This window comes from Amycolatopsis sp. NPDC034160 (assembly GCF_055575355.1).
Genome location: NZ_JBVISU010000001.1, coordinates 654,269 through 765,796, shown reverse-complemented (window position 1 = coordinate 765,796; position 111,528 = coordinate 654,269). Strand labels below are relative to the sequence as shown.

General features: G+C 68.1%; 116 protein-coding genes and 2 tRNA genes (2 of these 118 only partly in view). 63 read left to right on the top strand and 55 right to left on the bottom strand.

Annotated features, from left to right (window positions below):
• On the top strand, window positions 1-351 hold the 3' portion of the coding sequence (locus ACZ54P_RS03760) for a TetR/AcrR family transcriptional regulator (protein ID WP_465459997.1). Its footprint begins 339 nt before the window's first position; only the last 351 of its 690 coding nucleotides appear in the window; the start codon falls outside the window, past its left edge; its stop codon occupies window positions 349-351.
• On the opposite strand, the gene ACZ54P_RS03755 is transcribed toward ACZ54P_RS03760, so the two are convergent.
• Together ACZ54P_RS03755 and ACZ54P_RS03750 are read right to left on the bottom strand one after the other, a co-directional pair.
• On the bottom strand, window positions 335-958 hold the full coding sequence (locus tag ACZ54P_RS03755) for a TetR/AcrR family transcriptional regulator (RefSeq protein ID WP_465459996.1): 624 nt from the start codon (window positions 956-958) through the stop codon (window positions 335-337). The genes ACZ54P_RS03760 and ACZ54P_RS03755 overlap by 17 nt on opposite strands.
• A gap of 9 nt (window positions 959-967) precedes the next feature.
• Complete coding sequence (locus tag ACZ54P_RS03750) at window positions 968-1,159, bottom strand: hypothetical protein (protein ID WP_465459995.1); 192 nt, start codon at window positions 1,157-1,159, stop codon at window positions 968-970.
• Window positions 1,160-1,327: 168 nt separating this feature from the next.
• Between ACZ54P_RS03750 and ACZ54P_RS03745 the strand changes: the two genes are divergently transcribed.
• Complete coding sequence (locus ACZ54P_RS03745) at window positions 1,328-2,851, top strand: 3-hydroxyacyl-CoA dehydrogenase (protein WP_465459994.1); 1,524 nt, start codon at window positions 1,328-1,330, stop codon at window positions 2,849-2,851.
• A 159-nt stretch (window positions 2,852-3,010) separates the two neighbouring features.
• Here ACZ54P_RS03745 and ACZ54P_RS03740 read toward each other — a convergent pair whose 3' ends face one another.
• The 5 genes from ACZ54P_RS03740 to ACZ54P_RS03720 all read right to left on the bottom strand — a co-directional run bounded on the left by ACZ54P_RS03740 (window position 3,011) and on the right by ACZ54P_RS03720 (window position 12,614).
• The gene (locus tag ACZ54P_RS03740) at window positions 3,011-5,830 is read right to left on the bottom strand and encodes a PQQ-dependent sugar dehydrogenase (RefSeq protein WP_465459993.1); all 2,820 of its coding nucleotides are present in this window, start codon (window positions 5,828-5,830) and stop codon (window positions 3,011-3,013) included.
• Between the two features lie 87 nt (window positions 5,831-5,917).
• Window positions 5,918-8,737: a PQQ-dependent sugar dehydrogenase gene (locus tag ACZ54P_RS03735; protein WP_465459992.1), complete on the bottom strand. Its 2,820-nt coding sequence runs from the start codon at window positions 8,735-8,737 to the stop codon at window positions 5,918-5,920.
• A gap of 523 nt (window positions 8,738-9,260) precedes the next feature.
• Window positions 9,261-9,914, bottom strand: coding sequence for a L,D-transpeptidase (locus tag ACZ54P_RS03730; RefSeq protein ID WP_465459991.1), 654 nt, complete (start codon window positions 9,912-9,914; stop codon window positions 9,261-9,263).
• A gap of 155 nt (window positions 9,915-10,069) precedes the next feature.
• The gene (locus tag ACZ54P_RS03725) at window positions 10,070-10,954 is read right to left on the bottom strand and encodes a serine/threonine-protein kinase (RefSeq protein WP_465459990.1); all 885 of its coding nucleotides are present in this window, start codon (window positions 10,952-10,954) and stop codon (window positions 10,070-10,072) included.
• A gap of 1 nt (window position 10,955) precedes the next feature.
• A complete protein-coding gene (locus ACZ54P_RS03720) occupies window positions 10,956-12,614 on the bottom strand; it encodes an N-6 DNA methylase (RefSeq protein WP_465459989.1) in 1,659 nt (552 codons plus the stop codon).
• 77 nt (window positions 12,615-12,691) lie between these two features.
• Between ACZ54P_RS03720 and ACZ54P_RS03715 the strand changes: the two genes are divergently transcribed.
• The 6 genes from ACZ54P_RS03715 (at window position 12,692) to ACZ54P_RS03690 (ending at window position 17,403) form a co-directional block, all read left to right on the top strand.
• On the top strand, window positions 12,692-13,438 hold the full coding sequence (locus tag ACZ54P_RS03715; RefSeq protein ID WP_465459988.1) for a PP2C family protein-serine/threonine phosphatase: 747 nt from the start codon (window positions 12,692-12,694) through the stop codon (window positions 13,436-13,438).
• A gap of 71 nt (window positions 13,439-13,509) precedes the next feature.
• A tRNA-Ser gene (locus ACZ54P_RS03710) sits at window positions 13,510-13,594 on the top strand.
• A gap of 140 nt (window positions 13,595-13,734) precedes the next feature.
• Window positions 13,735-13,995, top strand: a complete 261-nt coding sequence (locus tag ACZ54P_RS03705) for a hypothetical protein (protein ID WP_037320341.1) — start codon at window positions 13,735-13,737, stop codon at window positions 13,993-13,995.
• Between the two features lie 2 nt (window positions 13,996-13,997).
• Complete coding sequence (locus ACZ54P_RS03700) at window positions 13,998-14,243, top strand: hypothetical protein (protein ID WP_465459987.1); 246 nt, start codon at window positions 13,998-14,000, stop codon at window positions 14,241-14,243.
• Window positions 14,244-14,258: 15 nt separating this feature from the next.
• The gene (locus ACZ54P_RS03695; protein WP_465459986.1) at window positions 14,259-17,039 is read left to right on the top strand and encodes an FtsK/SpoIIIE domain-containing protein; all 2,781 of its coding nucleotides are present in this window, start codon (window positions 14,259-14,261) and stop codon (window positions 17,037-17,039) included.
• Entirely contained in the window at window positions 17,032-17,403 is a 372-nt protein-coding gene (locus ACZ54P_RS03690; RefSeq protein ID WP_465459985.1) for a hypothetical protein, read from the top strand. Before ACZ54P_RS03695 ends, ACZ54P_RS03690 begins: the two co-directional genes overlap by 8 nt.
• Window positions 17,404-17,445: 42 nt before the next feature.
• Here the strand turns inward: ACZ54P_RS03690 and ACZ54P_RS03685 are convergent, their stop codons facing one another.
• The gene (locus ACZ54P_RS03685) at window positions 17,446-19,923 is read right to left on the bottom strand and encodes an endonuclease/exonuclease/phosphatase family protein (protein WP_465459984.1); all 2,478 of its coding nucleotides are present in this window, start codon (window positions 19,921-19,923) and stop codon (window positions 17,446-17,448) included.
• A gap of 194 nt (window positions 19,924-20,117) precedes the next feature.
• Between ACZ54P_RS03685 and ACZ54P_RS03680 the strand changes: the two genes are divergently transcribed.
• A complete protein-coding gene (locus tag ACZ54P_RS03680) occupies window positions 20,118-21,446 on the top strand; it encodes a BNR-4 repeat-containing protein (RefSeq protein WP_465459983.1) in 1,329 nt (442 codons plus the stop codon).
• Between the two features lie 228 nt (window positions 21,447-21,674).
• Here the strand turns inward: ACZ54P_RS03680 and ACZ54P_RS03675 are convergent, their stop codons facing one another.
• Window positions 21,675-22,121 carry a limonene-1,2-epoxide hydrolase family protein gene (locus ACZ54P_RS03675; protein ID WP_465459982.1) on the bottom strand — a complete coding sequence of 149 codons (447 nt, stop codon included), beginning with the start codon at window positions 22,119-22,121 and terminating at the stop codon, window positions 21,675-21,677.
• A 93-nt stretch (window positions 22,122-22,214) separates the two neighbouring features.
• Between ACZ54P_RS03675 and ACZ54P_RS03670 the strand changes: the two genes are divergently transcribed.
• Window positions 22,215-22,769, top strand: a complete 555-nt coding sequence (locus ACZ54P_RS03670) for a DUF305 domain-containing protein (RefSeq protein ID WP_465459981.1) — start codon at window positions 22,215-22,217, stop codon at window positions 22,767-22,769.
• Window positions 22,770-22,811: 42 nt separating this feature from the next.
• Window positions 22,812-22,899: transfer RNA gene (locus ACZ54P_RS03665), tRNA-Ser, on the top strand.
• A 46-nt stretch (window positions 22,900-22,945) separates the two neighbouring features.
• Here ACZ54P_RS03665 and ACZ54P_RS03660 read toward each other — a convergent pair.
• The 3 genes from ACZ54P_RS03660 to ACZ54P_RS03650 form a co-directional block, all read right to left on the bottom strand.
• Window positions 22,946-23,152, bottom strand: a complete 207-nt coding sequence (locus tag ACZ54P_RS03660) for a CsbD family protein (RefSeq protein WP_093938135.1) — start codon at window positions 23,150-23,152, stop codon at window positions 22,946-22,948.
• Between the two features lie 84 nt (window positions 23,153-23,236).
• Window positions 23,237-23,689, bottom strand: coding sequence for a nucleoside deaminase (locus ACZ54P_RS03655; RefSeq protein ID WP_465460233.1), 453 nt, complete (start codon window positions 23,687-23,689; stop codon window positions 23,237-23,239).
• A gap of 23 nt (window positions 23,690-23,712) precedes the next feature.
• On the bottom strand, window positions 23,713-24,195 hold the full coding sequence (locus ACZ54P_RS03650; protein ID WP_465459980.1) for a tRNA adenosine deaminase-associated protein: 483 nt from the start codon (window positions 24,193-24,195) through the stop codon (window positions 23,713-23,715).
• A gap of 76 nt (window positions 24,196-24,271) precedes the next feature.
• On the opposite strand from ACZ54P_RS03650, the gene ACZ54P_RS03645 reads away from it, so the two are divergent.
• From ACZ54P_RS03645 to ACZ54P_RS03610, 8 genes are all read left to right on the top strand, one after another.
• Window positions 24,272-25,501 carry a M20 metallopeptidase family protein gene (locus ACZ54P_RS03645; RefSeq protein ID WP_465459979.1) on the top strand — a complete coding sequence of 410 codons (1,230 nt, stop codon included), beginning with the start codon at window positions 24,272-24,274 and terminating at the stop codon, window positions 25,499-25,501.
• 32 nt (window positions 25,502-25,533) lie between these two features.
• On the top strand, window positions 25,534-25,998 hold the full coding sequence (locus ACZ54P_RS03640; protein ID WP_465459978.1) for a heme-degrading domain-containing protein: 465 nt from the start codon (window positions 25,534-25,536) through the stop codon (window positions 25,996-25,998).
• Window positions 25,999-26,486: 488 nt separating this feature from the next.
• On the top strand, window positions 26,487-27,410 hold the full coding sequence (locus ACZ54P_RS03635; RefSeq protein ID WP_465459977.1) for a dihydrodipicolinate synthase family protein: 924 nt from the start codon (window positions 26,487-26,489) through the stop codon (window positions 27,408-27,410).
• 446 nt (window positions 27,411-27,856) lie between these two features.
• A complete protein-coding gene (locus ACZ54P_RS03630) occupies window positions 27,857-28,885 on the top strand; it encodes a fatty acid desaturase family protein (protein WP_465459976.1) in 1,029 nt (342 codons plus the stop codon).
• The gene (locus ACZ54P_RS03625) at window positions 28,882-29,061 is read left to right on the top strand and encodes an RGCVC family protein (protein WP_465459975.1); all 180 of its coding nucleotides are present in this window, start codon (window positions 28,882-28,884) and stop codon (window positions 29,059-29,061) included. The genes ACZ54P_RS03630 and ACZ54P_RS03625 overlap by 4 nt, the downstream gene beginning before the upstream one ends.
• Window positions 29,062-29,070: 9 nt before the next feature.
• Window positions 29,071-29,229, top strand: a complete 159-nt coding sequence (locus tag ACZ54P_RS03620; RefSeq protein ID WP_465459974.1) for a DUF6307 family protein — start codon at window positions 29,071-29,073, stop codon at window positions 29,227-29,229.
• Window positions 29,230-29,370: 141 nt separating this feature from the next.
• On the top strand, window positions 29,371-30,714 hold the full coding sequence (lysA, locus tag ACZ54P_RS03615; RefSeq protein ID WP_465459973.1) for a diaminopimelate decarboxylase: 1,344 nt from the start codon (window positions 29,371-29,373) through the stop codon (window positions 30,712-30,714).
• A 168-nt stretch (window positions 30,715-30,882) separates the two neighbouring features.
• Window positions 30,883-31,377: an Lrp/AsnC family transcriptional regulator gene (locus ACZ54P_RS03610; protein ID WP_061981942.1), complete on the top strand. Its 495-nt coding sequence runs from the start codon at window positions 30,883-30,885 to the stop codon at window positions 31,375-31,377.
• A 77-nt stretch (window positions 31,378-31,454) separates the two neighbouring features.
• Here ACZ54P_RS03610 and helR read toward each other — a convergent pair whose 3' ends face one another.
• Together helR and ACZ54P_RS03600 are read right to left on the bottom strand one after the other, a co-directional pair.
• Complete coding sequence (gene helR, locus ACZ54P_RS03605) at window positions 31,455-33,659, bottom strand: RNA polymerase recycling motor ATPase HelR (protein WP_465459972.1); 2,205 nt, start codon at window positions 33,657-33,659, stop codon at window positions 31,455-31,457.
• A gap of 190 nt (window positions 33,660-33,849) precedes the next feature.
• Window positions 33,850-35,664, bottom strand: coding sequence for a LamG-like jellyroll fold domain-containing protein (locus tag ACZ54P_RS03600; RefSeq protein WP_465459971.1), 1,815 nt, complete (start codon window positions 35,662-35,664; stop codon window positions 33,850-33,852).
• A gap of 77 nt (window positions 35,665-35,741) precedes the next feature.
• On the opposite strand from ACZ54P_RS03600, the gene ACZ54P_RS03595 reads away from it, so the two are divergent.
• Entirely contained in the window at window positions 35,742-36,281 is a 540-nt protein-coding gene (locus ACZ54P_RS03595) for a hypothetical protein (protein WP_465459970.1), read from the top strand.
• On the opposite strand, the gene ACZ54P_RS03590 is transcribed toward ACZ54P_RS03595, so the two are convergent.
• Window positions 36,282-36,746, bottom strand: a complete 465-nt coding sequence (locus ACZ54P_RS03590) for a DUF6328 family protein (RefSeq protein WP_465459969.1) — start codon at window positions 36,744-36,746, stop codon at window positions 36,282-36,284. It lies immediately after the preceding gene.
• Window positions 36,691-37,653, bottom strand: coding sequence for a DMT family transporter (locus tag ACZ54P_RS03585; protein ID WP_465459968.1), 963 nt, complete (start codon window positions 37,651-37,653; stop codon window positions 36,691-36,693). Before ACZ54P_RS03585 ends, ACZ54P_RS03590 begins: the two co-directional genes overlap by 56 nt.
• Window positions 37,654-37,736: 83 nt before the next feature.
• On the opposite strand from ACZ54P_RS03585, the gene ACZ54P_RS03580 reads away from it, so the two are divergent.
• A complete protein-coding gene (locus ACZ54P_RS03580; RefSeq protein WP_465459967.1) occupies window positions 37,737-38,288 on the top strand; it encodes a superoxide dismutase in 552 nt (183 codons plus the stop codon).
• Here the strand turns inward: ACZ54P_RS03580 and ACZ54P_RS03575 are convergent.
• Both ACZ54P_RS03575 and ACZ54P_RS03570 read right to left on the bottom strand, forming a co-directional pair.
• Entirely contained in the window at window positions 38,285-38,686 is a 402-nt protein-coding gene (locus ACZ54P_RS03575) for a TIGR03667 family PPOX class F420-dependent oxidoreductase (protein WP_465459966.1), read from the bottom strand. The genes ACZ54P_RS03580 and ACZ54P_RS03575 overlap by 4 nt on opposite strands.
• A 43-nt stretch (window positions 38,687-38,729) precedes the next feature.
• A complete protein-coding gene (locus ACZ54P_RS03570; RefSeq protein ID WP_465459965.1) occupies window positions 38,730-40,649 on the bottom strand; it encodes a DUF2339 domain-containing protein in 1,920 nt (639 codons plus the stop codon).
• Window positions 40,650-40,880: 231 nt separating this feature from the next.
• Between ACZ54P_RS03570 and ACZ54P_RS03565 the strand changes: the two genes are divergently transcribed.
• From ACZ54P_RS03565 to dusB, 3 genes are read left to right on the top strand one after another with little or no spacing between them, the layout of a single operon-like run.
• Entirely contained in the window at window positions 40,881-41,096 is a 216-nt protein-coding gene (locus tag ACZ54P_RS03565; RefSeq protein WP_465459964.1) for a hypothetical protein, read from the top strand.
• Entirely contained in the window at window positions 41,093-41,470 is a 378-nt protein-coding gene (locus ACZ54P_RS03560) for a hypothetical protein (protein ID WP_465459963.1), read from the top strand. Before ACZ54P_RS03565 ends, ACZ54P_RS03560 begins: the two co-directional genes overlap by 4 nt.
• Window positions 41,471-41,508: 38 nt before the next feature.
• On the top strand, window positions 41,509-42,654 hold the full coding sequence (gene dusB, locus ACZ54P_RS03555) for a tRNA dihydrouridine synthase DusB (RefSeq protein WP_465459962.1): 1,146 nt from the start codon (window positions 41,509-41,511) through the stop codon (window positions 42,652-42,654).
• 51 nt (window positions 42,655-42,705) lie between these two features.
• Here the strand turns inward: dusB and ACZ54P_RS03550 are convergent, their stop codons facing one another.
• Window positions 42,706-42,990, bottom strand: coding sequence for a hypothetical protein (locus tag ACZ54P_RS03550; protein WP_465459961.1), 285 nt, complete (start codon window positions 42,988-42,990; stop codon window positions 42,706-42,708).
• Between the two features lie 121 nt (window positions 42,991-43,111).
• Here ACZ54P_RS03550 and ACZ54P_RS03545 point away from each other — a divergent pair, with 121 nt between their 5' ends.
• The 5 genes from ACZ54P_RS03545 to phoU all read left to right on the top strand — a co-directional run bounded on the left by ACZ54P_RS03545 (window position 43,112) and on the right by phoU (window position 48,390).
• Window positions 43,112-43,945 carry an alpha/beta fold hydrolase gene (locus ACZ54P_RS03545; RefSeq protein WP_465459960.1) on the top strand — a complete coding sequence of 278 codons (834 nt, stop codon included), beginning with the start codon at window positions 43,112-43,114 and terminating at the stop codon, window positions 43,943-43,945.
• A gap of 58 nt (window positions 43,946-44,003) precedes the next feature.
• Complete coding sequence (gene idi / locus ACZ54P_RS03540) at window positions 44,004-44,615, top strand: isopentenyl-diphosphate Delta-isomerase (RefSeq protein WP_465459959.1); 612 nt, start codon at window positions 44,004-44,006, stop codon at window positions 44,613-44,615.
• A gap of 65 nt (window positions 44,616-44,680) precedes the next feature.
• Complete coding sequence (locus ACZ54P_RS03535) at window positions 44,681-45,418, top strand: GGDEF domain-containing protein (protein WP_465459958.1); 738 nt, start codon at window positions 44,681-44,683, stop codon at window positions 45,416-45,418.
• Between the two features lie 819 nt (window positions 45,419-46,237).
• Window positions 46,238-47,635 carry an LCP family protein gene (locus tag ACZ54P_RS03530; RefSeq protein ID WP_465460232.1) on the top strand — a complete coding sequence of 466 codons (1,398 nt, stop codon included), beginning with the start codon at window positions 46,238-46,240 and terminating at the stop codon, window positions 47,633-47,635.
• Between the two features lie 92 nt (window positions 47,636-47,727).
• Window positions 47,728-48,390 (top strand): phosphate signaling complex protein PhoU, encoded by a 663-nt coding sequence (phoU, locus tag ACZ54P_RS03525; protein WP_465459957.1) that lies wholly within the window; start codon window positions 47,728-47,730, stop codon window positions 48,388-48,390.
• A gap of 180 nt (window positions 48,391-48,570) precedes the next feature.
• Here phoU and pstB read toward each other — a convergent pair whose 3' ends face one another.
• The 6 genes from pstB to ACZ54P_RS03495 form a co-directional block, all read right to left on the bottom strand.
• Window positions 48,571-49,347 carry a phosphate ABC transporter ATP-binding protein PstB gene (pstB, locus tag ACZ54P_RS03520; RefSeq protein WP_465459956.1) on the bottom strand — a complete coding sequence of 259 codons (777 nt, stop codon included), beginning with the start codon at window positions 49,345-49,347 and terminating at the stop codon, window positions 48,571-48,573.
• Window positions 49,348-49,357: 10 nt separating this feature from the next.
• Complete coding sequence (pstA, locus tag ACZ54P_RS03515) at window positions 49,358-50,275, bottom strand: phosphate ABC transporter permease PstA (RefSeq protein ID WP_465459955.1); 918 nt, start codon at window positions 50,273-50,275, stop codon at window positions 49,358-49,360.
• A gap of 2 nt (window positions 50,276-50,277) precedes the next feature.
• Window positions 50,278-51,195 (bottom strand): phosphate ABC transporter permease subunit PstC, encoded by a 918-nt coding sequence (gene pstC, locus ACZ54P_RS03510; RefSeq protein ID WP_465460231.1) that lies wholly within the window; start codon window positions 51,193-51,195, stop codon window positions 50,278-50,280.
• Between the two features lie 211 nt (window positions 51,196-51,406).
• Window positions 51,407-52,534 (bottom strand): phosphate ABC transporter substrate-binding protein PstS, encoded by a 1,128-nt coding sequence (gene pstS, locus ACZ54P_RS03505; protein ID WP_465459954.1) that lies wholly within the window; start codon window positions 52,532-52,534, stop codon window positions 51,407-51,409.
• A gap of 229 nt (window positions 52,535-52,763) precedes the next feature.
• Window positions 52,764-53,639 carry a mycothiol synthase gene (mshD, locus tag ACZ54P_RS03500; RefSeq protein ID WP_465459953.1) on the bottom strand — a complete coding sequence of 292 codons (876 nt, stop codon included), beginning with the start codon at window positions 53,637-53,639 and terminating at the stop codon, window positions 52,764-52,766.
• A gap of 67 nt (window positions 53,640-53,706) precedes the next feature.
• The gene (locus ACZ54P_RS03495) at window positions 53,707-54,459 is read right to left on the bottom strand and encodes a winged helix-turn-helix transcriptional regulator (RefSeq protein ID WP_465459952.1); all 753 of its coding nucleotides are present in this window, start codon (window positions 54,457-54,459) and stop codon (window positions 53,707-53,709) included.
• Between the two features lie 143 nt (window positions 54,460-54,602).
• Here ACZ54P_RS03495 and ACZ54P_RS03490 point away from each other — a divergent pair, with 143 nt between their 5' ends.
• The 9 genes from ACZ54P_RS03490 (at window position 54,603) to ACZ54P_RS03450 (ending at window position 60,546) form a co-directional block, all read left to right on the top strand.
• On the top strand, window positions 54,603-55,499 hold the full coding sequence (locus tag ACZ54P_RS03490; protein WP_465459951.1) for an LmeA family phospholipid-binding protein: 897 nt from the start codon (window positions 54,603-54,605) through the stop codon (window positions 55,497-55,499).
• Between the two features lie 36 nt (window positions 55,500-55,535).
• Window positions 55,536-55,958: a TlpA family protein disulfide reductase gene (locus tag ACZ54P_RS03485; protein WP_465459950.1), complete on the top strand. Its 423-nt coding sequence runs from the start codon at window positions 55,536-55,538 to the stop codon at window positions 55,956-55,958.
• Between the two features lie 229 nt (window positions 55,959-56,187).
• Window positions 56,188-56,622 carry a DUF4395 domain-containing protein gene (locus ACZ54P_RS03480; protein ID WP_465459949.1) on the top strand — a complete coding sequence of 145 codons (435 nt, stop codon included), beginning with the start codon at window positions 56,188-56,190 and terminating at the stop codon, window positions 56,620-56,622.
• A 21-nt stretch (window positions 56,623-56,643) separates the two neighbouring features.
• Complete coding sequence (locus ACZ54P_RS03475; RefSeq protein ID WP_465459948.1) at window positions 56,644-57,480, top strand: sulfurtransferase; 837 nt, start codon at window positions 56,644-56,646, stop codon at window positions 57,478-57,480.
• A complete protein-coding gene (locus tag ACZ54P_RS03470) occupies window positions 57,480-57,791 on the top strand; it encodes a DUF1416 domain-containing protein (protein ID WP_465459947.1) in 312 nt (103 codons plus the stop codon). The genes ACZ54P_RS03475 and ACZ54P_RS03470 overlap by 1 nt, the downstream gene beginning before the upstream one ends.
• Window positions 57,792-58,020: 229 nt before the next feature.
• Window positions 58,021-58,647, top strand: coding sequence for a heme-binding beta-barrel domain-containing protein (locus tag ACZ54P_RS03465; RefSeq protein WP_465459946.1), 627 nt, complete (start codon window positions 58,021-58,023; stop codon window positions 58,645-58,647).
• Window positions 58,648-58,661: 14 nt separating this feature from the next.
• Window positions 58,662-59,273 carry a 5-oxoprolinase subunit PxpB gene (pxpB, locus tag ACZ54P_RS03460; RefSeq protein WP_465459945.1) on the top strand — a complete coding sequence of 204 codons (612 nt, stop codon included), beginning with the start codon at window positions 58,662-58,664 and terminating at the stop codon, window positions 59,271-59,273.
• Window positions 59,270-60,145: a 5-oxoprolinase subunit C family protein gene (locus tag ACZ54P_RS03455; protein WP_465459944.1), complete on the top strand. Its 876-nt coding sequence runs from the start codon at window positions 59,270-59,272 to the stop codon at window positions 60,143-60,145. Before pxpB ends, ACZ54P_RS03455 begins: the two co-directional genes overlap by 4 nt.
• Window positions 60,133-60,546 carry a hypothetical protein gene (locus ACZ54P_RS03450; RefSeq protein WP_465459943.1) on the top strand — a complete coding sequence of 138 codons (414 nt, stop codon included), beginning with the start codon at window positions 60,133-60,135 and terminating at the stop codon, window positions 60,544-60,546. The genes ACZ54P_RS03455 and ACZ54P_RS03450 overlap by 13 nt, the downstream gene beginning before the upstream one ends.
• Here the strand turns inward: ACZ54P_RS03450 and ACZ54P_RS03445 are convergent.
• Window positions 60,539-61,393 carry an aminodeoxychorismate lyase gene (locus ACZ54P_RS03445; protein ID WP_465459942.1) on the bottom strand — a complete coding sequence of 285 codons (855 nt, stop codon included), beginning with the start codon at window positions 61,391-61,393 and terminating at the stop codon, window positions 60,539-60,541. The two genes, ACZ54P_RS03450 and ACZ54P_RS03445, sit on opposite strands and share 8 nt — an antisense overlap.
• Before the next feature lie 30 nt (window positions 61,394-61,423).
• Between ACZ54P_RS03445 and ygfZ the strand changes: the two genes are divergently transcribed.
• From ygfZ to ACZ54P_RS03430, 3 genes are all read left to right on the top strand, one after another.
• Window positions 61,424-62,551 carry a CAF17-like 4Fe-4S cluster assembly/insertion protein YgfZ gene (gene ygfZ / locus ACZ54P_RS03440; protein WP_465459941.1) on the top strand — a complete coding sequence of 376 codons (1,128 nt, stop codon included), beginning with the start codon at window positions 61,424-61,426 and terminating at the stop codon, window positions 62,549-62,551.
• A gap of 394 nt (window positions 62,552-62,945) precedes the next feature.
• The gene (locus tag ACZ54P_RS03435) at window positions 62,946-63,509 is read left to right on the top strand and encodes an RsiG family protein (RefSeq protein WP_061981911.1); all 564 of its coding nucleotides are present in this window, start codon (window positions 62,946-62,948) and stop codon (window positions 63,507-63,509) included.
• A complete protein-coding gene (locus ACZ54P_RS03430; RefSeq protein WP_465459940.1) occupies window positions 63,506-64,453 on the top strand; it encodes an asparaginase in 948 nt (315 codons plus the stop codon). Before ACZ54P_RS03435 ends, ACZ54P_RS03430 begins: the two co-directional genes overlap by 4 nt.
• Here ACZ54P_RS03430 and ACZ54P_RS03425 read toward each other — a convergent pair.
• Complete coding sequence (locus ACZ54P_RS03425; protein WP_465459939.1) at window positions 64,450-65,349, bottom strand: DUF8083 family protein; 900 nt, start codon at window positions 65,347-65,349, stop codon at window positions 64,450-64,452. The genes ACZ54P_RS03430 and ACZ54P_RS03425 overlap by 4 nt on opposite strands.
• 207 nt (window positions 65,350-65,556) lie before the next feature.
• On the opposite strand from ACZ54P_RS03425, the gene ACZ54P_RS03420 reads away from it, so the two are divergent.
• The 3 genes from ACZ54P_RS03420 to ACZ54P_RS03410 all read left to right on the top strand — a co-directional run bounded on the left by ACZ54P_RS03420 (window position 65,557) and on the right by ACZ54P_RS03410 (window position 67,713).
• Entirely contained in the window at window positions 65,557-65,742 is a 186-nt protein-coding gene (locus ACZ54P_RS03420) for a DUF3073 domain-containing protein (protein WP_465459938.1), read from the top strand.
• Window positions 65,743-65,831: 89 nt separating this feature from the next.
• A complete protein-coding gene (locus ACZ54P_RS03415) occupies window positions 65,832-66,692 on the top strand; it encodes a 3-hydroxybutyryl-CoA dehydrogenase (protein WP_465459937.1) in 861 nt (286 codons plus the stop codon).
• Window positions 66,693-66,768: 76 nt separating this feature from the next.
• Window positions 66,769-67,713: an alpha/beta fold hydrolase gene (locus ACZ54P_RS03410; RefSeq protein ID WP_465459936.1), complete on the top strand. Its 945-nt coding sequence runs from the start codon at window positions 66,769-66,771 to the stop codon at window positions 67,711-67,713.
• Here the strand turns inward: ACZ54P_RS03410 and ACZ54P_RS03405 are convergent.
• Window positions 67,708-68,259, bottom strand: coding sequence for a PIN domain-containing protein (locus ACZ54P_RS03405; RefSeq protein WP_465459935.1), 552 nt, complete (start codon window positions 68,257-68,259; stop codon window positions 67,708-67,710). The two genes, ACZ54P_RS03410 and ACZ54P_RS03405, sit on opposite strands and share 6 nt — an antisense overlap.
• Window positions 68,260-68,262: 3 nt before the next feature.
• Window positions 68,263-68,721, bottom strand: a complete 459-nt coding sequence (locus tag ACZ54P_RS03400; RefSeq protein ID WP_465459934.1) for a helix-turn-helix domain-containing protein — start codon at window positions 68,719-68,721, stop codon at window positions 68,263-68,265.
• A 122-nt stretch (window positions 68,722-68,843) separates the two neighbouring features.
• Here ACZ54P_RS03400 and ACZ54P_RS03395 point away from each other — a divergent pair, with 122 nt between their 5' ends.
• Together ACZ54P_RS03395 and ACZ54P_RS03390 are read left to right on the top strand one after the other, a co-directional pair.
• Window positions 68,844-69,743, top strand: a complete 900-nt coding sequence (locus tag ACZ54P_RS03395) for a Gfo/Idh/MocA family protein (RefSeq protein WP_465459933.1) — start codon at window positions 68,844-68,846, stop codon at window positions 69,741-69,743.
• 345 nt (window positions 69,744-70,088) lie between these two features.
• The gene (locus tag ACZ54P_RS03390; protein ID WP_465459932.1) at window positions 70,089-70,847 is read left to right on the top strand and encodes a GNAT family N-acetyltransferase; all 759 of its coding nucleotides are present in this window, start codon (window positions 70,089-70,091) and stop codon (window positions 70,845-70,847) included.
• Here ACZ54P_RS03390 and arfB read toward each other — a convergent pair.
• From arfB to ACZ54P_RS03360, 6 genes are all read right to left on the bottom strand, one after another.
• The gene (arfB, locus tag ACZ54P_RS03385; protein ID WP_465459931.1) at window positions 70,836-71,267 is read right to left on the bottom strand and encodes an alternative ribosome rescue aminoacyl-tRNA hydrolase ArfB; all 432 of its coding nucleotides are present in this window, start codon (window positions 71,265-71,267) and stop codon (window positions 70,836-70,838) included. The genes ACZ54P_RS03390 and arfB overlap by 12 nt on opposite strands.
• A 33-nt stretch (window positions 71,268-71,300) precedes the next feature.
• The gene (gene purM, locus ACZ54P_RS03380) at window positions 71,301-72,371 is read right to left on the bottom strand and encodes a phosphoribosylformylglycinamidine cyclo-ligase (protein ID WP_465459930.1); all 1,071 of its coding nucleotides are present in this window, start codon (window positions 72,369-72,371) and stop codon (window positions 71,301-71,303) included.
• A gap of 31 nt (window positions 72,372-72,402) precedes the next feature.
• Window positions 72,403-73,941: an amidophosphoribosyltransferase gene (gene purF / locus ACZ54P_RS03375; protein WP_061981904.1), complete on the bottom strand. Its 1,539-nt coding sequence runs from the start codon at window positions 73,939-73,941 to the stop codon at window positions 72,403-72,405.
• Between the two features lie 337 nt (window positions 73,942-74,278).
• Window positions 74,279-74,680, bottom strand: a complete 402-nt coding sequence (locus ACZ54P_RS03370) for a hypothetical protein (protein ID WP_465459929.1) — start codon at window positions 74,678-74,680, stop codon at window positions 74,279-74,281.
• A complete protein-coding gene (locus ACZ54P_RS03365) occupies window positions 74,664-74,903 on the bottom strand; it encodes a DUF397 domain-containing protein (protein ID WP_005152616.1) in 240 nt (79 codons plus the stop codon). The genes ACZ54P_RS03370 and ACZ54P_RS03365 overlap by 17 nt, the downstream gene beginning before the upstream one ends.
• 283 nt (window positions 74,904-75,186) lie before the next feature.
• Window positions 75,187-76,065, bottom strand: a complete 879-nt coding sequence (locus ACZ54P_RS03360; RefSeq protein ID WP_465459928.1) for a helix-turn-helix domain-containing protein — start codon at window positions 76,063-76,065, stop codon at window positions 75,187-75,189.
• A gap of 205 nt (window positions 76,066-76,270) precedes the next feature.
• Between ACZ54P_RS03360 and ACZ54P_RS03355 the strand changes: the two genes are divergently transcribed.
• Window positions 76,271-77,068, top strand: a complete 798-nt coding sequence (locus ACZ54P_RS03355; protein ID WP_465459927.1) for an SAM-dependent methyltransferase — start codon at window positions 76,271-76,273, stop codon at window positions 77,066-77,068.
• 93 nt (window positions 77,069-77,161) lie between these two features.
• On the opposite strand, the gene ACZ54P_RS03350 is transcribed toward ACZ54P_RS03355, so the two are convergent.
• Window positions 77,162-77,542, bottom strand: a complete 381-nt coding sequence (locus ACZ54P_RS03350; protein WP_465459926.1) for a sterol carrier family protein — start codon at window positions 77,540-77,542, stop codon at window positions 77,162-77,164.
• A 59-nt stretch (window positions 77,543-77,601) separates the two neighbouring features.
• Here ACZ54P_RS03350 and ACZ54P_RS03345 point away from each other — a divergent pair, with 59 nt between their 5' ends.
• The 6 genes from ACZ54P_RS03345 to ACZ54P_RS03320 all read left to right on the top strand — a co-directional run bounded on the left by ACZ54P_RS03345 (window position 77,602) and on the right by ACZ54P_RS03320 (window position 83,097).
• Entirely contained in the window at window positions 77,602-78,222 is a 621-nt protein-coding gene (locus tag ACZ54P_RS03345; protein ID WP_465460230.1) for a type VII secretion system-associated protein, read from the top strand.
• Window positions 78,223-78,326: 104 nt separating this feature from the next.
• Window positions 78,327-79,142 (top strand): lysozyme, encoded by an 816-nt coding sequence (locus ACZ54P_RS03340; protein WP_465459925.1) that lies wholly within the window; start codon window positions 78,327-78,329, stop codon window positions 79,140-79,142.
• A 184-nt stretch (window positions 79,143-79,326) separates the two neighbouring features.
• Window positions 79,327-80,172 (top strand): lysozyme, encoded by an 846-nt coding sequence (locus ACZ54P_RS03335; protein WP_465459924.1) that lies wholly within the window; start codon window positions 79,327-79,329, stop codon window positions 80,170-80,172.
• A gap of 174 nt (window positions 80,173-80,346) precedes the next feature.
• Window positions 80,347-81,150 (top strand): Twin-arginine translocation protein TatA, encoded by an 804-nt coding sequence (locus tag ACZ54P_RS03330; RefSeq protein WP_465459923.1) that lies wholly within the window; start codon window positions 80,347-80,349, stop codon window positions 81,148-81,150.
• Between the two features lie 4 nt (window positions 81,151-81,154).
• Entirely contained in the window at window positions 81,155-82,264 is a 1,110-nt protein-coding gene (locus ACZ54P_RS03325; RefSeq protein WP_465459922.1) for a pentapeptide repeat-containing protein, read from the top strand.
• Complete coding sequence (locus ACZ54P_RS03320) at window positions 82,261-83,097, top strand: hypothetical protein (protein ID WP_465459921.1); 837 nt, start codon at window positions 82,261-82,263, stop codon at window positions 83,095-83,097. Before ACZ54P_RS03325 ends, ACZ54P_RS03320 begins: the two co-directional genes overlap by 4 nt.
• A 44-nt stretch (window positions 83,098-83,141) precedes the next feature.
• Here ACZ54P_RS03320 and purL read toward each other — a convergent pair whose 3' ends face one another.
• Window positions 83,142-85,427 (bottom strand): phosphoribosylformylglycinamidine synthase subunit PurL, encoded by a 2,286-nt coding sequence (purL, locus tag ACZ54P_RS03315; protein WP_465460229.1) that lies wholly within the window; start codon window positions 85,425-85,427, stop codon window positions 83,142-83,144.
• 119 nt (window positions 85,428-85,546) lie between these two features.
• Between purL and ACZ54P_RS03310 the strand changes: the two genes are divergently transcribed.
• Window positions 85,547-87,172: an ABC transporter ATP-binding protein gene (locus tag ACZ54P_RS03310; RefSeq protein WP_465459920.1), complete on the top strand. Its 1,626-nt coding sequence runs from the start codon at window positions 85,547-85,549 to the stop codon at window positions 87,170-87,172.
• Window positions 87,169-88,896: an ABC transporter ATP-binding protein gene (locus ACZ54P_RS03305; protein ID WP_465459919.1), complete on the top strand. Its 1,728-nt coding sequence runs from the start codon at window positions 87,169-87,171 to the stop codon at window positions 88,894-88,896. The genes ACZ54P_RS03310 and ACZ54P_RS03305 overlap by 4 nt, the downstream gene beginning before the upstream one ends.
• Window positions 88,897-88,998: 102 nt before the next feature.
• Here the strand turns inward: ACZ54P_RS03305 and purQ are convergent, their stop codons facing one another.
• Window positions 88,999-89,682: a phosphoribosylformylglycinamidine synthase subunit PurQ gene (purQ, locus tag ACZ54P_RS03300; RefSeq protein ID WP_192742543.1), complete on the bottom strand. Its 684-nt coding sequence runs from the start codon at window positions 89,680-89,682 to the stop codon at window positions 88,999-89,001.
• Window positions 89,679-89,918 carry a phosphoribosylformylglycinamidine synthase subunit PurS gene (purS, locus tag ACZ54P_RS03295; protein WP_125784867.1) on the bottom strand — a complete coding sequence of 80 codons (240 nt, stop codon included), beginning with the start codon at window positions 89,916-89,918 and terminating at the stop codon, window positions 89,679-89,681. The genes purQ and purS overlap by 4 nt, the downstream gene beginning before the upstream one ends.
• A 66-nt stretch (window positions 89,919-89,984) precedes the next feature.
• Here purS and ACZ54P_RS03290 point away from each other — a divergent pair, with 66 nt between their 5' ends.
• The gene (locus ACZ54P_RS03290; RefSeq protein ID WP_465459918.1) at window positions 89,985-90,773 is read left to right on the top strand and encodes a hypothetical protein; all 789 of its coding nucleotides are present in this window, start codon (window positions 89,985-89,987) and stop codon (window positions 90,771-90,773) included.
• 105 nt (window positions 90,774-90,878) lie between these two features.
• Window positions 90,879-92,459: a GMC family oxidoreductase gene (locus ACZ54P_RS03285; RefSeq protein ID WP_465459917.1), complete on the top strand. Its 1,581-nt coding sequence runs from the start codon at window positions 90,879-90,881 to the stop codon at window positions 92,457-92,459.
• 101 nt (window positions 92,460-92,560) lie between these two features.
• Here ACZ54P_RS03285 and ACZ54P_RS03280 read toward each other — a convergent pair whose 3' ends face one another.
• On the bottom strand, window positions 92,561-94,063 hold the full coding sequence (locus tag ACZ54P_RS03280) for an aldehyde dehydrogenase family protein (RefSeq protein ID WP_465459916.1): 1,503 nt from the start codon (window positions 94,061-94,063) through the stop codon (window positions 92,561-92,563).
• Window positions 94,064-94,096: 33 nt separating this feature from the next.
• Window positions 94,097-95,239, bottom strand: coding sequence for an MFS transporter (locus ACZ54P_RS03275; RefSeq protein ID WP_465459915.1), 1,143 nt, complete (start codon window positions 95,237-95,239; stop codon window positions 94,097-94,099).
• A gap of 61 nt (window positions 95,240-95,300) precedes the next feature.
• Between ACZ54P_RS03275 and ACZ54P_RS03270 the strand changes: the two genes are divergently transcribed.
• Entirely contained in the window at window positions 95,301-96,245 is a 945-nt protein-coding gene (locus ACZ54P_RS03270; RefSeq protein WP_465459914.1) for an ArsR/SmtB family transcription factor, read from the top strand.
• A gap of 32 nt (window positions 96,246-96,277) precedes the next feature.
• Entirely contained in the window at window positions 96,278-96,913 is a 636-nt protein-coding gene (locus ACZ54P_RS03265; protein ID WP_465459913.1) for an MBL fold metallo-hydrolase, read from the top strand.
• A 38-nt stretch (window positions 96,914-96,951) separates the two neighbouring features.
• Here the strand turns inward: ACZ54P_RS03265 and ACZ54P_RS03260 are convergent, their stop codons facing one another.
• Together ACZ54P_RS03260 and ACZ54P_RS03255 are read right to left on the bottom strand one after the other, a co-directional pair.
• On the bottom strand, window positions 96,952-97,662 hold the full coding sequence (locus ACZ54P_RS03260) for a DUF2334 domain-containing protein (RefSeq protein WP_465459912.1): 711 nt from the start codon (window positions 97,660-97,662) through the stop codon (window positions 96,952-96,954).
• A 95-nt stretch (window positions 97,663-97,757) separates the two neighbouring features.
• Entirely contained in the window at window positions 97,758-98,639 is an 882-nt protein-coding gene (locus ACZ54P_RS03255; RefSeq protein WP_465459911.1) for a phosphoribosylaminoimidazolesuccinocarboxamide synthase, read from the bottom strand.
• A gap of 35 nt (window positions 98,640-98,674) precedes the next feature.
• On the opposite strand from ACZ54P_RS03255, the gene ACZ54P_RS03250 reads away from it, so the two are divergent.
• Window positions 98,675-99,481 carry an SAM hydrolase/SAM-dependent halogenase family protein gene (locus ACZ54P_RS03250; RefSeq protein ID WP_465459910.1) on the top strand — a complete coding sequence of 269 codons (807 nt, stop codon included), beginning with the start codon at window positions 98,675-98,677 and terminating at the stop codon, window positions 99,479-99,481.
• On the opposite strand, the gene ACZ54P_RS03245 is transcribed toward ACZ54P_RS03250, so the two are convergent.
• The 10 genes from ACZ54P_RS03245 to ACZ54P_RS03200 all read right to left on the bottom strand — a co-directional run bounded on the left by ACZ54P_RS03245 (window position 99,364) and on the right by ACZ54P_RS03200 (window position 107,702).
• Window positions 99,364-100,251 carry an MOSC domain-containing protein gene (locus ACZ54P_RS03245; RefSeq protein ID WP_465459909.1) on the bottom strand — a complete coding sequence of 296 codons (888 nt, stop codon included), beginning with the start codon at window positions 100,249-100,251 and terminating at the stop codon, window positions 99,364-99,366. The genes ACZ54P_RS03250 and ACZ54P_RS03245 overlap by 118 nt on opposite strands.
• A gap of 26 nt (window positions 100,252-100,277) precedes the next feature.
• The gene (locus ACZ54P_RS03240; RefSeq protein ID WP_465459908.1) at window positions 100,278-101,024 is read right to left on the bottom strand and encodes an amino acid ABC transporter ATP-binding protein; all 747 of its coding nucleotides are present in this window, start codon (window positions 101,022-101,024) and stop codon (window positions 100,278-100,280) included.
• Complete coding sequence (locus ACZ54P_RS03235) at window positions 101,021-101,779, bottom strand: amino acid ABC transporter permease (protein ID WP_465459907.1); 759 nt, start codon at window positions 101,777-101,779, stop codon at window positions 101,021-101,023. Before ACZ54P_RS03235 ends, ACZ54P_RS03240 begins: the two co-directional genes overlap by 4 nt.
• Window positions 101,780-102,562: an ABC transporter substrate-binding protein gene (locus ACZ54P_RS03230; RefSeq protein WP_465459906.1), complete on the bottom strand. Its 783-nt coding sequence runs from the start codon at window positions 102,560-102,562 to the stop codon at window positions 101,780-101,782. It lies immediately after the preceding gene.
• An 8-nt stretch (window positions 102,563-102,570) separates the two neighbouring features.
• Entirely contained in the window at window positions 102,571-103,344 is a 774-nt protein-coding gene (locus ACZ54P_RS03225) for an ABC transporter substrate-binding protein (protein WP_465459905.1), read from the bottom strand.
• Window positions 103,345-103,346: 2 nt separating this feature from the next.
• The gene (locus tag ACZ54P_RS03220; protein WP_465459904.1) at window positions 103,347-104,174 is read right to left on the bottom strand and encodes a substrate-binding periplasmic protein; all 828 of its coding nucleotides are present in this window, start codon (window positions 104,172-104,174) and stop codon (window positions 103,347-103,349) included.
• A gap of 249 nt (window positions 104,175-104,423) precedes the next feature.
• Window positions 104,424-105,854 (bottom strand): adenylosuccinate lyase, encoded by a 1,431-nt coding sequence (purB, locus tag ACZ54P_RS03215; protein WP_465459903.1) that lies wholly within the window; start codon window positions 105,852-105,854, stop codon window positions 104,424-104,426.
• 20 nt (window positions 105,855-105,874) lie between these two features.
• Window positions 105,875-106,468, bottom strand: a complete 594-nt coding sequence (locus ACZ54P_RS03210; protein ID WP_465459902.1) for a TetR/AcrR family transcriptional regulator — start codon at window positions 106,466-106,468, stop codon at window positions 105,875-105,877.
• Window positions 106,469-106,492: 24 nt separating this feature from the next.
• Window positions 106,493-107,197, bottom strand: coding sequence for a hypothetical protein (locus ACZ54P_RS03205; protein ID WP_465459901.1), 705 nt, complete (start codon window positions 107,195-107,197; stop codon window positions 106,493-106,495).
• Complete coding sequence (locus tag ACZ54P_RS03200; RefSeq protein ID WP_005152531.1) at window positions 107,184-107,702, bottom strand: SigE family RNA polymerase sigma factor; 519 nt, start codon at window positions 107,700-107,702, stop codon at window positions 107,184-107,186. The genes ACZ54P_RS03205 and ACZ54P_RS03200 overlap by 14 nt, the downstream gene beginning before the upstream one ends.
• A 135-nt stretch (window positions 107,703-107,837) precedes the next feature.
• Between ACZ54P_RS03200 and ACZ54P_RS03195 the strand changes: the two genes are divergently transcribed.
• The 3 genes from ACZ54P_RS03195 (at window position 107,838) to ACZ54P_RS03185 (ending at window position 110,377) form a co-directional block, all read left to right on the top strand.
• On the top strand, window positions 107,838-108,866 hold the full coding sequence (locus tag ACZ54P_RS03195; protein WP_465459900.1) for a threonine aldolase family protein: 1,029 nt from the start codon (window positions 107,838-107,840) through the stop codon (window positions 108,864-108,866).
• 2 nt (window positions 108,867-108,868) lie between these two features.
• Window positions 108,869-109,459 carry an HAD family hydrolase gene (locus tag ACZ54P_RS03190; RefSeq protein ID WP_465459899.1) on the top strand — a complete coding sequence of 197 codons (591 nt, stop codon included), beginning with the start codon at window positions 108,869-108,871 and terminating at the stop codon, window positions 109,457-109,459.
• Between the two features lie 90 nt (window positions 109,460-109,549).
• Window positions 109,550-110,377, top strand: a complete 828-nt coding sequence (locus ACZ54P_RS03185) for an SAM-dependent methyltransferase (RefSeq protein WP_465459898.1) — start codon at window positions 109,550-109,552, stop codon at window positions 110,375-110,377.
• Here the strand turns inward: ACZ54P_RS03185 and ACZ54P_RS03180 are convergent.
• Together ACZ54P_RS03180 and ACZ54P_RS03175 are read right to left on the bottom strand one after the other, a co-directional pair.
• Window positions 110,374-110,559 (bottom strand): hypothetical protein, encoded by a 186-nt coding sequence (locus ACZ54P_RS03180; RefSeq protein WP_037320551.1) that lies wholly within the window; start codon window positions 110,557-110,559, stop codon window positions 110,374-110,376. The two genes, ACZ54P_RS03185 and ACZ54P_RS03180, sit on opposite strands and share 4 nt — an antisense overlap.
• 120 nt (window positions 110,560-110,679) lie before the next feature.
• Window positions 110,680-111,528: the 3' portion of a pyridoxal phosphate-dependent aminotransferase gene (locus tag ACZ54P_RS03175; RefSeq protein ID WP_465459897.1), read on the bottom strand. The gene runs 318 nt beyond the window's last position; 849 of the gene's 1,167 nt are visible here — the last part of the coding sequence; its start codon lies beyond the right edge, outside the window; it ends in the stop codon at window positions 110,680-110,682.

The following is a 111,528-nucleotide window of genomic DNA, read 5'->3' as shown; positions in this document are numbered from 1 at the left end:
GGTTCGCCGATCCCCGGCTACCAAGCCCCGCGGGACACCATCACGCCCGCCGGCCGGGTGGCGTTCGCGCTGGTCGCCGTCTTGCGTGACGCGAACCTGCGGGTCGAGACCGAGGTCGGCGAAATGCCCGTCGAGCTGATGCACCAGCTCGACGCCGTCACCGAGACCCTCCGCGTCAACCTGGCCCCGGAGACGGCGTCCCGCCTGATCATGGCCTGGACCCAGCTGTTCGGGATGATCAACTTCGAGTCGTTCGGCCAGTACGTCGGCAGCGTCGACCCATCGGACGCGTTCTTCGCGCACGGGACCCGTCAAATGGCCGAGTTCGTCGGGATCAGGATGACCGGCTGAGCGCGGTCCACGAGCGCATCAGCAGCTGGACGGCGTCCACCACGTCCTCGTCACCGGTCCCCTCGGGACTGAGGAAACGCTGCAGCAGGAGGCCGTCCTCGAGCGCGTGCAGGATCAACGCCAGGAAGGCCGGGTCGGCGGGCGGTTCCACGCCCCGCGCGGCGAGTTCGGTCTTGACCGAGGTCTCCAGCAACGCCCTTGTCGACTTCTCGCCTTCACCGACCAGCGGCCGCGCCTCGGGATTCCGCAGGGCGTAAAGCGCCAGTTCGGTGCGCAGGGTCAGCCAGCCCGCGAGATGTTCGGCGCGCTCGACGTTCCAGACGCGCAGCCGGTCCATCATCTCGGCGAAGGAACCGACGCCTTCACGCAGCGCGGTGACCTCCTCGGCCTCGCGCTGGGTCCGGCGGCGCAGCAGTTCGACGACCAGCTCGTGTTTGCCGTCGAAGTTGCCGTAGAAGGCACCACGCGTGAATCCGGCCCGTTCGGCGATCTGCTCGACCGACGTGCCGTTGACCCCGCGTTCGGCGAACAGCTCGGCGGCCGCCGCGAGCAGGCGCCGTTTGGTCTGCTCGCGACTTTCTTCTCGCGTCAAGCGCTTCGCCGCCACATGGCGATCCTAGAGTTCGCTGCCCTTACGCCCGCTCAGCCACACCCCGCCCGCGAGGACGGCGAGGGCAACCACGACGACCAAGGCGGTGAGCGGCCACAGCGCTTGGCTCGCGAAGAAGGCGGAGACGGCACCGAAGAGCACGGCGACCAGGAGCAACGGCGTGGTCCGGACGGCTGCGGCGGCGGGGGCGGTGGCCATGGGAGGTTTCCCTTCGGAGGCGGTGCGCGGAACACTCGGTTTCACGGAGGGACTGCCCCGGTTCGGCGGCCTTACGCAGGCTGGGGCACGGATCACCCTTCCGGGCGAGATATCCGCGTGGCGGCTAACGTCACGCCGGGGACGACATCGAGGGAAAGGCGGCTCGCGGTGGAGAAGTGGGCGGAGCAGGTCGGCAGGATCCGGGTCATCGGAACCGGGGTGATGGGCCGCGGCATCGTCCAGCTCGCCGTGACGGCGGGGCTCGAAGTCGAGCTCGCCGACGCCCAGCCCGACGCCGTCGAGAAGGCCATCGACCATGTCTGCGCGATGCTCGGCAAACTCGCCTCGAAGGGCAAGATCACCGAAGAGGCCGCCGCGTCCGCGAAGGATCGGCTGATCGCGGTCGCCGATCCGCTGGCCCCCGCCGACGGCATCGACCTGGTCGTCGAAGCGGTCCGCGAGGATCTGGAGATCAAACGCGCGCTGTTCGCCGAACTGGAACGCGTCTGCGGCCCGGACACGGTGTTCGCCACCAACACCAGTTCGCTTTCGGTCACCGAGATCGCCGCCGCGCTGAGCGATCCCGGCAGGCTGCTCGGACTTCACTTCTTCAACCCGGTCCCGCTGATGCGGCTGGTCGAGGTCGTCCCCGGCGCACGCACTCACGCCTGGCTGCCGCCCGCGATGACCGAACTCGTCCGCCGCTGGGGGCACGAACCCGTGCTCGCCCGCGACGCCCCTGGCTTCCTGGTCAACCACGCCGGCCGCGGGCTGGGCACCGAAGCACTGCAGATCCTCGCCGAAGGGATCGCGAGCCCGGCCGAAGTCGACCGCGTCGCGCGTGATGTGCTCGGCTTGAAACTCGGCCCGTTCGAACTGCTCGACCTCACCGGTCTCGACGTCTCGCACGCGGTGCTGGAAAGCATCTGGAGCGGATTCCACAGCGAACCGAGGCTGCGGCCGTCGTGGCTGACGCGCCCGCGCGTCGCCGCCGGGCTGTTCGGACGCAAGAACGGCGAGGGCTTCTACCGCTACGTCGACGGTGCGCAGCAGGCCGAGCCCGAGCCGACGGCGCCGGAAGCGCCCACGACGCCGGTGTGGGTCGAAGACGAACGCCTCGGCACGCTGCTGTCGTCGGCGGGGATCCAGGTCGTGCACACGGCCTATCCGGACACCGTCCTGATCGTCAGCCCGGTCGGATCATCCACTGTGGACGCCGCGTTGGCGGCCGGTCTCCCGGCGGAACGCGTCGTCGGGGTCGATCCGCTCGGCGGCTACGGAAAACGCCTGACGCTCTCGGTGCACCCCGCGCTCGATCCGGCCGCCGGCCGCACCGCCTGGGGCGCGCTCGCCGCGACCGGGCTGCCGGTGACCGTGGTCCGCGACGGCCCCGCGCCGATCGCGCAGCGGCTGCTGGCGTCGATCGTCAACACCGCCTGCTTCATCGCCGGACAGCGGCTCGCGACGCCGGAGGACATCGACACCGCCGTCCGGCTCGGACTCGGTTACCCACGTGGACCGCTGACCTGGGGTGAAGAGGCGGGCGCCGAGCTCCTCCTGCGGGTGCTGCGCGGTCTGGTCGCGAGCACCGGTGACCCGCGCTACCGGCCGAGCGGCTGGCTCACCGAACGAGTCGCCCTCGGCCTGCCGCTCACCGCCTCCGGCACCTCACCGGCCGACCTGCTCACCTGACCCGTCGACCCCCGCGTTTAGTCCTCTAAACGCGGTAGTTGCACGCGCAAGGACCGCATTCAGAGGACTAAACGCGTAGTACACGAAGGCGGAGCGGGTGAAGGCCCCCTTTCCCTCGACTGAGCCGAGGGAAAGGGGGCCTTCACGCGCGATTACCGCTTACCAGCCGCGGTCGGTCACCGCACCGTTGGACGCGTTCCAGAACACGTAGCCGCCCTGGAAGTTGTTCTGCCGTCCGCCCGAGACCGAAAACTCGTCGGTCGTCGGGTACCTCAGGTAACCGGCCTCCCACCTGAGCGCCTCCCAGCGCTGCCGAATGGCCCCCCAGACGCCGTGCGCGTCGGTCTGCATCGTCCAGTAGATGGAGCCGGCCTTGGTGAAGTGGACGTACCGGCCGATACCGTCCGGCGTCGTCGCCTCCTCCATGGTCGGGTACCCCAGGGGACCCGCCTCCCAGCCGAGCGCTTCCCACCTGACGCGGATCCGGCCCCAGATGGCCCTGGCGTCGGTCTGCACCGTGTAGTAGACCGACGCGTTCTTGCTGAAGTGGTTGAACCGGCCGATGCCGTCGGGCGTCGTCCGCTCGTCCGTGGTCGGGTAGCCGAGCTCCCCGGCCTCCGCGCCCAGCGCCTTCCACTTCATCCGGATCCGGCCGAACACCGCGTGCGCTCCGGTGTTCACCGTGTAGTAGATCGACGACTGCAGCTTTCCGGGCCACATCGGGAAGTCGTTGTAGCGACCGATGGTGTCCGGCGTGGTCATCTCGTCGCTGGCTGGCGGGCCGAATTCCTTGTGGCCGCCGAGGGCGAGGTACTGCTTGAGGATCTCGCCCTCGATATGCTTGACGCCCGTTTCCTTCGACCAGTACAGCCGTGCGCGTTCGTAAGTGCGGAAATGGACCGTTCCGTCGACCGCTTCGGGCGCGGTCGGCGCGCCGAGTCGTTGCGCCAGCGCGGGTTCGTCGCGATAGCGCTTGTCGATCGGCGTGATGTAGTTCGCCGTGAGCGTCTGGTCCGTGGCGCCCATGGTGATCTTGGTCAGCCGGCCGGTGGCCCCGGTGGACCAGCCGGTGAAGGTCGACGAACCGTCCGAAGCCACCTCGGCCGCCTGGATCTCGACGGTCGCGCCCTCGACCACCATCGCCGAAGCCGCACCGCCTTCCGGCGTGATGCCGAGTGCCGCGGCGACATTGCTGGTCAGCGTGAGCCGGTGCTCACGAGGCTTCGCGATGTAGGTCTTCGACACCTTGACACCGGCACTGTCGGTCGCCGACGCGGTGAACTCCAGGTTGGAGTCCGTGTGGTCGGTGAACGGCATGGTGAACTCAGGCCCGGTCGCGCCGTGGTCGGGATGCGCGTGGCAGACCGCGTTCTCGGGGCAGTGCCGGATCAACGTGGTCCAGGTGACCGGAAGCTCACCGTCTTCGGCGTCGGTGATCGTCGCGCCGACCTTGACCTGCTCGCCGACCGCGAACAGCCGCGCACCGGGGTCGGTCATGGTCAGCTTCGGCGAGTGGTTTCCGGGCGCCACGGCGATTTCCGTGCTCCCGGCGGCCTGCAGCCCGTCCTTCACCGTCAGCTTGGCGGTGAGCTTCTCGACACCCGCCGCGTAGGTGTGGCTGACCTTCGCACCGGTGCCGGTCTTACCGTCGCCGAAGTCCCACTCATAGGTCAGCGGCTCGTTGTCGAAGTCGTACGAAGCGGTGCCATCGAAGGAAACCGTGCGGGTGTCGGCATTCGTCTCCGAAGTGGCCACCGCGACCGGCGCCTTGTTCCCGGTGGTGTAGCTGAGCCGTCGCAGCAGACCGCTGTAGAGGTCGGCGTACACGATGTCGCCGTTGGCCGCGGCCGCGAACTTGACCGGACCGCCGATGCCGGTGAACTTCGGCGGCGTCTCCTGCGGGCGGACGAGCCGTCCTTGCGTGTCGTACTTGGCGGTCCACAGCTTCTGCGTGGCGTAGTCGCCGAAGAAGTACGCCCCCCGGTACTCCTCCGGATACGACTCTCCACTGTAGACAATGCCGCCGGTGAGGCTGTTGCCGTTGTCGACGCCCTCGCCGTGGCGGATCGCCAGCATCGGCGGGGTGTTCACCGCCGAAGCGCACTGCGCCATCGTGGAGAAACCGTCGGCGGGCTGGTTGCCTTCGAAACAAGGCCAGCCGTGGTCCGCGCCCTTCTGGACGAAGTTGACCTCTTCCCAGGTCCCCCAGCCGACGTCGCCGGCCACCGGGAGACCGGTGGCCGCGTCGAGGCTGAACCGGAACGGGCTGCGGAAGCCGCTCGCGAACACCTTCGAGCGCAGGGAGTTCGGGTTCGCGGCGGTGTAGTAGGGGTTGTCCGGCACGCCGGCGCCGTCCGCGGTGACGTGGAAGATCTTGCCGAAGATCTTGTCGAGGTCGCGCACGTTCAGCGCGAACGGGTCGGCGTCGCCCTGGAAGCGGGAGCTGTCGCCGGTCGAGACCCACACCGTGCCGTCCGGGGCGGCCACCACCCCGGTGATGCCGTGGATGTCGGTGTTGGCGAGGCCTTCGATGAGGACCTTTTCCCCGGTCAGCCCGGTCGGCTGCGCGGTGCCGGACACCGTCCAGCGCGAGGCGCGCAGGGCGATCCCGCCGGGGACGTCGACCGCGCGGGCGGTGTAGATCGTGCGGGAGGTGGCGTAGTCGGGCGCGATCGCGATCCCGATCAGACCGAGATCCCCGGTACTGCGCACGGGCAGGTTGGCGACGGTCTGGACCTGTCCGGTGGTGGACACCCAGGCGACCTTGCCGCCCTTGCCGGTGGTCAGGATCGATCCGTCGGGCAGGTAGGCGAAGTCGGTCAGGTCGAGCGCGGCCTGGCCGCTCGGCTGGTCCCGCAGGACAAAGCCGGGCGGCAGCGTCGGCGCCGCGGACGCCACGGTGGACATCAACGGCGCGAGCAACGTCGCCACCATCAACGCCACGACGGCGTGACAAAGCGCACGGATTCTCGAAGGCATGCGAGGGCCCCTTTCCCCAGTCGAACGTCTCATCGACCGGGTCTACGTGGGCATTTCACACTTTCGAGCGCCTTTATGGAACTGTGATCACCAGCGCCGGTCGATCATCTGACCCGTGGTCCGGTTCCAGGTGACGTAGCCGCTCTGGAAGCTGTTCTGCCGTCCGATCTGGATGGTGAACTCGTCCGTCGTAGGGTAGCGCAGGTACGACCGTTCCCAGCCGAGCGCGGCCCAGCGCTGCCGGATCGCCCCGTAGACGGCGTGCGAATCGGTGGCCATCGACCAGTAGACGGAGCCCGCCTTCGTGAAGTGGTTGAACCGGCCGATGCCGTCCGGGGTCGCCGTCTCGTCGGTCGCGGGGTAGCCGAGCGGCCCGGCCTCCCAGCCCAGCGCCTCCCACCTCGCGCGGATCCGGCCCCAGATCGCCTTGGCGTCGGTCTGCACCGTGTAGTAGACCGACGCGTTCTTGCTGAAGTGGTTGAACCGGCCGATGCCGTCGGGGGTCGGCAGTTCGTCCGTCGTCGGGTACCCGAGCGGTCCGGCCTCCCAGCCCAACGCCGCCCACTTCACCCGGATCCGCCCGTAGACCGGATGCGCTCCGGTCGCCATGGTCCAGTAGATCGACGACTGCAGCGTGCCCGGCCGGTTCGGGAAGTGGTTGTACCGGCCGGCACCGTCCGCGGTGGCCGTCTCGTCGGTCGCGGGCGGCCCGAACTTCCGGTGCCCGCCCTGCGCGAGGTACTTCGCCAGGATCTGGCCCTCGATCTGCTTCACGCCGGTCTCGGCGCTCCAGTAGAGCCTGCCGCCCGTGTACGGCCGGTAACGCACGGTGCCGTCGACGACCTCGGGGCCGGTCGGGGCGCCGAGTCGTTGCCGCAGGGCGGGTTCCGCCTGGTAGCGCTTGTCGATCGGGGTGAGGTAGGTGGCGGTCAGGGTCAGGTCGCGCGGCGGGACGGTGATGGTGATCGTGCGCGACGTCCTTCCGTCGGACCAGTTGGCGAAGGTCGAAACACCGTCCGCGGCGACCTCGGCCGCGACGACCTCGAACGTCGCGCCCTCGGCGACCATCGCGGTGCCGACCCCGCCTTCGGCCGGGATCCCCAGCGCCGCCGGGACGTTGCCGGTCAACGTCAACAGATGTTCACGCGGCCGGGCGACGTAGGTCTTGCTCGCCCTCACCCCGGCGCCGTCGGTCACCGCCGCGGTGATCTCGACCCGGGAATCCTGGTGCTCGGTGAACGGCATGGAGAACGACGGCCCGGTGCCGGGAGCGCCGGGATGCGCGTGACAGGTCGCTTCCTCCGGGCAGTGCCGGATCAGCGTGGTCCAGGTGATCGGCAGCGCACCGTCCTCGGCGTCGGTGGCGCCCGCGCCGACGACGACCGGTTCCCCGACCGCGTAGGTGCGCGCGCCGAGATCCGTCATACCCAGTTCCGGTGAGTGGTTCGCCGGGACCACGACGACGTCCGTGCCGCCGGTGGCGCCGAGGCGGTCGGTGACGGTCAGCCGCGCGGTCACCGTGCCCACTCCCGCGGCGTAGGGGTGGCTCACGCGGACTCCGCTCTGGCTCGTGCCGTCACCGAAATCCCAGTAATAGGTGAGCGGATCGCCGTCGAAGTCGTAGGAGCCGGCGCCGTCGAAGGTCACCGTCCTCGTCGACGGCTCGGTGCTCGACGTCGCCACCGCCACCGGTTCCGCGTTGGCCCCCGGATAACTGAGCCGCCGCAGGTTCCCGGTGTAGATGTCGGCGTAGACGATGTCGCCGTTGGCCGCGGCCGCGAACTTGACCGGGCCACCGACGCCGGTGAACCGCGGCGGCCGTTGCGGCGGCTGGACAAGCCTGCCCTGACCGTCGTACGTCATCGTCCAGATCTTCTGCGTGACGTAGTCGCCGAAGAAGAACGCGCCCCGGTATTCGTCCGGATAGGACGATCCACTGTAGACGATCCCCGCGGTGACGCTGTTGCCTTCGTCGATACCGGAACCGTGGTGATACGCGGTGATCGGCGGGGTGTTGACGACACCCGCGCAGCCGGCCAGGCCGGAGTACCCCGGCGTCGGAGAGTTCCCTTCCCAGCAAGGCCAGGCGTGGTTCTCGCCCGGCCGCACGACGTTCACCTCTTCCCAGGTGTTCCAGCCGACGTCGCCGACGACCGGGAGACCGAGGCGTGGATCGAGTGAGAATCGGAACGGGCTGCGGTAACCGCTGGAGAAGATCTTGGAGCGGTTCGAATTCGGCGCCGCCGCGGAGTAGAACGGGTTACCGGGGACGCCCACGCCGTCCGCGGTGACGTGCAGGATCTTGCCGTAGAGCTGATCGAGGTCGAGTGCGCGCAACGCGTCGGGATCCATCCTGGTGAAGTCGGCGGCGTCGCCGATGGAGATCCACAAAGTACCGTCGTCCGCCGCGACGAGCCCCGTGACGCCGTGGACGTCGTGGAAACCGGGGAGGTCGACGAGCACTCGTTCGTTCGCGAGGCCCGTGGGAACGTCCGCGCCGGTCACCGTCCAGCGCGCGACCCGCATGGTGAACCCGCCGCCCGCGTTGAACGACCACGCGAGGTAGATCTGGCGCGACGTCGCGAAATCCGGTGCGACGGCGAGGCCGACGAGGCCGAGGTCACCGTTGTCGTGCACGGGAAGTGTCGCGATCGTCCGCGACTGGCCGGTGTCGGACACCCATGCGACCTTGCCGCTCTTGCCGGTGCTGAGCACGGAACCGTCCGGCAGATAAGCGAAATCGGTCAGGTCGAACGCGGCCTGCCCGCTCGGCTGATCACGAAGGACGAACCCGGACGGCAAGGTGGGCGCCCCGTTCGCTTCCGGAGCGCCCACCCAACCCGGGAGAAGCAAGAGGGAAACCGACAGCGCGACGAGCACGCGAGTGAGTACCCGGTTCCTGATCATCCGCACTTCCCCATTTCCGGCGTGTCATGGACACGTCGCCGGGAACGGGAAAGTCATTGCCGCCGGGGGCTTTCGTTTATCCCAACGACACCGAACCGCAATGATCCGCACCAGAACGCTGGCTCACGGTGGTCGTGCGTGGCGATTCGGGTTATCGAGTGGTAAGGCAAACGTGGCGCGTTCGGGCGGGATGGGAGGCCCGGGTGACGTGGCACCGCACTCGCGTGCTTGACGCCGGATCTCGTGTGCTTGGAGGCGTAACACCCGAGCGCGGCATCCAGCACGCGAGCTACGCCTTCGCTCGGCTCGCCACCCCGGCGAACAGGCCCATCCACAACTACGACGTGCCGTGAAGGCCCCTTTCTCGCAGCTCAGCCGAGGAAACTCGACCTTCACACCTTCCCTCGGTACATGAAGGCCCCCTTCCTTGCGCCTGGCGCAAGGAAGGGGGCCTTCATGTACTTCACCGCAAGCAAGGGGACCGGAAATACCGCACGTCACGACCCACGCCTCACCGGAAGCGTCAGGCCACGACCTGCACCACGTCGCCACTCTGCAGAGTCGTGAAGTACTTCTGCGAAGCCGCCGCGGCCAGGTGGATGCAGCCGTGCGAGTACACCGACAGGCTGCCGGTGTGGAAAGCGATCCCCGGCAGGAAGAACACCGAGTTCGGCATCGGCGCGTCGAACTGCTTCGAATGGTAGTTCTTGACCTTGGCCGAAACGTGGAAGACCCCGGTCGGCGTCGCGTGGCCCTTCTTGCCGGGGAGCTGCTTGACCGGACCGTAGATGACCTTGCCGTCCTGCAGCAACCAGGTCTTCAGCGCGGAGAGGTCCACGCAGGCGCTCACGCCCGGGGAGGCCAGCGCGGCCTTGCACGGGACGTCGGCGGCGTTCGCGGCGGGTTTGGCCGCCGGTTTCGGCGTGGGCTTCGGCGTCGGCTTGGGCTTGGGCTTTGAGGACGTCGGCTGCGGTGTGGAGCTGGAGCTGCTCGGCGTCGGTGTCGGTGACGACGTGGCAGGTGCCGAGGACGGCGCCGACGTGGTCGTGGTCCCGGAGGCCGGGTCACCCTGCGCGAGGGCGCCACCACCTGGCGCGCCGCCACCGGTGTTGCCGGAACACGCGGTCAGCACCAGCGCGGTGGCCAGTGCGGTCACCCCCACCAAGAACCTCTTCACGACCCTTACCCCCGTTTGTCCGTAGTCCGTCCGACATGGGTAAAGACGGAACTCACCCGTCCGGGGTTGTTGATCGGAAGGTCACGATCACATCTCAGGGCTGGCAGGCAGCGCCCTGCCGACGTCGATCGCGGCCGCGGGTTCACCTGCGGAAATCAGGGCACGCGGCCGACGACTCTCGCGTACATCCTGCCCGGGTTGGCGCCCTCGTCCAGGTATCCGGGCAGCGGCGGCAGGTCACTGGCGAACACGGCCAGCCGGTCGAACAGTTCGTTCGCGTCCGCGGGACGTCTGTCCGGGTCCTTCTGCAGCAGATCCGCGAGCAGGGCGTTCAGTCCGCCCGGGACACCGTCCACTTCGGCCGGGCTTTCCTTGACCTGCTTCTCGAACACCGCGTACGCCGTCGGCCCGGTGAACAGCTGCCTGCCGGTCAGCATTTCGTGCAGGACGCAGCCCAGCGCGTACAGATCGCTGCGCGGGCCGGCGATCCCGCGCTGGATCTGCTCGGGCGCCATGTACGCGGGTGTGCCCAGGATCTGCCCGGCGCGGGTGAACTGGGCGACGTCGGTCTCACGCAGCATCGCGAGCCCGAAGTCGAGCACCTTCACACTGCCGTCGGGACACAGCATGAGGTTCGTCGGCTTGAGATCGCGGTGGCAGATCGAAAGCGCGTGCGCGGCCGACAGGACGGCGCACGCCTGCGCGGCGATCGCGGCCGCCCATGGCACCGGCAGCGGTCCGTGTTCGGCGGCGAGATCGGCGACGGTCACGCCCTCGATGAACTGCATGACCTGGTACAACCGCTCGTCGTAGGTGCCGAAGTCGTACAGCGTCGGCGCGCCCGCGTGCTCCAGGGTCGCGAGGATCCGCGCCTCCCGGATGAAACGCTGTTCGAGTTCGGCGTCCGGACCGCCGGGAAGCCCGAGGAACTTCACCGCGACGCGGCGGCCGAGATGCCGGTCGTGGCCCGCGTAGACCGCGCCCATCCCACCCCGGCCGAGCGGCAGCTCGTCGAGTTCGTAGCGGTCGGCGATAAGCAACCTAATTCTCCGGGATGAGCTGGCCTTCGGTGAGCCCTGCCAACCCTAGCCTCACCAGCTCCAGACCCGATTCAGCCGCCTCGCGTACTGCCTCCTCGAACTCCGCGAGCCGGGTGAAAGCCTCCCCGTGCGCACGCTGGGCCTCGATCGGCAGGCGCGGAATCCGGGTGCGTTTGAGGTCGATCCGGGTCGAGGAGGTCGGCGCGATCTGCCCGGCCGCGCGCAGACAGCCGGCGAGGAACGCCGCGTCCAGTCGTTCCGGATCGGTGCGATACTTCGACATCGACGGCTCCACCTCGATGGATGGTCCACTGTGGACATACGCGGGCACCGCCGGGGACGCGACGACGTCACCCTCCTCCACCGTCTCCGGGATACTCAGCACCCCGGACTTCAGCAGCTCGGCGATCGTGGTGAACGCGGGTTTCTCAGCGGACACGACTAGCGACGGGGGTTCTGGCCGGATCTCCTCGAACCGCCGTCGTGTCGCGAGGAAGGCCTCGCCCGCGTGTTCGTCCCTTGCCTGATGCCGCGCGGGGGAAAGGTCGATCTCCTCGTCGAGCAGGTCGATGACCGGGACCGCGCCCGGCACCTCGACGCCCCGCAGGTGCTCCCGCCATTGTTCCTCCACAGTGGACGGATCGGCGAGCAGGAGCAACCGGGAGGGCGGTCGTTCGCCGGGTTTCGGCCGCCGCAGCAGCCAGAGATCCGCGCCGCCGACCGTCACGATCGCGCGCAAGGCCCCGGCCCGCAACAGGTTCCCGCGGATCCGGCGGCCGGTCCGGCGCGCGGCGGCGGCGGGCGGCATGCGGATCACGACCAGCCCGCCGGGTTTCACGTGTGCGAGACAGTGCTGCACCCACGCCAGTTCCGGCTCGCCGCGTGGCGGCTGGCCGTACTCCCAGCGTGGGTCGCCGACGAGTTCGTCGTAACCCCATTCCCGATCGTTGAACGGCGGGTCGCAGACGACGGCGTCCGCGAGAACTCCTTCGTAGGAGTCCATCGGCAGGGCGTCCGCGCCGTACATCTCCATCTGAGCGCCCGCGAGCAGCAGCCGGTGCGCCGCGATGCACGAGATCGCCGGGTCGTCGGTCTGACCGAGCAGCCGGGTGCCGCCGGAGGCGAGCAACAGCGTCCCGAGCCCGCACGCGGGATCGAGGACGACACCGGGGTCGGGGCCGATGAGCCGGGACATCAACGCGGCCACCGGTTCCGGGGTGATGGACAGTTGCCGCGAGTGCGCCTCGACGAAGCGTTCGCACAGGAACTCGAAGGCCTCCCGCGCACCCCGCTCGTCGGCGAAGCGGTCCAAGAGTTCGAGCAATTCGGGATCGTCGTGGCGGGGCGAAAAATCCCACTCTCGCGAGCCCCGGTGTGACAGGAACGTGCCCGCCCTGCCGATTCTCGAGCTCAGCCACAGGTCGTCACCGAGGTTCCGCAGCCGCTGCCAGATCCGGTCCCCGAGCGAGATCTCGAACGGCTTCCCCCGCTCACGCAGCCAGTTTTCGACATCGCGCAGCGAAAAGAGGGGGCTCGACACCGTCCCGCCGACGGGCGGCGGAAAATCTCCGTAACGTCGACGCCAGTTGCTCACCGCGGCGCGGCCGACGCCGGCGATATGCGCGATGTCCGCCGCGCTGACGGTGGCTTGCTCCTCCATCGGCGCATCGTAACCGACAGCTGACGATTCCAGCCCTTTATTTGTGAACTCAGTACACAGCTGCTTTACTGGGTCCCATGACGTACACCCTTCGGTACGCGGCCGGCTCGGACGTCGGGCGGCGCCGTCAGGTCAACCAGGACTCGGTCTACACCAGCCCCAGGATGTTGGCCGTCGCCGACGGTATCGGCGGCCAGCCGCACGGCGAGGTGGCCAGCGCCGAGGCGGTCGATGTCCTGTCCCGGCTCGACGCGGACCTCCGCGGTTTCGACCTGGCGGAGGTCGACCTGACGGAGGTGCTCTCCGGCGGCCTGCGCACCATCGACGACCGGCTCGCCGCGACGGCCGAGCAGGAACCCGAGACGCGGGGCATGGGCACCACCCTGACGGCGGTGCTGTTCGACGGGGCGCACTTCACAGCCGCCCACATCGGCGATTCCAAGGGATACCTCCTCCGCGGAGGCACGCTTCAGCGCTTCACCCGCGACCACACCCTCGCGCAGGCCCTCGCGGACGACGGCCGCATCGACCCGTCAGAGGTCGAAGGTCACCCTCGCGGCTCGCTGCTGATGAAGGCACTCCTGAGCACTGGAAGCGGCGAGGCCGACATCTGGGCCTTCGACGCCGCGCCCGGAGACCGTCTCCTGCTGTGCTCGGACGGGCTGACGGCAACGGTTGTCGAAACCGTTATCAAGGACGTCCTGGGCGCCTTCCAAGATCCCGCCGAGACCGTCCCGAGGCTGATCCACCTGGCCAACGAAGGCGGCGGGCCGGACAACATCACCTGCGTCGTCGCCGACGTCCTCGCCCCGGCGCACGCCTGAGGCCGCCGACCGGAAACCCAGGTCAGACCCGCCTTCGAAGGACCGAAAGGGCATCCGGTAAAGTTCTCCACGGAGGATTGGCCGAGCGGCCTAAGGCGCACGCTTGGAAAGCGTGTTGGGTTCACGCCCTCGCAGGTTCGAATCCTGTATCCTCCGCCGTCAGCAAGGCCCCGGACGTTCCGACGTCCGGGGCCTTGTTGATTACTTAGCAGGACCTTCACTTAACAGAGTCAGTTGATCACGCTAAGTTTGATGGTGGTCGTTCCAGCCCCCGACGTCCCAAGGAGTCCGCCAAAATGGCCGGAGTCGAAGAGATCCGCGCTGGTATCGCGCTCGCGAACGAAAAAGCATCCGCGGGTATCGCCGCACTTCAGCAAGCCGCGCAGTCTCTCGAAGAAGCCCAGCTTTCGCTTTCCCAGGCCACGCAGGGCAGCACCCAGCACGAAGTGAGCCAGGCGCACGGGCTTCTCGCCGAGGCCCTGCAGGGCATCACCGGTATGCAAAGCACCATCCAGGCCGGCATCTCGTCGGCCGAGTCGTACTCGACCCGCCTCTAAGCATGTACCTCGAGGAACTGCAGCAGCTGCTGACGGCCGTCCAAACCGGCCTCGCCGACGGACGCACGCACGCCGAACGGGCCAGAAGCCTGCTCGAAGAGGCCCGGCGGGCCATCGTGGACCCACAGGCGCAAGCCGTGCCATGGGTGCCGTCGCAGCTGGCGCAGGCCGACGAGGGAATAGAAAATCTCCTGACGCGCCTTTCCGCCGCTGACGACCTGGTCAGCGGCTACCAATCACGCCTCTGAGATCGGCGAGCCGGTATGGGCAGCAAAGCGAGTGAACAGCGCAATCGCGTCGCCACGGCGCTGGAACGGGTCCGGCACCAGATCGGGCTCGTCCTCGGCGCCGCCGCCGGCGCCCGCCAGGCCGCCGAGGCGGAACTGGCCAAACTGGAACTGGAACAGCACATCGTCCGGGTGGGGATGAACAACTCCACCTCGGATCAGTACGCCGAATGGTCGCGGCATCCCGCCGCGGGCGAGGTGTTCGGTCTGCTCGGCAACGTGCGGAACCAGTTCTACGCGGACTGGGAAGCGGGGCCGGACGCGCTGCGCGACCTCGTCGCGCACAACGCGCCGGGTCCCGCCGGGCAGCAGCCGGGCAACTGGCTCGGCCGCGTCGGCGGGAATCCCGGCATCACCGCGCCGGGCCTGTGGCGCGTCGGCTCGGCGACCGTGCCGGGCAAGGACGTTCCGCGCACGTTCGACGTCGCGATCCCCCTCCTGGACGAGTCGCACCTGTCCATCACGTCGGCGCCGAAGACCCGGGCCGCGGTGGACGGCATCGTGCAGAACCTGCTGATGCGCGTGCTGAGCACGTTCGAGCCCGGCGCGGTGCGCGTCCACCTGTGGGACGTCGGGCAGCTGACCGCGATCCTGCCGGACCTCTATCCGCTGAGCCGCACGAGCGCGCTCACCCTGTACGACCCCGGACGGCTCGAAGACCTCCTCGACGAACTGGCCGGGCACATCCGCCGTATCCACGCGACCGGGATGCAGGCGGGCCACACGTCGCTGCGAGAGATCCGGCAGGCGAGCGGCCAGCGCGTCGAACCGTTCCGCGTCGCGGTGCTCTACGGCAACGGGGAGACCCTCGAACCCGAGCGCGCCCGCGAGCTGAAACGCGTCGCCACCGGGGCGCTCGCGGCCGGGATCTGCCTGATCCTGATCGACGTGCCGACCACGCTGTCGACGTCGGTGGAAACCTTGAGCCTGTACGACGACCGGCGCGCGACCAGCAGCATGACCGGCCCGGACCTGATCGTCGACCTCGATCCGCCGATGCCGTCCGCGCAGGTCATCCGGGCCGCCGGGCGGATCGCCGAGGCGCTGATCGCCAAACAGGGCGGACCCCGGTCGTTCGCCGACCTCCTGCCGACCGAACTGGGCAAGGAGAGTTCGGCGCGGGAACTGCGGGCGCCGGTCGGGTTCTACGAAGGTGAGCCGGTGGAGGTCGTCATCGGTGACGCCAGCCCGCACGCGCTCATCGGCGGACCGAGTGGTTCGGGGAAGACGAACTTCCTGTACTCGCTGCTCGGCAGCCTCGCGGCGCGGTACTCGCCGGACGAACTCGCGCTGTATCTGCTGGACTTCAAGGAAGGCGTCTCGTTCGCCGGGCTCGCGCCGGGACGGCGCGACGCCAGCTGGCTGCCGCACGCCAAGCTGATCGGGGTCAACGTCAACACCGACCGCGAGTTCGGCCTGGCGCTGCTGCGCTTCCTCGCCGACGAGCTGCGTCGTCGTTCGGCGGCGGCGAAACAGCACGAGGTCACCAATCTCGCGGATCTGCGCGAGCAGGATCCCAGCGGTCACTGGCCGCGGATCGTCGCGGTGATCGACGAGTTCCAGTACCTGTTCGCCGGCCGTGACGGCGTGACCTCGACAGCGACCCAGCTACTGGAGGACATCGCGCGGCGAGGCCGGTCGCAAGGCATCCACCTGGTGCTGGCGAGCCAGGACGTCGCCGGGATCGAGGCGTTCTGGGGCAAACCGGCGGTGTTCGAGCAGTGCACGCTGCGGATCGCGATGCCGAAGGCGCGGCGCGTGCTGTCCGAGACCAACAACGCGGCGGTCTCGGCGCCGAAATGGCATGCGGTGATCAACCACGATTCCGGTATCGCGCACGGGAACCAGCTCGCCCATGTGCCGGACGCGAGCAGCAAGGACGTCTTCGTCAAACTGCAGCACCGGCTGTGGGAACGGTACTCCGCTTATGCCTCCTCGGCGGGAAAGAGTGCCTCGGAGCGTGAGTCGTTCAAACGGCCACGGCTGTTCGACGGCGCGCATTCCCCGGTGCTGGAACAATTCCCGGTGTTCAACGACCTGAAGCCGACGAAGAAGCCGCGAGCGCTGCTGGGTCAGTCCATCGACGTCGACGAGGCCGCCTGCGGGGTCGAGCTGCCGAAGGCGCCCGGCCGGAACGTCGCGGTGTTGGGCGCCGCGACGGCGGAAGCACTGTCTATTATGGACTCCGCCGCGCGATCGCTCGCCCGGCAGCATCCGCACGGTTCGGTGGAATTCGTGCTTTCGTGCCCGATCGAGGCGTCCGTCCCGGCGGTGACCGAGCTGGCCGAGCGACTGCGCGCGGAGGGACACCACGCGTCACTGGTCGACGACCTTCCCGCCCGGGTAATCGATATCGCGGAGAATCTGTCCACTTTGGACAATTCGAAGGTGTTGCTGCTGTACGGCGTAGACGCCTCGATCCCCTCGCTGGAAGCCAAGGCTCCCGGGCAGTTGAAGAGCGGCTTGGACCAGCTGCGGGTACTGCTGAAGCAAGGGCCGACACACGGCGTCCACACCATCGGGTGGTGGCGCAGTGTCGCGCGGCTGAAGGACACCCTCGGGTTCGCGGGCACCGACGACATCGGCACCTGGGCCGCGTTGGACGTCCAGGGCAACGAACTGTCGCCGTTCGCCGCCGGGCAGGTCGTGCACTGGTCGCCGCGACCGGGTCGCGCGCTGTTCTTCGACCGCACGACCCACGGCGCCCCAGAGGTGATCATCCCGTTCCAGCGGCCGGAAGGGCTTCTCGATGGATGACGGCATGACAGCGGCGATGCGGTACAAGGAGGTCGTCGGCCTCGCCCGCGCTTCGGCGGAAAACCTCCGCAATTGGGAGATCGGCCGCGCGGACGAACTGGAGGCCCGGCTCGCCGAGGCACACCAGGCGGTCGCGGACGCCGCCGAACGCGAGCAGCGGGCGATCGACCGGTGCACACGCTGGTGGAAGATGGCGCAGCACAACGTCGAAGGCCTCGCCTGGCTGCCGGACGACGAAGACCCCCAGCCGGCGCCGACCGCGCGCGCCGGCTACCTGGAGCGGTATCTGGAAGAGGTCAAGCCGAGCTACCAGGAACTCGTCCAGGCCGTCCTTTCCCTGGGCTGGCGCGCCAAACGCTCCTGATCCCCTCCCGCGTTTAGAGGACGAAACGCGGGAAGGCGGGGGCTAAGGAGTCGGCAGGTAGGGGCCGAAGATTCGCTCCAGGTGGTCCGCCAGGTCGTAGAAGGCGTCCTGGATCGGGTTGCCCGCGCTCGGCCGGAACCGCAGCACCTGCGGGTCGTGGTCGCTCGCCTGCTTCGCGAACTCCGCGTTCAGGTGGACGACGTCGTAGTCGGTCCCGCGCGGCGCCCGCGACGCCAAAATGTGGTCCAGCACCTGCGACTGGCCCTCGAAAACGTAGCTGTACCGCTCGTTCTCCGGCAGCGAGGCGATGAGGTCCTTCAGCGCGCCTCCGGCGGTCAGGGTCTGCACCGCGGGCGAGAACGGGTAGTCGTTGATGTCGCCGGCGACCACGATGTTCGCGTTCTTGTCCGACGCGAGCAGCTTGTCGACGAAACCGCGGAGCACGGTCGCCTGCTTGACGCGCTGTACCTCGGAACTCCGGACCGGCGGCTGGTTGCGGCCGTGGGTCGGCTGGTCGCCGCCCTTGGAGTTGAAGTGGTTCGCGATGACGAACACGGTGCGGCCCTGGAAGACGAACTCACCGGCGAGCGGTTTGCGGCTGGATTCCCAGGCCTCGTTCGCGGGCTCGACCCGGCCGGGAGAGGCGGTCAGGTGGGTCTCGCCGCGTTCCTTCACCACGCCGACCGCGGTAGTCGCGTCGCCGCCCGGACGATCCACAAAGGACACACGAGCCGGGTTGAACAGGAAGCCGACGCGGATGTTGCCACCCGGCTGTCCGCCGTCCTTGCCGTTCTCCGGGTCGATCTGACGCCACTCATAGCGCGGGCCCCCGGCGGTGACGATCGCGTCGACGAACTTCCGCAGCGTCTGGTCCGCGACGACGGTGCCGTCGTTGACGGGTCCGTTGTTGTCCTGGATCTCTTCCAGGTTCAGGATGTCCGGCATCGCCAGGTTGACAGTGATGGCCTTGGCCAGTTCACCGAACTTCTCCGCACTGTCCAAAGCGGACAGATTCTCGACGTTGTAGGTCGCCACCGACAGCTCGCCGTTGCGCTGCTTACGGGTGCTCTCGCGCTGCAGGCCGTTGTCCTTGGCCGCGCCCAGTTTCGTCGCGAACAGCGTGTAGCCGCCGAAGTTGCTGTACTCGACCGGGCCAGAGGTCTCACCGGTGAGCACGTCACCGGTGTTGACCTTCGGGAAGGGCATCTCGGCGAACGGGATCAGCGACGCGACCTTGAGCACGCCGGTGTTGAGCCGGTCGTAGTCCAGGTACACCGCGCCGCCGCGGACGCTCGGGTTCTGCTTCGGCTTGGTGGTCACGTAAAGCTCGTTGAACGACGACGTCGGGCCGACGACGCGCGCGTCGGAGACGCTGACGGTTTCGCTCTCGTGCGTCTCCCAGAAGTCCAGCGAGTACTTCGACGGCTCCAGCGGCAGCGGTTCGATGTTGCCGCCCGGCGCCGGGGCGACGGTGTCCGGGACCGACTCCGGCGTGACGACTGTCGGCGCGGGTACGGCGTTTCCGCTCGAATCGACCGTCCACTGTGCACTCGTCAGTTCGGTGAGCGACTGGTACGGCGAGGTCGCGGGCGCGTCCGGGTAGAACTCGCGGACGGTTCCGGTGGCCGTCACCGCGTCACCGACGGCCACGGCGGGGGTGGTGGAACCGGTGAAGACGAACAGCCCCTCGCTGGTGCGCGGGTCGGCGTCGGGGGCGGTGTCGGTGATCCAGAATCCGCGTGCCGAACCGAAGCCCCGGATCGCGGTCACGACGCCGGTGACTCCGGCGACCTTCCGGTCCTTGAACGGCGAGATCCGGGTGGTGCCCTGGATGTCGTGGATCTTCGCGATGACCGGCGGCGGGCCGGTCTCGCCCGGCGTCTCGCCCTTGCCGTTGGTCGGCGTGGGCGCGCCCGCGGTGAAGTCCGCGGCGTTGTCGTCGGTGTCCGCCAGCGTCGTCGCCCTCGCGACGGACGCGGTGTTGGACGGCGCCGGTGCCGCCGTCCCCTCCCGGATGACGGCGGCCGGGCCGAAGCCGACCAGGTCCTTGACGCGGGTGTCCGCCGCGCAGTCGGCGGCGGTCTTGCAGGTCAGCGCCGTGGTGCCCTGGACGAGCGCGACGGTGCCCGCGGTGGCGGACAGCGTGATCGTCCCGGTGGCGTCCGGCGTCGGCAGCGCGACCGTGCCGCCCGAACCCTTCGCCTGCGCGACGAGATACCGCGCGCCCGGCGCGACACCGCCGGCCAGCGGCGTGACCTGCCAACTGCTTCCCGACGCGGGCGCGTACTGGACACTGAAGCCGTCGAGACTCAGGGCGGCCGCGCCGCGGTTGGCGAGTTCGACGAAGTCGTTGGTCAGCGTGGCTCCCGAGTTGCCACCACCGCCGTAGACCTCGGCGATCACGGCGTCGGCGCTGGGCGCGGCGAGCGCGGCCGGAGCGGCGGCACCGCTCACGACCAGCCCGGAGGCGACGGCCGCGGTCAGGGTCCTTCTCCGGGCAGCACGTCGGGATGTGGTCACGCTGAGTCCCCTCTTCGCAAGATCGGTCGAGGAATACTCCCCCGGACAAGTGAAATGAGGAAGACGGTCAGACAACGATTCGTCACCGCTAGCCCGTTCGGACCCGTGCTTTCGTCGCTGCCGAGGCTGGTTTCTCCGTGTTCCTTCGTGAGAGGATCGAACTCCGCCGCCTGCACACACCAGGAGGCGTTTTCATGCGCGGACTTCTTTACGCGCTCGTCCCTCTCCTCGCGGCGGGTCTCGTGACCCCGGCGGCCGCCGAACCCCCGAAGAAGCCCGCGTTCGAGGTGATGACCCCGGCGAGCACGGTCGCGTCCCGCACCGACCGGCGGCCCACCGCGGGCGGGATCCACGACCCGGTCGCGCGCAAGACCTTCATCTCGTGGTCCGGCAAGGCCGCGGACACCTACGTCCAGGCCTACGACCACCGGAACGGCACCTGGACGGCGCCGAAGAAGATCGCCGACGGCGAGTCGGATCCGCACAACTACCCGACGATGCTGCTCGCGGGCGACGGCCACCTGCTGATCTTCCGCGGCATGCACAACACGCGCACCGTGATCAGCCGCGCGCCACTGGCCCATTCCCTCGACGGGACCTGGACCGACACGGAGGTTCCGGCGGGAGACTCGGCGAGCTACCCGATGCCGGTCAAGACCGTCGACGGCACGCTGTTCATGTTCTACCGCGAGACGACCAACGAACTCGATCCGGCGGCGAACTCCGACTTCCGCCCGATGAAGTACATCGTCTCCCGCGACAACGGGAAGACCTGGAAGAACTCGGTGCAGCTGACCGGGAAACAGTGGGCGTTCGGTTCGCTGGGCCGAGCAGACCACCTGGACGAGGTCTACGTCGGCCAGCTGCGGTACCTGCCGTCGTCCGGGCGGATCCAGTTCGTCTACACGCTGGCGGGCGGTGGGCCGACGCAACACAAGCACGACGTCTACCACCGCAACGTCTACTACCTGTCGTTCGACGTCCGGACCCTGCGGTTCTTCTCCGCGGCGGGACGCGACCTCGGCACCCAGGTCGACGACGCCGAGCAGGAGCGGTACCTGAAGGTCGTCGAGACCCCGCTCGAACTGCCGGGCGGGCTCAAGTCGCCGGACTACATCCTGCAGGTCGGCACCCAGCGCGACGGCAAACCGTTCGTCACCTGGTTCCAGTTCGACGCCGCGGGTTCGCCGCGCGATTTCGCGGGCGCGTGGAACGGCCGGAACTGGGAAGTGCGAGAAGTCGCGAGCGGACTCCGATTGCGCGAGATCGAACAGCTCAACGGTGGCACTTGGCGCGTTTATGGAACTCGTGACGGACAGCCGGGCATCGAAACGTTCTTGCTCGGGAACGGGCGCGTCTGGAAGCCGGAAACCGTGATCACCACACCGAAACCGGTCCAGCGAGTCGAGGTGATCACCGGATTCCGTGATCCCGCCCGCATTCTCGCGACGGGTGCGTCCAGCGCGCGTGACGTCGCGGTGGCCGACGGTGACATTTATGTCGCGGGAATGCCGCGCACATAGACCATTGGTGTTCCGCTGCCTTAAATGAACCTCAAGTCCGGGTACACCGGGGCGTTTTCGGAGTTACCTTTGCGACGTGAGCGAGGACACACTCTTCTGACGCTCGCCGGGGAGGGCGAGCGGGGGGAACTGGGGGAATGGGGGGCGCACCGCCGGTGCACGGGAGCCGTCTGGGGAGGACGGAGCCCGTATACCGGCGGTGCGTCATGTCCGGACCTCACGAGGCGGTCAGCGCTCCAGCTCCTGCCGCGCGCGGTACTTGCCGATGAGCGACTTCGCCCCGGCGACGGCGGCCTTCCCCGCGCCCTTCGCGCTCGCCGCGAGGAAGGTCGTCCAGTCGAAGTAATCCCGCCACAGCACGATGCGGCCGTCGCGGACTTCGAAGGTGCCGCACACCCAGAACTCGGCCTCCCACGTGCCGCGGCGCAGGACGTCGGTGCGCTCGGTGAGCACGACCGGGCCGTCGGCGGCGATGTGATGCGTACGCGCCTCGAAACCGCTGCCGTAGCGGGCCAGGGCGCGCAACTGCTTCTCCACCGCCGAGAGGCCGCGGGCCGGAGGGAGCGGGACGTTCTGATAGACGACGTCGATCGCCAGGAAACCCAGCGCGCGATCGATGTCGAACTCTTCGAGGGCCTGAAGGAAACCGGTCACCACGGTCTTCGGATCCGTCATGTCCGCCAAGGCTAATCCGATTTTGAACCGCCGGAAGGTCACAGCCGTATCACAGAGCGGAGGGGCCGGTTCCCCATGACTACGGAGGTCTCAATGCGACGGCGACTGCCGATGGCCCTGCTCGGGCTGCTCGTCTGGGTGCTCGCGGGCTGCTCGACGGCCACGGGCGCCGCGCCGGCGGCGCCGGGCGGGCCTGGCGCCAACCAGGCCGACATCACGTTCTCCCAGCAAATGGTTCCGCATCACCAGCAGTCGATCCAGGTCGCGAACCTGGCTTCCGAACGCTCGGCGTCCGAGTTCGTGAAGACCGTCGCGGCCAAGATCATCAAGGCCGAGTCGGCCGAGGTCCAGACGATGACCGGCTGGCTGCAGTCGTGGAACGCCGCCGTGCTCCCCGCGGCGGGACACGCCGGGCACTCGATGCCCGGGATGATCACCTCGGGACAGGTCGCGTCACTGCAGAACATGACCGGCGACGAGTTCGACCGGACGTGGCTCCCGCTGATGGCCGAACACCTGCGCAACGGCGTCACGATGGCGAAGACCGTGCTGTCGTCGGGCGAACACCCCGAGACCAAGGCGCTGGCACAGGAGATCGTCGAGAACCAGACGGCGGCGATCGACGAGATCACCGCACGGATTTCTTGACCCCCTGAAGGGCCCGGAAGGCCCTCCGGTATTGTTCTCGGCGGTGGCGTGTCCGAGCGGCCGAAGGAGCACGACTCGAAATCGTGTGACGGTTAATACCCGTCCGTGGGTTCAAATCCCACCGCCACCGCAGCGAAGAGCCGGTCTCCACGGAGACCGGCTCTTCTGCGTGAGGGCTACTTGTTGAACTTGTCCTTGAGGTCCTGCACGCCGCCTTCGGCGCGATCACGCAGATCGTGCCCGGTTTCCTTGACCTGACCCTCGGTCTGGTCCGCTCGACCGGAATTCGCGAGGTCCTGGTTGCCGGTCTTCTCGCCGAGCTTCTCCTTGGCGGCGCCGATGGCCTGCTCGGCCTTGTCCTTCGCCTTGTCGAAAACGCTCATGGCGGACGTTCCTCCTTCGACTGCGGCCGCCGTTTGCGGCCGCCTGTCCTTGGAGTACCCGTGATGCAGGAAGCAACACATCTGTCACCCGGTGCGGTTACCCCGTTGCCCGTGGAAGAAGTCTTCGAGCAGGGCCGCGCACTCGGTCTCCAGCACCCCGCCGACGACCTCCGCGCGGTGGCTGAGCCGCCGGTCGCGGACGACGTCCCACAGCGACCCCACCGCCCCGGTCTTCGGCTCCCAGGCGCCGAAGACGAGCTTCGCGACCCGCGCCATCACGAGGGCGCCGGCGCACATCGTGCACGGCTCCAGCGTCACGGCGAGCGTGCAGCCTTCGAGGCGCCAGCCGTCGCCGTAGATCTTGGACGCGGCCCGCAGCGCGAGGATCTCCGCGTGCGCCGTCGGGTCGCCGTACTCCTCACGCGCGTTGCGCGCGGACGCCAGCGGGGTGCCGTCCGGGGCCAGTACGACGGCCCCGATCGGCACGTCGTCGCCCGCACCCCGCGCCGCTTCGATCGCCGCCTGGACGGCGGCGATGTCGGCGGCGGAGGCGGCGGGGCTCAGATCTCGTCCAGGATCTTGGAGAACTCGGCGGCGAATCCGCACCGCTGCGCGACCATCTGCAACTGTTCGTCCGGATAGAGGTCGACCTCGCCGACGATCACCTCGAGTTCGGCACCAGGCAGGCCGAGATCGGTGAGGATCTCCAGGTCGCCTTCCGGCCAAACCGCGTCGTCGTCCTCGTCCGGTGGGTCGACTCTCAGCACGTCGAGGACGTCGGCGGCGATGTCGTAGTCGAGCGCCGCGGCGGCGTCGGACAGCAGCAGCGAGGGACCTCTCGGACTCGGCCGGACGATCACGAAGAACTCGTCGTCGACCGCCAGCAGCCCGAAGGCGGCACCCGTCGAACGCAATTTCCCCAGCTCGGTGATCGCAGCGTCGAGTTCCGCGAGCGCCCCCGGGTCAAGAGAGCTGCACCGCCACCGACCGTCCTCCCGCACCACGGCCACCGCGAACCCCGTGATCGGCTCTTGCACCGCCATGCGCACACCGTATTCCGCCCGCATTCGGAGCGCACGCACGGTGCGCCCGAAGCGCCTCATGCGCCACTATCGAGACATGACCGGACCCACCGACCTGCCCACTCTCCCCGACGCGCGCTTCGCCGGTTTGCTGGCTGAAGCCCGCGCACTCCAAGCGAAAACCGTAGAACTCCGCCGGGACATCCACCGGAATCCGGAGATCGGCCTCCACCTGCCGAAGACTCAGGCCGCGATCAAAGCGGCGCTGGAGGGGCTGCCGCTGGAGATCACCGAGGGCAAATCGACCACTTCGCTGACCGCCGTCCTCCGTGGCGGCAAGCCGGGGCCGTCGATCCTGCTCCGCGGCGACATGGACGCGCTGCCGTTGCACGAGGACACCGGCCTCGACTTCGCCTCCGAAGACGACGGCGCGATGCACGCGTGCGGGCACGACACCCACGTCGCGATGCTGGCTTCGGCGGCACGACTGCTGAGCGAGCACGTCGACGAGCTGGCCGGGTCGGTGGTGCTCATGTTCCAGCCCGGCGAGGAAGGCGAGCACGGCGCGCGCCACATGATTCACGAGGGCGTCCTCGACGCCGCGGGCGAACGGGTCGAGAAAGCGTTCGGCCTGCACATCTTCACCCAGGTCGAATCCGGCATCGTGCAGACGCGGCCTGGTCCGATCATGGCTTCGGCGAACAGCTTCCACGTCAAGGTCACCGGCAGGGGCGGGCACGGCTCGGCGCCGCACCAGGCCATCGACCCGGTGCCCGCGGCGGCGGCGATGGTCGGCGCGCTGCAGACGATGGTGGCCCGCAAGGTGAGCGTGTTCGAGCCCGCGGTGGTCTCGGTCACCCGTATCGAAGCCGGGACGACGACGAACATCATCCCGGAGACGGCGTTCCTGGAGGGCACCATCCGGACGCTGTCCGAGCGGACGCTGGCGTTCGTGCGCGAGGAGGTGCCGAAGGTGTGCGAGGCGATCGGTGCCGCGCACGGGGTCCGAGTGAGCGCCGAAGTGGTCTCCGGCTACCCGGTGACGGTGAACGATCCGCAGGTCGCTGCCAGGGTGCTGGAACTGGCGGGCGAGGTCCTCGGGGCGGGCAAAGCCGAGGTCATGGAGAACCCGGTGATGGGCGCGGAGGACTTCTCCTACGTCCTGCAGCGCGTTCCGGGTGCTTTCGCCTTCCTCGGCGCCTGCCCGCCCGGCGCCGACCTGGCCACTGTCGAGGCGAACCACTCGAACCGGGTGGTCTTCGACGAGGACGCCATGGCCAACGGTGTGGCGATGTACGCCGCGTTCGCCCTCGACGCACTGCGCTAGCAATTAGACAACAGTGTTGATTTAATGACGGCATGACCGACGACATCCTGGCCGTCCTCGCCGCACAGGAGGAGCGACTCGTCTTCCGCCGGTTCGACCACGAGACCGCGCTGCAGCTGGGCCTCCACCTGCTCGCGGCGGCACGGGACCGCGCCCTTCCGGTGGCGGTCTCCGTGCGCCGCGGCGGGCAGCGGCTGTTCCACGCGGCGTTGCCGGGCACTTCCGCCGACAACGACGCGTGGCTCGACCGCAAAAGCCGGGTCGTCGACCGCTACGGGCACAGCTCGTTCTTCGTCGGCGAACAGTTCCGCGCGAAGGGCACGACGTTCGAGGCCGAGTCACGCCTGGACCCGGATCTGTACGCCGCGCACGGCGGCGTGTTCCCGGTACTCGTCGAGAACGTGGGGCCGGTCGGCACCGTCGGCGTCTCGGGCCTGCCACAAGCCGAGGACCACGCGTTCGTCGTGGAGCAGCTGGAGTCCTTCCTCGCCACGTGAGGGCTATAGAGGGGTAAGGCAAACGTGGCGTGTTCGGACGGGATGGTGGCTTGGGTGACGTGGCGCCGTACTCGCGTGCCTAGAGCCGGATCTCGCGTGCTGGGAGGCGTAACACCCGAGTGCGGGCTCCAGGCACGCGAGTTACGTCTCTGAGCACGCGCGTTACGCCTTCGCTTAGCCCCTCACCTTGGCGAACAGGCCCGCCCAACACCACGACACGCTTGTTACTTCTGAAGAGAACGCTCATTACCACTCACGACCCCCACGCCGGGGCCTTCCCTGCCTTGAGCGCAGAGGAGTCCCCTCACGGAGTTCCTGACTCGAGGCCGCCGGTGAGGGGTGGGCTGAGTTGGTCGTGAGTGGCGATTCGGGTTCTAACCCGAATCGCCACTCACGAGCCCTAGACCGCACGCCCCACCCTTCAGGACACTCGTCCCGATTCCCTGGCCGTGATACTGTAGGCCGTCACATCATATATCAGATCGGACATGCCAGTGACGACCGCTTCTTCGTTCGACGAGCTGAAACGAGCGCTGTCCGGGGTCGTGGCGATCCCGGTGACCCCGTTCGACGCCGACGGCGCCGTGGCTCCGGAGACCTACGCGAAGCTGGTGGACCGGCTGCTCACCGGCGGCATCGACGTCGTGACGCCGAACGGCAACACCGGCGAGTTCTACGCGCTCGACGAGGCCGAGGTGCGACACTGCCTCGAACTGACGGTCAAGACCGCGTCCGGGCGGGCGACCGTGGTCGCCGGTGTGGGGCACGACGTCGCCACGGCGATCCGCGCGGCGCGACACGCGCGGGAAGCGGGCGCGGAGCTGATCATGATCCACCAGCCGGTGCATCCGTACGTCTCGGCGGAGGGCTGGGTCGAATACCACCGCGCCATCGCGGCGTCGGTCCCGGAGCTGGGTGTCGTGCTGTACGTGCGCAACGCGCTGATCGGCGGTGAGCAGCTGGTCAGGCTCGCCGACGCCGCGCCGAACGTAATCGGCGTTAAGTACGCGGTGCCGGATCCGGTGCGGTTCGCGTCGGTGGCGCGGGACGCGGGGTTCGATCGGTTCACCTGGATCGCCGGACTGGCGGAGCTGTCCGCGCCCGGCTACTTCGCCGTCGGCGCGACCGGGTTCACGTCGGGACTGGTGAACGTCGCGCCGTCGATCTCTCTGGAGATCTTCCGCTCACTGCGGGACGGTGACTTCGGCGGCGCCATGGCGCACTGGGAACGCATCCGCCCCTTCGAGGAGTTGCGGGCCGCGAACAGCAACGCGAACAACGTGAGCGTCGTGAAAGAAGCGTTGGCACAGCTGGGTTTGTGCCGCCCTGACGTACGACCGCCGAGCAGCCCGCTCCAGCGCGGCGCACGCGAAGAAATCGCGTCACTGCTGGAAAGCTGGGGCTTGCGGTAGAGGTTTTCTGACCGTGTTCACGCCCGCCAAGGGGCGTGAACACGGCGACAGGTCAGAGGTCGTGGCCATCGATGATCGCGGCGTGGCCCTTATGGGCGCCTCGGGGCGCGCCTTGCGGCGCGGCGGGCGGCTGCTCACCGGACGAGGCCGGCGGGACCATGAGCGCGAAGGGATCGATGTCTGGCCGGTGCTCCTGTCCCCGGTCGGATCTCGGACCGGACGGAACCGGGGGAAGTTTCCCTCGATGTCCTTGACTGTACGCCAGATTGTGCGGTCTTGGTGAATTGCTTCCGTTTGACCGGCGTGGGACGATGGGGGCAGACCACGGAGCTACCGTGGCGTGTTGTGGTACCAGTGCCATTTCCTCGGCCGACCAGACCTCTCGGTGTTCCGAAACCCGTTGCTGGATTGCCCACTTTCACGAAACCAGAACGGTGTGATCTCCCATGACCTCCACTCAGACGAGGCAGGGCAGCGACTTCGCCGAACTGTCCAAATTGGTCAAAGACGCCGGCTTGCTCAAACGGAGACGCGTCTACTACGCGCTCAAAATCTCCCTGAACCTCATCGCTTTCGCGGGTGGCTGGGTCGCGTTCGCGCACCTCGGGGATTCCTGGTGGCAGCTGTTCCTCGCCGCCTTCTTCGCGATGATGTTCACACAGCTGTCCTTCATCGGCCACGATGCCGGGCACAAGCAGATCTTCTCCAGCCGCAAGGCGAACGACGCCACCGGGTTCGTCCACGGTGGACTGACCGGGTTGAGTTACGGCTGGTGGATCGGGACGCACAACCGCCACCACGCCAACCCCAACCACGAGGACGAAGACCCGGACGTCAACCTCGCGGCTCTCATCTTCACCAAGGCCCAGGGTGCCGAACGACGTGGTTTCCTGCGCTGGATGGCGAAATACCAGGCGTTCCTGTTCTTCCCGCTGCTGTTGCTGGAAGGCCTGAACCTGCACGTGTCGAGTGTGACGGCGATCTTGCAGCGCGGCTTCAAGCGACGCAAGCTCGAATCGGCGCTGATGCTGGCCCATATCGCCGCGTATCTGACAGCGGTGTTCGTGGTCCTCTCGCCCGGTCTCGGTTTCGCCTTCATCGCCGTGCACCAATGCCTCTGGGGCGTGTACATGGGCTGCTCGTTCGCCCCGAACCACAAGGGCATGCCGACGCTTTCGGCCGGTCACAAGCTCGACTTCCTGCGCAAGCAGGTCCTCACCTCGCGCAACGTGCGCGGCGGTCCGGTGGTGGACTTCGCCCTCGGCGGGCTCAACTACCAGATCGAGCACCACCTGTTCCCGAACATGGCCCGGCCGAACCTCAAACACGCGCAGGTGATCGTGCGTGAGTTCTGCGCGAAGCACGGCATCGACTACGCGCAGTGCGGCTGGGCGGCGTCCTACGGGTTCGTCCTCCGACATCTGCACGAGGTCGGGGCTCCCCTGCGCGCCCCGGCGACGGCGGGTGCGCGATGACCGCCGTCCAGTCCCTCGGTGACGTCGCCGAACCCGCCGCCGACGACCGCTGCCCGAGCTGCCCGCATCCGATGTCCTCGCACGACGCGATCGCGCGACGGTTCTGCACCGCGACCGCGGCCGGCGGCTTCAGCCGCGGCTGCACCTGCGCCACGAAGCCCGAAAAAACCGAATAGAGGATCACTGTGAACGCCGAAACCATCCCCGTCTCCCGCTACGAAATGCGGGTCGACACCGTGAAGAAGATCGTCGCCGAACACACCACTCTCGACAACGAGGCGGCGTTCTCGCTGGCCGTGCACATGGTGCGGGCTCTCGACACCGTCCCGGAGCCGGTGCGCTAGCGGTGTGGCCGGGGTTACTCGCGCGTTAACAACGCGTCAGTGACCCGCCCCGCGACGTCAGAGAGATGTTGGCGGAGCGGCCGGGGCAGGTCGATCGGAGTTGTGCTGACAGAGCACTGACCGATCGACGCGGAGGTACCCGTGACGCTCAGCGAGCTCCTGCCCAGCCTCGGTTGCGAGGCCGCCGACCATCTCGAATCCGGCGTCTGGCCGAGGAGCACCAGCCTCGGCCCCGGCGGGGAACTGCTCTTCGCCGGCGCACCGGTGTCCCACCTCGCCGCCCGGTTCGGGACACCGGCGTACCTGCTCGACGAGGACGAGGTCCGGCAGAACGCCCGCGCGTACCGAAGGGCGCTTCCCGACGCCGAAGTGGCGTACGCGAGCAAAGCGCTGTGCACCCGGGCGGTCCTGCGCTGGATCGCCGAGGAAGGTCTTTCCCTCGACACCTGCTCGGCTGGTGAGATCGCCGTGGCGCGGTCGATCGGCTTCCCGCCCGAGCGGATCCTGCTGCACGGCAACGCGAAGACCCCCGAAGACCTCAAGGCCGCGTTGTCCTACGGCGTCCGCCGGATCGTGGTGGACTCGCTCGACGAGATCGAGCAGCTCGGCGCGCTCACCACCGGCGCGCAACAGGTGCTGATCCGCGTGACCCCGGACGTCGCGGCCGGCACGCACGCGGCGATCACCACGGGCACCGAAGGCCAGAAGTTCGGCTTCTCGCTGCGCGAGGAGGTCCACGACAATCTCGATCGGGCCGTCTCCGCCGTCCTCTCGCAACCGGGACTGCGCCTTGCCGGATTGCATTGCCACATCGGTTCGCAGGTGTCCCGGGTGGATTTCTACGAACTGGCCGCCCGCAAGATGGTCGGCGTCCTCGTCCGGCTCCGCGACACCCACGGCGTCACCCTGCGGGAACTGGACCTCGGCGGCGGGCACGCCGTCCGCTATCTGCCCGGCGACGCCGGTTTCGACATCGACGGCTACGTGCGCCGCCTTCGGGTCGCACTCGCCTACGAATGCACATCGCACGGCTTCCCGCTGCCGAAACTGACCATCGAGCCGGGCCGCGCCATCGTCGGCCCGGCAGGTATCACCGTGTACCGGGTCTGCGCGGTGAAACGCGGCTCGCGCACGTTCGTCGCCGTCGACGGCGGCATGAGCGACAACGCCCGCCCCGCCCTCTACGGGGCGGCGTACACCGCCCGGCTGGTCGGCAGGCGCAGCCGCGCGGCGAGGCGGCCGATGACGGTGGTCGGCAGGCACTGCGAATCGGGCGACATCCTCGCCGACGGACTCGCCCTCCCCGACGACGTCCATCCCGGTGATCTGCTCGCCGTGCCGTGCACCGGGGCCTACCACCACTCGCTCGCGTCGAATTACAACCTCGTCGGCAGGCCGCCGGTCGTCGGCGTCTCACGCGGTACGGCGACCCTGCTCGTCCGGCGCGAAACCGAGGAGGACCTGCTGAAACGCGATCTCGGCTGACCCGGCTTCCGAAAACCTCGGCCTTGTCCCTGTCGCGCGACAGAATCCTGTGCAAGACAACGTCTTGAAAGAGAATCGCGACAAACAACTTAACGGCGGTAGCATTACGGGCATTGATCGATACGCTGCGCGACAAGAATCGCATGCCGAAACAAAGGGAGGGACGGCATGGGTGACGAACCACGCGCGCAGATGGAGCAGCGCACACCTAGAGGTTTGGACAATACCGATCGCACTCTGATCGCCCTGTTGCAAGTCGACGGGCGGGCCTCGTTCACGGCGCTCGCCAAGGCCGTCGGCCTGTCGGAGGGCGCCGTACGGCAGCGCGTCCAGCGACTGCTGCGGGACGAGACGATGCAGATCGTCGCGGTCACGGATCCGGCGAACGTCGGCCTCGGCCGGCAGGCGATGGTCGGGGTCAAGGTCCATGGCGATCCGCGGGCGGTCTCCGACCAGCTCTCCGGATTGCCGGACGTCCATTACGTCGTCCTCACGGCGGGAACCTACGACCTGCTCGCCGAGGTCGCCTGCCGGGACGACGAACACCTCTTGAGTGTGCTGAACGACGACATCCGGCCCATCCCGGGCGTCGTCAGCACGGAGACCTTGGTCTACTTGAAACTGGCAAAACAGACATACGCCTGGGGCAACCTGACCCGATAACAGTCCAGGCCCGTGCCATGAAAGGTCCTTTCCTTGCAAATTTTGCAAGGAAAGGACCTTTCATGGCACTCGGGGGGTCAGACGCAGCGCAGGTACGCGTCCGGAGTCCGCTGTCCGGAGTCGAGCCCGCGAAGCACCTTCGGCAACACGCCGCTGTACAAGACCCCGAGCCGTTGTGTCGCCCGAGTCAGCGCGACGTACAGTTCCGCCTCGCCACTGGGGCCCTCCGCGAGAATCCGCTCCGGCTCCACGACGAGGACGGAGTCGTACTCCAGGCCTTTGGTCGCGGACGGCACGATCGCGCCCGGCACGTCCGGCGGCCCGATGACCACCGAAGTACCTTCACGACACGATTCCTCGCGGTCGAATTCCGCGATGGCGTCCGCGAAGTCCACTTCGGACAGTCGATGGGCCCACGGTCGCACGCCGCACGAACGCACCGAGTCCGGTGGCACCACGTCCGGCGCGAAACTCGCGAGGAGCGAGGAAGCCACCGACATGATTTCCGACGGCGTCCGATAGTTGACGGTCAGCTTCCGATACACCCACCGATCGGCGACGTACCGGGAGAGCATCGAGTCCCACGACCGCGCTCCGGACGGCGACCGGCGTTGCGCGAGATCCCCGACCACGGTGAACGACCGGCTGGGACACCGTCGCATCAGCACCCGCCAGTCCATTTCGGACAGTTCCTGCGCCTCGTCGACCACGACGTGACCATAGGTCCATTCCCGGTCGGCGGCCGCGCGTTCGGCCAGATCCCGGTCGTCACGTTTCGCGAAGCGCTCCGCCAGATCCTCCGCCTTCAGCACGTCGGCCGGCCGGAGCGCGAACTCGTAGTCGTCGTGGTCCTCTTCGACCTCGACGATTTCCAGCACGCGCTCCGCGTATTCGCGCTGGGCCAGCTGCCGCCGCTCCTCCGCCCGGCGCTCGGCGGTGCGGTCCCAGCCGAGCAGCTCGACGGCCTCGTCCAGCAAGGGCACGTCGGACACCGTCCACGCCGCCCCGTCCTCGCGGAACAGCTCCGGATCGGCCCCTGCCGCCCGCAACCGCTCCGGCGACGAGTAGAGCTCCGCGAGCAGTCGCTGTGGCGTCAGTACCGGCCACAGCCGATCGAGTACCGCGCCGAGCCCCACGCTGACTTCCAGGTCGCGCCGGAGGTTCTTCAGCATCTCCGGGCGGGTGTGCGCGTCGTCCTTCGGCAGCCAGCCCTCCCCGAGCCTGTCGACAGCGCGTTCGGCGAGCGCGGTGATCACCTCGCGTTCGAAAACGGCCTTCGCCTCGTTGTGCAACAGGCCGGTGTCCCTGGCCACCTCGCGGGCGGCCGCCGCGACCCCGACGTCGAGCGGCACGGTGACGTCGTCGAGTTCGATCGGCTCCGGTTCGGCGGGCACTTCCTGCCGGTCCGTCACCGCCGCCGCGAGCACGTCCAGTATCGCCAGGGAGCCCTTGAGCCGCTGGACTGCCGGCGGATCCTCGCGCTCGGTGTGCAGACCGGGGACGAGGTCTCCCGGCGTCGCGAAAACGGCGCTGGTCTCGCCGAGCGACGGCAGGACGCGGCCGATGTGGTCGAGGAAGCCACTGCTCGGACCGACCACGAGCACGCCGCGGCGTTCCATCCGCTCCCGTTTCGTGTACAGCAGGTACGCCACCCGGTGCAGCGCCACCGCCGTCTTGCCGGTGCCCGGGCCGCCCTCCACGACCACGACACCGGGGTGCTCCAGGCGGATGATCTCGTCCTGCTCGGCCTGGATCGTCGCGACGATGTCCCGCATCCCCTCACCGCGCGGCGCGTTGACCGCGGCCAGCAGCGCGACGTCACCCCGCTCCCCCGCCGATTCCGGACGGCCGAAGACCTCGTCGGTGAAGTCGAGGACCTTGCGGCCGAGGGTCCGGAACTGACGCCGCCGCGACATTCCCTCCGGAGACGCGCCCGTCGCGCAGTAAAACGCGCGCGACGCGGGCGCGCGCCAATCCAGCAGCAAGGGTTCATAGTCGTTTTCGTCATCGAAAAGGCCGACCCGGCCGACATAGACCCGGTCGCCCGGAAGGGCGTCCAATCGGCCGAAACAAAGGCCCTCGTCGGCGACCTTCAGCCGGGCCATTTCGCGGGCTTTCATGCCGACGGAGACTTCTCGGTCCGAGAGCGCGAACCCTTCTCCCCGCAGCGCACGGGCGTATGCTTCGCTTACCCGCACTCGTTCCGCGTCCAGCCGCCCGTAGAGCGCCGCGACGTACTCCCGTTCGGATCGTAATTCCTCGTCGTACCCCTGGTTTGACAAGTTCCCCTCACAGCGGTTAGACTACTGACACATTCGGCGTACTGATCAGTCATTCTGATTCGGGCGCCGATTTTTTATTGTCCACCACTTGTCAAGGGAGACCCGGTATCACTCCGGGAATGATCGTGCGCGATAATGGGGACCACAGCCCACCATTACCGCGCACGATCCGCGCTGTCGCCGGTGCCGCTCAACCGAGCATGAACTCGCGGGGCTCCAGTGCCCTCCCCACCACGCGGACGTCGCCGAGCCAGCCGTGGAACGCCTGCTCGACGATCGAGTCGTAGGCGTAGGCCCCGATCAGCCAAGGGCCACCGGGATTCGCGATCCCCGCGGCCGCCGTCTTCGGATTCCGCAGCACCGGGCAACCGTCGACGTACAACGTCGTCCGCCTCCCATCGTTGACAGCGGCGACGTGAATCCATTCCCGCAAGGCCAGTTCATGACCCCAGCAGGTGGAAATCCCGTTCTGGTTCACCGGGAACACCGCCCACTGGAACGCGGCACCGTCCGAAAGGGACAGTGTCGCGGCGGGCTCGCCGGGGTCGTCGCCGGTCTTGCCCGCTTTGCCGCCGGAGCCCTGCCTGCCGAAGAGCGCGGCCCAGGAATGCTTGCCGTCCTTGAAATCGTCAGGCAGCTTCACGAACGCCTCGACGGTGTAACCGCGCGCGAACGTCTCCGCGTTCATCGGCGCGGAGTCCGCGGTGCGCAGGTAACCGCCGCGCGCCGGCTTCTTGCCACCGTCGAACCGGAGGCTCGACCTCGACGGCTGCCGCGCGGAGAACTCACCGGAGAACCGCACCGCGTCGGGCGCGCTGCCAGGCAGGGTCACCCGGACCAGGTCGTTACCCCGGCCGGACAGGTCGCGGACACCGGCGACCGGCGCGCCGTCCCGGCCTTCGAACCGCCAGTACGCCACGGTGCCGCGGATCAGCTGCCGTTCGGCGGGCCGCGCGGGCGGGACCGGGACCGGCGCGAAACCGGCGAACCTCGCCTCGAAATCGATCTCCAGGCTGAAGTAGTCCACCGGGCCGGTGCGCTCGATCTCCTGCCGCTGCAACTCGTTCAGCCGCGGCGCCTGGTCGGCCAGCCACGGCGAGAACGTGCGGACGTCGATGACGTTCCGCGCGAGGTCGAACCGGTAGAGCCGGATCATCGCGCTGCCGCCGTAGTAGCGGTCCTGGTAGTTGGTGATGTGCAGGTGGACGTCATTGCCCGCCTTGTTCCGCTTCACCGCGCGCCCTGGCGGCCAGTAGTGCCCGTTGAGCGTCAGGAAGATCTGATCGTTCCCGTCGACAAGTTCGTCCCACACCTTCTGCCCGAACTCCGAAAGCCGCGCTTCACCCACCTCGTCGGCCCATACCAATTCATGGATGGTCAAAATCGCCGGAAGCCGGGGATTTTTCGCGAGTACCGACCGCGCCCACTCCAGCCCGCCCGCCGACGGCCGCCAGTCGAGCGCCAGCAGCAGCCACTCCCGGCCACCCGCGCGGAACACGTGGTGGCTGTTGTAGCCGTCCGGACTCGCGCCACGGAAAGTGCGCGAACCCCGTTGCCGCTGCGGACCGAAAGCGTCGAGGTACGGCGTGCGGCCGCGCTGGTCGTCGGTCGAGGACTCGATGTCGTGGTTGCCCGCCAGCGTGCTGTACGGGAACCGGCGCCGGTCCAGGTGCTGGAACGACCGGCTGATCTGGTCGAACTCACCCGGCTGCCCGTTCTCGGTGAGGTCACCGAGATGTGCCAGGAAAACGATGTTCTCGTCCCCGCCGGTGACGTACCGCAACGTCGCGTCCAGCGGCGCGGGGTCGCCGCGGTCGGCATCGAAGAGGTACTGGGTGTCGGGCAGGACCGCGAGGGTGAAGCGGCCGTCTTCGGTGTCCAAGCCGTGGTGGCCGGGAGTCGCGGAAGCCGCCGGTGCGCCGAGGGAGGGCAACGCGGACACTGCCGCACCGGCACCGAGCAGGCCGGCACCACGCAGGAAGGTCCGTCTGGATGAGTCGTTCACGGCCGCAACCTACGGTCGCGGAGGCAACGGTTCCCGAACCGCGGATGAACACTTGCTCCGCTCGGTAGCTTCGTGGCATGGGGAATCTCAACCGCTGGCCCGTGCTCACCGGGGTCGGCGTGCTGGTGGGCGCGGCCGCCTGGTGGATCGTGGACGAGATGCCGACGGTGGACGACGCCGTCGTACGGGAGGCGCTGCCGCCGATCGACGAGCATTTGCGCGCTTGGGCGGGGACGGCCGCCCGCTCCGGCGATCCGGACGTCCGCTGGGTGTGCACGCAGAAGGTGATCGAGACCCGGCCGGACGGCGAACGGGTCAAGGTCGGCCTGGTCGCGAACTGTGACGAGGTCGCGAGGGAAGGCGACGGGCTCGTCACGCGCGGCGGATTCCGCCGTCAGCCGGTGGTCTACCGCGTCGAACGCACGCCGGGCGGGTATCGCGTGCTCGATCGGGAGTTCGCGAAGGATGGTGCGGGCTATTCACCGTCGGTCAAGGAGATGTTCTCCTGGGTCGGCGCCCGCCGGGTGCTCGACGGCGCGAGCCCGGACGACCCGAAGTCCGTGTCCGCCGCCGCGTTCGGCCTGCCCGGAAGCACGCCGGTGCGCACGGGTCGGTGATCAGTCGCCGTTGCGGTCGATCGTCTTCGGCACGATGAACCACATGACGACGAACAGCACCGTCGTCACCACGCCGAGGATCGTCATCGCGATCGGGCCGAAGACGACCTTGGCGATGAGCGCGACGGTCGTGCTGATGGCGGCCGCGAGGCAGGCGAGCCCGACCAGGACGGACCGGTTGCCGACGGTGAGGATCCGCTCACGATTGCCGGTGCGGAACAGCAACCGGTGCCAGGCGGCGGGTGCCGTGAGCAGCACCGTCGAGCAGACCGTGAGCAGGACCGCCGTCAGGTGAACGGATTTCTCGAACCCGCTCGCCTCGTGGAACTCGTCGGTGAACACCACCGTGAGCAGGAAACCGAAGAGGATCTGGACGCCCGCCTGCGCGACCCGCAGCTCTTGCAGGAGCTCATTGACGTTGCGGGTCAGGCGTTCGTTCTTCGTCTCGCCGGTGTGCTCGACCATTCAGCGGCTCCAAGACCATCGGTTGACGCCTGACCTTTTCATGCCAACCGAGCGACGTCACTGACACGACCACCACGGCGAGGCCCAGCCACTGAGTACCCGACAAATCGGCGTTCAAGCACAATACGCCGATAACGGCGGCCGTGACGGGGAACGCCAGCTCCGCCAACGTCGCCCTGGCGGCGGGCGTCGACCGCAGGCCCCAGTAGTACAGGCTCAGCGCCAGCAAACCGGGGACCAGCGCGAGCAACCCGAGTCCGAGCGCGTTGTCCCAGCCGACCGCGAACCGGCCGCCCTGATATGCCACGATCCCGGCCGCGACCGGAAGTCCAATGGTGAAGCGCAGGGTCGTGACCTCCTTCGGCGCCAGTTCGGTGGAGAGCAGCCGGCCGAGCACCGTGCCCGCCGCCCACAACGCGGCCGCGCCGATCGCCAGCAGCGCCGCCTTCACCGCGGCGAGCTGGATGTCCAGCGGATCCTTGAACGCCAGCAACCAAGCACCCAGCAGCGCCGGGATCGCGAAGAAGGCGTACCCGGCGCGCACACGCTCACCGAGGACGAAGAATGCCGCGAGGACGGCGAAGACCGGCTGGAGTTTCTGCAGCACCAACGGCGTCACGGGGTCGCCCAGTTTGAAGGCGGCGGTGAACATCGCCGTCGCCAGCGCGGACGAGCCACCGCCGATGGCGAGCACGGCCAGCCATTCCCTCGGCCCGCATCGGCGCAACGCGCGGAAGGCGCCCGGAACGAGCGGACTGAGGACGAGCACCACCAGCAGGTGCTCCCAGAAGACGACCGTGGCCGCCGGGAGCGCCTCGGCGAGCGGAAGACGCAGAAGGCCGTCAGTGCCCCAGAGGGCCGCGGCGACCGCGACCAGCCAGGTGCGATCCGGAGGGTTGGTACTCACATTTCCTGCCCATAGTTTGAGAATGATCGCCCGACCGAGTGACCACCCTGGCGTGTCCGATTCGTGCGGACTAGGCAAGGGGCATGCGCCCCGTCCCCGCACTCTCGCTTGCCCTGTCCGCGGCCGCACTGGCCCTGACCGCCGGCGCCGGACCGGCCACCGCCATCCCCGGCTCCCGCGTCCACGTGATCACCGCCAAGAGCGGTCTCACGAGCTACAAACCCGAGCTGGTGCCGCCCGGCGCCCGCGCCCACGTCTTCGGGTTGACGTCCAAGCAGTTCGGCACCTCGACCGCGGTCCTCGTGACCGGCCTGCTGCCGAACCGCGAATACGGCGCCCACGCGCACACGAAGCCGTGCGGTGCCACCGGCGACCTCGCCGGACCGCACTACCAGAACGTCGAAGACCCGGTGAAGCCGTCGGTGGACCCGGCCTACGCCAACCCCCGCAACGAGATCTGGCTAGACCTCACCACCGACGCCACCGGCCGCGGCGCCGCCGTGTCCAAAGTGGACTGGACGTTCACCGATCGGCGGGCGAACTCCATCGTGATCCACGAAACGCATACGCACACCCACCCGGGCCACGCCGGGACCGCGGGGGCCCGGCTGGCCTGCGTGACCGTCGGCTTCTAGAACCCCCAGGTCCGTTCGGGCCGGATCCTGATCCGGACGTGGTACTCCCGGTCGAACTTCGGGACGTCGTAGTCGATCGCCGGATAGTGCTTCTCGTACTTTTCGAGGAAACCCGGCTGCTCCGACGCGAGACCGTCCGGCAGGATCTCGGCCTTGCCGCCGATCACCAGGATCGAACCGCCGTGCTCGTCGCTGTTGAAGTGGAGGCTGACCTCGGGGTTGGCCTCGATGTGCCGGGTCTTCGCCGTGTCCGGCTGACTGAAGACGATGAAGTCGTCACCGTCGAGGACGAACCACACCGGGCGGGGCGAAGGGCGTCCCTTCGGGCTGATCGTGGTCAGCCAGGCGACGTTCTCCCTCGCCCGGTCGGCGAGCCGTGGGTCGGGTCGGTAGCTCATGAACCGACCAACCACGGCCCGGCGGCATTTCTTCCTCGTCCGCTCAGCGGGACGCGACGAGCTTCGCGTACCGCGACCCGGCACCGAGCAACACCAGACCGGCGAGAAGGAAGGCGGCGACCCTGGCGAGACCGTCGAGCGCGGAGAGGTCGAACAGCACCAGCTTCAACACCGCCGCCCCGACCAGCACGAAGCCGATTACCCGCAGGCTGACCGCGGAGATGCCGCGAATGAGCAGCACCAGCGCGGCGACCGTCCAGGACACCGTGATCACCACGTGGCCGACCAGGAAACCCGAGCGACCGGGGACGGCCAGCAGCGCGCCGCACAGCACCATCGCGCCCGCGCCGTAGAGCCCGCAGACCCCCGCGAAGAGCCACGGCACCACGTTCTCCGACGGGGCCTTGAACAGCCCGAGCCGGTGCGCGACCCACGGAAGCGTGATCGAGACGGCCAGGATCGCGACGGCCACCAGCAAGGCGGCGGCGAGGTCGGCGTCCGGCCGGTTCCGGATCAGGAAGAAGAGCGTCGGCGGGATGTCGAAGATCAGTGCGATCATGCCCCCGATGACGGCGAAGCCCAGCCCGCCGAAGAGCGCCACGTGCTTCTTCGTCCACAGCGCGACCAGCGCCAGCAGAACACCTTCGCCGAGGAGGATCGCCGAACGCGCACTGCCGTCGAACAGGGTCATCGTCGTCTGCAGGGCCGCGAGGAGCCCGGCGGCACCCGCGAGGTCACCCGTCCAGCCGTTGAGCCACTGCCCGGCCGCCCACACCCCGAGCAGCACCAGCGCGACCGACGCGGTGACGAGCACGGCCGGGGTCTTCGGCAGGAACAACGCGGCGAGCAACGACGGCGCCGGCGCGACCGCCAGCAGGGCGAGCGCGGCGGCGTCCCCCGGCCGCTTGGCGGTGACGATCAGGGCCAGCGCGAGTCCGACACCGCCCGCGGCCAGCGCGGCGGCGGTATTGGCCGTGCTACCACCGAACCCGGTGAACGCCGTGCTGAAGACCGACGCGACCAGCGGCGGAATCCCGGCGGCGACCGCGACCGACGGCCACGACTGGCGCAGCTGCACCGGCGTCGAAGCGACCTGGACCACCAGCAGGAACGCGACCAGTTCGGCGGTGAAACCCTGCGTGATGATCGGCGCGCAGACCACACAGCCGAGCACGACGGCCGTGGCGAGCAGCGAAGACTTCCACCGCACGGCCAGCAGCAACCCGCCGACCGCGATCAGGAGACCGATCGCGAGACCGGCGTAGGCGGGGAGGTACTCGTACATCGTCGTCGCGGCGATGGCGTCCAGGTACAACGCCCCGATTCCGGTCGCCGCGAGCGCGAACGCACCCGTGCGGCCCGCCGGCGTGCGGTGCAGGCGAAGCCCGATTCCGACCAGCGCCGCGCCGAGCACGGCACCCCCGAGCACCCGCGGCAACGGCCCGAACCAGCCACGCTGGATGGCGAGCACGAGGAACAGCACGACACCCAGCAGCGTGACCGCGCCGCCGATCCAGGCCAGCAGCCTGCTGCCGGCGCCTTCCTTGCTCAGCTTCTCGCCCAGCGTCACCTTCGGGACCGGCTGGTACGGGCGGTAGGGCTGCTGCGGCTGCTGATACTGCTGGCGGTATTGCTGCTGCCACTGCGCGTACTGGGCCTGCTGCTGGTAGTGGGCGTGCTGCGGGTGCTGGTACTGGGGGTACGGGTACGGCTGCTGGGGGATCTGCGGCTGCGGCGGCACGTGCGGCTGTTGCGGCTGGGCCCGCGGCGGCTGTTGTGCGGCGGGCTGCTCGGCTTGCTGTGCGGCCGGTGCCTGCTCAGGCGCCGCTTCGGGCTCCTGCTCCACTCCGGCCTGGACGGTCCGCAGCTCCGTGCCGACCCGCGCGAGGCGGGCCCCAAGGTCGTCGATCTCCCCGGCGAGCCTGAGGAGCACATCCCCATCGGTGGTCATGGCGATCAGCATGCGGCCTGAGCCCCCTTGAGGGATCCGTAGCACTACTCAATCGTGATGACGATGTGGGAAGACCGGGTGAGCGTGCGGTCACTGTGTGGAAATAGGACGTTGAGTGTCCCTATTTCCACACAGCCCGGATCTCGGTTGCGTACCGGCAAGAAGGGGAAAATATTCAGCCCTTTTCACGAACTGTCTACCCCGCCATTGACGGTTGCGTCTATCCCTCCCTAGACATACGCTGTGAAGAGACGGGACGTCATCAAGAAGATCGCCGTAGCCGCCAGGCGGCAACGGGCAGCGTGGATCCTCGAGCGAGAGGGCGCCAACCACACCATCTACACCCTGAACGGACTGGTGGTCCCCATTCCACGACATACCGAACTGGGAGAGATCTTCGCTGTCGAGATCTTCAAAGAGTGCGAGGACGTCCTCGGGAAAGGATGGTGGAGGAAGTGAAGACCTACCACGCCGAAGTCACCCGCGATGGCAAATTCTGGCTCATCCGGATCCCCGAGATCGGCCGCTCGACACAGGCGCTCCGTTACAAGGACGTCGCGACCATGGCGAGCGAACTCATCGAGATCATGGAGGACCTCCGTGGCGACGAGTACGACCTTCACCTCAAGGTGCGGCTGCCGAATTCGGTGACTGACCATCAGGCTCGGGCCGAGGTCCTGCGCGAGGAGGCCCAGCGCAAACAAGCGGAAGCGGCCGCGGAGCACCGAGCCGCGGTTCAAGAACTGCTGGCCCTCGGGGTTTCGCAGCGCGAAGCCGGCGAAGTACTCGGCATGTCGTTCCAGCGTGTCAGCCAGCTGGCGAAGTCGTCCTGACCCGGCCCACCTGCGAGTGACAGACACCACAGGCGACAATGGAAGACGTGACAGCCACCTTGAGCAAGCCCAGCCTGAAGATCGGCCCCTACGAGGTCGATCCCCCGGTCGTGCTCGCTCCCATGGCGGGCATCACCAACGTCGCGTTCCGGCAGCTGTGCCAGGAGTACGGCGCCGGCATCTACGTCTGCGAAATGATCACCGCCCGCGCGGTGGTCGAACGGCATCCCGGCACGATGCACATGATGACCTTCGGCGAGAACGAAAAGCCCAGGTCCATGCAGCTGTACGGGGTCGACCCCAAGACCATGGCCGAGGCCGTCCGCATCATCACCGGCGAGGGGCTGGCCGACCACATCGACAGCAACTTCGGCTGCCCGGTCGCGAAGGTGACGCGTAAGGGTGGCGGCGCGGCGTTGCCGTTCAAGCGCAAGCTGTTCGCCGACATCGTGCGCGAGTCGGCGAAGGCCGCGGCCGAGGCGGGCGTGCCGTTCACGGTCAAGTTCCGGGTGGGTATCGACGACGACCACCTGACCTATCTCGACGCCGGGCGTATCGCCGAGGCCGAGGGCGCGGCGGCGGTCAGCCTGCACGCGCGCACGGCCGCGCAGCGCTACTCCGGCCAGGCCGACTGGACCAAGATCGCCGCGCTCAAGGAGGCCGTCACGAGTATCCCGGTGCTCGGCAACGGCGACATCTTCACCGCCGAGGACGCGTTGCGCATGGTCGACGAGACCGGCTGTGACGGCGTCGTGGTCGGGCGCGGTTGCCTGGGCAGGCCGTGGCTGTTCGGCGAGCTGGAAGCCGCCTTCGCCGGGCGCCCGCAGCCCACGCCGCCGAATCTCGGCGAGGTCGCGAAAGTCCTGCGCCGTCACACCGAACTGCTCGTCGAGCACGACGGTCACGACAAGGCGATGCGCGACATCCGCAAACACATGGCCTGGTACTTCATGGGTTTCCCGGTCGGCTCCGAACTGCGCCGCGGTTTCGCGATGCTGTCCAGTTTGGACCAGCTCGACGACCTCATCGCCAAACTCGACCACGACGCCCCGTTCCCCAGCGCCGCCACCGGACCGCGTGGACGGCAGGGGTCACCGGGCAAGGTCACGCTGCCGCACGGCTGGCTTGACGACCCGGACGACGACTGCGTCCCCGAAGCCGAGGACATGCACTCCGGCGGCTGAAACGAAAAACGCTCCCGCCGGGCTGTCCGGCGGGAGCGTCTCGTTCACGACTCAGGTGCCCCTGGTCTTGTAGGCGAACTTCCACTGGCCGTGGTCGACCTCGAAACACCGCATGGTGATCGTGTAGTACCGGGCCATGTTGCTCTGCTCGATCTGACAACTGCTCAGACTCGAAAACGGTCCGAGCTGGCAACCCGGATTACCGTCACAGACACCGAGCGCCGACACCGGTGCCTCCTGCGCCACCGCGACATTCACCGCGGTGGCACCGATTCCGCCCGCGAGCGCGACGGAAGCGGCGCCGACGGCGAGCCGGCGCCTCCAACTGTTCGACATGTGTTACCCCAGTTTCCCCAGTGCGACCGAAGATCGGCCGCGGCGCTCATTAGACGATCAAGTGACACTCGTCGTCAATCCCTTCCGCTCGCCCGGACCGAAGGCCCGTAAAGTCGGCGTCGTGATCGAGCAGCTGACCATCCCCACCGACGCCGGTTCCTTCGACGCCATCGCGGCAGGCCCCGAAGACGGCCGACCCGTCCTGTTGCTGCACGGGTTTCCCGAGGCCGCGGTGGAATGGGAGCACCAGGTCGCGACGCTCGGCGTACTCGGATATCGCGCGGTGGCACCGGATCAGCGTGGTTATTCGCCGGACGTCCGGCCGGAACAGGCGTCCGAGTACAACATCGACTATCTCGTCGGAGACGTGATAGCGATCGCGGATCGCTTGGGGTGGAAGGAATTCGACCTCGTCGGGCATGATTGGGGCGGCGCGGTCGCGTGGTGGACGGCCGACGCGCGGCCCGGCAGGCTCCGCAGTCTCGCCGTCATTTCGACGCCGCATCCGGCGGCGCTGGCGGAAGCCATGAAGACCGACGAGGACCAGCATCTCCGTTCGGGGTACATGACCGAATGGCGGCAGACCCGCGTCACCGAACGCCGGATGCTCGAGAACAACGCCGACGCGCTGCGCCGCATGTTCGACTGGAAACTGCCGCCGAGCAAGGTCGACGAGTACGTCCGGCGACTGTCCGAACCGGGCGCGCTGACCGCCGCGCTCAACTGGTACCGCGCCGGCCGTCCCGGCGGCAAGATCGGGCCGATCGAGGTACCGACCCTCTACATTTGGAGCACCGAAGACGCCGCCTTCGGTTCGACGGCCGCGCTCGACACCGCGAACCGCGTCACCGGCCCGTACCGCTTCGAGATGATCGAGGACGCCTCACACTGGGTGGTGGAAGAGGCGCCGGAGGCCGTCACTTCTTTGCTCGTGGAGCACCTTTCGTCCCACTAACAGGGGTAACTCAGGTCGCGGTACCGGTTACAGCGAGCCGAGTGGTTCAGTGGGCCCGGTGAACAACACGACCGAAGTGGACACCGAACGCATCGTCTATGTGACCGAGGACGGCGAACCGACCGGCGAGACCGCGCCCAAGCTGTCCGCCCACCACGAGGACACCCGGCTGCACCTGGCGTTCTCCTGCTACCTGTTGCGCCGCGGCGACCAGGCTCTGCTGATCACCAGCCGCGCCGCGTCGAAGAAGGTGTGGCCGCGCGTCTGGACCAACAGTGTCTGCGGGCATCCCGCACCGGGTGAGCCGATCGAGGAGGCCGTCCGGCGCCGAGCCGCCTTCGAGCTGGGACTGCCCCGATTGGACGGGCTCCGTTGCGTCCTCCCGAAGTACCGCTACCGGACGCCACCGTTCGAGGGAGTGGTCGAGAACGAGTTCTGCCCGGTCTTCGTCGCCTGGGTCGACGGCGACCCGGAGCCGCATCCGGACGAGGTCGGCGACTGGCGTTGGCTGAGCTGGAATGATTACGCACTGTTGCTGAATGACGATGTGACTGACGTGAGTTACTGGGCGAAGGATCAGTTTTCGCAGCTCAAAGACGTCGAGCCGTTTTCGTCCTTACGGAACGGTACTTCGGTGCGTGACAATGGTGCCGAACCGTCGTCCACTTGAGCGATATTCGCTTTGGCCCGTACCGATACCTCAAGAGATCCCTCCTGTACGACGAAAATCAATTCGTGGCGGAGGTGAGCGTGGTAGCCGACGACGAGGCCGCGCTCCCCCCGGGCGCGCCGGGTACCGATCTGCTCAGCATCCACGAGTCGATCGCCGGAGTGCTCGCCACCCAGGGTGACTGGCGGCGCGCCTACCACCATCTCAAATCCGCTTTCGACCTCGCCCGCGCCGGCAGCCTGCGCGACACCCTGACGTCCAGCTACAACCGGCGCTACCTCGACCAATGGCTGCACGGACCGGCCGTCGAGCACCGCGGCCCGCCCGGGATGGCGATCGCCTTGGTCGACCTCGACCTGTTCAAAGAGGTCAACGACACCTTCGGGCATCTGGTCGGGGACCGGGTCCTGCGTGAAGTGGCCGACCTGCTGCAGCAAGGACTTCCGCCGGAGGCGTTCTGCGCGCGCTACGGCGGCGAGGAGTTCGCGCTCGTCCTGCCGGCCGTCGACGCCGCCCGCGCGGTGCGCATCGCCGACACCGCCCGCATCCGGGTCGCCCGCCATCCGTGGGCGCGAATCCAGCCCGGCCTCTCGGTGACGATCAGCGTGGGACTCGCGCACGAAAACGGTGCGGAACCGCGCCGCGCGAGGGAAACGGCGGAACCGGAACGGCAGTTGCGCCGCGCCGACGCTTTGTTGTATATGGCGAAACGAGCCGGTCGTAACAAAGTGGCATATCACGATAACGAATCGTCACGGACGATTCCCCGTTCGATGAACTCGGCGGAGTCCGCGGGCGCCTAGCCACCCACTCGGTCAATGTCACACTCTGCGTAACGGTCTCGGCGCTTTTAACGATGCTTTAACCAGGACCGCTCACCCGATCGCATGGACCGTTCAGCGCTTCTCGGTACCTTGTGTACAGAAAATTCCGGGATGGTTGTCGTCACGAACCTGAGGTGTCCGTACGATAACGAAAGAGCTTCGACGCCCGTTGTGAAAGGAGACCGAGTGCCCGACGAGCACCACACCCCGGGGACCGGTCGCCACAGCACCATCGACAGCAGCGCCGGTGAACGCGGGCAGCGCGGCCGACGCCGCTCGATGGAGACCCACGGCGGGATCAGCGTCTCCGACGTCGTCGCACGTCATACGGGTGAACGCCCGGTCTTCGAACCCGAAGCCGAAGCACCGTCTCCGCGCCGTCTCCGGCAGGCCGAACCGACGCCGGAACCTCCGAGACCCGGTTCGCACGCCGCGCGGGTGGAGCCACCCGCACCCCGCCGCCCTCGGCCTGCCACACCGGTCGAAAACCCGGCGGCCGCGCCCCGTGCGGCCCGCCCCGACGCGCCGCAGGCCCAGGTGCCGAACCCGCATCCCACCGAGACGCCGCGTCCGCCTCGCGCACGCCAGCCGCGCCGCACGCCGCAGGCCGCGCCGAGCCCCGAAGCGCCGACGCAGCGCCGTCCGCCGGTGGTGAACCCGGGCGCGCAGCAGCAGCCCGCGGTGCCGTCGCCGCCCCGCCGTCCCCGCCGCCCGGCGCCGCGGCCGACCCAGCACGCACCGGTCCCACCGCCGCCCGTCCCACAGTCGATTTCCGGCGACGTCCCGGCGCGGTCCGAAATGGACCGGCTCACGATGACCGACGAGCTCGAGGCGATCGACGACGCGACGATCGTCAAGCGCAAGATCGACCACACGCTCGCCCGGTTTTCCGCCGCGCACGACGAACTCGAAGCCGAAGAGGCCAAGAAACGCGAACGGCGTGAACGGCTCGCTTCCCGCCCGGCGGCGCTGCTGGAGCAGACTCGCACGGCACTGCAGCGGGTGGTCACCACCACCGACAGCGACCCTGCCGAAACCGAGCAGGCGCCGCAGACGCGCCTGCAGGAGAAGAAGGAACGCAAGACCAAGCAGAGTGCCAAGGCCGGCCGGATCGCGGCGGCCGTGGTCGCCGCGCTCGTGTTCCTCTCCATCGGCACCGCCTGGGGCGCGCAGACCTGGTTCGACGCGAAGTTCAACACCGTCGCCTCGCTCGACGAGGACTCGGCCGACATCCAGGACGCCGCCGGGCAGAACGGCGACGAGAACTTCCTGATGGTCGGCTCCGACACCCGCGACGGCGCGGCCGCCGAGGACGGTGTCGGCGATGCGAACGGCACTCCTGGTGCCCGTTCGGACACGGTCATGATCGCGCACATCCCGGCCGACCGGCAGCGCGTCGTGATGGTGTCCTTCCCGCGCGACCTCGAGATCAACCGCCCCGAATGCAAGCGCTGGGACCCGGTGACGTCGTCGTACTCGGACCAGACCTCGCCGGCGCAGAAGATCGCGAAGCTGAACACCGCCTACGCGGTCGGCGGCCCGCAGTGCGTCACGAAGGTCATCCAGCAGATCACCGGCATGAAGATCAACCACTTCGTCGGCATCGACTTCAACGGCTTCAAGTCCATGGTCGACGCCGTACAGGGCGTCACCGTGTACAACGAGAAGCCGATCGACGACACGACGCTCGGCATGGTCATCCCGCAGGCGGGCGAGGTCCGGATCTCGGGCGACCAGGCGCTGAACTACGTGCGGGCGCGGCACGTCAAGGGTGACCCGACGTCGGACTACGGCCGGATCAAGCGGCAGCAGGCCTTCCTCGGCGCGCTGCTGAAGACCGTGATGTCCAAGGAAGTGATCCTGGACACCGGCAAGCTGAGCGGCTTCATCGACGCGTTCGCCAAGGCCACCTTCGGCGAGAACCTCGGCATCAAGCAGATGATGACGCTGGCCAAGTCGATGCGCGGACTGGACTCGGGCAAGGTCAAGTTCCTCACCGTGCCCACCACCGAAGAGGCGAACAACCGCGGCAACGAGGTGTTGTTGCAGGGCAAGACGAAAGCCCTCTTCGAAGCGCTGATCAACAACACGCCTCTGGAAGAGAAGTCCCCCGAACCGCCGGCGAGCAGTACGGCGTCCGCTCCGACGAGTTCCGCCAAGTCCGGCGGCGCCAAGAAGAGCAGCAGCTCAGGCTGAAGATCCGCCGAGGGATCATTCGTTAGTCCGGGTTCACGTCAGGTTCACTCTGCGATGCGGCTTTTGGCCCTTGTTCCCCGTAGGGTTGGGCCATGCGTGAGGCTTACCATGTCGAACTCGAACAGCTCGCCGAGAACCTAGCGGGCATGTCGCTCCAGGTCGCCGACGCGATGGAGCGTGCGACCCGGGCATTGCTCGAGGTCGATCTCGGACTCGCCGAGCAGGTGATCAGCGACGACGCGAAGGTCGACGACGCGCGCGCTGAATGCGAGGAGCAGGCGTACGCGCTGCTGGCCCTGCAGGCACCCGTCGCGACCGACCTGCGGACCGTCCTCGCCGCGATCCACGCGGCGGAAAGCCTGGAGCGGATGGGCGATCTGGCACTGCACGTGGCCAAGGCCGCGCGCCGCCGTCACCCCGACCCCGTGCTGCCCGAGGCCGTGCGGGCCGACTTCGCCAAGATGGGCGAGGTGGCCGTCAAGCTGGCCAGGCAGGCCGAGCAGGTCATCAAGTCCAAGGACGTCGAGGCCGCCCGCACGATCGAGTCGGACGACGACGAGGTCGACGAGATCCACAAGCACCTGTTCACGGTCATCATGGACCGGAACTGGGACCACGGCGTCGCCGCGGCCGTGGACGTCACCCTGCTGGGCCGCTTCTACGAGCGCTTCGCCGACCACGCCGTCTCGGTCGCGCGCCGGATGATCTTCGTGGTGACCGGCAAGATGCCCGGCTACGGCCCCGACGAGCTCTGACACCTGAGTACATGAAGGCCCCCTTCCTTGCGCCTAGCGCAAGGAAGGGGGCCTTCATGTACTTCCGGCAGACAAAAGCGTGCCAGTACCGCGTGAGGCGGGTTGGTCGTGAGTGGCGATTCGGGTTCTAACCCGAATCGCCACTCACGACCACCTTGACCGAAGCCCCGCCTACCCGGCTCAGCCGAACCGGCCTGAGATGTAGTCCTCGGTCGCCTTCTCGTCCGGGTTCGAGAAGATCTTCTCGGTGTCGTTCAGCTCCACCAGGCGACCCGGCTGGCCGACGCCCGCCAGGTTGAAGAACGCGGTCTGGTCCGAGACGCGCGCCGCCTGCTGCATGTTGTGCGTCACGATGACGATCGTGTACTCCTTCTTGAGCTCACCGATCAGGTCCTCGATGGCGAGCGTCGAGATCGGGTCCAGCGCGGAGCACGGTTCGTCCATCAGCAGCACGTCGGGCCGTACGGCGATCGCCCGCGCGATGCAGAGCCGCTGCTGCTGACCACCGGAGAGGCCGCCGCCAGGCCGGTTCAGCCGGTCCTTCACCTCGTTCCACAGGTTCGCGCCGCGCAGCGCGCGCTCGGCGACCTCGTCGAGTTCCTTCCTGCCCTTGGCGCCACCGAGGCGGAGGCCCGCCACGACGTTGTCCCGGATGGACATCGTCGGGAACGGGTTCGGCCGCTGGAAGACCATGCCGATCGTGCGGCGGACCTGCACCGGGTCGACCCCGGAGCCGTAGATGTCCTCGCCGTCGAGCAGTACTTCACCCTCGACGCGGGCGCCGGGGATGACCTCGTGCATGCGGTTCAGCGTGCGAAGCACCGTCGACTTGCCGCAACCGGAAGGGCCGATGAAGGCGGTGACGTTCCGCGGCGGCACCGAGAGGGTGACGCCGTCCACGGCGTGGAACTTGCCGTAGTAGATGTCCACGTCCTTGACGTCGATTCGTTTGGCCATCTCAAACAGCTCACTTCTTCTTCGGGGCGACAAGACGGGCAAAGAGCATGGCGAGGAGGTTCACGATCGCGATGATCAGCACCAGGGTGAGCGCGGCACCCCAGATCCGGTCGAACGCGACGGTGCCCTCGTCGAACGGGTTGCTCACCCGTTCGTTGTTCATCAGAAGCGGCAGTGCGGCCTGCTCGCCACCGAAGATGTCCCAGTTCACGTAGGCGGAGTAGCCGACGAGGACCAGCAGCGGCGCGGTCTCGCCCATGACCCGGGCGAGCGCCATCATGACGCCGCCGACGATGCCGGACAGCGCGGTCGGCAGGACGATCTTCATGATCGTCTTCCACTTCGGCACGCCGAGCGCGTAGGAGGCCTCGCGCAGATCGTCCGGGACGATCCGCAGCATCTCCTCCGAAGAGCGCACGACCACCGGGATCATCAGCAGCACCAGGGCCAGCGACACGGCGAAACCGCTGCGCGGCAGGCCGAGGGTCGTGATCCACAGCGCGTAGATGAACAGCGCCGCGACGATCGAGGGGACACCGGAAAGGATGTCCACCATGAACGTCGTGGTCTTCGCGAGCTTGCCTCGGCCGTACTCGACCAGGTAGATCGCGACCAGCATGCCGATCGGGACCGCGATGATCGCGCACACCAGGCCTTGCAGCACCGAGCCGATGACCGCGTGCAGCACGCCGCCGCCGACCTCGTCCGACAGCACCGAGCCGAAGTCCTCGGTCCACCAGTTGCTGTACGGGATCCGCTTGACGCCGTTGATGACCACGGTGGCGAGCAGCCACACCAGCGGCACGACGGCGATCAGGAACGACAGCCAGATCAGGACCGTCGCGATCCCGTTCTTGGTCTTCCTCGCCAGGCTGACCTGCTGGAAGGCGGGGGTGGTGGCGGGGGTCTTCTCGAGCGTGGTGGACATGCTCAGTCCCCCTTCTTGGCGAGGATGGATCGCGCGAGGAAGTTGACGGCGAACGTCAGCACGAACAGCACCAGGCCCGCCGCGATGTACGCGCCCGCAGAGATCTCGTTGTTGAGCTCCGCGTAGTCGGCCGCGATCTTCGAGGCGAACGTGGCGCCGCCGTCGAAGACGCTCCAGGTGAAATCGCGGCCCACGATGCCGGTCAGGATGATCGCGAGTGCGATCGTCTCGCCGAGCGCGCGGCCGAGGCCGAGCATCGAAGCGCCGATGTAACCCGCCTTGCCGAACGGCAGCACCGTGGTGCGGATGACCTCCCAGCGGGTGGCGCCCAGCGCCAGCGCGCCTTCGATCTGCGGGGTCGGAGTCCGCTCGAACACCTCACGGGACAGCGAGGTGATGATCGGCAGGATCATCACGGCGAGCACGATGCCCGCGGTGAAGATCGTGCCGCGCATGTCCGGCGAGACGTTGCCCGCCGCGAAGATCGGGATCCACGAGAAAGTGTCGTTGACCCACCGGGAGAAGGGCTCGATCGTCGGCGCGAAGACCATCAGGCCCCACAGGCCGTAGATGATCGAAGGGACCGCGGCGAGCAAGTCGATCACGTAGCCGAAGGGGCGCGCCAGCCGCTTCGGCGCGTACTGGGTGAGGAACAGGGCGATCCCGAGCGAGATCGGCATCGCGATGATCAGTGCCAGCAGCGAGGAGTACACCGTGACCAGCAGCAGGCCCATGATGCCGAACCGCATGTCGTTCGGTTCGGTCTGCCAGACCTGGCTGGTCAGGAAGCTCACGTTGTCGGCTTGCAGCGCCGGGATGGCCTGCACCAGCAGGAAGAGCCCGATCAGGCCGATCAAGGCGACGACGAAGACGCCGGCTCCAGTGGTCAAAATCTGGAAGATGCGGTCACCGGGCCGCACCGTCCGGGCATTGGGGCTCGCGAGTTGCACCGAGGACTTCTCGGGCGGTGACGCGGCAGGTTGCTCCGAAATCGGGTCCTCCGTGAAGGTCTCGCGGACACCAGAACGCCCACCGGGGTCGCCGGTGGGCGTTCTGGCCGAAGATGAATCGCTCATCGACTACTTCTGTCCAGCCTGTCTTTACTAGTCAACCTGGGGGTTGGCAACAGGGTCAGGCGATGGCCTTGACAGCGGTCAGGACCTTGTCCTGCAGGCTCTGCGGGATCGGCACGTAACCCTTGTCCGACAGCGGCTTCTGGCCATCGGTGGCGGCGACGGTCAGGAAGGCCTTGACGGCCTTGGCGACCTCGGGGTCGGCGTACTTGGAGCAGACGATCTCGTAGGTGGCGAGGATGACCGGGTAGGCGCCGGCGACGTTGCTGGAGTAGATCGAGTCCAGGTCCAGCGCGAGGTCGTTGGTGCCCTCCTTCTTGAACTTCGCCGCGTCGAGGGACTTGGCGACGTTCGCCGCGGTCAGCTCGACACCGCCGGAGCCGCTGTCGATCAGGGCGGTGCTGAGGCCGTCCTTCGCGAAGGCGGACTCGACGTAGGTGATGGCGCCGTCGGTGGCCTTGACCGCGCTGGCCACACCGTTGGACTTCTCGGCACCGTTACCGACGCCACCGTTGAACTTCTTGCCGTCGCCCTGGGTCCAAGCGCCCTTCGACGCGACCTTCAGGTACTTCTGGAAGTTGTCGGTGGTGCCCGACTCGTCGGTGCGGGAGATGACCTGGATCGGCTTGTCCGGCAGGTTGACGCTCTCGTTGCCCTTGACCGCCTTGATGGCGGGGTCGTTCCACTTGGTGATGCCGCCGTTGAAGATCTTGGCGGTGACCTCGGGGGTCAGGGTCAGCTTGTCGACGCCCGAGACCTTGTAGGCGACCGCGACCGGGCCGATGACGAGCGGCAGGTTCCACGCGTCGCTGGCGCAGCGGGTCTTCGCCTTCTCGGCCTCGTCGCCGTCCTTGAGCGGCGAGTCGGAACCCGCGAAGTCCACCTGGTTGCCGTTGAACTGCTTGACGCCGGCTCCCGAACCGCTCGGGTTGTAGTTCACCTTCTGGCCGGAGCACTTGGCGGCGTAAGCCTGCACGAAGATGTCGATCGCGGTCTTCTGCGCGGACGACCCTTCGGCCGAAAGCGGGCTCTTGCCGCCGCACTGGACGTCGGCCGAGCCGCTGGGCGCGGCCGCGGCTCCCGTGTTCTCGGGCTTCGTCGCCGCCGGGTCGGATCCACAGGCGCCGAGCACGAGGGCGGCGCTAGCCACGATGCCGATCGCGCCCGCGGGCCGCATGATCTTCACTGCATTTCCTCCACTGGGAGAATTTCGCCGGATCGGTGGAACGGGAACGTTCCTGCCGGACCCGGACATTAGGCACTCACAGTGGACAGGTGACCGTCAAAGGGTGAACGAAAGGTGAACAAGGCGCCCGATGTGAGCAGCGTGACTACTCCGAAAGTGGCCCGTGTCCCGCGCGTGACCTGCGCGTTTGCTCTCCGTGACCGGTCAAGGACCAGACGTGTGAACCCAATTACCGAGCGTATTGGACGTCGACCTCGTACCGAGTGAAGCCGAGCTTCGAATAAACGGCGAGCGCGGGGGCGTTGTCGCCCTCGACGTACAAGATCACCTGGCCGAGGCCGCGATCGCGGAGATAGCGCAATCCGGCGAGCGTGAGCGCCTTGCCGAGGCCGCCGCCCTGCGCGTCCGGATCGATGCCGACGACGTAGACCTCGCCGACGGGCTCGCCGCCGAATCGGCCCGGAACCGCCTCGTGGACCTTCGTCCAGTGAAAGCCGATGACCTCACCGTTCTCTTCTGCGAGGAAGAAGCCTCCCGCGTCGAACCAGGCCTCGGTCTCGGCGGCGCGGACCTCGTCGGCGGTCAGCGCGCCCTGCTCGGGATGCCAGTCGAAGGCGCGCGCGTTGACGCGGACCATCGCCTCCTCGTCCTGGCCCGGGACGAACGTGCGCAGCGTGACCCCTTCGCGCGGCACGGGTTCCGGCCATTCGGCCGTCTCGACGTCGGCGTGCAGGATCAGCAGTTCCCTGGCCCGCTCGAAACCTTCGGTCCCGGCGAGGTGGACGGCCGCGGGGTGATCGCCGTGCGCCCAGACGCGCAACGGCTTCCCGCCGACCCGCTCGACGAGCGCCTTGACCAGTGCTCTGCCATGACCAGCGCGACGATGCTCGGGGTGCACGTACAGCTCGGCGACCTGGTTGCCGTGCGAGTCGCCTTCGGTGTTCAGGTGCGCGTACGCGACCAGCTCGCCGTCGAGACGCCCCAGCAGATGTTGCCCACCGGCGAAACCGGTGTCCTCCGGCTTGCCGTCGGCCTCGCGTACGGCGAGGAGGAAGCGGCGGACGTCTTCCGTTCCCGGTTCACCGGTCCACTGCAGATCGAGCATGAAACCGACCCTACCCGGGAACCCTCGCCCTGCCCGGACGTCTTGTCAGGGGAGGAGAGGAAGGGAATCAGTGCGAGGAAAGCTCGGTCGGTTCGTAGACGCTCGCGTCCGGGGCGATGGCCTGGTGCTTGGCCGCCGAACCCTTGGCGGGCCGCTCGAACTTGTAGCCGACGTTGCGCACGGTCCCGATCATCTGCTCGTGCTCCGGGCCCAGCTTCGCGCGCAGACGCCGCACGTGGACGTCCACTGTGCGCGTGCCGCCGAAGAAGTCGTAACCCCAGACCTCCTGCAGCAGCTGGGCGCGGGTGAACACCCGGCCGGCGTGCTGCGCGAGGTACTTGAGGAGTTCGAACTCCTTGTAGGTGAGCTCGAGAGTGCGCTTGCGGAGCTTCGCGGTGTACGTCGCTTCGTCGATGACCAGCTCGCCGACGCGCAGCTCGGCGTCGACCTGGGCGGCACCGCCGTCGCGGGTGGTGACCAGCCGCAGCCGGGCGTCGACCTCGGCGGGACCGGCCGTCGGGAGCAGGATGTCGTCGGTACGCCATTCCGCGCTGACCGCGACCAGACCGCCTTCGCCGACGACGGCGATGATCGGCGTGGAGGCCTCGTCCTCCCCGGCGCCCTTGAGGAGGCGACAGAGGCTCTTCGCGGAGGCGAGATCACTGCGGGCGTCGAGCACGATGACGTCCCGGTGGCCGGCGTCGAGCAGTGCGGTCACCTCGGGCGGACGGACGCGTACGGTGTGGGGCAGCAGATCCAGGGCGGGCAGAACCGTGGTGGCATCTGCTTCCGCAGTCAGTACCAGAAGGTCCAGGCTCATCGCCGCACCGCCTTTACTCGTAGTCGCCTCGAACGTGGCTACAGCCGGTGCTTAGTGAGAATAGCGGGTGAACAGCCGGACACCTACCCCGTGCTGGATCGATCACACCTGCACAAAGAACAACCCGAAGGAGATTCGACGCGATGGTGAGCAGGCCCGTGGCGCGTGACGACCGACCGTCTCCCGGCCGGTCAGCCAAGCGAGGAAAGCGCCGTGGCCGGGGCTGGCTCATCGCCCTCGCGGTACTGGTGGTCCTGCTGGTCGGAGCCGATTTCGGGGCGGCGGCGTTCGCCGAGCACACGATCTCCCAGAAGGCCCGCGAACAGCTGGGGGTGACCAACGATCCGGCGGTCACGGTGCACGGTTTCCCGTTCCTTACCCAGGCCCTCGCCGGTGACTACAGTCACATCACCATCAACGCGCAGGGCGTCCCCGTCCCGCCGAAGTTGAGTGACGTGGACTTCAACGCCGACCTGAGCGACGTCACGGCGCCGCTTTCGGACCTGATCTCCGGCAACACCAAGTCGATCGTCGTCGGCACGCTCAAGGGCGAGGTGACGATCAAGGCCGCGGACATCGCGCGGCAGTCGCCGCTGAACAAGATCGAGAACCTGAAGATCGAGCCGGTCACCGAGGACTACGTCCGCAACGGCGACAGCGGGCAGGGCGAGACCAAGCCCACCACGACCACGAACGAGAACGGCGAGCCGGTGGACACCGCCAGCGCCGGGATCAGGGTGTCGGGCAACGTGCAGATCGGCGGGAACAACACCGAGATCTTCTGCTTCGCGATGATCGAACTGGACGGGCAGAATATCCGTCTCGAGCCGAAGCGGCTGCAGTTCGGGAATGACAAGGAGACCACCGTCGTTCCTCAAGCGGTGCAGGAATTGCTGCTGCCGAACTTCAACGCGACCATCGACACCGGCGCACTGCCGTTCTCGGTGACCCCGACGGCGGTACGCGTGAACAGCGGCTCGGTGACCATCAAGGGCGAGGGCAAGAACGTCGCCTTCAGCGGAGCGAAGCCGCAGGGTTGATGTGAAGCAGGGTTGATTTGACGCAGGAGTGATCGAATGACCGGGGTATGGGTGCTGCTGGGCGTGCTCGTGCTCGGCGGCGTCGTCGGCGCACTGCTGCAGGCGCGCAACGGCCGCATCAGGGCCGCGAAGACTTCGGCCGCGTCCACACTGCCGGAGCGCGTGTCGGCTGCACTCGCGCCCGAAGGCGTCACCCTGGTCCAGATCTCGACGACGTTCTGCGCGCCGTGCCGCCACACCCGAGCGATCCTGTCGGCCCTCGCGGACAAGACCGACGGGCTGACCCACGTCGATCTAGACGTCACCGAGACCCCGGAAGTCGCCAAGGCGCTTTCGGTATTACGGACTCCGACGACGCTGGCCTTGACGCCGGACGGCACGGAGGTCTTCCGCGTCGGCGGCGTTCCCCGAGGTCAGGAGCTTCTCGAAGTCCTGAAGCCCCACCTGGCGAGCGCCTGATCCCGAATTTTGGGAAGCGTCCCAAGGTGTGAACACGGTTCCCAACCTGAGGGAGCTCTGCGTACCCTCGTGCCCGTGAACAGGCTGCCCCGAACCTTGCTGACCCAGCGCCGCGCAGTGGATCTGTGCCGCGTTCGCAGCAGCCTGTGTCCGGCTCGCTGAGCGCGTCTTCGCTGCCTGCGCGTGCCCTTCCGGCACGCACCTTCTCCCTCTCATCGCAGGAGGATCCATGTCCGCAGGACCGGCCGTCGACCCACGAGGTCCGCGTTTCGCCGCCATCCTGACGACGATCGTGCTCGCGGTCGTGCTCATCACCCAGTGGTGGCCACTGCTCGCGGCGCAGGCGGTGGTGTTCGCGATCGGTGCCTTCATCGGACTGAAGCCGGCGCCGTACTCCCTGGTCTATCGCTACCTGGTCGCGCCGCGCCTCGGCCCGACGACCGAACGCGAAGACGCCGCCCCGCTGCGGTTCGCGCAGGCGGTCGGCTTCGTGTTCGCGGTCGTCGGCACCGTCGGCTTCGCCACCGGCCTGACCGCGCTCGGGTTCGTCGCGACGGCGTTCGCGCTGCTGGCGGCCTTCCTCAACGCGGCGTTCAACTTCTGTCTCGGTTGCGAGATGTACCTGCTCATCAAGCGTTTCAGTCCCAGCCCTCGCGCGTCCTAACCCAGAAAGAGAGTCAGCTCCATGAGCCGTGAAGACGTCCTGGTCACCACCCAGTGGGCCGAGGAGAACCTGGACACCCCCGGTGTCGTGTTCATCGAGGTCGACGAGGACACGACCGCGTACGACAACGGACACATCCGCGGTGCGGTGAAGTTCGACTGGCGCAAGGACCTGCAGGACGGGGTCCGCCGCGACTTCGTCAACAAGGAGGGCTTCGAGAAGCTGTTGTCCGAGAAGGGCATCTCGAACGACGACCGCGTCGTCCTCTACGGCGGCAACAACAACTGGTTCGCCGCGTACGCCTACTGGTACTTCAAGCTCTACGGCCACGAGAACGTGCAGCTGCTCGACGGCGGCCGCAAGAAGTGGGAACTCGACGGCCGTGAGCTGAGCTCGGAAGAGGTCAAGCGCGAGCCGACCGAGTACCAGGCCAAGGAGCAGGACCTCTCGATCCGCGCGTTCCGCGACGAGGTCGTCCAGGCCATCGGGAGCAGCAACTTCGTCGACGTGCGTTCGCCCGACGAGTTCTCCGGCAAGCTGCTCGCCCCGGCGCACCTGCCGCAGGAGCAGTCCCAGGTCCCCGGCCACATCCCGGGCGCGCTGAACGTCCCGTGGGCGAAGGTCGCCAACGAGGACGGCACTTTCAAGACCGAGGAAGAGATCAAGGAGCTGTACTCCGACGAGGGCCTCGACGAGTCGAAGTCCACGATCGCGTACTGCCGGATCGGTGAGCGCTCGTCCATCGCGTGGTTCGCGCTGCACGAGCTCCTCGGCTACGACCAGGTGAAGAACTACGACGGTTCGTGGACGGAATACGGCTCGCTCGTCGGCGTGCCGGTCGAGTTGGGAGCGAAATGATGGCGGCAGACGACAGCTGCGGCGCACCGGCCCAGGAGGCCACACCCGCCGATTACGACACGCGTGGCCAGGTCGTGCTGGCAGGCAAGGTGACCGGCGCGGAAGGGCCCGTCGGCGGCGCCTTCGTCCGGTTGCTGGACGGCGGCGGCGACTTCACCGGCGAGGTGGTCTCGTCGGCTGACGGCGACTTCCGTTTCTACGCGGCCCCCGGTGACTGGACGGTGCGCGCGCTGCACCGCTCCGGCAACGGCGAAGCCTCCGTGACCGCTCAGGGACCCGGCGTCCACCAGTTGGCCATTTCGGTCGCCTGACGACTCAAGTACATGAAGGCCCCCTTCCTTGCGTCTAGCGCAAGGAAGGGGGCCTTCATGTACTTGTGGGCACGGCCACGCGACCTCGAGAGGGCTGTCCGGGCAGGTAGCGACTAAAGTGCGTGGCGTGGAGATCCTGTTTACGACCCTGCTGGTGCTCGCGGGCGTCGCGATCACGTGGTTCGCCGTGTACGTCGTCTACCGGCTGTACGCCGACCAGCGCTGACCCATGACGGCTAGTGGCGACGAGGCCATCCAGGCCGCGGAGAAGCGCGCGGAAAACACGCGCGAGCGCAACCTCCCCCAGTTCGACGACATGCCCGTCCCGGGCGACACGGCGAACCTGCGCGAGGGCCCGAACCTCAATGACGCCTGCCTGGCGCTCTTGCCGCTCGTCGGCGTTTGGCGCGGCGAAGGCGAGGTCGACTACCCGACCATCGACGGCCCGTACCGGTTCGGCATGCAGCTGACCATCGCGCACGACGGCCGTCCCTTCCTCACGCACGAGGCCCGCGCCTGGCTGCTCGACGAAGACGGCAACGTCATCCGTCCCGCCGCGCGGGAATCCGGCTTCTGGCGTCCGCAGGCCGACGACACGATCGAGCTGCTGCTGACCCACAACACCGGCATCGTCGAACTCTTCTACGGCAAGCCGCGCGGCAAGGCCTCGGTACCGGCTTGGGAGCTGGGCACCGACGCCGTCGTCCGCACGTCGACGGCCAAGGACGTCACGGCGTCGCAGCGCCTCTACGGCATCGTCAACAACGGCGACCTCGGTTACGTCGAGGAGCGCGCCATGATGGGCCAGGACCTGCAGCCGCACACGTCGGCGCTGCTGCGTCGCGTGGTGGGCTGACCGGGACGCGTTCCGTGCGGTGGCGTGCCTACGGCGAGCACGCCGCCCTGCTCGACTGCGATTCCCTGCCCCAGACGATCGCGGCGCACGCCACGATCGCGGCCGCGCGCCCGGACGGCGTCGCCGAACTCGTCCCCGGCGCCCGCAGCCTGCTCGTGGTGGAAACCCCGGGCTCCGGTGCCCTCACGGCCGTCCGTGAACTCCTGTCCGGCGCCGATCTCGAACAGCCGCCCCAAGGCGAATCCCGCGAGATCACCCTGGACGTCACCTACGACGGTGAAGACCTCGAACTCGTCGCACAGGACGCCGGAGTGTCCACACAAGACGCCGTTCGGCTGCACACCGACGCCGTCTACACCGTGGCCTTCACCGGATTCGCCCCCGGTTTCGGTTATCTGACAGGACTTCCCGAACCACTCCGGCAGCCGAGGCTGTCGACTCCACGCACCAAGGTGCCGCCGGGTTCGGTCGGGATCGCGGGCGAGTTCACCGGGGTGTACCCGCGCGTCTCGCCCGGTGGCTGGCGGCTGATCGGCCACACCCGGACCGTCCTTTTCGATCCGCGCGCCGACCCGCCCGCGTTGCTGGCGCCCGGTGACCGGGTGCGGTTCCGGAGCACCGGGTGAGAGCGCTCGAAGTGCTCGAGACCGGTCCGCTCGCGCTGGTACAGGACCTCGGCAGGCCCGGATACGCGCATCTCGGTGTCCCGCCGTCCGGCGCGCTGGACGTCCCGGCGCTGAAGCTGGCCAACCGGCTCGTCGGCAACGACGAAGCCGCCGCGGGCGTCGAGTGCCTGTTCGGCGGACTGCGGCTGCGGGCGAAGACTTCGTGCACGATCGCCGTGACCGGTCCGGCCGTCGCCGTCAGTGTGGACGGCCGCGACGTCGGCTCGCACGCGCCGGTGTGGCTGGCTCCCGGCCAGGTCGCGGCGATCGGCGCGCCCGCCACCGGATTACGGTGCTATCTGGCGGTTTCCGGCGGACTGGCGGTCGACGCCGAACTCGGCAGCCGGTCGCGTGACGTCCTCTCGGAGATCGGGCCCGCTCCACTACGCGTGGGTGACCACCTCCCGCTCGGCCCGCCGTCCGGGGTGCCGAGCGGCGCCGACGTCGTCTTGCCCACGGTGGCGCCGTCGGAACTGGTCGTGCCTGTCGAGCCCGGCCCGCGGGCTCACTGGTTCACGAGGCTGGCGTCCGGGCTCGCGAAGACCTGGACGGTGACGGCGGAATCCAACCGGGTCGGCCTTCGGCTCACCGGGTCCGCCTTGGTGCGCGAGGACGCCTACGCCGACCGGGAACTGCCGAGCGAAGGCCTGTTGACCGGCGCGATCCAGGTGCCGCCGAACGGGCTGCCGGTCGTGTTCTTGGCGGATCATCCAACTACCGGTGGTTACCCCGTGGCGGCCGTGGTGAGACAGGCGTCACTCCCGGCACTCGCGCAGGCCCGTCCCGGAACCCTTCTCCGCTTTCACTCGTCCACGAGGGTGTGGAACAGGTAAAGGTCGACGGTGGCACGGGTGTCATCGACACGAACAGCGTCCCAACCCAACCGGAACTCCCGCAGTCGCTGCGCATCGCGCTGGCCACCGGCCAGATGCGGCGCCCGCTCGGCGACACGCTCCGCCCGCTTCTCGATCTCTTCGCCGACGGCGAATACCAGGTCACCGGACCCGAGCGCTTGACCGAGGACCGGTATCTGACCCCGAGCGCCGACTGGCCGCCCGCCGACGTCTCACGGGTCGGCTACTATCGGACGGCGATCAAGAGCGGGCACCGTCCGGTGGCCGTGGTGCTGGAAACCGCGGACGCGGCGGTGATCCTCGACGGGCACCACAAGATCGCGGCCTACCGCGAGGAAGCGATCCTGCCGCATCTGCTGATCATCAGCCCGCTCAGCTGATCGCGTATTCGCTCTCGTAGGCGGCGGCCAGTTCGGCGTGGACCGCGCCGGAGTCGCTCAGCGCGACGCCGTCGAGCGTGTGCACCCTGGTCAGCTTGCGGACCGAGGAGGCGAGGAACAGCCCATCGCCCTCGGTGAGGTCCGAGACCTGGAGCGGCTCGACCTTGATCGACCAGCCCGCCCGCTCGGCACCGCGGAACAGCGCCGCCTGCGTCGTCCCCGGCAGGATGCCGATGGTCGCCGGCGGCGTGTAGAGCGTCCAGTCCTTCGCGAGGACGACCGTCGAAGTCGGCCCTTCGAAGACCGAACCGTCGGCGGCGGTGAAAATCACATCGCTCGCACCACGGCGACCCGCCTCGCGCAGCGCGGCCATGTTGACGCCGTAGGAAATGGACTTCGCCCCCAGCAACAGCCACGGCGCGCGCTCGGCGAGGCCGGGGTCGATACCGCGTTCGAGGGTGATGGCCGCGACGCCTTCGACACGGGCGCGCAGGACCTTCTCGTCGATCTCCACGCCGAGCGCGAACCCGAACGGCTTCTCCTCCGGGTCGCCGTCGATTCCCCTGGTGTACACCAGTTTCAGCGCGATCTCGGCGCTGCCCGTCCAGTTGTCGATGACTGCCTGCGCGGCCCGTTCCCAGGCGGCGAGGTCCGGCGCCGGGAGGTCGAGCATGGCGGCGGAACGGGCCAGCCGATCGAGATGCGGGCGCAGCTCACGAGGCCGCCCGTCGACTACGAGGATGGTCTCGAACACGCCGTCCCCGCGAAGCAGCCCGAGATCGTCCACCCGCAGGTGAGCGGCTTCGGGGTCGGCAAGGGTCCCGTCGAGAAAGGCAAGCACGCGCATACCGACACGGTACTCACTAACATGGGTTTTATGCCCTACCGCTCCCCCCTGCTCGACCTTCCCGGACCGATCGCGGCACCCGACGGGCATCCTGAAGAGGGTGTCCCGTGGCATTGGGGAGACCCGTTCGCTGAGCAACGGACGGCGGCGCGCGGCGCGGTCGTGATCGACCGTTCGCATCGCGAGATCCTGGCCGTGACCGGGGAAGAACGGTTGTCCTGGCTGCATTTGGTGATCTCGCAGCACGTCACCGGACTCGCGGAAGGCACCGGCACCGAGGCGCTCGTCCTGGACAGCCTGGGCCGCGTCGACACCCACATGGTCGTCGCGCACGCGGACGGCACGGTGTGGCTGGACAGCGACCGGGGCGCGGTGGCGTCGAGCGCGCTGCCGTCCGGCGGCAAACAGCCGCTGCGCGAATACCTCGAAGCGATGAAATTCTGGTCCAAAGTAGACATTAGTGATGTCTCCGGCGAACTGGCGCTGCTGACCGTCCTCGGTCCCGACGCGGACCGAGTCCTGTCCGCCGTGGACGTTTCACCGGGCTCGGACGCGTACTCCGTCGTCACGATCCCCGGCGGTTTCGCGCGGCGGATGCCGTGGCCGGGGCGGAACAGCGTCGACCTCGCCGTGCCCCGTGCCGACTTGGCGGCCTGGTGGCGCCGGCTGACCGACGCGGGCGCGCGACCGGCAGGCAGCTGGGCGTTCGACGCGTTGCGGGTCGAGTCGTTGCGGCCGCGGCTGGGCATCGACACCGACGACCGCACGATCCCGCACGAAGTGAACTGGGTCGACTCCGCCGCGCACGTGGCGAAGGGCTGCTACCGCGGACAGGAGACCGTCGCGAAGGTCCACAACGTCGGGCGGCCGCCGCGGTACATGGCGCTGCTACACCTCGACGGTTCGCCGGAGATCACGCCGGAAACCGGCGATCCGGTCGTCGTCGGCGAGCGAACGGTCGGCCGCGTGGGCAGCGTGGTGCAGCACCACGAACTGGGCCCGATCGCGCTCGCGCTGGTCAAGCGCTCGACGCAGCCGGGTGCCGAGCTGCTGGTCGGCGCCGAGGACCGCGTCGTGCAGGCGGCCATCGACCCGGACTCGGTTCCCGGCGAGGCCCCCGCTCCTGGGCGTGAAGCCGCGCAGCGGCTGCGGAGCTGAGGCTTCGCAGCCGAGCTGAGGCTTCGCTTCGGCGGCTTCGCTTCGGCGGCTCGCTACGTTGGGCGCTGCCCTCAGCGCCTTTCGCCCGCGATCGAAGTACATGAAGGCCCCCTTACTTGCGCCTACCGCAAGTAAGGGGGCCTTCATGTACTTCGCCCTGTCCACACCAGTTATCCACAACTCCACCCACCTGTGGACAACCCCGCCGACCAGCCCTTTTCCACCCCACCCCCGGTAGACTGGACCAGGGGCCGCCCCCGGGACGGGTGGGGGGCGCGCTCTGGAAGGAACCGAAAGAGCAGCGGCGCGCCGGGGAGGTCTCCGGGAGGGCGAAAGATCCTTGTGGTATCGCGCCCTGCGGAACATTTCCGCTGGAGCGCGATAAGCTACGCGGGTGATCGAAGTCCGGCCCGGTGGTCGCCGTCGTATCGACCGCGTGCTCGGCCCTGGGTATCTCAGCGACCTCGGCGAGCTGCCCCTTTCCGTGCTGCGCGAGCGCCGTGACGAGGCCGCGCAGGAGGAGACCGACCTGTCGTATCTGCGGCGGCTGTTGCACGCACGCATCGACATCGTCCGGGCCGAGCAGGAGCGCCGGAGTTCGGGCGGGGAGCGCAGCGTCGTCGAGCGCCTGGCCGCGATCCTGGCGGACAACGCGATCGGACCGGCAACGGGTTCGGGCAGGCATCAGCGGCTGGAGCCGTCGCGGGCGGGTGAACACCGGCGGTTCGCCGAGGCACTCATCGGCGACACGGACCTTTCCGACGTGAGCACCCTGTCGGACGAGCAGCTGATCAGCGCCCTCAACAGGTACGCCGACGAAGAGGTCTCCGTCTCCTCGTACCGCCGCGAGGTGCAGGGCGTGATGGACACGATCAACGCCGAGATCGCGACCCGCTACCGCAAGGGCACGGCTTCCGTCGACGATCTGCTCGACACCGAACGCGGCGGGCCCGAGTGACGAACCCTGTCCTGGTCGAGGTCGTCCGGTCCGGTTTCGTGGAGAGCGTCCACCGCGGCGCACTGGTGATCACGGCCCCGGACGGGTCGGTGCGGTTCTCGGCGGGCGACGTCGAGCGGCCGGTCTATCCGCGCTCGTCCAACAAACCGCTCCAAGCCGTCGGGATGCTGCGCGGCGGCCTCACCATCGGCGACGAAGAACTCGCGCTGGGCTGCGGCTCCCACAACGGCGAACCCGGCCACGTCGAGGGCGCTTTGTCGATGCTCGCCCGCACGGGGCTGGCCGAGGACGCGCTGGCGTGCCCGCCCGCCTTCCCGCTGCACGAGCCGAGCATGCTCGCCGTGGCCGCCGCCGGAAAACGCCGCGCCGCGATGAACTGCTCCGGCAAGCACGCCGCGATGCTCAGCACCTGCGCCCAGCTCGGCTGGCCCACCGCGGACTACGTGGCCGCGACCCACCCGCTGCAGAAGCTCATCCAGGCCACCATCGCCGATCTCACCTGCGAACCGATCGAAACGGTCGGCGTCGACGGCTGCGGCGCTCCGCTGTTCGCATTCTCCCTCACCGGCCTCGCCCGCTCCTTCGGCAGGCTGGTCACCGCCGTCGGCGGGCCGGAGCGCCGGGTCGCCGACGCCGTCCGCGCGCATCCATGGCAGGTCGCGGGCACCGGCCGTGAGGACACCGTACTGATGCGGAACGTCGACGGCCTCCTGTCGAAGGGCGGCGCCGAGGGAGTGCACTCGTTCGCTCTTCCCGACGGCACCGCGCTGGCACTCAAGATCGACGACGGCGCCGCCCGGGCCCGGCTGCCACTACTGCTCGCGACCCTGCGTCACCTCGGCATCGACCCGGGAGACGAGGCCGAGGAGCTCGCGCGCAATGTCGTCCTCGGCGGCGGGAAACCCGTCGGCGAACTGCGCGTCACCGCCGGTCTCTTCGGCTAGTTCGCGCGTTCTCGCGCGGCCAGGTCGCCCCAGAAGTCCCGCAGGTCGGCGAACAGTTCCGCCAACTCGTCGACATTGCCGGTGCGGAGCGCGTCGAGGATGTCGTGCACCTCTTCGGCTGTCGTGTCGGCCTGCAGGATCGAGTCGGCGAAGAGCTGCACGAGACCGCCGTAGTCGAGTTCGACCGCGGAGCCGGGGTGGAAGCTGTCGAGCCAACGTCGTGTTTCGAGAAGCACCCTGCCAGGCCCTGAGTCACCGAAGGTCGCTTCGAGCAGGTCACCGACCTCGCGGGCGCGATGCCGCGCGTCGGCGATCGAGACCCGCCACGACACCTCGCGTTCGGGGTCGTGACGCCCCTTGCCCAGTTTGACCCGGCGCATGCCGGGATCGAACAGGACGAACCACGGGAGCGGAACGGTCCATGTCGTCGAGAGCGTGTGCGAGGCCCCGGCCGTCAGATCACCGATGGCCGACTTCGCCCGCGAGCGGATCATGTCGAGTGAAGCGCCGCCCGCGTCGAGCACCGAGTTCTTCAACGCCGGATGGGCGTCACCGAGGAAAGTCACCAGTGCCGCGGCCGAACGCGCGCGGATCTCCATCGGGCAGACCAGCGGACCCGGGCCCGCGTCGCCGTGCTCACCCTCCGGCACGTCTTCCGGGTCCAGGACGAGGACGTCGGTGATCAGACTGGGCGAAGGCCTGCCGTCCGCGAGCTCGGCGGGCAACAACCGGCCGACATGCTGTGACTTGAGCCACAGTTCCTGTTCGCGCAGCCCGGCGGCCGAACGATCGAGCCGGGCCGCTTCGACGGCCTCCAGCAGGCGTTCGTCCGGTGGATCGCCCAGCGCGAGCAGGGGCTCATAGACGCGGAGATAAGCCGCGAACGGACGGGGCACACGAGCATCGTGGCACGCCGACCTGCGACTATCGCCACCGACCGGCCGGTAACCGGCGTTCGGAGAACACTGTCGCCACCGGCACACCGTGCCACGTCGCATCCAACCCCCCGGACACGGTACGGTGTCAGCAGGAAATAATTGTCGAGACGATGCGGGGCCGCCGATTCCCCCGGCCGCCCCGCCCCTGTGCGAGGGGGTCGAGCCATGGGGCGCGGCCGGGCTAAGGCCAAGCAGACGAAGGTGGCGCGCGAGCTCAAATACAGCTCGCACGAAACCGACTTCGAAGCTTTGCAGCGCGAGCTGTCCAGTAGTTCCTCGGAAGACAGGCACGAGGACGACAAGCGGTATGACGACGACCCGTACGACGGGTACGACGAATACCGCCGCTGAGCAACGCGTGACACGCGAGGGTGGATCGGGGCTTGCCCCGGTAACCACCCTCGCGTGTCGCGTGCTGCCCAAAATAGGGAAGAGGTGCCATGTCTGACGTATCCCGAGTAGGTGTCGTCGGAGCCGGTCTCATGGGCTCCGGCATCGCCGAGGTGCACGCACGTGCCGGTTTGGACGTGATCGTCACCGAGGTGAACCAGCCGGCGCTGGACTCCGGGCGAGCGCGGATCGAGAAGTCGCTGCAACGCGGCGTCAAGAACGGGAAGCTCTCGCAGGAAGACGCCGACGGGGCGCTCGGACGGCTTCGCTTCACCACCGAGATCGGCGAGTTCGCCGACCGCGACCTCGTCATCGAGGCCATCCTGGAACAGGAGCAGGCCAAGGTCGAGGTGTTCCGGTCGCTGGACAAGATCGTCGAGCGTGAGGACGCCCTGTTCGCGTCCAACACCTCCTCGATTCCGATCATGAAGCTCGGGATGGCCACCGGCCGCCCGCAGCAGGTGGTCGGCATCCACTTCTTCAACCCGGTCCCGGTGCTGCCGCTCGTCGAGCTGGTGCCCTCGCTGCTGACCAGCGACGACACCGCCCGCCGTGCGGAGGAGCACGCGACGTCGGCGCTGGCCAAGACGGTGATCCGGTCGCAGGACCGCGCCGGGTTCATCGTGAACTCGCTGCTCGTGCCGTATCTGCTTTCGGCGATCCGGATGATCGAGTCGGGCTTCGCGTCGGCCGAGGACATCGACCGCGGTATGGAGCTCGGCACCGCGCACCCGATGGGACCGCTGCGGCTGTCGGACCTGATCGGCCTGGACACCATCAAGGCGATCGCGGACTCGATGTACGCCGAGTTCAAGGAGCCGCTGTACTCCTCGCCGCCGCTGCTGCTGCGCATGGTCGACGCCGGCCTGCTCGGCAAGAAGACCGGCCGCGGTTTCTACAGCTACTCCTGACCCGCAACTTTCGTAGCGGCGGAAGACCACTTCTTCGGCTGTCCATGCGACCGGCGCGCCCGGTTGCATGGACGGCATGAACGCACACACACGTCGCAGGGCGATCACCGTCGCCGGACTGGCAGGCCTCACCGGACTCGCGACCGCGGGCTCGGCGTCCGCGCGTGAACGGCGTGGCGTCCCGACGTTCGTCTTCGCCGCGGGCGCGAACGGCGTCTCCGGCGTCCCGAACGAACTCGTGTTGCGCGGTTATCGCTGCGTCGGCGTCGATCTGCCCGGCCAGCGACCGACCGACGCCCAATTCCGGTTCTCGTACCAGGCTCCGCAGGACCTCGCGGCGTTCGCGACCGAGCGGTCGCCGCTGGCCGGGGTGAGCGTGGCCGACCACATCGCCGCCACCGTGGAGACCGTCCGCCGGGCGGCCGCGCACGGTCCGGTCGTGCTCGTCGGCGCCAGTATCGGCGGCGCGGCGATCAGCCTGGTCGCCAACCAGGTGCCGCGGCTGATCGACCTGTTGGTCTACGACACCGCGTTCTGCTGCAGCGCGCTTCCCACCCCCGGCGAGTATCTCGGCACCGAGGAAGGCGCGACGACACAGGTGCTGGCGCTCCTCGAGTTCATGGTGGGCGATCCGGCGACGATCGGGGCCTACCGCTCGAACTGGCGTGTGGCTGACCCCGCGCGCCTCGCGAAGGCGAAAGAGGCCTTCATGAGCGACAGCACCGACGCCGAGTTCTACACGTTTCTGAACTCGATGATGCCGGACGAACTGCCTGGGAAGAGCGAGGTCGATGCACGCGGTGGCCTGCGCACTTGGGGGCGGATCCCGCGCGTCTACGTCCGGCACCTGCGTGACAACGTCATCCCGCTCGCGCTGCAGGACCGGATGATCAGGGAGGCGGACGAGCGGACGCCGGGCAATCGGTTCCGGGTCTTCGACCTCGACACCGCGCACGTCCCGACCTCCGCCAAGCTCGCTGAGCTGCTGGACCTCTATGACCGGTTGGCCCGGCGGCTATGAACGCAGCTCCGCGACAGACCTGCTGAGCCCGGTGCACTCGAGTGCGTCGAGGATCTCGGCGAAGCTCGCCGGCGGCGCGCGCCGGGAATCCGCGATCCTGAGCACCGCCTCGACCACGATTCGCCGGTGCAGCTCGATCCGGTCGAGTACGAAGTCGTCCGCGCTCTGTGCCTCGATGTTCCATCGCCGGAGAACGTGGCCCGGAAAGTCCCTCAGGTTCTCGGTCACGATGACCCGGGCCTGCGCCTTGATGGCCGCCGCGAGCACGTGGCGATCGTCCGGATCCGGCAAGGTGAGGGCGGGGACGAGCGGTTCGTAGCCGGTGACCAGGCAGTCACGGACCGACCGGTTCATCAGCTCCCGAGTGCGGTCGAGCTTGCCGGGGTCGAGGTCGGGGCGATTCTGTTTGAGGTTCCGGAAGACCTCGTCGAGGATCTCGTCCGTCCACTTGGCCTGAACGAGCCCGCTCTGCGCGATCCGGATGAGGAGATCACGCAGAGCGTTCGGGTACAGCACGTTCGCGTCGAGAAGGACCACGAAGGTCACTTGCTAGGTCAGCCCCATCTCCTGGTTCAGCGCGGAAAGCTCGTCCGCCGCCTCGCGACGCCGCTGATCGTCTCGGCTCAGATAGTCGTGCAGGGAACTCGCTTTCACCCGGCGATGTTTGCCGACCGTGCGGAATTCGATCTGCCCCGTTTCGAGCAGTCCAATGAGGAACGGCCTCGAAACGTTGAGCAGGTCGGCCGCCTGTTGGGTGGTCAACTCGGCATGCGACGGAACGATTGAGACGCTCTCGCCTGCCGCCACGAGCGCCAGAACCCTGGCCATCAGATCGACGACACCGCGAGGGATCACCAGCGACTCTTCGCGCTCGTCGACGACCACCACGCGCACGGTGTCCTCTTCATGGCGCCTGGCCAGGTAAGCCTCCACGTGGGGCAGTGCCTCGAGCGCCACGTCGATGTCATGCCGCCCTGGGACGATCTGATCAATGGTCAGCGCGCTCATCACTGCTCCCTACTGGCGTGCACCCAGCATCGGTCATAACCGAAGTATTCGCAACAAACGCAATAAACGCAACTCGATGGTGCGTTCACCTTGCGCGACGGCAGCACACCTAGACTGGGGCGGTGGGACAGGGACAGCTGCGTGCGGGTCTGGTCGGGGCCGGTCCATGGGCGAAGACGGTGCACGCGCCGGGCCTCGCCGATCACCCCGGAACCACCTTGAGCGCGGTCTGGACGAGGCGACCTGAAGCCGCGAAGGAGCTGGCCGAAGCGCACGGCGCCGAAGCGGTCGGCAGCTTCGAAGAGCTGCTGGAGCGGGTGGACGCGGTCGCGTTCGCCGTGCCGCCCGCCGTTCAGGCGGAGCTGGCGGTCAAGGCCGCCGAGGCGGGCAAGCACCTCATCCTGGAGAAGCCGATCGCCGGGGATCTCGACGGGGCGCGGCGGCTCGTGGACGCGGTCGAAGCCGCGGGCGTGGCCGCTCTCGTGATGCTGACCTTGCGGTTCTCGCCGATGACCCGCGAGTGGCTCGACGGGATCAAGGAAGCGGGTGGCTGGCGCGGCGGGGGTGCGCGCTGGCTTTCGGGCGCGCTGCTCGGCGGGCAGTACCAGTCGTCGCCGTGGCGGGCGGACTCCGGCGCGCTCGCCGACATCGGACCGCACGCCTTCGATCTGCTCGACGCCGCGCTCGGCGAGATCACCGACGTCGTCGCCGCCCACCGTACCGATGACGATCTGTGGCAGCTCCTGTTCGCCCACGCGGGTGGCGCGACCAGTACGGCCACCCTGTCGCTGCGGCTGCCGATCCAGCCGACGGTCGTCGAAGTGGCCGTCTACGGCGAGCACGGTTATCGCACGCTGGGCCGGAAACCGGGTTCGGCGGGCGAATCGTTCACCGCGCTTCTCGACGATTTCGCCGCGATGGCGGCCAGCGGAACGACGTCGCATCCCTGCGACGTGCGTCGCGGACTGCACCTGCAGAAGCTGATCGAACGCGCGCGGGAACTCGCCGGACACGGCAAGTAGTACACAGGTCACTCACCGGGCTTTACCTTGTGCGATAACACCTTCTCCTTATCGCTTCTCATTCATCCACAGGGTTGTCCACAGGCTCCATTGTGGACGGTCGCGGTCCCGCCGTCTGCGTTCGCTCGACTGGATCGCGCTGGGCGCGCTGGACCTCTCGGCCGGTAAACCGCTTGACCACCGTGCGACAGTGAGCGCGAAAGCCTTGCTTACGGAAAGAGGGATGCCTCATGCCTGACGCCTTCAGCGGCGTCGGCACGAGCTAGCCGGCGCATAAGCCAGCTCCACCACGCACGCGAGTCCTCCCGTGCGTCGATTCCTTCTGCCTGAAAGGCATTTCCACCAGTGTCTGCTGAGACGATCAATTCCCTGCAGTCCTATATCCGCACCACCGCGGCGAAGTCCCGCGAGACCGAGCGGATCGGGCCGTTCCTGGCCACCTTCACCACCGGGAACGACCACCTGTTCCTCAACTACGCGATCCCCGACAACGGCGGCGTGCCCACCGCGGGTGACGTCGCGGAGCTGACCGAGGCGTTCCGCGCTCGCGGGCTCACGCCGCGGTTGGAGTTCCTGACCGAGGCCGCTCCCGAGGCCGAGGCCGTGCTGGTCGAAGGCGGCTACACCTTGGAACGGCGGATCCCGTTGATGGTCTGCCCGCCGGGGCAGCTCGTGGACCAGCCGGTTCCCGCCGGAATCATCCTGAAGACCCCCGTGACACCGGCCGAACTCCGGTCGATGATCCGGGCGCAGAACATCGCGTTCGGAGAACCCGATCCCGGCGAGCACGTCGAGCCGTCGCCCGAGCAGCTGAGCGGCGAGACCATCTCGGTCATGGCACTCACCGAGACCGGTGAATGTGTCGGCGGCGGGGTCGCGACGGCGATCCTGGACGGCGCGAGCGAGATCGCCGGGATCGGGGTGATCGAGGGGTACCGGCAGCGCGGGATCGCCGCGGCGCTGACCGAGCACCTGACCCGTGAGGCCCACATCCGTGGCGGCGATTCGGTGTTCCTGACACCGGGCGCTGGGCAGGCGGAACGCGTTTACGGCCGCGTCGGTTTCACCAACGTGGCCGAGTGTGTGCACCTGTCACTCGTCTGAAAAGCGGCCGCGGCGAGTTCGTTTGACCTCGCCGCGGCGCTTCTTCGAGGCCAGGCGGCGTTCCTTCGAACCTCGCGAAGGTTTGGTGGGACGCCGTTTGGCCGCCGGAGGCGCCGAAGCCTCCAGGAGCAGCATCACCAGCCGCGCCCGCGCGGCTTCCCGGTTCATCAGTTGGGAGCGGTGTTCGGACGCGGCGATCGTGACGACGCCGTCGACCAGACGCGACGAAAGCCGGTCCAGCATGCGGGCCCGGAGATGCTCCGGGACGGCAGCCGAACCGGCCACGTCGAAGGACAGTTCGACCCGCGAGTCCGTGGTGTTCACGCCCTGCCCACCCGGACCCGAAGATCGGGAGAACCGTTCGCTCAATTCGGCACCCGGGATCACGAACCGGGTGCCGATCACCACGTCATCAGCCACGGGTCCAGTGTTCCACCTGAACCAAGAGAATATTCAGAAGCGCGGGTGATCGCCGGAGAGCACGGCACGCGGACCGTCCGGATCCTCCGCGGGCTGCACGTCACCGAGGATCCACGCCGGCACGTGCCGCGCGGTCAGCATCGCCAGCGCGCGGTCGACGTCGTCGGCGCCGACGATCGCGACCATGCCGATGCCCATGTTGAAGGTCTTCTCCAGCTCAGCGCGTTCGACCTTCCCGCGGTGCCCGATCAGCGCGAACACCGGCGCCGGGGTCCAGGTGCCGCGTTCGAGCTTCGCGACCAGGCCGCGCGGCATGACGCGGGCGAGGTTCTGCTCCAAGCCGCCGCCGGTGATGTGCGCGAACGTGCGGACATCCGCCTCGGCCGCCAACGCGAGGCAGTCCTTCGCGTAGATCCTCGTCGGCTCCAGCATCTCCTCGCCCAGCGAGCGGCCGAACTCCTCGACATGTCCGTCGAGCGGCATGCGCGCGATGTCCAGCAGCACGTGCCGGGCGAGCGAGTAGCCGTTGGAGTGCAGCCCGGAGGAGCCGAGCGCGAGGACGACGTCACCGGGGCGGACCCGCTCCGGGCCGAGCACCTTCGACGCTTCGACGACGCCGATGCCGGTGCCCGAGAGGTCGTAGTCGTGCTCGCCCATCAGGCCGGGGTGCTCCGCGGTCTCGCCGCCGAGCAGCGCGCAACCCGCCCGGACACAGCCCTCGGCGATACCGCCGACCAGTGCCGCGATCTTCTCCGGCACGACCTTGCCGACGGCGATGTAGTCCTGCATGAACAGCGGCTCGGCGCCGGTGACGACCAGATCGTCGACGACCATCGCGACCAGGTCGATGCCGACCGTGTCGTGCTTGTCGAGCGCCTGCGCGACGGCGATCTTGGTGCCGACCCCGTCGGTCGACGAGGCCAGCACCGGCTCTTTCCACTTGTCCAGCTTCAGTGAGAACAGCCCGGCGAAGCCGCCGACCCCGCCCATCACCTCGGGCCTGGTGGCCCTCTCGGCGTGCGGTTTGAGCAGCTCAACGGCTTTGTCACCAGCGTCGATGCTGACTCCGGCGGCGGCGTACGTGGCGCTCGTGGACTCGCTCACGGAAGCGGACTCCAACTCTGAAAGAAAGGGACTAGGGACGCCGGACGGCGTCTTCAGCACCGTACCCGGCTGGGGTTACGGGCTTCGCCGCACCATTGACCGAGTCCATGCTTTCCAACAGGTGTTTCCCGATCAGCGCGTCGTCAGGGAGCGCGATGGGGTACTCGCCGGAGAAACACGCGGTGCACAGCCGGGACTTCGGCTGTTCCGAAGCCGCGACCAGTCCGTCCAAAGAGATGTAGCCCAGGGAGTCGGCGCCGATCGACCGGCGGATGCCGTCGACGTCGACGCCGTTGGCCACCAGTTCGGCGCGCGACGCGAAGTCGATGCCGTAGAAACACGGCCAGCGGACGGGCGGTGAGGCGATCCGGACGTGCACTTCGAGCGCGCCCGCCTCCCGCAGCATGCGGACGAGCGCGCGCTGGGTGTTGCCGCGGACGATGGAGTCGTCGACCACGACGAGCCGCTTGCCGCGGATGACATCGCGCAGCGGGTTCAGCTTCAGCCGGATGCCCAGCTGGCGGATGGTCTGCGACGGCTGGATGAAGGTCCGGCCGACGTAGGCGTTCTTCACCAGGCCCGTGCCGTAGGGAATGCCGGAGCCCTGTGCGTAGCCGATCGCGGCCGGGGTGCCCGATTCGGGCACCGGCATGACCAGGTCGGCGTCGGCCGGATGCTCGCCGGCGAGGCGGCGGCCGATCTCGACGCGGGTGGCGTGCACACTGCGGCCGGCGATCGAGGTGTCCGGGCGCGCTAGGTAGACGTACTCGAAGACGCAGCCCTTGGGCTCGGGGGTGGCGAACCGCGAGGAGCGCAGGCCCTCGGCGTCGATGGCGATGAGCTCACCGGGCTCGACCTCGCGGACGAAGGACGCGCCGCAGATGTCCAGCGCGGCCGTCTCGCTCGCGACCACCCAGCCGCGTTCGAGCCTGCCGAGCACCAGCGGGCGCACACCGTGCGGGTCGCGGGCGGCGTACAAGGTGGACTCGTCGGCGAAGACCAGGCAGAACGCGCCCTTGAGCGTGGGCAGCAGTTCCAGCGCGGCGGCTTCGATGCCCTTGTCGGCGGCGTTGGCCGCGAGCAGCCCGCACACCAGGTCGGAGTCGCTGGAGGAACCGGTCAGGCCGGCGTGCGGCTTGAGCCCGGCGGCGACCGTGCGATCGCGCAGTTCGGCGGTGTTGACGAGGTTGCCGTTGTGCGCGAAGGACAACCCGCTGCCGGTGGCGGTGGTGCGGAAGATCGGCTGTGCGTTCTCCCAGATGGTCGCGCCAGTGGTCGAGTAGCGACAGTGCCCGACGGCGATATGGCCCTGCAAGGACTGCAGGACCTGCTCGTCGAAGACCTGACTGACCAGGCCGAGATCCTTGAAGACGACGATCTGCGAACCGTCGGAGACCGAGATACCGGCCGCTTCCTGGCCGCGATGCTGAAGTGCGTAGAGCCCGTAGTAGGTCAGCTTCGCGACCTCTTCTCCGGGCGCCCAGACACCGAAGACACCGCATTCCTCACGGGGTTCCGGATCGGGCTGGTCGGTCACGGGCTGTCCGGCGTCGGACGGGTCGGAAACCACCGAGGTGCTCCCAGGGGAGAAGTTAGGGCAGGCCGTCACCAGTGTAAACGGTGAGCAGCTGATCAACGCGCCGCGCGACGTGGCACTGGACACGCTTCGATCAGTAACTCTGAGTGAACCCGCGCCCGCGATCGACGTCGGCAGGGCGCCTCTGGCCGTCCCCAGTCGCGATAGTCGACAAGGGCGCCCTGCCACCGCGATAGCGGGGCCTTCGGCCGGGCGGGCTCACTGTGACCGTGAGTGACGGGCGGGTTCAAGACCCGGCACTCACGACCCCCGACCAGCCGGCCGCTCCCCCTCGACAGAGGCGGCCGACTGTGCTTAGGAAGGTCGGTGATCAACCGGCGGCGAGCCACTTGGAGGTGCCGCCACGACCCGGAACCCAGCAACCCTTGGAAGCCTTCTCCGGGAGATACAGCGAGCCGGGGGTCCGCTCGTCCGGAAGCGCGAGCAGTGCCGTCAGCACCGTCGCCGCGTCGCCGGCGAAACGCCACAGCCACACCTCCGGCTCGAGGATGTCCTCCTCGGTACCGGGCATGCGGGTCGCCACGACGTCGTTCTCGGCGTTGAGCCGGACGACGTCGACCACGTTGTCGTGGACTCGCACGCCGACCACGGCCATGACCTCGCCGTTCGCGTCGCACGGGTGCACGAACTGATACCCGCGGTGGATCAGTTCACGAAGACCGCTTTCGATATCGGTGATCTCCGCGGTAATGGTGTCACCCGAGAACATCATCGAATTCGCCGTCCTTGGCACCCGCGAGGAACGCGGCCATCTCGGCCTGGGTGTAGATCAGCGCGGGCCCGGTCGGAAAGCGCGAGTTGCGCATTGCGATCTCGCCGGACGCGAGCGGTGCTACCTCGACGCAGTTGCCGATCGCGTTGCTGTAGCTCGCTTTGCGCCACTGCGCACCGGTAAGACGATCGGCCGGGATGCCGTTGTCGAACTGTTCAGCCATGGTCCCCACCTTCCCCGACAGAAGACTTCGGGCGATGCATCTGCATGTGCATTTGCCTGTGATCTGAAGTTAGCACGTGTGCCTGCAGCGGTAAATGCACGTGCAGAAGTTTTTGCAGAATTCGCGTGCGGTGAAGACTTAGGCCCCCGGCCGTCCCACTAAAGCGTGATGATCGACGTTTCCAATGGGTGAACAACTACTGTTCGTGGTCACGTCTTGGGGTGAACACAAGAAAATCCCGGTCGTCACCGGGATGGCTGAGAACCCCACAACGGTGAGTGACTCAGATTTCCGCGCGGCGCTTCAAGAGCATCTGGCGGCTGCGGTCCGGCGTCTCCGCGTCGACCGCGAGCATGTCCAGCGCCCGGCTGTACCGCTCGATCTCGTCGCGCTTGTCGATGTAGTGCGCGCCGGTCAGGTATTCGGTGTAGGCGATGTTCGGCAATTCCTCTTCCGCGAACCTGAGCAGCGAGAACGCGCTGTCGGCGGAGTAGCCGCTTCGGTCGAACGGGAGGATCTGCACCGAGATGTTCGGCTGCTGGATCATCTCCAGCAGGTGGTCGATCTGGCCCTTCAGGATCTCGCGGTCGCCGATCGGCCGGTGGAGCACCGATTCGTCGAGCACCAGCCACAACCGGGGCGCGTCCGGTCTGGACAGCATCTTCTGGCGCCGCATCCGCAGCGCGACCCGGCGACGGACCTGCTCGTCGACCATGTCCGGACGGCCGTGGCTCATGATCGCCCGCGCGTAGGCCTCGGTCTGCAGCAGCCCCGTGACGTACAGCGGCTCCCAGACCTGGATCCGGGCCGCGGCCTCTTCGAGACCGACGAGGTCGTTGAACCAGCTCGGCATCAGGTCGCCGTAGCGGCGCCACCAACCCGGCTCATTCGACTCCTTGACCATGTCGAGGAACTGCTGCCGCTCGTCGGGGTCGGTCATCCCGTACATGGTCAGCAGGTCGGCGACGTCGCGTTCCTTGAAACCGACGCGGCCCAGTTCGAGACGGCTGATTTTCGACTCGGACCCGCGGATGCTGTAGCCGGCCTCCTGGCGCGTGATCCCCGCGTCCTCGCGCATCCGCCGCAGCTGTGAGCCGAGGATCATCCGCCGCGCGGTCGGACCCAGTGACTGCTCACCACCGGACGGGGTGACCGCGTTCATCGACCGGGGACCTTTCGTATGTCAATACTCACCTGGGGATGGAAGTCCGACTACTCAAAGTACACGTTTGGACCTCGACACGACAGGCATGGCTCGGTTTACCGGTCGCGTACCTGGTTCTACTCTACGTAGAGCCCGAGACTTCCAACACAGTTTTGTGAGGTTCAAGATGCCCGACGCCCCGCCCCGGACGGAACGAGTACCTGTGGGTGTCGACCCGACCCGGGCCAGCATCGCCCGGGTGTACGACGCCTTCCTTCTCGGCAAGGACAACTACGAGATCGACCGGGAGGTGCTGCGCAAGGTCCAGCAGGCCGCTCCCGAGGCGCAGGACCTGGCGACCGAGAACCGCGGCTTCCTCATCCGCGCCTGCCGGTTCCTCGCCAGCCAGACGGGCATCACCCAGTTCCTAGACTGCGGCTCCGGCCTCCCGACCGCGGAGAACACCCACCAGGTCGTGCAGCGGATCAACCCGGAGATCAAGGTCGTCTACGTCGACAACGACCCGGTCGTCCTCGCGCACGGGCGCGCCCTGCTCGAAGAGAACGAGAACACCCACTTCGTCTCGGACGACATCTTCGAGCCGGAGCGGATCATGGAGCATCCGGACATCCGGCGGCACATCGACTTCTCACAGCCGATCGCGTTCCTGCAGCTCGGAACCCTGCACCACTACAACGGCCCGCACGACGAGCCGGCCAAGATCATGAAGAAGTACATCGACGCGCTGCCTTCCGGCTCGTACGTGGCGATCTCGCACTTCTCCGATCCCGAGGACGAGCTGTCCGAGACGGCCCGCAAGATGGAGGACTTCTTCCTCCACAGCCCGATGGGCTCCGGCACCTTCCGCACCAAGGCCGAGATCCAGGAGCTGTTCCACGACCTCGAGATGGTCGACCCCGGCGTCACCCTGTGCGCCGACTGGTGGCCGGACGGTCCGCGGATCAAGGAGCTGAACGCGGCTCAGCGGACGATCTCCGGTGGCGTCGGCCGCAAGAAGTAAGGCTCTCTGCCCCCTCGCCGGCGTGCAATGAAAGGTCCTTTCCTTGCAAATTTCGCAAGGAAAGGACCTTTCATTGCACGCGGGGACGGGGGTTCAGAGGCGCACCAGCGGCAGCCAGTGAGCGAGGTCGGCCCGGCTCCCGGAGGCGGTGACCCGCCCCGATTCGACGGCGTCGGCCCAGTCCAGCAGCCCGGTCGCCAGTTCCAGCCAGGTGCGCGGATCCGTTTCGACGACGTTCGGCGGCGTCCCGCGCGTATGCCGCAATCCTTCGACACACTGCACCGCCGCGAACGGCGGCACCCGCACTTCGACACTCTTCCCCGGGGCGTCCGCGGCCAGCGTCCGCAGGCTCAGCCGCACCGCCGCGGCCAGCTCGGGACGGGCCGGATCCGGACCGGATCCGCTCAACCAGGGGGAAATCGCCGTGATCGCGGCACGTAACTCAGCGGGGTCGACCGAACGCGAAGAGGCCATGGGAGAACAGTAGAGTGAGCGCGAACAAACCTTCAGGCACCCGGAACGTGGGGATGGCGATGGCGCAGCGGGACGAGGCGGATCGGTCGGCGTCGAGCCTGGCGGGCAAGCGGAAACCGGCCAAGCCGAAGATCACCGACGAGATGCGCGCCAACGCCAAGGCCAATCCGAACAGCTGGCTGTACGTCATCGACGAGGCCTTCGACCCCGACGGCCCAGTGCCGTCTTGGGCGGTCGTCGGCGCGTACCCGGTGAACGGCGCGGGCGAGATCGTCGAGGACTTCCACCCGAACGACCGCTACCGCCCCTCGCCCAAGGCGCTCGGTTTCCCGGAGCCGCGCAACGAGCTCGAGCAGTTGCTGCAGCTGGTGCGCACGAACCACCGCCCGGTCGCCGACCTGCCGAGGGTCTTCCTCGACTCGACGCTGTTCGTGTACGCCCTTTCCCCGGTGCAGCGCACGGTGATCGGCTTCCACAACACCGACGGCCAGGTCCTCGTGCCCGCGTACACGGCCAAGTCGCTGGTCCCTCGCGAATGGCCGCACGCCCGCGCGGTGCTGGGGCGGGACATGGTGCCGTTGCTCGCGGGGCATCCGGTGGCGATCAATCCGCACGACCGGCTCACCGCGATCGTCCCCTCGGAGCACCTCGACAAAGCCCTTCTGGACGAGCGTCGTTAGGGCTCGATTAACCCACTCGGCTCAATATATTCAGGCTGAGAGCAACTCTTTCGGGTGATGTTCGAGTCGCTGATTCCCTGTGCGCGGGGGATCGTGGCGACGTGATGAGTCGCAGAGTGTGTTCGAAAAGTTGGGGGGCCGTCCTTGCGGCGGGGGTCTTGCTGCTCGCGCAGACCCCCGCTTCGGCACAGCAAGCGGGGCCCAGATACGACGGGGCCGACGAGCATTACGCCGGCTCGCAGATCGCTCTGCACGAAGGCGTCAACGCCGCGCTCGGACCGCTCTACGGCGGCGAAGGGCAGACCCTCGGCCACGATGTCAGCGGACATCAGGGCGACGTCGACTGGCCGGGAGCGTCCAGGACCGGCGCGAAGTTCGTCTACGTGAAGGCGACCGAGGGGACCGGCTTCGTCAATCCCCGGTTTATCCAGCAGTACAACGGTTCCTACGGCGTGGGCCTGATCCGCGGCTCGTACCACTTCGCGCGTCCTGACATCTCGGACGGCGCCGCGCAGGCGCATTACTTCGTCGACCACGGAGGCGGCTGGTCCGGCGACGGCAAGACCCTGCCGGGCGCGCTGGACGTCGAGTACAACCCGTACGGCGAAACCTGTTACAGCAAGACTCCCGCGCAGATGGTCGCGTGGATCGCCTCGTTCGCCGAGACCTACCTGCGGCGGACCGGGCGGCATCCGACGATCTACACGTCGACGAGCTGGTGGAAGCGCTGCACCGGCAACAGCAACGCCTTCTGGCAGAACCCGCTGTGGCTCGCGCGCTACAACACGGAGATCGGCGAGCTTCCGGCCAGCTGGAAGGCCCAGACCATCTGGCAGTTTTCGGACAAGGGCAGCCTGCCGGGCGATCAGAACTGGTTCAACGGTACGGAAGATCAAGTACGCGCCCTGTCATTGGGCTGAGCCCACTTTCGTGGACGTTACAAGATCACAGAACACCACCAAGATGGAAATGAAAATCACCCACGTGTAGTACCAATTTCACGGAAGTTAGTGACAAACCCGACAGCGTCGTCAACAATCGTGCCCGGACGACTACCTGCAGTTAGTCGTCCTCAGCGAGGGTTATCCGTGAAGGGATTGTCGTATGCGCACTTCCCGAAGAATCGCCATCGCCGTCGGCTCCGCGCTGCTCCTGCTCGGCAGCACGGTCCAGGCGTCGGCGGCTCCGTCACCGGAGATCATGTCGATCGAACAGGATCTCCAGCGGAACGACCACACGATCGGATCGCAGATCCGGCGCGTGGAAGGGGACACCTCCACCCCGGAATCCAAGGCGAAGGCCGCTCAGCCGCAGCCTGAAGCCGGGGTGCTCGCCACCGTCGCGGGCATGGACGTCGCCAGCTATCAGCAGAACGTCGACTGGGCTTACTGGTGGGGACAAGGCAAGCGTTTCGTGTGGACAAAGGCCACCGAAGGCACCAGCTACAAGAACCCGTACTTCGCCCAGCAGTACAACGGTTCCTACAACCAGGGCTTCATCCGCGGCGCGTACCACTTCGCGCTGCCCAACGTCTCCGGCGGCGCCGCGCAGGCGGACTTCTTCATCAACAACGGCGGGGGCTGGTCCGGCGACGGCAAGACCCTGCCGGGTGCGCTCGACATGGAGTACAACCCGTACGGGGCCACCTGTTACGGCTTGAGCCAGGCGTCCATGGGGGCATGGATCCGGGCGTTCCACGATCGCTACAAGGCGCGCACCGGCCGCTGGCCCGTCATCTATACCTCGACGAGCTGGTGGAGCACGTGCGTCGGAACGACGCAGAACTTCGGCGGCACGGTCCCGCTGTGGATCGCGCGCTACGCCTCCACCGTGGGCTCCCTGCCCTACGGCTGGGGCTTCTACACCGTGTGGCAGTACACCTCGAGCCCGCTCGACCAGAACACCTTCAACGGCGCCTACGACCGCTTGCAGGCACTGGCCAACGGCTGAGCTGCGCATATCGTGAAGAAGTGGCTCCCGGCCTCGACCGGGAGCCGCTTTCGCGGTCGAGGTACCTTCCGAGCAGAATGCCCCTGAACTCCTGGCACGGGCGGATCCGGAACCAGCGCTGACCGCCGGCCGTCTGATCTCCAGCCTCAGGCCCCAGCACGGAAGGCGAGACCGATGACCTACCCACCCCAGCCAGGCCAGCCCTACGGCCAAGACCCACAGGGACAGCAGCCCGGCGGCTACCCGCAGCAGGGTGGATGGGATCAGACTCAGCAGTACGGTCAGCCGCAGGGCTGGGATCCGACCCAGCAGTATCAGCAGCAGCCCCAGCAGGGTTGGGACCAGACCCAGCAGTATCCGCAACAGCCTCAGCAGGGCTGGGATCCGAACAACCCCGGCTACCCGCAGGGTTACGGCGGCCCGCCCGCGCCGCCGCCGAAGAGCAAGACCGGGCTGATCATCGGGATCGTGATCGGTGTCGTCGTGCTGATCGCCTTCGGTGTCACCGGTTTCGTCGCGCCGGGCTTCCTGCTCAGCAAGGACGACGGGAACAACACGGCCGCGCCGCCCGCGCCGTCCTCCGAGCAGGCGCCGACCTCCGCGCCGAAGAGCAGCCCGAAGTCGAGTGCGCCCAAGAGCAGCCCGAAGAGCACCGAAAGCGGTGGCACCGGCTCCGTAGGCAATCCGAAGGGCGTCCAGAACCTCAAGGACTTCTTCGCCAAGGTGAGCGCCGGTGACAAGGCTGGTGCGTTGTCGCTGGTCTGCGCGGACATGAAGGCGTCCATGGGCAACTCCATCGACATCATGACCCCGGCGCCGTCGCAGCTGGAGATCACCTCCACTTCCGGCATCGGCGACGGCTTCGTCAACGGCGACATCGAAGGCACGGTCAAGGGCAAGAAGGTGAGCGGGTCGGGGATCTCCACGGACGACAACCCGGACAAGTCCTTCTGTGTCCGCAACTTCTTCGTAATCTGAGCAGATGAAGCGGCTGCTTCGCTCTCCCCTGCTCTGGACGTTCGTCGTCTCACTCGTGCTGCTGCTCGCCGTCGGCGGCTGGTTGCTGACCGATCCGGCGACCAGCCGCAGCGAGGCGCTGAAGACCGGCGGTATCGCCGGAGGCGCCATCGTCGCGCTCTACGCGTTGTGGCTCAACGACCGGCGCCGCCGCGTCGAGGAACGACGGCAGGAAACCGAACGGCAACGGCAGGAACTCGAACTCCGGCGGGCCGACCAGGACCGGGACCGGATCTCGGACGAACGGTTCGCGAAGGCCGTCGAACTGCTCGGGCACGACGCCGACCAGGTCCGGGTCGGTGCCCTGCACGCGTTGGCCGGGCTGGCCCGCGGACGGGCGATCTACACACAGACCGTGCTGGACATCCTGTGTTCGTATCTGCGGCGGCCGTTCAAACACCCTCGGTACGCGGACACCGCGAAACTGCCGGGGAACACCCCGCCCAAGGAAGGCTCGGCGGAGGAAGACCAGGAACTCCAGGTGCGGCAAACCGCGCAACGGCTCATCGGCGAACTGCTGCCCGCGGCGGATTCCGAGGGCACGCGCGGATACGACCTCGATCTCACCGGGGCGGTGCTGGAGTACTTCGATCTGTCGGACCGCAAGATCGGGAAGCTGCTGCTCCGCTACGGCGGGCTGTACAACAGCACCAATCTGTCCGGCTGCGTGTTCCTCGGACCGGTGTACCTGACCGGCGCGGGTACGAAGGAGAAGAAACGCATCGGCTTCTTTCGGTGTAGCGGAGCCAAGTTCACGCAGCGGGCGTGGTTCAGCGGGGTGCAGTTCTCCGAGGACGTCGAGTTCGACGGCACGGTCTTCGCCGGTGAAACGTCCTTTAAGGACAGTGTCTTCGCGAAGAACGCCGTCTTCACCGGCGCCGAGTTCGAGAAGACGCTGGACCTTCGCCGTGCGCGGTTCGAAGGCTTCAGTGACCTGAAGTTCCGCAAGGGGCCGGATTCCGTGTCGCTGTACAACACGACGGTGGAACCGTCGAGGGATCACGAACTCCCGGCGGGCTGGGTCGTCGAGACCCTGCCCGACGGCCGTGCGCGGCTGACGGTGAAAGACGGATGAGGCGCCTGCTCCGGTCACCGCTGCTGTGGACGTTGCTGTCCTCGGTCGCGGTGCTTGTCGGCGTCACAGCCTGGCTGCTCACGGATCGCGCGACCAGCCGCGGTGACGCGCTGAAGACCGGCGCGCTCGCCGGTGGGGCGATCGCCGCGCTCTACGGACTTTGGCTCAACGACCGGCGAAGGCGGACAGAGGAGGACAGGCACGATATCGAGCGCAGCCGGATCTCGGACGAGCGCTTCGCCAAGTCGATCGAGCTACTGGGCAACGAGGCCGACCAGGTCCGGGTCGGGGCGATGCACTCGCTGGCGGGGCTGGCCAGGACGCGGCCGGAGTACCGGCAGACGGTGCTCGACGTACTGTGCGCATACCTGCGGCGGCCGTTCAGACATCCGAGTTTCGACGAGACCGCGGGCAAAAACGTCGACTGGGACGAGGAAAACAAGGCCGAGGCGGAGCGTGAACGGCTGGTCCGGCGCGCGGCCGAACGGCTGATCCGCGACATCCTTCCCCATGCCGGGACCACCGGGCCGACGTTCGGACTCAACCTCAGTGACGCGCGGATCGACAAGCTGGAACTGACGGCGAGGCGGGTCGGCTGGTTCGGCGCGGATCGCAGTGAGGTACTGCATCACCTCGTCCTCGAGAACGCCGAACTCGCCGGGAAGTTCTCGCTCAATCATGCCACGATCCACGGCCAGCTCAGGCTCACCGGGGCGACCTTCAAACGACGGGTGCAGATGGACGGCCTGACCGTCGAGACCCCGGTCGACTTCAGTACGGCCACCTTCGTGGAGCGGCCGTTGCTGGAGGGCGCCAAGTTCGCGGACTCGTGAGTGGTAATGACGGTTAGAACCGTCATTACCACTCACGACATCTTTTAGCCGAACAGCGCCGGGAGCGTGCGTTCCCAGGTCTCGCGAAGCTCGTCCAGGGTGAACTCGGTGATGTCCTGGAGTTCGAGCGAGCCCGACTCCGGGTCCACCACGCCGGTCTTGCGCCACGGCATCCCGCGCGCGGTCAGCATCTCGGTGAACCGCAGTTCCTCGGTGCGCGGCACGGCGACCAGCACCCGGCCCGCGGACTCGGAGAACAGCTGCACGAACGGGTCCTGCTCCGCGTCGAGGAAGACGCGGGCACCGCACTGTCCGATGAGGACGGTCTCGACGAGCGTCTGGATCAGCCCGCCGTCGGAGATGTCGTGCGCGGCGGAGATCATGCCGTCCCGCGAACCGGCGATGAGGATGTCGGCGAGCAGCTTCTCGCGCGCCAGATCCACGCGAGGCGGACGGCCGCCGAGGTGGCCGTGCAGTTCGCGCGCCCAGGCGGAACCGTCCAGCTCGTCGTGGGTCTCACCGAGCAGCAGCAGGGTTTCCCCCGCCTCCGCGCCGATTCCGGTCGGGATGCGGCGGGTGACGTCGTCGATCACGCCGAGCACGCCGACCACCGGCGTCGGCAGGATGGCCACGTCACCGGTCTGGTTGAAGAAGCTGACGTTGCCGCCGGTGACCGGGATGCCGAGTTCGACACAGCCGTCGGCCAGACCGTGCACCGCCTGCTCGAACTGCCACATCACACCGGGGTCGGTCGGCGCGCCGAAGTTCAGGCAGTCCGACACCGCGACCGGCTTCGCGCCACTGGTGGCGACGTTGCGGTATGCCTCGGCCAGCGCGAGCTTCGCGCCCTCGTACGGGTCGAGGAAGACGAACTTGCTGTTGCAGTCGGTCGACACGGCGACACCGCGGCCGGTCGACTCGTCGATCCGGATGACGCCGGAGTCCGACGGCTGCGCGAGCACGGTGTTGCCGCGCACGTAGCGGTCGTACTGGGAGGTCACCCATTCCTTCGACGCCTGGTTCGGCGACGAGATCAGCTTGAGGATGTCGGCCCGCAGATCGTCCGAAGTGGACGGTCGCGGCAGCTTGGCCGAGGTGTCCGCCTGCAGAGCGTCCTGTGTGGACGGACGCTGGATCGGTCGGTCGTACACCGGGCCCTGGTGCGCCACGGTGTGCGCCGGGACGTCGACGACGACCTCGTCGTTCCAGGTGATGACCAGGTGCTCGCCGTCGGTGACCTCGCCGATGTCGGTGGCGATGACGTCCCACTTCTCGCAGACCTTCATGAACGCCTCGACGTTCTCCGGCGAGACGACCGCGCACATGCGCTCCTGCGACTCGCTGGAGAGCACCTCCGCCGGGGTCATGCCGGTGGCCCGCAACGGAACCCGGTCGAGGTAGATGTGCATGCCGCCGTCACCGGCCGCCGCGAGCTCCGACGTCGCGCAGGAGAGCCCGGCGCCGCCGAGGTCCTGGATGCCGACGACGAGCTTCTGCGCGAACAGTTCGAGGCAGCACTCGATGAGCACCTTCTCGGTGAAGGGGTCGCCGACCTGGACGCTCGGCAGCTTCTTGCGGCCGCCCGAGGACTCGTCGCCGGAGAAGGTGTCGCTGGCGAGCACGGACACGCCGCCGATGCCGTCGAGGCCGGTACGCGCGCCGAACAGGATGATCTTGTTGCCCTTGCCGGAGGCGAAGGCAAGGTGCAGGTCCTCGACGCGCATCGCGCCGACGCACAGGGCGTTGACCAGCGGGTTTCCCGCGTAGCTCGGGTCGAACACCAGCTCGCCGCCGATGTTCGGGAGGCCGAGGCAGTTGCCGTAGCCGCCGACGCCGGCGACCACGCCGGGCAGCACGCGGCGGGTGTCGGGCGCGTCGGCCGGGCCGAACCGCAGCGCGTCGGCCACGGCCAGCGGGCGCGCGCCCATCGCCATGATGTCGCGCACGATGCCGCCGACGCCGGTCGCGGCGCCCTGGTACGGCTCCACGTAGGAGGGGTGGTTGTGGCTCTCGACCTTGAAGGTGACCGCCCAGCCCTCGCCGATGTCGACGACGCCGGCGTTCTCGCCGATGCCGGCGAGCATCTTCTCCTTCATCTCGGGAGTGGCGGTCTCACCGAAGTAGCGCAGGTGCTTCTTCGAGGACTTGTACGAGCAGTGCTCGCTCCACATCACCGAGTACATCGCCAGTTCGGCGTCGGTCGGACGGCGGCCGAGGATCTCCCGGATCCGGGCGTACTCGTCGTCGGCGAGGCCGAGTTCGACGTACGGCTGGGTCTGCTCCGGGGTCGCCTCGGCGCGTGCGGTGGTGTCGACGTCGGTGCTGGTCACGGTGTCCACATCAGGGTTCGCCACGGCCGCCAGAATAGGCGAGAGGGTTGTTCACCTCTCCGTCGCCCACGCATAAATCGGTCGCGCGGACGGTAGTGATCCGCTTACCGTCGACAATCGTGCTTTCCGCCACATATCCCCTTCCGCGACTGAGGCTGCCCGCCAAGCCGACCGCCTGGCGGTACCTCGTCACGATGATGCTCGCGCGGCCGGGACTGCTCGCAGTCTCGGCGATCAGCGGTGCGCTCTGGTCGCTGCCGATCGCGCTGCTGCCGATCGCGATCGGCCGGGGCATCGACGCGATCGGCCGCGGTGACGGCGATGCCGTCTGGCTGTGGGGTCTCGCCGCGGCGGGGCTCGGGATCGCGCAGACGCTCGCGGGCACGGTGCAGCATTTCGCCTCCTACGGCTGCTGGATCCACGGCGCCGGGGTCACCCAGCGCCTGGCCACCGAGCACGCGGCGAAGCTGGGCGCGAACCTGCGGGACACGACCACCACCGGCGACGTCGTCGCGATCACCACCAGCGACATCAACCCGATCGGTGACTCCTTCGAGGTGCTCGGCCGGGCCTTCGGTTCGCTGATCGCGTTCATCGTGTGCGCGACGGCGCTGCTGACGACGTCTCCGCTGCTCGGCGTGGTCGCGCTGGTCGGCGTCCCGCTGGCGGTGGTAGGGATCGGACCGCTGCTGAAGCCGCTGGAGAAGCGCCAGACGAAACAGCGCGAAGAGAAGACCGAAGTCAACGCTCTCGCCGCGGACATCGTCTCCGGCCTGCGGATCCTTCGCGGCGTCGGCGGCGAAAAGCAGTTCCTCGACCGCTTCCGCCGCTCCAGCCAGCAGGTCCGGGCGGCCGGGGTCCAGGTCGGGCGCAGCGAGGCGTGGCTCGCGGCGGCGGAGGTCGCGTTGCCGGGTCTAGTCACGGTGGTCATCACCTGGCTGGGTGCGCAGCTGGCGATGAACGGCACGATCGGGATAGGGGAGCTGATCACGTTCTACGGCATCTCGGTGTTCCTGGTGATCCCGGTGACGACGGCGACCGAGTTCGCGGGTGTGCTGAGCGCCGCGCTGGTCTCGGCGCGGAAGGTGTGCAAACTGCTCTCCACCGAACGCACGCTCGCCGAACCGGAGAATCCGGTGCCGCTGCCGGAAGGCCCGCTGGACCTGTACGACGAGACGTCCGGGATCAAGGCAGAGGCAGGCAAGCTGACCGTCATCGACGTCGGTGCCGACGCGGAAGCGGTGGCTTCGCGGATGGCGAGGTTCACCGATCCGAAGGCACCTGCCCTGGTGGGCGGGGTCCCGGTGAACCAGGTCGCCCTCGCCGAACTGCGGCGACGGGTCGTGTTCGCGCACAACCAGGACATCTGGTTCTCCGGGGTACTGCGCGAGCAGGTCACTCCCGCCCAGCCCGGAGATGTCGAGATCACCGAAGCGCTGTACACGGCGGACGCCGACGACATCGTGGACGCGCTGCCCAACGGCGTCGACGAGGTCATCGGCGAACGCGGACGTGAGGTTTCCGGCGGTCAGCGGCAGCGGCTGAACCTGGCCCGCGCACTGGCGACCGACGCCGACGTCCTGCTGCTCGACGAGCCGACTTCGGCCGTCGACGCGCACACCGAAGCTCGCATAACCGAACGCGTCGCGAAGCTGCGACGCGGCAAGACCACCGTCGTGTTCAGCCAGAGTCCTTTGTGGACTCACGTGGCCGATGTGGTCGTGAGTACGAAAGTACCGGCATGAAAAAGCTGCCCTTGGCAGACAAGAAAGACGTTCGACGATGGATCAAGGAGACCGCGCGCGACAACAAGCGCGAGTTCTCCGTGATGATCGGCCTGTTCTGCGTCGCGACCGCGATCGGGCTGGCCGGACCGCGCTTGCTGGGTGCGCTGGTGGACGAGGTCGTGGAGGGTACGACGACCACCACCATCACCTGGCTCGCGGTCGCGTTCGTGGTCGTGCTGGGCGCGCAGGCGTGGTTCAAGGGGCTGGCGCGGCTGCGGGCGCGGGTGTTCGGCGAGCGGATCCTGGCGGGCAACCGCGAGGAGTTCGTGGGCAACGCGCTGAACCTGCCGCTGGGCACGGTCGAAGCGGCGGGCACCGGTGACCTGCTCAGCCGCGCGACCACCGACGTCAACCGGATCGACCACGCGGTGCGCTTCGGCGCGCCCGAGATCCTGATCGCCGCCGTCACGGTGGTGTTCACCGTGGTGGCGATGGTGCTCACGTCACCGTTCCTCGCGCTGGGCCTGCTGGTCGCGCTGCCGCTGCTGGTGCCGGTGAACATCTGGTACCAGCGGCGGATTCCCGACGTGATGCGGCGAATGCTCGACAAGTGGTCCGAACTGCAGTCCACCACGCACGAAACCGCGGAGGGCGCGCGGACGGCCGAGGCACTGAACCTCACCGGCCGCCGAATCCGTGCCGGACATGACGGCCTCGACGCGTCGATGCTGGGCGAACGCAGGATCCGGGCGCTGCAGATGCGATGGATCCCGTCGCTGGAGATCAGCTACGTGCTGCCGGTGCCGGTGATGCTCGGCCTGGGCCTGCTCGCCTACTCGAACGGCTGGGAAGGGCTCGGCACCATCACCGCGATGCTGCTGTACTCGCAGGTCATGACGGGTCCGCTGAACGAGGCACTGTTCTGGCTCGCGGACATTCAGGTCGCCGGGGCCTCCCTGCGACGGCTGCTGGGCGTGCGTCCGGTCCCCGCCGTGGCTTCGGTTTCCGAAGCTCCGCGCGGACAGGACATCGAGGTGCGCGACGTTCGCTTCGGCTACAACGAGGACCGCGAAGTACTGCATGGGATCGACCTGCGGGTGCCCGCCGGTGAGCGGCTGGCGATCGTCGGGCCGTCGGGTGCGGGCAAGTCGACGCTGGGACGGCTGCTGGCCGGGATGTCCGCGCCGACGTCGGGTTCGGTGCGGATCGGCGGCGCCGAGGTGTCGACGCTGCCGGACGACGTCCTGCGCGGCGAGGTCCTCCTGCTGACGCAGGAACAACACGTGTTCGCGGGAACGCTGCGGGACAACCTCACCCTGCCCGCCGGTGACTGGTCCGACGAGCGGCTGCTGGCCGCGCTGGCCTCGGTCGGCGCTTCGGAATGGGTGGCGAGCCTGCCGGACGGGCTGGACACGCGGGTCGGGGCCGGGGCGGTCGCCGTGCCCGCGGCGATGGCTCAGCAACTGGCGCTGGCACGGGTGGTGTTGGCCGATCCGCACACGCTGGTGCTGGACGAGGCGACGTCACTGCTGGACACGGGATCGGCGCGGGAGCTGGAGCGGTCGCTGAGCGCGGTGCTCGAAGGGCGCACGGTGATCGCGATCGCGCACCGGCTGCATACGGCGGCCGCGGCGGACCGGGTCGCGGTCATCGAGGGCGGCCGGGTGACCGAGTTGGGTTCGCACGCGGAGCTGCTGGCGGCGGGTGGGCCTTACGCGGCGCTGGTGGCGGCGGCTTCCTGAAGTGAAATGAGGTCCCTTTCATTGCAAAATTTGCAATGAAGGGGCGCCCTCCGCACTCAATGTGAGTTGTGTACGAAACGGCGCCCCTTCGGCGGGTTTACGTCAGCGCGCGACCAAGGACAGAGCGTCCACGGCGCTGTAGAACATGCCGAGGCCGTCATCGGAAGGGCCGGTGAGGGCGTCGATGGCGTGCTCCGGGTGCGGCATGAGCCCGACGACGCGGCCGTTCTCGCTGCGGATCCCGGCGATGTCGTTGCGCGAGCCGTTCGGGTTGCCGCCGACGTAGCGGAACACCACGCGGCCTTCACCCTCCAGCTCGTCGAGCGTGGCCTGCTCGGCTACGAAGCAGCCGTCGATGTTCTTCATCGGGATGAGGATCTCGGCGTCCTTGTCGTACCGGGTGGTCCACGCGGTGTCGTTGTTCTCGACACGCAGCCACTGGTCACGGCAGATGAAGTGCAGCCCCGCGTTGCGGATCATCGCGCCCGGCAGCAGCCCGGCCTCGCACAGGATCTGGAAGCCGTTGCAGATGCCCAGCACCGGCATGCCCTTGTGGGCGGCCTCGATCACCGACGACATCACCGGCGCGAAGCGCGCGATGACGCCGGCGCGCAGGTAGTCGCCGTAGGAGAAGCCACCGGGGACGACGACGGCGTCGACGCCCTTGAGGTCCTCGTCCGCGTGCCACAGCGGCACGGCTTCGGCGTCGGCGTAGCGGACCGCGCGGGCCGCGTCACCGTCGTCGAGCGTGCCGGGGAAGGTGATGACCCCGATCCGCGCGCTCACGCGTCGACCCGCTTGATGGTCCACTGCTCGATCACGGGGTTCGCGAGGAAGCCCTCGGCGATCTTTTCGAGGGTCGCATCGTCGACGGAGTCGTCGACCTCGATCTCGAAGTGCTTGCCCTGACGGATCTCGGTGATCCCGGTGAAGCCGAGACGACCGGCCGCACCGAGCGCGGCTTGGCCCTGCGGGTCGAGGATTTCGGGCTTGGGCATGACGTCGACAACGACTCGGGCCACGGCAGGCTGCTCCTTATTCACGCAGGTCGTGGGTACCGCCAGAGCCTACTTCACTACTGTTGCCACATGACCTACGGGCAACCGCAGTACGGGTACCAGCAGCCGCCGAAGAAGTCGAAGACGTGGCTTTGGGTGACGCTCACGCTGGTCATCGTCCTGGTGGCGGGCGGGGTCGCCTTCACCGGCTGGGTGACGCCCGGCTTCTTCAAGACCAAGCTCGACACGGAGTCGCGCGCGACGCCGGAGCAGTTGAGCCAGTCGTTCGTGAACGGCGTCACCGAGGACCGGGTCAGCCGGCTGTGGTGCCCGATCCGTTCGAAGCGGTCCTACACCTTCGAGCAGACCATGGCCGTCGCCGAGGGCGCACAACTCAGCACGCCCGCGCATCAGCGTGCGGAGCAGGAATGGTCGGCCGCGTTCACCGCGTCGGGCATGACCGTCGGGATCGCGATGATCCCCGGCGAAGGCGGCTGGTGCGTGCGCGACGCCAAGATCGGCGGCGAGCCCGAGCCGCTGCGGAGCATCGAGACGAAGCCCGCGCCGCGCCCCGAGGTCAAGACCGGCGAGGAGGCGGGGAACAAGTTCGTCGACGCGATCAACGAGCGCGACATCCCGGCCGCGTTGTCCGTGCTGTGCGGGAAGGTGCCCGACACGACCCGCGACGGCGTGCAGCAGATCATCCACGGCGAGGCGACGTACACCGTCGAGAAGGCCGACGTGCTGACCACCGCCAAGCAGACGATCCTGCATCTCGGCGGTCTCGTCGACGGAGTGCGAGGACCAGGGCGAGTCGAAACCGAGGACGACGGCGAGGGCGGCCCCTGCGTGGCGTCTTTTTCACCCGACTCCGATTGAGCTCGCCCCAATCCTTCGACTGGGGGATGCTCGGAGCGCGACGCTGGGCCAAGATGAGCGCATTGGCGGGACGCCAACACCGGGTGAGCAGCAGCTGGAGGCACCGTGGCCGATCAGGACTCCTTCGATTACGTCATCGTCGGCGCGGGCAGCGCGGGATGCGTGCTGGCGAACCGGCTGAGTGAGGATCCGTCAGCGCGGGTGCTGCTGCTCGAAGCGGGCGGCGAGGACGACGCCGACGAGATCCACATCCCCGCCGCGTTCCCCGGCCTCTTCAAGACGAAGTGGGACTGGAACTACGAGACGGTCGAGCAGAAGCACACCGGCAAGACCCTCTACTGGCCGCGCGGGAAGACACTCGGCGGCTGTTCCTCGATCAACGCGATGATCTACATCCGCGGCAACCGCGCGGACTACGACGGCTGGCGCGACGGCTACGGCGCCGAGGGCTGGGGTTTTGACGACGTCCTGCCGTATTTCAAGCGAGCCGAAGGAAACCAGCGGCTCGGCGGACCGCTGCACGGCACCGATGGACCGCTGAACGTCGAGGACCGTCGTTTCACCCACGAGCTTTCCCAAGCCTGGGTGGATTCCGCGGTCGCGTGGGGCCTCAAGCGCACCGACGACTTCAACGGCGAATCGCAGGAAGGCGCCGGCGTCTACCAGGTGACGTGCAAGAAGGGCCGCCGCTGGTCGACGGCCGACGCGTACCTGCGGCCCGCGCTGTCCCGCCCGAACCTCACCGTGCGGACCCACGCGCAGGCGACCCGTGTCGTCTTCGAAGGAACCCGCGCGGTCGGCGTGTCCTATTTGGACAAAGGCGTCGAGACCACGGTGCGCGCGTCCACCGAAGTCCTGCTCAGCGGCGGCGCGGTGAACTCGCCGCAACTGCTGATGCTTTCCGGCGTCGGCCCGGCGGAACACCTGCGGGAACACGGGATCGACGTGGTGGCCGCACTTCCCGGCGTCGGCGAGAATCTGCACGACCACCCGGCCTGCGGCATCATTTGGTCCACCCGCGGCACCACCGACCTCGTGGACGCGGCGACGCCGGGTGGCCTGGTGCGTTACCAGCTCACCAAACGCGGTCCGCTGACCTCGAACATCGGCGAAGCAGGCGCGTTCCTGCCCGCCGCGGACGGTGTTTCGCCGCCGGACATGCAGATCCACGTCGCGCCGACGTTGTTCTACGACAACGGAATGCGCGAGCCGACCGTGCCGGGCTTCACGTCGGCGGCGACGCTGGTGGAGGTCGCGAGCCGGGGACGGCTGCGGCTCAAGTCGTCGAATCCCTTGTGGAAACCCGAAATCGACCCGGCCTACTACGCCGAGTCCGTGGACATGGAGAAAATGCTGGCCGGGCTGCGTGCCCTGGTGGAGATCGGTAAGTCCGGACCGCTGGCACGATACCTGGACAAGCCGTTCCTGCCGGAGCGGCACGACCTGACCGACACGGAACTGGCCGACTACGTCCGCGAGAAGACGCAGACGCTGTACCACCCGGTGGGGACCTGTTCGATGGGGACGGGCGAGAACGCCGTCGTCGACCCGACGCTGAAGGTGCGCGGGGTGGACGGGCTGCGGGTGGTGGACGCGTCGGTGATGCCCGTGGTGCCGCGCGGGAACACGAACGCGCCGACGATCATGGTCGCGGAGAAGGCGGCTGACCTCATCCGGGGCGCGTGAGGGGTCCTTTCACGCTTCCGGCAATGCTATGAAAGGTCCTTTCCTTGCAAATTTTGCAAGGAAAGGACCTTTCATAGCGCGCGGGGGTTGACCGGAGCGGCTCAGCGTTTCCCGTGCAGCACGGTGATCAGCTTCGCCACCAGGGCGTCGGTCTTTTCCTTGCGGGTGAAGGAGGTCATCACGATCGGCGCGGTGAACCGCTGCCGCGCGACGGCCTTCGACCGGGCGAACTCGCGCAGGCCTTCGGGACCGTGGATCCGCCCGAAACCTGAGTCGCCGACGCCACCGAAGGGCAGCGAAGCGATACCGGCGAAGGAAAGCGGCGCGTTGATCGCCGTCATGCCGGTGCGCAGGCGGGCGGCCAGTTCCAGGCCGCGCGACTTCGAGAACACCGTGGAACCGAGGCCGTACTTGGTGTCGTTGGCCTTCTCGACGGCCTCGTCCATGTCGCGCACCTTGGCGATGGTGACGGTCGGGCCGAACGTCTCTTCCTTGACCGCCGAGGAATCCTCGGGCACGTCGACGAGCACCGTCGGCTGCACGTACCGGTCGCCGACCGCGCCGACGCCGCCGACGAGCGCCTTGCCGCCGCGTTCGATGGCGTCCGCGATGTGGCGCTTGATCACCGCGAGCTGCGAGGGCATCGTCACTGGGCCGTACTGCGCGGCCTCGTCCGAACCGGCACGCACGTCCTTCGACTTCTCGACGACCTTCGCGACGAACTCGTCGTGCACGCGCTCGTGGACGTACACGCGTTCGACGCCGATGCAGGTCTGGCCCGAGTTGGAGAACGCGCCCCAGACGGTCGCGTCGGCGGCGGCTTCGAGGTCGGCGTCCGCGTCGACCAGGACCGCGTCCTTGCCGCCGGCCTCGATGATCACCGGCGTCAGGGTTTCGGCGGCCGCGGCCATGATCTTCTTGCCGGTGCCGGTCGAACCGGTGAAGGCGATCTTGTCGACTCCCGCGCCGACGAGCGAGGCGCCGGTTTCGCCGAAGCCGGTGATCAGCTGCAGCACCGGCCATTCCGGGACCACCTCGTTGAAGGCGTCGACCAGCCACTTCCCGACGCCCGGGGTGTATTCGCTCGGCTTGAACACGACGGTGTTCCCGGCGGCGAGGGCGTAGGCGATGGAGCCGAGCGGGGTGAAGACGGGGTAGTTCCACGGGCCGATCACGCCCACCACGCCGAGCGGCTGGTACTCGACCGTCGCCGCCTGGTTCGACATCATCAGCCCCGTCGCGCGGCGCTGTTTGCCGAGGATCTTGCGCGCGTTCTTGCCTGCCCAAGCGATGTGCTCGATGGCGAGGACGCTCTCCAGCTGCGCGTCCGCGAGCGGCTTGCCGGTCTCGTCGCGGACGACCTGGCACAGCTGCGGCAGCCGCCGGGTGATGACACCCTTCCAGCGACGCAGCCGCTCCGCGCGACCGTCGAAACCGAGCCCGGACCACCATGCGGCGGCGTCCCTCGCGCGGGCGACGGCGGCGCGGACGTCGTCGGCGGTGTGCACCGGGTAGGTACCGACGACCTCGTCGGTCGCCGGGCTGAGGGAATCGAAGGTCTCCCCCACGCTGTGCGCGGTCGGCTTCGGCTGGACTGCGGTCATCGACTTCTCCCGTGTCTCGGCTCAAAGCCCAGGCTACGACGTTACTGACGGCGTGCCAATAGCTCGCCTGGGGTGTGCCACCAGCATCGCACAGGTGACGAGGGCGGCAAGGACGCCGAGCAGCGGCGCCAGCCATACCGGCAGCACGCCGATCGCCAGCGACCCCAGGCCGAAGCCCGACGCCTGCACGGTGAAGGCCAGGGAGAACCCTTCCGACCGGCGTCGTTCCGGCAGCAGCCGCTGCAGGTTGACCGACGAGACGGCCATCAGCGGACCGGTGCAGAGCCCGATCAGCGCCACCCCGCCGAGCAGTCCTGCCCAGCCGAAGCCCGCCGACACCACGATGCCGCCGACCACGAACCCGGCGAGGAACAGACGCGGATCCCCGACCTTCCCCCGCGCCGCGTAGAGCCCGCTCCCGGTGATGCTGGCGGCACACAGCACGACGATGACGATCGCCGTCGTCGAATCGGGCGCGCCGAGCCGCTGGACCAGTGGCAACAGGCCGACCTCGATGGTCGACAGCAGCAAGCCGGCACTGAACAGCCCGAACAGCCAAGGAACGCAGGCGGCGACCGGGATCCGCTGACGTTCGACCGTCCTTTGTGGAACATGAGCGACGGTTCGCCGCGGCACCAGAAGGGCCGCGAGCAGGGCGACGACGGCCATCGCGAGCACCGGGACGGCCGGGCCGGATGTCGCGAGAAGCGCCACCAGCAGTGGTCCGCCGACGATGACGCCTTCGAGGATCATCGCGTCGACCGAAACAGCCCGGGGTAGCTCCTCGTCGGTCACGGTGCCGGCGAGCAGCGTCCGGAACCCGCCGTTGAGCCCGCCCGCGACCAGGCCCGGCGGGATCGCCAGCGCGAGCAGGACGAGGTCCGGTGCCCCGGCGGAAGCGACCGCGGCCAGCAGGAACAGTCCGGCGGCGACCAGTGGCAGCAACGCGGCGAGGCCGCGTGCGGGTCCGACGCGGTCGAGCAGCCGCCCGGTGGGCACGGCGCCGACCATTTCGGCGGCGACGAAGACGGCCATCATGATCCCGCCGAGCCGGTACGAACCGGTGGTCGCGGTGGTCAGCACGGTGAAGGCGAGCGGTGCCATCGTGGCGGGCAGCCGATTCAGCTGCACTCCCGCCGACCAGCGCCAATACCCGGAATTACGGAGCAAGGTCATACCGCGAACACTGCCGAACGCACCCTGGCGAGGACTACTGATTAGCGCATAGCCTAATCAAATGATCGAGCTGGTCCTGACCGCCGAGAGCGCCAACCGCGTCCGGTTCGGCATCTCCCCGCTCGACGAGACCATGGGCGCGATGCAGACCCTGCTGGGGCGGCGCGGGCATCCGAGTCATCTGCCCTGGCTGCGCGGGGCCGCCGCGAAGCTGCCGGAGCTGCCCATCGGCGACTTCGCCAAGGTGATGAGCGCGCGGCACTACATCACCGACTTCCTCAGCCCGCCACCGAGCGGACCCGAGACCACCGCGTCCGCCCAGCTCGCCGAAATCCGCCGCACCGCACCGGAGCAGGTCGCTCGCGAATTGTCCAAAGTGGACGCAGACCTGAGCGGACTGCCCGAAGACCCGGCCGAGGCCAGGGACCTGCTCGCCGAGCAGATGGAGATCGCCTGGGCCGAACTGGTCGAACCGCACTGGCCGCGGATGCGCCGGTTCCTCGTCGCCGACATCGAGGAACGCTCGCGGCGGCTGGCCGACGGCGGTATCGCGCTGGTACTGGAGGACATCCACCCGCGGGTGCGGCTCGTCGACGACGTCCTGGTGATCGAGATGAAGGAACGCAGCCGGGTTCACCTCGATCGACGCGGGCTGCTGCTGATCCCCGGCGTCTTCGCTTGGCCGTCGGTCGGCGTGATCACGATGGAGCCGTGGCAACCTTCGCTGTTGTACCCGGCTCGCGGCGTGGCCGAGCTGTGGTCGGACCCCGAGCGCCCGTCCGACGCGCTCGCCGCAGTGCTCGGCCGCACCAAGGCCGCCCTGCTCACGACCCTCAACGAGCCCGCGAGTACCACCGAGTTGGCGCGGAGACTGGACTTCTCGGCGCCGACGGTCTCACAGCATCTGACCGCGATGCGCGCGGCTGGGCTGCTCGACGCCCGGCGCCGAGGGCGCGAAGTTCGCTACCTCCGCACGGAACTTGGCGACGCCCTGCTGCGGGCATAGGCTGGAATTGACCGACTACGAAGGAGAAAGCCATGCGTATTGTCCATTTTGGACACGCTTGCGTACTGCTGGAGACCGAGGGCGCACGGATCCTGATCGACCCCGGTGCCTTCTCGGCGGGTTTCGAGGGCGAGCGTGAGCTGGACGCCGTCCTGATCACCCACCAGCATTTCGACCACCTCGACGCCGACAGGCTGCCCGCGCTGCTGGAAGCGAATCCCGGCGCTCAGCTGATCGTGGACCCGGGCTCGGCCGAAGCCGTCGAGAAGCTCGGCGCGGAATTCCAGGTCGCGAACCCCGGCGACGCCTTCGGCATCGGGTCCAGTGGCATCAACGTCGTCGGCGGCGAGCACGCCGTGATCCACGACGAGATCCCGGTGATCCCGAACGTCGGCTACATCGTCGACCACGGCGCGTTCTACCACCCGGGCGACTCGTTCTTCGTGCCCGAGCAGAAGATCGACGTCCTCGGCCTGCCCACCGGCGCCCCGTGGCTCAAAGCGAGCGAAGCTGTGGACTACCTGCGCGCTGTCTCGCCGCGTCTCGCCGTGCCGATCCACGAAGCCGTGCTCGCGCGGCCGCAGATGCACTACGGTCTGTTCGCCAACCTCGCCCCGGAAGGCACCGAGGTCAAGGTCCTCGACCCGGCGACCCCCCACCGCGTTTAGTCCTCTAAATGCGGTAGTTAGCCCACGCAAGGACGCATTCAGAGGACTAAACGCGGCCGGGAGAGGGAGCCATAGGTGGTCCCGAAGGCGCGGTTCTCCAGCGAGACGTCGACGGCGTCGAGGAACGCCTGCCGCAGTCCCGGCCTGGCGAGGTCGACGGCGTCGATGCCGAGCCGCACCAGCCCACCGCGTCGCGCGGCCCTGGCGGCGGCCAGCACCAGCGCGAAGCACCGGACGGTCTCGGTCCGCTGAGACGGCCCGCCGAACTCCTGCACCCTGGCGCGCTGGACCCGGCCGGATACCAGATCCCGCACCGAGACCAGGTCCGCGCACAGCGTGAACCCGTGCTCGCGCAGGGCCTGCACGGTGCCCTCCGACGCGACCCAGCGCGGTGGCGCGAAGCCGTCGACGGCCATGCCGTTGGCGTCGAGCGCCGCTTTCGCCGCGATCAGCCGCAGCCGCGCCTCGTGCGCGGGAAGAGCCGCGAACTCGGCGCGCTTGCCCAGGTAGACGGCGCGATGGGTGGGTGGGATCCGGTGGTCGTAACCGTGCAGGAGGACGGAGTCGCCCCGAGCGCGGCGGGTCCGTACCCACTCGGTCACCGGGCCCTCGCCGGTACGAGCGGCGTAGAGCACGGACAACGGGACCTTGCGCCGGTCGAGTTCGGCCGCGAGGTCGGCACAGCGGTGCAACGTCCGGGTGGTCACGCCGGACAGGGAAACCAGCAAACGTGCGTCCACGATGCCCATTGGGCCAGACCGGCCTTGCGACGGACTGACGAGCGAGTAAACGCCGCAGGTCAGCCACACGAGGATTGTCCGGTCCGTTCACTCGGCCGGGGGAATCAGGCGGGCCAGTCGTCCAGCGAACGGCCGGTGATGCGTTCGTACGCGTCGATGTACCTCGCCCGGGTGGCGGCGACGATCTCGTCGGGCAACGGCGGCGGCTCCGGTCTGTTCTTGCGATGCCAGCCGGACGCGGGACCGGTGAGCCAATCCCGCAGCGGCTGCTTGTCGAACGACGGCCGCGGGCTGCCTGGCGCCCAGCCGCCGGCGGGCCAGTAGCGGGACGAATCCGGGGTCAGGACCTCGTCGGCGAGGACGAGATTCCCCTCGCGGTCGACGCCGAACTCCAGCTTCGTGTCGGCGAGCAGGATGCCGCGTTCGGCGGCGAACTCCGCGCCGCGGCGATAGACCGCCAACGTCGCTTCGCGGACTTCTTCGGCCCTTTCACGGCCGAATTGCCCGACGACGTCGGCGAAGGTGATGTTTTCGTCGTGCGAGCCGTGATCGGCCTTGGTCGCGGGGGTGAAAATGGGTTCGGGGAGCCGGGAGGACTCGGTCAGGCCGGGGGGAAGTTCGACGCCGCAGACCGTGCCGTGCGCGCGATAATCGGAGAGACCGGTACCGGTGAGGTAGCCGCGGGCGACGGCTTCGACCGGCAGCATCGCCAGCCGCCGCACCAGCAGCGCGCGGCCGCGGACCTCGGCGGGGATACGTTCGTCGTCGTAGGAGACCAGGTGGTTGGGGAGAACATCGGAGAGCTGGGAGAACCAGAACACGCTCATCGCGGTGAGCACCCGCCCCTTGTCGGGGATGGGCGTGGTGAAGATGACGTCGTAGGCGGAGATCCTGTCCGAAGTGACGAGCAGCAGATGCTCGTCATCGACGGCGTAAAGCTCACGGACCTTGCCGGCGGCGATCTTCGGGTATTCGAGCGTCGTCACGGCTGCACCCTAGCGATCAAGGATGTTGGCTGATCATGCCGATCCACTGCGTCTCCTTCACGACCGACTACGGCTTGAGCGACGGTTTCGTGGCCGCTTGTCACGGGGTGATCGCGCGGATCGCACCCTCGGCGAGGCTCATCGACGTGAGCCACGAGATCCCTCCGCAGCAGGTCAGGACCGGCGCCGAGGTGCTGGCGCAGACCGCGCCCTTCCTCCCGGACGCGGTGCACCTCGCCGTCGTCGACCCCGGAGTCGGCACCGCGCGACGCGGCGTCGTGGTCGTCGCCGGGCGCGGAATCCTCGTCGGCCCGGACAACGGACTTCTCCTCCCGGCGGCCGAAGCACTCGGCGGAGTGAAAGCCGCCTACGAATTGACCGCCCCGGAATACCGCCTTCCGGTGACGTCGTCGACCTTCCACGGACGCGACGTCTTCGCTCCCGCGGCGGCGCATCTCGCGCTCGGTGTCGCTCCCGAGGAGTTCGGGCCGCCCGTCGACGACCTCGTGCGGTTGCCGGATCCGTTCGTCGCGGTGTTCCCCGGCAAGCTGGTCGCCGAGGTGCTCACGGTCGACCACTTCGGCAACGTCCAGCTGGCCGCGAGCCCCGCCGACCTCGAACTGGCCGGATTGTCCGGCACGGTCTCGGTCAGCAGCGCCCGCGTGCTGGTGAAGGCGCTGGTCGGCGACACCTTCGGCACGGTGCCGCCGGGCGAGAACGTGCTCTACACCGATTCGGCGGGACGGCTCGCGGTCGCGGTGAACGGCGGCTCGGCCGCGTCGGTGCTCGGGCTCGGGCCCGCCCAGGAGTGCACGATCACCTCGTCGCCGACGGCGAGCTGACCCGGCCGGGTCACCGCCATCTTGATCCCGAACGAGACGCCGCCCTCGGGCTCGCGGCGGTAGTCCGCGAGCGACCGGATCGGTTCGGGCCCCGCCTTCCGGCCGGTCTCCTGATCGACCATCGGCACCGTGCACCGGATGCAGACCTTGGCGTAGCCCAGCTCCACACCGCCCGCGGTGAGCGAGCGCACTTCGTCCTCTCGATGCGGCTCCCGCCAGCCCGCGACGACGATGTTGGGCCGGAACCGGTCCATCGGCACGGCCTCGGCGCCACGCGACGCGATCCGCTCGTTCAGACCGTCCAAAGAGGACTCCGACGTCAGCAGGATCGCGTGCGCGTCGGCGAACGCGGCGGTGCCGGGGACCTCGCCGTTGGTGACGCGCTCGTGCTCGGGCGCGAGCCCGACGAACACCGACGGAAGGCCGAGGACCTCCGAGAACCAGTCGGCGGCCTCGGCACCCTGGTGGACGCCCTCGCCCTGCCAGGTGAACGTGGACGCCGGCTGACGCGGCCCGTCCGTGAGCGGCTCGACCAGCAGGTCTTCGACGCCGGGGGCGGCGAGCCGCAGGCGGGCGCCGCCGTCCAGCACTTCCGCCCGGATCGACGCCATCACCGGATGCTTCCGCTGACTGCGGAACTCGCCCTCGGGCGACACGACCATCCAGGCACGGTCGAACTTCAGGCCCGCCGGGGTGACGTCGGCCGTGTCGACCGACGTCCCCGCGCAGCCCTTGACCGGGTAATAGACCAGCCTCGCCACTCTCGCCATGGCCGCAGATTAACGAGTCGTCGGCGTCAAAGCACCTGGGATAGGAACCGCTGCAGCCGTTCGCTCCGCGGAGAGTCGAAGATCGCGTCCGGAGCGTCATGTTCGACGATCTTCCCGGCGTCCATGAACGCGACCTCGTCGGCGACGCTGCGCGCGAAGCCCATCTCGTGCGTGACCACGAGCAGCGTCAGCCCGCGCTCGGCCAGCCCCGCCATGAGGTTGAGCACACCCTTGACCAGCTCCGGGTCGAGCGCGCTGGTCGCCTCGTCGAACAGCATGACCTCGGGCTCCATCGCGAGCGCCCGCGCGATCGCGACCCGCTGCTGCTGGCCGCCCGAAAGCGCGCTCGGCCGGTACGGCGCCTTGTCGGCGAGCCCGACCTCGGCGAGACGGGCGTGCGCGATCTCGGCCGCCTCCGCCTTGCCGAGCTTCCGCACGCTGCGCAGCGGCAGCGTGATGTTGTCCAGCACACTGCGGTGCCCGAACAGGTTGAAGTGCTGGAACACCATCCCGACCCGCTGACGCAACGCGTCCGGGTCGGTGGAGATGACGCTCTCGCCACCGAGCAGCAGGTCGCCGGAGTCGGGCTCCTGCAGGCGGTTCACACAGCGCAACAGCGTCGACTTGCCGGAACCGGACGGGCCGACGATGCAGGTCGTGCGGCCCTTCTCGACCTTGAGGTTCACGCCTTTCAGCACTTCGAGGGTGCCGAAGGAGACGTGGATGTCGCGGAGTTCGACGCTCGAAGAGCGCACGTCGGCGGGGATCGTCATGACATCGGCACCTTTCCGCTGGTCAGGAGTTCGGGCTCGCCGCCGTCGTCGTCGACCCGGACCTTCTTGCCGGTGCGCAGCTTCTTGTCGATGTAGTTGACCAAGTGGGTCAGCGGCACGGTGATCAGCAGATAGAAGAAACCGGCCGCGACCAGCGGCGACAGGTTGCCGGTGTTGGCCGCGAGGTCCTGTCCGATCCGGAACAGGTCGCGCTGCTCGGCGAGGAAACCGAGGAAGTACACCAGGCTGGAGTCCTTGATCAGCGCGATGAACTGGTTCACCAGCGCGGGCAGCACCCGCCGCACCCCCTGCGGGATGACGACGAGCGTCATCGCCTTGGTGTAGCTCATGCCCAGCGCGCGGCTGGCCTCCATCTGTCCTTTTTCGACACTCTGGATGCCGGCTCGGAAGATCTCACCGATGTAGGCGGCCGCGATCAGGCTGAGCGCCAGGATGCCCAGCGGGTAGGTGTTCCTGGCCATCGACGGGAAGAGGATCCCGCCGCCCTGTCCGATCACCAGGATGGTGAGGATCGCGGGCAGGCCGCGGAAGATGTCGGTGTAGATCCTGGCCGGCCAGCGCAGCCACAGCTTGCTGGACAGGCCCATGGTGGCCAGCAGCATGCCGAGCACGGTGCCGATGATCGCCGCGAACACCGACATGATCAGCGTGTTCAGCAGCCCGGTCTTGACCAGGTCCGGGAAGACCTCCCAGATGTAGTCCCAGTTCAGGAAGGTGTTGAGGAAATCGTCCACTTACTTCTGCCCGGCCTTGAACTCCGCGGGCACCGGCGCGTTCGGTTCGAACCGCTGATGCACCTTTTCCCACGTCCCGTCGGCGATGACCGCCTTGAGCCCGGCGTTGAGCTTGCCGACCAGCTCGGTGTTGCCCTTCTTGACCGCGAAACCGTGCGGAATGGTCGTGGTGATCGCCTTGACCATCTTGAGTTTCGCGTCCGGATTCTTCGCCGCGTAGTCCTCGGCGGTCGCCTGGTCGAAGACCGCGCCGTCGATCGCGCCCGTCTTGAGCGCGGCGAGGGCGGCGGCGTCCTGCGGGAACCGGACGGCCTGCGCGGCAGGCGCGTTCGCCGACAGCCAGCTGTCGGACACCGTGCCCTGGACGACACCGATTCGCTTACCGGCCAGGGTGTTCTCGTCGGTGATATCGACGCCTTCGCGGGTTTCGATGCCGAGCGACTGGTAGTTGTACGGCGCCGAGAAGTCGACCGTCTTGCGGCGTTCGTCGGTCTGGGAGATCCCGGAACTGCCGATGTCGAACTTGCCGTTCGCGACCTGGCTCAGCAGGGCCGAGAACTCCGTGGAGACGAACTCGAGTTTCAGGTTCTGGTGCGCGGCGATGGCCTTCAGCAACTCGTTGTCGAACCCGGTGAACACGCCGTTTTCCTGATAGGCGTTGGGTTTCGAATCGCTGAGCGTGCCGACGCGCAACGTGTCACCGCTCGCGCTTTCGCCGCCGCCGCACGCCGCCAGCACCGCCACGAGGGCGGCGCCAGCGACGGCGGCGAGTGCCTTCTTCATCGTGATCCTCACGCCTTGAACTGGTCCGGAACCGGTGCGGTGGGCAGGAACCGCTCGTGCAGCTTGACCCAGGTGCCGTCGGCGATGACCTGCTTCAGACCTTCGTTGATCTTCGTCTGCAGCTCGGTGTTGCCCTTCTTCACCGCGAAACCGTGCGGCACGTCGGTGGTGAAGGACTTGACGACCTTGAGCTTCACGTCGGCGCTGTCCTTGACGTTGGTCTCGGCGATCGCCTGGTCGAGGACGTAGGCGTCGACGGCGCCGCTCTTGAGCGCGGCCAGCGCCGGGGCGTACCCGGGGAAGCGCACGGCCTGCGCGTCCGGCACGGTCGAGGTCAGCCACTTGTCACCGACGGTCGCCTGGATCACCGCGACCCGCTTGCCGGACAAGGCCTTTTCGTCGGTGATCGGCGAGCCGTCCTTGGTCTGGATGCTCATCACTTCGAAGTTGTACGGGCTGGAGAAGTCGACGTTCTTCTTGCGCTCGTCGGTCTGTGCGATGGCCGAACTGCCGATGTCGAACTGGTTGTTCGCGACCTGGCCCAGCAGCGAGGAGAAGTCCGTCGAAACGAACTCCAGCTTCAGGTTCTGGTGCGCGGCGATGGCCTTCAGCAGCTCGTTGTCGAAGCCGGTGAAGTTGCCGTTTTCGACGTAGATGTTCGGCGGCGCGTCGCTCAGCGTCCCGACCCGCAGGGTCTTTTCGGTGACGGCCTCGCCGCCACCGCAGGCGGTGAGCACCGCGAGCAATCCGGCGGCGAGCGTCGCGATCAAGGTTTTCTTCATTTTCAGACCCCCTGGTTCTGCACAGGCAGGCCGGGGCCACCCTGCTCGAGTTCCTTCGGCAGCGGCTCGGTCTTGAAGAACTGAGCGTGCAGACGGGCGACGGTGCCGTCGGCGACGGCCTTCGCGAGACCGTCGTTGAGCTTCTTCAGCAGGTCCTTGTTGTCCTTGCGGACTGCGAACGCGGACGGCGTGTCCTTGGTCTCGACGGTGTAGCCGAACTCCAGCGGCACAGCCGGGTTCTGGTCGATGTACTTCTGCCCGATGTCCTTCGGCACGACCCAGCCGTCGAGACTGCCCGCCTTCAGCTGCGCGAAACCGGCGTTGTAGTCGGGGAAGCGCACGACGTTGGCGCCGGGGACCTTGCCGCTGGCGAAGTCGTCCTGCACCGACGCCTGCACGACGCCGAGCCGCTTGCCGCCGAACGCGGCGACGTCCTTGAGGCCCGCGCCTTTCTTGGTCAGGATCGTGGTGAACCCGGTGCTGTAGCCGTTGCTGAAGGCCACGGTCTTCTTGCGGGCTTCGGTGGTGGAGATCGTGGAGCTGCCGATGTCGAACTTGTTGGTGGCGACGGCGGCCAGCAGACCGGCGAATTCGGTGCCGACGAACTCGACCTCGAAGCCTTCGCGCTTCGCGATGTCGCGGAGCAGCTCGTTGTCGTAGCCGGTGAAGGTGCCGTTCTCCAGGTAGATGGACGGCGGCGCGTCGGTCAGGGTGCCGACGCGCAGCTTCTGGCCACTGGCGGAGGTGTCACCGGAACCGCAGGCGGCGAGGGCGAGGGTGGCCGCACCCGCCGTGACGACGGCGACGAATTTCGACAGCGTGGATCTCATCGCTTCTTCCGTGGGTTCGGCGCGCAAGGCGCGATACAAGCACGCCAGGCCGCGGGATGGGCGGCCTGGCGCTCCGGGTTCAGCGATCGAGATTAGGGAATTCGCCCGTTCGAGTAATGTCGTCCCACTCTGTGAACGCTCCGTGGTGGGACTGCTCACAGCTCAGCGGGGCTTCGGTACAGCCGGTCGTGAGTGGCGATTCGGGTTAGAACCCGAATCGCCACTCACGACCACCCTTCACGACCAACGTCAGAGGATCGGGGCGGGCGAGTAGACGGCGGCCTCCGGAAAACGCTTGAGAACGTCCTCGACACGCGACGCGATCGCGGCCACCTGACGCGGCGCGACACCGGTGAACGAGATCCGGTCGGCGAGCAGTTTGTCCAGCTCACCGCGGTCGAGCGGGATGCGCTCGTCGGCGGCGAGACGGTCGAGGAGGTCGTTCTCCGCGAGCCCCTGCTCCCGCATGGCGAGCGCGACACCGACGGCGTTTTCCTTGATCGCCTCGTGCGCGGTTTCCCGGCCCACGCCTGCGCGGACCGAGGCCATGAGTACCTTGGTGGTCGCGAGGAACGGCAGATAGCGATCGAGCTCACGCGCGATGACCGCCGGGAAGGCGCCGAACTCGGCCAGCACCGTGAGAAAGGTCTCCAGCAGACCGTCGAGCGCGAAGAACGCGTCCGGCAGCGCGACACGGCGGACGACGGAATCGGAGACGTCGCCTTCGTTCCACTGGTCGCCGGCGAGCTCGCCGATCATCGACAGGTAGCCGCGCAGCACGACGGCGAGTCCGTTGACCCGCTCGCAGGAACGCGTGTTCATCTTGTGCGGCATGGCCGACGAGCCGACCTGGCCCGGCTTGAAGCCTTCGGTGACCAGTTCGTGTCCCGCCATCAGGCGGATCGTCTTCGCCAGGCTCGACGGGGCGGCCGCGAGCTGGACCACCGTGGACAGCACGTCGAAGTCGAGTGACCGCGGGTACACCTGGCCGACGCTGGTGAACACCCGCTCGAAGCCGAGGTGGGCGGCGACCCGTGACTCCAGTTCGTCCAAAGTGGACTCATCGCCGAGCAGGTCGAGCATGTCCTGCGCGGTGCCGACCGGACCCTTGATCCCGCGCAGCGGGTAGCGGCCGATCAGGTCGTCGAGCCGCTCGAACGCGACGAGCAGTTCGTCGGCGGCGGTCGCGAAGCGCTTGCCCAGCGTCGTCGCCTGCGCGGCGACGTTGTGCGAACGGCCTGCCATCACGGTGTCGGCGTGCTCCACCGCGATCGCGGCGAGCCTGGCCAGCACCGCGCCGACGCGGCCGCGCATCAGCTCCAGCGAACGCCGCACCTGCAACTGCTCGACGTTCTCGGTGAGGTCACGCGACGTCATGCCCTTGTGCACGTGTTCGTGCCCGGCGAGCGCGTTGAACTCCTCGATCCGGGCCTTCACGTCGTGCCGGGTGACCCGCTCGCGCGCGGCGATCGAGTCGAGGTCGACCTGCTCCAGCACGCGCTCGTAGTCGGCGACGACCCCGTCCGGCACCTCGACGCCGAGGTCGGCCTGCGCCCGGAGAACGGCGAGCCAGAGCTCGCGCTCCAGCACGACCTTGCGTTCCGGGGACCACAGTTCGACCAGCTCAGGCGAGGCGTAGCGGCCGGCGAGCACGTTGGGGATGCGGGGCTTTTCCGTCACGCGGCCAGCCTAACCCGGGGCTAGGCGAGGGCGGCCTGCAGCATGCGGGCGGCGGCGGCCCTCGGCTCCGGGTCGACCTCGATCAGCGCGTTGACGACGGCGCCGTCGACCAGGGCGACCAGCCGCTCCAGTTCCGCGCTGTCCACCGGAGTGCCGGAGCGCGCGAAGATCTCGTGGAGCAGCTCGTACAGCTGCGCGGACAGCGTCCGCATCAGGGGTCGCAGGTACGGGCGGCGGCCGGTGCCGACCAGGCGTTCGTAGCGCAGGAGGACGGCCTCGGCGTCGGCATCGCGATCCGGGCGGAGCGGGCCCAGCAGCATGTCCAGCACCAGGTCGACGGTGGCTTCGACACCGCGATTGCGGGTCGCCAGCTCTTCGAGCCGGTTCCGTCCGGTCTCCAGCTCCTGGTTCGAGTGGTGCTCGACAGCGGCGGTGACGAGTTCTTCGAGCGAGTCGAAGTAGTACGTCGTCGAGGCCAGCGGCAAGCCCGCTCGTTCGGCCACCGCGCGATGCCGCACGGCGTCGAAGCCGCCCTCGGCCAGCAGTGACGCGGCGGCCTCGATGAGCTCGGCGCGCCGTCGCTCACCCTTCGGCGTTGTCGCTGCGGCAGTCATGACGGGTTATTTTGCCAGGCGCCTTCAGTAGCGGGCGGCGAGCACACCGGCGAACCGGTCGACGTCGGCCTCTCCGAACACCGGCCCGCCCGAGCCGTCGCCGAGGCTCACCACGACCACCAGCGATCCCTTGACGGTGGTCCGCTCGGCACTGGACGCCCCGGCGGGCAAGGACGGAGGAGCCGCGCCCGCCGGGAAGACCGCGGCGGAAACCGTGCCGCCCGGTATCTGGAACCCCGCGGACCTGGCTCCCGTCGTACAGATGTCGCCGGGGGTCGACTTGGCGACATCCACGGGGACCGGGAGCTCGCCAGCGAGGGCGGTGGCGAGCTCCCGGTCCACCTGGTCGCACCCGTAGGTGCCTTCGGCCGACATCTGGCCGGTCTTCTCCGGCCCGCTGCCCCCCTGCTGAGGCGGCGGGTTCGAGAAGTTCGAGGACTCCCCGCTGTCGAGAGGACGCGCGGAAGCCGCTTCGGGTTGCCCGGCGGAAGCGGCCCCGTTGTCGGATTTCGCCGCCGTCGGCGAACCGAAATCGACGTCGCCGAGCACGCCGAACATGCCCACTCCGCCCAAGACCAAAACCAGTGCACTACAGGCCACCGCGATACCGTTGCGGCGGCGTGCGGTGGCGCGTTTGGCGGCACGGACGACGTCGGCGGCGTCGAAGCTCGGCGACGGCGTGTCACCGGGGGCGTCACGGAACAACGCCTTTAGGTCATTCTCGTCCATCCCGTGCCACCTCCTCCTTCTCCATGACCTGCCTGAGGTTCGCCAGCCCGCGCGCGGTCTGGCTCTTCACGTTCCCTTCGCTGCAACCGAGCGCCTTCGCCGCCGCGCCGACGTCCAGCCCCTCGAAGAACCGGAGCACCAGCACGGCCCGCTGCTTCGGGGGCACCTCGCGCAACGCGGCCAGCAGGTCTTCCCTGGTGACGACCTGTTCACCGAGGTCGAAGCCGTCCTGCGGCGGTTCGGGCAGCTCTTCGGTCTGCCACTCCCGCCGCCACGGCCGCCTCGATTCGTCGATGGCCGCCCTGACCAGCGTCTTCCGCACATAGGCGTCGGTCGCCGCCCGTTCCCTGATCTTCTTCCACCTCCGGTGCAGCGCGACGAACGCCGTCTGCGCGAGATCGTCCGCGCGATGCCAGTCACCGCAAAGCATGTACGCGGTCCTGCGCACGGAGTCCCGCTTCGCGGCGAAGTACTCCGCGAACTCTTGTTCGTCGCGCTGGTTCACGCGGTTGTTGTCTCCGCTCTTGCCTCGTCGGTGGGTAGGACGGAACCGGGGGCGTCCACGGTTGCATGAGCGGGCGCGGCGGACCAGCCGGGGAGGAGGTTCCTGGCGGACCGGACGATGTGATGTGATCGTACCGTGACCTTGAGCCCCGACTCGTTGATCGATTTCCGCTCCGACACCGTCACCCGGCCGGACAGCGTCATGCGCGAGGCCATGGCGAAAGCCGAGGTCGGCGACAACGTCCTCGACGGAGATCCGACCACCGCCGCCCTCGAACAGCGTGCCGCGAAACTCCTCGGCATGCCCGCCGCGCTCTGGACCCCGAGCGGGACCATGGCGAACCTGATCGCGCTGAGTCTCCATCTCCAGCGCGGTGACCGCTTCCTCGCGCCGCGCGGCTCGCACGTGATCACCGACGAACTCGGCTCGGCCGCCTGGCTCGCAGGTGGCATGGCGGACCCGCTGGAACACGACGCGGGGCCCGGACGGCCGACGCCGGACACGCTCGCGGCCGCGATCGGCACTCCCATCGGGCCGTACTACTCGCTGCGCACCACGCTGTTGTGCCTGGAGAACACGCACAACTCGGCGGGTGGCGCGGTGACCCCGCCCGATGAGCACGCCCAGCTCCTCGCGGTGGCGAAACAGGCCGGGCTCACCGTGCACCTCGATGGCGCCCGCCTCTGGCACGCGGCGGTCGCGCTGCAGGTCCCGCCCGCCGCGCTCACGGTCGGCGTCGACAGCGTCTCCGCCTGCTTCTCCAAGGGACTCGGCGCGCCGGTCGGCTCCGTGCTGGCGGGCAGCGCGGAGTTCATCGAGCGGGCACGGCGGATGCGGCAGATGCTCGGCGGCGGCGTCCGGCAGAGTGGTGTGCTGGCCGCGGCCTGCCTGGTCGCGCTGGACCGCATCGACGAACTGGCCGAGACGCACGAGAACGCGGCGCGGCTCGCGGCCGGGCTCGCCGAACACGGCTGGGAGGTCAACGAGCCCGAGACCAACATCGTGCTGGCCGCCGCTCCCGATCTCCAAGGCCGCCTGAAGCTGCTGGACGGGCTCGGGATCCGCGTGCTGCCCACGGCGGGCCGGGTCCGGTTCGTGGTGCACCGGGACCTTTCGGCCGCCGACATCGAGGAAACCCTTCACCGCATCAGGACCGGGAGCTGACCGTGAACTGGATCGTCTTCGACTACGGCGACGTCATCAGCGAGCACACCGACGCGCTGCCGGTCCTGGCCAAGGCCTTCGGCCTCGAAGTGGCGGAATTCGAGCCGCATTACTGGGCCGAACGGATCCGGTACGACTCCGGCGGCACGGACCTCGAGTACTGGCAAAGCATCGGCCGCGCGCTCGACGTCGAGGTCGACCGGGCTTTCTCCGACGAGCTGACCCGGATCGACGTCACCGGCTGGTCGCACGTGGAACCGGCGGTACTCGAACTGCTGGAAGGCCTGCACGAGGCGGGCGCCGCGCTCGCGCTGCTCTCCAACGCGTCGTCGACCTTCGGCCGTTGGGTGCGCGAGCAGGACTGGGCGCGCCTCTTCCGGGTGACGCTCTTTTCCGGTGATGTCGGCTGCATGAAGCCCGACGCCAAAATTTACCGGATCCTGCTCGGCGAACTCGGCGCCGAACCGGCCGACTGCCTGTTCTTCGACGATCGTCAGTCCAATGTGGACGGTGCGCGGGCGGTGGGAATGAAGGCGGAACGCTGGGTCGGCGTGACAACAGCGAAATCTTCCTTCGGCTCTTCGGAGGAATAATTCACCCTCGTCGCTCATCCGCTTACGCGCGGTGAATCCGATGACCTAAGCTGGCCTGCGTCCCGAACCGAGTTTTCACGGTAGGTGCCCATGCCAGGTCCAGTCGCCCGGCGTCCGATCGTGCCCGTCGATTTCGACCGGCCGAGCATCGCGCGAGTCTTCGACGCGCTCATGGGCGGCCAGGACAACTACGAGGCCGACAGGGTGGTGCTGCGCCAGATCCTGGAGCTGGCACCGGACGCGCAGGTCATGGCCAAGGAAGTCCGGCACTGGCTGGTCCGGACCGTGCGCTACCTGACGGACAGGGAGCGCGTCGACCAGTTCCTCGATCTCGGCTCCGGCTTCCCGACCGGGGACAACACGCATCAGGTCGCGCAGCGGTACAACCCCGAGGCACGGGTCGTCTATGTCGACCACGATCCGGTGGTACTGGCACACGGCCGCGCGCAACTCGCGGCGAACGACTTCGCGCATATGGCGGGTAACGACCTGACGGAACCGGCCGAGCTCATCCAGGAGCTCGACAGTACCCACCGGCTGGATTTCGACCGCCCGATCGGGCTGATCCTGTGCGCGATCGTCCACCACATCCCCGACATCGACGAAGCGCGGAAGATCATCCGCGCCTATGTCGACGCGCTGGCCCCCGGCTCGTTCGTCGTGGTGCTGCACCAGCACAATCCGGCCGACGGCTCGGAAGCGGCCGATGTCGCGACGTCACTCGAAAAGCGCTTCAGCGGCACCGGACTCGACACGTCCTTCCGCACACGTGAGGAGATCGAGTCGCTCTTCGAGGTGCTCGATCTCGTCGACCCCGGGCTGACGTATCCGCATCTGTGGTGGCCGGACGGCCCGCGCTTCACCCCGCTTTCGCCCGTGAACTTCACGTCACTCGGCGGGGTGGCGCGCAAACCTTAACGGCGGAGTTGTTTCGGGGTGCCCTTGCCCTTGATGGCGCCATACGCGGCCGTGCCGAGGAAGACCGCACCGCCGATGACGGCGATCCAAAAGACGGCCTTCACCAGGAAGCCGAGCACGGACCCGAGCACCATGAAGGCCACCCAAGCCAGAAGCAGCCCGCCGACGATCTTCCAGAACATGGCATCCTCCGATTGCCTCACCTTGCCCAAGCGGGCCCGGTGAGTCCAGGTTGTCAGGCAGAACTCGCGAGCGCCTTCGTTCTGCCTAACGTTCAGGGAGAATTCGGGGTTCCCCCTGACTTATGAGCGCTGACCGGTGAGCCAGTCGCCGAGCCTGCGGACGCCCTCGTCGATGTCCTCGCGCGAACCCGCGAACGAGAACCGCACGAACCTGCCGCCGTCGACGGGGTCGAAGTCGATGCCGGGAGCGATCGCGACGCCGGTTTCGGCGAGGATCCGCTGACACCAGCTGAGGCTGTCTTGCGTGTACTCGGAGACGTCGGCGTAGGCATAGAAGGCGCCTTCGGCCGGCGCGAGTTTGTCGATACCGATGCTTTTGAGACCGGCGAAGAGCGCGTCGCGGTTGGCGCGGTAGCGCTCGACGTGGCCGTCGGCCTCCGCGTATGACTCCGGGGTGAACGCGGCGATCGCGGCGTGCTGGGAGACCGCGGGCGGGCAGATGGTGAAGTTGCCGGTCAGGACGTCGATCGCGCGGTGCAGCCGCTGGGGTGCGAGCATCCAGCCGAGCCGCCAGCCGGTCATGGCGAAGTACTTCGAGAACGAACCGAGGACAAGTGCCTCCGTCCCGTACTGCCAGGCGCAGTCGAGTCCGGCGCCGTAAGAAATCCCATGGTAGATCTCGTCGCTGATCAACTGCACGCCGTGTGACGCGCACCAGCCGCTGATCGCGGCGAGTTCACCCGGAGGCAGCACGGTACCGGTGGGATTGCTCGGACTGGCCACGATGAGTCCCTTGATCGGCCCCAGTTCGTCGAGCAGGCCGACCGTCGGCTGGAAGTTCGTCTCCGGTCCGGTGGCGAACTCGACGACCTCGCAGCCGAGCACCTTCAGCAGGTTGCGGTAGGCCGGATAGCCGGGACGCGCCATCGCGACGCGGTCACCCGGTTCGAAGGCGCTGAGGAACGACAA

Excerpts from the sequence above, each read along its gene's own strand:
- ACZ54P_RS03305 (WP_465459919.1), top strand. The coding sequence starts at position 87,169 with ATGAAAAAGCTGCCCTTGGCAGACAAGAAAGACGTTCGACGATGGATC.
- ACZ54P_RS03705 (WP_037320341.1), top strand. The coding sequence starts at position 13,735 with ATGGCCGGAGTCGAAGAGATCCGCGCTGGTATCGCGCTCGCGAACGAA.
- ACZ54P_RS03750 (WP_465459995.1), bottom strand. The coding sequence starts at position 1,159 with ATGGCCACCGCCCCCGCCGCCGCAGCCGTCCGGACCACGCCGTTGCTC.
- ACZ54P_RS03420 (WP_465459938.1), top strand. The coding sequence starts at position 65,557 with ATGGGGCGCGGCCGGGCTAAGGCCAAGCAGACGAAGGTGGCGCGCGAG.
- ACZ54P_RS03580 (WP_465459967.1), top strand. The coding sequence starts at position 37,737 with ATGCGCCCCGTCCCCGCACTCTCGCTTGCCCTGTCCGCGGCCGCACTG.
- ACZ54P_RS03210 (WP_465459902.1), bottom strand. The coding sequence starts at position 106,468 with ATGACTGCCGCAGCGACAACGCCGAAGGGTGAGCGACGGCGCGCCGAG.
- ACZ54P_RS03715 (WP_465459988.1), top strand. The coding sequence starts at position 12,692 with ATGACGTACACCCTTCGGTACGCGGCCGGCTCGGACGTCGGGCGGCGC.
- ACZ54P_RS03630 (WP_465459976.1), top strand. The coding sequence starts at position 27,857 with ATGACCTCCACTCAGACGAGGCAGGGCAGCGACTTCGCCGAACTGTCC.
- ACZ54P_RS03345 (WP_465460230.1), top strand. The coding sequence starts at position 77,602 with ATGGCGCAGCGGGACGAGGCGGATCGGTCGGCGTCGAGCCTGGCGGGC.
- ACZ54P_RS03265 (WP_465459913.1), top strand. The coding sequence starts at position 96,278 with ATGCGTATTGTCCATTTTGGACACGCTTGCGTACTGCTGGAGACCGAG.
- ACZ54P_RS03320 (WP_465459921.1), top strand. The coding sequence starts at position 82,261 with ATGAGGCGCCTGCTCCGGTCACCGCTGCTGTGGACGTTGCTGTCCTCG.
- ACZ54P_RS03240 (WP_465459908.1), bottom strand. The coding sequence starts at position 101,024 with ATGACGATCCCCGCCGACGTGCGCTCTTCGAGCGTCGAACTCCGCGAC.
- ACZ54P_RS03220 (WP_465459904.1), bottom strand. The coding sequence starts at position 104,174 with ATGAGATCCACGCTGTCGAAATTCGTCGCCGTCGTCACGGCGGGTGCG.
- ACZ54P_RS03690 (WP_465459985.1), top strand. The coding sequence starts at position 17,032 with ATGGATGACGGCATGACAGCGGCGATGCGGTACAAGGAGGTCGTCGGC.
- ACZ54P_RS03445 (WP_465459942.1), bottom strand. The coding sequence starts at position 61,393 with ATGCGCGTGCTTGCCTTTCTCGACGGGACCCTTGCCGACCCCGAAGCC.
- dusB (WP_465459962.1), top strand. The coding sequence starts at position 41,509 with ATGGAAGACGTGACAGCCACCTTGAGCAAGCCCAGCCTGAAGATCGGC.
- ACZ54P_RS03590 (WP_465459969.1), bottom strand. The coding sequence starts at position 36,746 with ATGGTCGAGCACACCGGCGAGACGAAGAACGAACGCCTGACCCGCAAC.
- ACZ54P_RS03645 (WP_465459979.1), top strand. The coding sequence starts at position 24,272 with ATGACCGGACCCACCGACCTGCCCACTCTCCCCGACGCGCGCTTCGCC.
- ACZ54P_RS03495 (WP_465459952.1), bottom strand. The coding sequence starts at position 54,459 with ATGAGCCTGGACCTTCTGGTACTGACTGCGGAAGCAGATGCCACCACG.
- ACZ54P_RS03275 (WP_465459915.1), bottom strand. The coding sequence starts at position 95,239 with ATGACCTTGCTCCGTAATTCCGGGTATTGGCGCTGGTCGGCGGGAGTG.
- ACZ54P_RS03490 (WP_465459951.1), top strand. The coding sequence starts at position 54,603 with ATGGTGAGCAGGCCCGTGGCGCGTGACGACCGACCGTCTCCCGGCCGG.
- ACZ54P_RS03625 (WP_465459975.1), top strand. The coding sequence starts at position 28,882 with ATGACCGCCGTCCAGTCCCTCGGTGACGTCGCCGAACCCGCCGCCGAC.
- ACZ54P_RS03530 (WP_465460232.1), top strand. The coding sequence starts at position 46,238 with ATGGACCGGCTCACGATGACCGACGAGCTCGAGGCGATCGACGACGCG.
- ACZ54P_RS03270 (WP_465459914.1), top strand. The coding sequence starts at position 95,301 with ATGATCGAGCTGGTCCTGACCGCCGAGAGCGCCAACCGCGTCCGGTTC.
- ACZ54P_RS03245 (WP_465459909.1), bottom strand. The coding sequence starts at position 100,251 with ATGGCGAGAGTGGCGAGGCTGGTCTATTACCCGGTCAAGGGCTGCGCG.
- ACZ54P_RS03415 (WP_465459937.1), top strand. The coding sequence starts at position 65,832 with ATGTCTGACGTATCCCGAGTAGGTGTCGTCGGAGCCGGTCTCATGGGC.
- ACZ54P_RS03400 (WP_465459934.1), bottom strand. The coding sequence starts at position 68,721 with ATGAGCGCGCTGACCATTGATCAGATCGTCCCAGGGCGGCATGACATC.
- ACZ54P_RS03635 (WP_465459977.1), top strand. The coding sequence starts at position 26,487 with ATGCCAGTGACGACCGCTTCTTCGTTCGACGAGCTGAAACGAGCGCTG.
- ACZ54P_RS03250 (WP_465459910.1), top strand. The coding sequence starts at position 98,675 with ATGCCGATCCACTGCGTCTCCTTCACGACCGACTACGGCTTGAGCGAC.
- ACZ54P_RS03650 (WP_465459980.1), bottom strand. The coding sequence starts at position 24,195 with ATGGCGGTGCAAGAGCCGATCACGGGGTTCGCGGTGGCCGTGGTGCGG.
- ACZ54P_RS03550 (WP_465459961.1), bottom strand. The coding sequence starts at position 42,990 with ATGTCGAACAGTTGGAGGCGCCGGCTCGCCGTCGGCGCCGCTTCCGTC.
- ACZ54P_RS03365 (WP_005152616.1), bottom strand. The coding sequence starts at position 74,903 with ATGGCTGAACAGTTCGACAACGGCATCCCGGCCGATCGTCTTACCGGT.
- ACZ54P_RS03410 (WP_465459936.1), top strand. The coding sequence starts at position 66,769 with ATGAACGCACACACACGTCGCAGGGCGATCACCGTCGCCGGACTGGCA.
- ACZ54P_RS03335 (WP_465459924.1), top strand. The coding sequence starts at position 79,327 with ATGCGCACTTCCCGAAGAATCGCCATCGCCGTCGGCTCCGCGCTGCTC.
- ACZ54P_RS03595 (WP_465459970.1), top strand. The coding sequence starts at position 35,742 with ATGGGGAATCTCAACCGCTGGCCCGTGCTCACCGGGGTCGGCGTGCTG.
- ACZ54P_RS03340 (WP_465459925.1), top strand. The coding sequence starts at position 78,327 with ATGAGTCGCAGAGTGTGTTCGAAAAGTTGGGGGGCCGTCCTTGCGGCG.
- ACZ54P_RS03695 (WP_465459986.1), top strand. The coding sequence starts at position 14,259 with ATGGGCAGCAAAGCGAGTGAACAGCGCAATCGCGTCGCCACGGCGCTG.
- ACZ54P_RS03180 (WP_037320551.1), bottom strand. The coding sequence starts at position 110,559 with ATGTTCTGGAAGATCGTCGGCGGGCTGCTTCTGGCTTGGGTGGCCTTC.
- ACZ54P_RS03205 (WP_465459901.1), bottom strand. The coding sequence starts at position 107,197 with ATGGACGAGAATGACCTAAAGGCGTTGTTCCGTGACGCCCCCGGTGAC.
- ACZ54P_RS03225 (WP_465459905.1), bottom strand. The coding sequence starts at position 103,344 with ATGAAGAAAACCTTGATCGCGACGCTCGCCGCCGGATTGCTCGCGGTG.
- pstB (WP_465459956.1), bottom strand. The coding sequence starts at position 49,347 with ATGGCCAAACGAATCGACGTCAAGGACGTGGACATCTACTACGGCAAG.
- ACZ54P_RS03230 (WP_465459906.1), bottom strand. The coding sequence starts at position 102,562 with ATGAAGAAGGCACTCGCCGCCGTCGCTGGCGCCGCCCTCGTGGCGGTG.
- ACZ54P_RS03570 (WP_465459965.1), bottom strand. The coding sequence starts at position 40,649 with ATGCTGATCGCCATGACCACCGATGGGGATGTGCTCCTCAGGCTCGCC.
- ACZ54P_RS03735 (WP_465459992.1), bottom strand. The coding sequence starts at position 8,737 with ATGATCAGGAACCGGGTACTCACTCGCGTGCTCGTCGCGCTGTCGGTT.
- ygfZ (WP_465459941.1), top strand. The coding sequence starts at position 61,424 with ATGCCCTACCGCTCCCCCCTGCTCGACCTTCCCGGACCGATCGCGGCA.
- ACZ54P_RS03740 (WP_465459993.1), bottom strand. The coding sequence starts at position 5,830 with ATGCCTTCGAGAATCCGTGCGCTTTGTCACGCCGTCGTGGCGTTGATG.
- ACZ54P_RS03185 (WP_465459898.1), top strand. The coding sequence starts at position 109,550 with ATGCCAGGTCCAGTCGCCCGGCGTCCGATCGTGCCCGTCGATTTCGAC.
- ACZ54P_RS03640 (WP_465459978.1), top strand. The coding sequence starts at position 25,534 with ATGACCGACGACATCCTGGCCGTCCTCGCCGCACAGGAGGAGCGACTC.
- ACZ54P_RS03465 (WP_465459946.1), top strand. The coding sequence starts at position 58,021 with ATGACGGCTAGTGGCGACGAGGCCATCCAGGCCGCGGAGAAGCGCGCG.
- ACZ54P_RS03370 (WP_465459929.1), bottom strand. The coding sequence starts at position 74,680 with ATGATGTTCTCGGGTGACACCATTACCGCGGAGATCACCGATATCGAA.
- ACZ54P_RS03575 (WP_465459966.1), bottom strand. The coding sequence starts at position 38,686 with ATGAGCTACCGACCCGACCCACGGCTCGCCGACCGGGCGAGGGAGAAC.
- phoU (WP_465459957.1), top strand. The coding sequence starts at position 47,728 with ATGCGTGAGGCTTACCATGTCGAACTCGAACAGCTCGCCGAGAACCTA.
- ACZ54P_RS03330 (WP_465459923.1), top strand. The coding sequence starts at position 80,347 with ATGACCTACCCACCCCAGCCAGGCCAGCCCTACGGCCAAGACCCACAG.
- ACZ54P_RS03610 (WP_061981942.1), top strand. The coding sequence starts at position 30,883 with ATGGGTGACGAACCACGCGCGCAGATGGAGCAGCGCACACCTAGAGGT.
- ACZ54P_RS03485 (WP_465459950.1), top strand. The coding sequence starts at position 55,536 with ATGACCGGGGTATGGGTGCTGCTGGGCGTGCTCGTGCTCGGCGGCGTC.
- ACZ54P_RS03475 (WP_465459948.1), top strand. The coding sequence starts at position 56,644 with ATGAGCCGTGAAGACGTCCTGGTCACCACCCAGTGGGCCGAGGAGAAC.
- ACZ54P_RS03680 (WP_465459983.1), top strand. The coding sequence starts at position 20,118 with ATGCGCGGACTTCTTTACGCGCTCGTCCCTCTCCTCGCGGCGGGTCTC.
- ACZ54P_RS03260 (WP_465459912.1), bottom strand. The coding sequence starts at position 97,662 with ATGGGCATCGTGGACGCACGTTTGCTGGTTTCCCTGTCCGGCGTGACC.
- mshD (WP_465459953.1), bottom strand. The coding sequence starts at position 53,639 with ATGCTCGATCTGCAGTGGACCGGTGAACCGGGAACGGAAGACGTCCGC.
- ACZ54P_RS03480 (WP_465459949.1), top strand. The coding sequence starts at position 56,188 with ATGTCCGCAGGACCGGCCGTCGACCCACGAGGTCCGCGTTTCGCCGCC.
- ACZ54P_RS03700 (WP_465459987.1), top strand. The coding sequence starts at position 13,998 with ATGTACCTCGAGGAACTGCAGCAGCTGCTGACGGCCGTCCAAACCGGC.
- ACZ54P_RS03670 (WP_465459981.1), top strand. The coding sequence starts at position 22,215 with ATGCGACGGCGACTGCCGATGGCCCTGCTCGGGCTGCTCGTCTGGGTG.
- ACZ54P_RS03720 (WP_465459989.1), bottom strand. The coding sequence starts at position 12,614 with ATGGAGGAGCAAGCCACCGTCAGCGCGGCGGACATCGCGCATATCGCC.
- ACZ54P_RS03675 (WP_465459982.1), bottom strand. The coding sequence starts at position 22,121 with ATGACGGATCCGAAGACCGTGGTGACCGGTTTCCTTCAGGCCCTCGAA.
- ACZ54P_RS03360 (WP_465459928.1), bottom strand. The coding sequence starts at position 76,065 with ATGAACGCGGTCACCCCGTCCGGTGGTGAGCAGTCACTGGGTCCGACC.
- pstA (WP_465459955.1), bottom strand. The coding sequence starts at position 50,275 with ATGTCCACCACGCTCGAGAAGACCCCCGCCACCACCCCCGCCTTCCAG.
- ACZ54P_RS03350 (WP_465459926.1), bottom strand. The coding sequence starts at position 77,542 with ATGGCCTCTTCGCGTTCGGTCGACCCCGCTGAGTTACGTGCCGCGATC.
- ACZ54P_RS03280 (WP_465459916.1), bottom strand. The coding sequence starts at position 94,063 with ATGACCGCAGTCCAGCCGAAGCCGACCGCGCACAGCGTGGGGGAGACC.
- ACZ54P_RS03290 (WP_465459918.1), top strand. The coding sequence starts at position 89,985 with ATGACCTACGGGCAACCGCAGTACGGGTACCAGCAGCCGCCGAAGAAG.
- ACZ54P_RS03470 (WP_465459947.1), top strand. The coding sequence starts at position 57,480 with ATGGCGGCAGACGACAGCTGCGGCGCACCGGCCCAGGAGGCCACACCC.
- ACZ54P_RS03660 (WP_093938135.1), bottom strand. The coding sequence starts at position 23,152 with ATGAGCGTTTTCGACAAGGCGAAGGACAAGGCCGAGCAGGCCATCGGC.
- ACZ54P_RS03325 (WP_465459922.1), top strand. The coding sequence starts at position 81,155 with ATGAAGCGGCTGCTTCGCTCTCCCCTGCTCTGGACGTTCGTCGTCTCA.